91 protein-coding genes (2 of these 91 cut by a window edge) are annotated in these 115,343 nt (G+C 35.9%); 66 read left to right on the forward strand and 25 right to left on the reverse strand.

What is annotated here, in order from left to right; translation table 11 throughout:
• The 3 genes in view from ES675_RS13620 to ES675_RS13630 are tightly spaced (at most 26 nt apart) and all read left to right on the forward strand, a layout consistent with a single transcriptional unit that may run on beyond the window.
• A protein-coding gene (locus tag ES675_RS13620; protein WP_066250186.1) for a hypothetical protein crosses the window boundary here: on the forward strand, positions 1-462 show its 3' portion. It extends 114 nt beyond the left edge of the window; only the last 462 of its 576 coding nucleotides appear in the window; the start codon falls outside the window, past its left edge; it ends in the stop codon at positions 460-462.
• Positions 463-475: 13 nt separating this feature from the next.
• Entirely contained in the window at positions 476-1,987 is a 1,512-nt protein-coding gene (locus ES675_RS13625) for a DUF4097 domain-containing protein (protein WP_148367502.1), read from the forward strand.
• A gap of 26 nt (positions 1,988-2,013) precedes the next feature.
• Entirely contained in the window at positions 2,014-2,706 is a 693-nt protein-coding gene (locus ES675_RS13630; RefSeq protein ID WP_066250193.1) for a peptidoglycan DD-metalloendopeptidase family protein, read from the forward strand.
• Here ES675_RS13630 and ES675_RS13635 read toward each other — a convergent pair whose 3' ends face one another.
• The 7 genes from ES675_RS13635 to ES675_RS13665 all read right to left on the reverse strand — a co-directional run bounded on the left by ES675_RS13635 (position 2,707) and on the right by ES675_RS13665 (position 16,550).
• Entirely contained in the window at positions 2,707-3,486 is a 780-nt protein-coding gene (locus tag ES675_RS13635) for a T9SS type A sorting domain-containing protein (protein WP_066250197.1), read from the reverse strand. It abuts the gene before it with no gap.
• Between the two features lie 16 nt (positions 3,487-3,502).
• Complete coding sequence (locus tag ES675_RS13640) at positions 3,503-8,383, reverse strand: malectin domain-containing carbohydrate-binding protein (RefSeq protein ID WP_082985884.1); 4,881 nt, start codon at positions 8,381-8,383, stop codon at positions 3,503-3,505.
• 202 nt (positions 8,384-8,585) lie between these two features.
• Positions 8,586-11,942: a preprotein translocase subunit SecA gene (secA, locus tag ES675_RS13645; protein WP_066250204.1), complete on the reverse strand. Its 3,357-nt coding sequence runs from the start codon at positions 11,940-11,942 to the stop codon at positions 8,586-8,588.
• Positions 11,943-12,094: 152 nt separating this feature from the next.
• Entirely contained in the window at positions 12,095-12,316 is a 222-nt protein-coding gene (locus ES675_RS13650) for a DUF2795 domain-containing protein (protein ID WP_008637498.1), read from the reverse strand.
• Positions 12,317-12,465: 149 nt separating this feature from the next.
• Positions 12,466-13,038 carry a cob(I)yrinic acid a,c-diamide adenosyltransferase gene (locus ES675_RS13655; protein ID WP_066250207.1) on the reverse strand — a complete coding sequence of 191 codons (573 nt, stop codon included), beginning with the start codon at positions 13,036-13,038 and terminating at the stop codon, positions 12,466-12,468.
• 684 nt (positions 13,039-13,722) lie between these two features.
• Positions 13,723-14,487, reverse strand: a complete 765-nt coding sequence (locus ES675_RS13660) for an O-methyltransferase (protein WP_066250217.1) — start codon at positions 14,485-14,487, stop codon at positions 13,723-13,725.
• Positions 14,488-14,690: 203 nt separating this feature from the next.
• Positions 14,691-16,550 (reverse strand): ABC-F family ATP-binding cassette domain-containing protein, encoded by a 1,860-nt coding sequence (locus tag ES675_RS13665; protein ID WP_066250221.1) that lies wholly within the window; start codon positions 16,548-16,550, stop codon positions 14,691-14,693.
• A 103-nt stretch (positions 16,551-16,653) separates the two neighbouring features.
• Here ES675_RS13665 and ES675_RS13670 point away from each other — a divergent pair, with 103 nt between their 5' ends.
• The 4 genes from ES675_RS13670 to ES675_RS13685 all read left to right on the forward strand — a co-directional run bounded on the left by ES675_RS13670 (position 16,654) and on the right by ES675_RS13685 (position 24,107).
• Complete coding sequence (locus tag ES675_RS13670; protein ID WP_066250223.1) at positions 16,654-17,448, forward strand: polysaccharide biosynthesis/export family protein; 795 nt, start codon at positions 16,654-16,656, stop codon at positions 17,446-17,448.
• Positions 17,449-17,451: 3 nt separating this feature from the next.
• Positions 17,452-19,926 carry an exopolysaccharide transport family protein gene (locus ES675_RS13675; protein WP_066250226.1) on the forward strand — a complete coding sequence of 825 codons (2,475 nt, stop codon included), beginning with the start codon at positions 17,452-17,454 and terminating at the stop codon, positions 19,924-19,926.
• A 246-nt stretch (positions 19,927-20,172) separates the two neighbouring features.
• Positions 20,173-21,459 carry a nucleotide sugar dehydrogenase gene (locus tag ES675_RS13680; RefSeq protein WP_066250230.1) on the forward strand — a complete coding sequence of 429 codons (1,287 nt, stop codon included), beginning with the start codon at positions 20,173-20,175 and terminating at the stop codon, positions 21,457-21,459.
• Between the two features lie 1,505 nt (positions 21,460-22,964).
• Complete coding sequence (locus tag ES675_RS13685) at positions 22,965-24,107, forward strand: T9SS type A sorting domain-containing protein (protein WP_066250237.1); 1,143 nt, start codon at positions 22,965-22,967, stop codon at positions 24,105-24,107.
• Positions 24,108-24,331: 224 nt separating this feature from the next.
• Here ES675_RS13685 and ES675_RS13690 read toward each other — a convergent pair whose 3' ends face one another.
• Together ES675_RS13690 and ES675_RS13695 are read right to left on the reverse strand one after the other, a co-directional pair.
• Positions 24,332-25,081 (reverse strand): hypothetical protein, encoded by a 750-nt coding sequence (locus tag ES675_RS13690; protein ID WP_066250239.1) that lies wholly within the window; start codon positions 25,079-25,081, stop codon positions 24,332-24,334.
• Positions 25,082-26,665: 1,584 nt separating this feature from the next.
• Positions 26,666-26,974, reverse strand: coding sequence for a helix-turn-helix domain-containing protein (locus tag ES675_RS13695; RefSeq protein WP_066250244.1), 309 nt, complete (start codon positions 26,972-26,974; stop codon positions 26,666-26,668).
• A 680-nt stretch (positions 26,975-27,654) separates the two neighbouring features.
• Between ES675_RS13695 and ES675_RS13700 the strand changes: the two genes are divergently transcribed.
• The 3 genes from ES675_RS13700 to ES675_RS13710 are packed head-to-tail and all read left to right on the forward strand — an operon-like array spanning position 27,655 to position 34,602.
• Positions 27,655-30,594: a SusC/RagA family TonB-linked outer membrane protein gene (locus tag ES675_RS13700; protein WP_148367504.1), complete on the forward strand. Its 2,940-nt coding sequence runs from the start codon at positions 27,655-27,657 to the stop codon at positions 30,592-30,594.
• Between the two features lie 19 nt (positions 30,595-30,613).
• Positions 30,614-32,014: a RagB/SusD family nutrient uptake outer membrane protein gene (locus ES675_RS13705; protein ID WP_066250251.1), complete on the forward strand. Its 1,401-nt coding sequence runs from the start codon at positions 30,614-30,616 to the stop codon at positions 32,012-32,014.
• A 23-nt stretch (positions 32,015-32,037) separates the two neighbouring features.
• Positions 32,038-34,602 carry a S9 family peptidase gene (locus ES675_RS13710; RefSeq protein ID WP_082985885.1) on the forward strand — a complete coding sequence of 855 codons (2,565 nt, stop codon included), beginning with the start codon at positions 32,038-32,040 and terminating at the stop codon, positions 34,600-34,602.
• A 143-nt stretch (positions 34,603-34,745) separates the two neighbouring features.
• Here ES675_RS13710 and ES675_RS13715 read toward each other — a convergent pair whose 3' ends face one another.
• The 4 genes from ES675_RS13715 to ES675_RS13730 all read right to left on the reverse strand — a co-directional run bounded on the left by ES675_RS13715 (position 34,746) and on the right by ES675_RS13730 (position 38,202).
• Complete coding sequence (locus ES675_RS13715; protein WP_066250263.1) at positions 34,746-35,024, reverse strand: DUF6520 family protein; 279 nt, start codon at positions 35,022-35,024, stop codon at positions 34,746-34,748.
• Positions 35,025-35,104: 80 nt separating this feature from the next.
• A complete protein-coding gene (locus ES675_RS13720; protein ID WP_066250265.1) occupies positions 35,105-36,631 on the reverse strand; it encodes a DoxX family protein in 1,527 nt (508 codons plus the stop codon).
• Positions 36,632-36,877: 246 nt separating this feature from the next.
• On the reverse strand, positions 36,878-37,789 hold the full coding sequence (locus ES675_RS13725; RefSeq protein ID WP_170244093.1) for a helix-turn-helix domain-containing protein: 912 nt from the start codon (positions 37,787-37,789) through the stop codon (positions 36,878-36,880).
• A 47-nt stretch (positions 37,790-37,836) separates the two neighbouring features.
• Positions 37,837-38,202 (reverse strand): DUF7793 family protein, encoded by a 366-nt coding sequence (locus ES675_RS13730; RefSeq protein ID WP_066250272.1) that lies wholly within the window; start codon positions 38,200-38,202, stop codon positions 37,837-37,839.
• 336 nt (positions 38,203-38,538) lie between these two features.
• Between ES675_RS13730 and ES675_RS13735 the strand changes: the two genes are divergently transcribed.
• From ES675_RS13735 to ES675_RS13740, 3 genes are all read left to right on the forward strand, one after another.
• Positions 38,539-38,736 (forward strand): hypothetical protein, encoded by a 198-nt coding sequence (locus tag ES675_RS13735; protein ID WP_066250275.1) that lies wholly within the window; start codon positions 38,539-38,541, stop codon positions 38,734-38,736.
• A 120-nt stretch (positions 38,737-38,856) separates the two neighbouring features.
• Positions 38,857-38,979, forward strand: coding sequence for a hypothetical protein (locus ES675_RS16695; protein ID WP_255365494.1), 123 nt, complete (start codon positions 38,857-38,859; stop codon positions 38,977-38,979).
• A 60-nt stretch (positions 38,980-39,039) separates the two neighbouring features.
• Positions 39,040-39,489 (forward strand): hypothetical protein, encoded by a 450-nt coding sequence (locus tag ES675_RS13740; protein ID WP_066250278.1) that lies wholly within the window; start codon positions 39,040-39,042, stop codon positions 39,487-39,489.
• Between the two features lie 430 nt (positions 39,490-39,919).
• Here ES675_RS13740 and ES675_RS13745 read toward each other — a convergent pair whose 3' ends face one another.
• Positions 39,920-40,339, reverse strand: a complete 420-nt coding sequence (locus ES675_RS13745; protein WP_066250283.1) for an endonuclease domain-containing protein — start codon at positions 40,337-40,339, stop codon at positions 39,920-39,922.
• A gap of 770 nt (positions 40,340-41,109) precedes the next feature.
• Here ES675_RS13745 and ES675_RS13750 point away from each other — a divergent pair.
• The 17 genes from ES675_RS13750 (at position 41,110) to ES675_RS13830 (ending at position 59,831) form a co-directional block, all read left to right on the forward strand.
• Complete coding sequence (locus ES675_RS13750) at positions 41,110-41,955, forward strand: ABC transporter permease (RefSeq protein ID WP_066250285.1); 846 nt, start codon at positions 41,110-41,112, stop codon at positions 41,953-41,955.
• A 401-nt stretch (positions 41,956-42,356) separates the two neighbouring features.
• Positions 42,357-43,583: an ABC transporter ATP-binding protein gene (locus ES675_RS13755; protein ID WP_066250288.1), complete on the forward strand. Its 1,227-nt coding sequence runs from the start codon at positions 42,357-42,359 to the stop codon at positions 43,581-43,583.
• A gap of 24 nt (positions 43,584-43,607) precedes the next feature.
• Positions 43,608-44,744: an FkbM family methyltransferase gene (locus ES675_RS13760; protein ID WP_066250291.1), complete on the forward strand. Its 1,137-nt coding sequence runs from the start codon at positions 43,608-43,610 to the stop codon at positions 44,742-44,744.
• A gap of 89 nt (positions 44,745-44,833) precedes the next feature.
• A complete protein-coding gene (locus tag ES675_RS13765) occupies positions 44,834-45,712 on the forward strand; it encodes a sulfotransferase family protein (RefSeq protein WP_066250294.1) in 879 nt (292 codons plus the stop codon).
• Positions 45,696-46,622: a glycosyltransferase family 2 protein gene (locus ES675_RS13770; RefSeq protein WP_066250296.1), complete on the forward strand. Its 927-nt coding sequence runs from the start codon at positions 45,696-45,698 to the stop codon at positions 46,620-46,622. Before ES675_RS13765 ends, ES675_RS13770 begins: the two co-directional genes overlap by 17 nt.
• 56 nt (positions 46,623-46,678) lie before the next feature.
• On the forward strand, positions 46,679-47,890 hold the full coding sequence (locus ES675_RS13775; protein WP_066250300.1) for a glycosyltransferase: 1,212 nt from the start codon (positions 46,679-46,681) through the stop codon (positions 47,888-47,890).
• A 20-nt stretch (positions 47,891-47,910) separates the two neighbouring features.
• On the forward strand, positions 47,911-49,047 hold the full coding sequence (gmd, locus tag ES675_RS13780) for a GDP-mannose 4,6-dehydratase (RefSeq protein ID WP_066250305.1): 1,137 nt from the start codon (positions 47,911-47,913) through the stop codon (positions 49,045-49,047).
• Positions 49,040-49,969, forward strand: coding sequence for a GDP-L-fucose synthase family protein (locus tag ES675_RS13785; protein WP_066250308.1), 930 nt, complete (start codon positions 49,040-49,042; stop codon positions 49,967-49,969). Before gmd ends, ES675_RS13785 begins: the two co-directional genes overlap by 8 nt.
• Before the next feature lie 3 nt (positions 49,970-49,972).
• Positions 49,973-51,463, forward strand: coding sequence for a glycosyltransferase (locus tag ES675_RS13790; protein ID WP_066250310.1), 1,491 nt, complete (start codon positions 49,973-49,975; stop codon positions 51,461-51,463).
• Positions 51,464-51,500: 37 nt separating this feature from the next.
• Positions 51,501-52,721: a glycosyltransferase gene (locus ES675_RS13795; protein ID WP_066250315.1), complete on the forward strand. Its 1,221-nt coding sequence runs from the start codon at positions 51,501-51,503 to the stop codon at positions 52,719-52,721.
• Positions 52,722-52,793: 72 nt separating this feature from the next.
• A complete protein-coding gene (locus ES675_RS13800) occupies positions 52,794-53,759 on the forward strand; it encodes a glycosyltransferase family 2 protein (RefSeq protein WP_066250318.1) in 966 nt (321 codons plus the stop codon).
• A gap of 1 nt (position 53,760) precedes the next feature.
• On the forward strand, positions 53,761-54,552 hold the full coding sequence (locus tag ES675_RS13805) for a glycosyltransferase (protein ID WP_148367510.1): 792 nt from the start codon (positions 53,761-53,763) through the stop codon (positions 54,550-54,552).
• A gap of 1 nt (position 54,553) precedes the next feature.
• A complete protein-coding gene (locus tag ES675_RS13810) occupies positions 54,554-55,456 on the forward strand; it encodes a glycosyltransferase family 2 protein (protein ID WP_066250329.1) in 903 nt (300 codons plus the stop codon).
• 641 nt (positions 55,457-56,097) lie between these two features.
• Complete coding sequence (locus tag ES675_RS13815) at positions 56,098-57,186, forward strand: GNAT family N-acetyltransferase (protein WP_066250333.1); 1,089 nt, start codon at positions 56,098-56,100, stop codon at positions 57,184-57,186.
• 1 nt (position 57,187) lies between these two features.
• Positions 57,188-58,168 carry a polysaccharide deacetylase family protein gene (locus ES675_RS13820; protein ID WP_066250338.1) on the forward strand — a complete coding sequence of 327 codons (981 nt, stop codon included), beginning with the start codon at positions 57,188-57,190 and terminating at the stop codon, positions 58,166-58,168.
• Positions 58,165-58,683, forward strand: coding sequence for a GNAT family N-acetyltransferase (locus ES675_RS13825; protein WP_148367511.1), 519 nt, complete (start codon positions 58,165-58,167; stop codon positions 58,681-58,683). Before ES675_RS13820 ends, ES675_RS13825 begins: the two co-directional genes overlap by 4 nt.
• A gap of 2 nt (positions 58,684-58,685) precedes the next feature.
• Complete coding sequence (locus tag ES675_RS13830) at positions 58,686-59,831, forward strand: glycosyltransferase family 4 protein (protein ID WP_148367513.1); 1,146 nt, start codon at positions 58,686-58,688, stop codon at positions 59,829-59,831.
• A 70-nt stretch (positions 59,832-59,901) separates the two neighbouring features.
• On the opposite strand, the gene ES675_RS13835 is transcribed toward ES675_RS13830, so the two are convergent.
• Complete coding sequence (locus tag ES675_RS13835) at positions 59,902-60,633, reverse strand: class I SAM-dependent methyltransferase (RefSeq protein WP_148367515.1); 732 nt, start codon at positions 60,631-60,633, stop codon at positions 59,902-59,904.
• 154 nt (positions 60,634-60,787) lie between these two features.
• Here ES675_RS13835 and ES675_RS13840 point away from each other — a divergent pair, with 154 nt between their 5' ends.
• The 19 genes from ES675_RS13840 to ES675_RS13935 all read left to right on the forward strand — a co-directional run bounded on the left by ES675_RS13840 (position 60,788) and on the right by ES675_RS13935 (position 85,605).
• Positions 60,788-62,176: an asparagine synthase-related protein gene (locus tag ES675_RS13840; RefSeq protein WP_066250361.1), complete on the forward strand. Its 1,389-nt coding sequence runs from the start codon at positions 60,788-60,790 to the stop codon at positions 62,174-62,176.
• Positions 62,173-63,171 (forward strand): glycosyltransferase family 2 protein, encoded by a 999-nt coding sequence (locus ES675_RS13845; RefSeq protein WP_066250365.1) that lies wholly within the window; start codon positions 62,173-62,175, stop codon positions 63,169-63,171. Before ES675_RS13840 ends, ES675_RS13845 begins: the two co-directional genes overlap by 4 nt.
• A 54-nt stretch (positions 63,172-63,225) precedes the next feature.
• Positions 63,226-63,768 carry an LbetaH domain-containing protein gene (locus tag ES675_RS13850; protein WP_211362533.1) on the forward strand — a complete coding sequence of 181 codons (543 nt, stop codon included), beginning with the start codon at positions 63,226-63,228 and terminating at the stop codon, positions 63,766-63,768.
• A complete protein-coding gene (locus tag ES675_RS13855) occupies positions 63,761-64,864 on the forward strand; it encodes a glycosyltransferase (RefSeq protein WP_066250372.1) in 1,104 nt (367 codons plus the stop codon). The genes ES675_RS13850 and ES675_RS13855 overlap by 8 nt, the downstream gene beginning before the upstream one ends.
• 68 nt (positions 64,865-64,932) lie before the next feature.
• Positions 64,933-66,360 (forward strand): MBOAT family O-acyltransferase, encoded by a 1,428-nt coding sequence (locus tag ES675_RS13860; protein ID WP_066250375.1) that lies wholly within the window; start codon positions 64,933-64,935, stop codon positions 66,358-66,360.
• The gene (locus ES675_RS13865; RefSeq protein WP_066250378.1) at positions 66,360-67,262 is read left to right on the forward strand and encodes a hypothetical protein; all 903 of its coding nucleotides are present in this window, start codon (positions 66,360-66,362) and stop codon (positions 67,260-67,262) included. Before ES675_RS13860 ends, ES675_RS13865 begins: the two co-directional genes overlap by 1 nt.
• 445 nt (positions 67,263-67,707) lie before the next feature.
• Positions 67,708-68,901 carry a glycosyltransferase family 4 protein gene (locus ES675_RS13870; protein ID WP_148367517.1) on the forward strand — a complete coding sequence of 398 codons (1,194 nt, stop codon included), beginning with the start codon at positions 67,708-67,710 and terminating at the stop codon, positions 68,899-68,901.
• Between the two features lie 403 nt (positions 68,902-69,304).
• On the forward strand, positions 69,305-70,501 hold the full coding sequence (locus tag ES675_RS13875) for a glycosyltransferase family 4 protein (RefSeq protein ID WP_066250385.1): 1,197 nt from the start codon (positions 69,305-69,307) through the stop codon (positions 70,499-70,501).
• 773 nt (positions 70,502-71,274) lie between these two features.
• Positions 71,275-72,018, forward strand: a complete 744-nt coding sequence (locus tag ES675_RS13885; protein WP_066250388.1) for a class I SAM-dependent methyltransferase — start codon at positions 71,275-71,277, stop codon at positions 72,016-72,018.
• Positions 72,019-72,022: 4 nt separating this feature from the next.
• A complete protein-coding gene (locus ES675_RS13890; RefSeq protein WP_066250392.1) occupies positions 72,023-72,808 on the forward strand; it encodes a hypothetical protein in 786 nt (261 codons plus the stop codon).
• 69 nt (positions 72,809-72,877) lie between these two features.
• Positions 72,878-73,552, forward strand: coding sequence for a class I SAM-dependent methyltransferase (locus ES675_RS13895; RefSeq protein WP_066250394.1), 675 nt, complete (start codon positions 72,878-72,880; stop codon positions 73,550-73,552).
• 71 nt (positions 73,553-73,623) lie between these two features.
• On the forward strand, positions 73,624-74,715 hold the full coding sequence (locus ES675_RS13900) for a glycosyltransferase family 4 protein (protein ID WP_066250399.1): 1,092 nt from the start codon (positions 73,624-73,626) through the stop codon (positions 74,713-74,715).
• A gap of 25 nt (positions 74,716-74,740) precedes the next feature.
• The gene (locus tag ES675_RS13905) at positions 74,741-76,078 is read left to right on the forward strand and encodes a glycosyltransferase family 2 protein (protein ID WP_066250402.1); all 1,338 of its coding nucleotides are present in this window, start codon (positions 74,741-74,743) and stop codon (positions 76,076-76,078) included.
• Between the two features lie 694 nt (positions 76,079-76,772).
• Entirely contained in the window at positions 76,773-77,870 is a 1,098-nt protein-coding gene (locus tag ES675_RS13910; protein WP_066250405.1) for a glycosyltransferase family 4 protein, read from the forward strand.
• A complete protein-coding gene (locus ES675_RS13915; protein WP_066250408.1) occupies positions 77,867-78,991 on the forward strand; it encodes a glycosyltransferase in 1,125 nt (374 codons plus the stop codon). The genes ES675_RS13910 and ES675_RS13915 overlap by 4 nt, the downstream gene beginning before the upstream one ends.
• A gap of 82 nt (positions 78,992-79,073) precedes the next feature.
• Positions 79,074-79,880, forward strand: coding sequence for a transglutaminase-like domain-containing protein (locus ES675_RS13920; protein ID WP_148367520.1), 807 nt, complete (start codon positions 79,074-79,076; stop codon positions 79,878-79,880).
• A gap of 90 nt (positions 79,881-79,970) precedes the next feature.
• Positions 79,971-81,335 carry an O-antigen ligase family protein gene (locus ES675_RS13925; RefSeq protein ID WP_231931340.1) on the forward strand — a complete coding sequence of 455 codons (1,365 nt, stop codon included), beginning with the start codon at positions 79,971-79,973 and terminating at the stop codon, positions 81,333-81,335.
• Complete coding sequence (locus ES675_RS13930; RefSeq protein ID WP_066257234.1) at positions 81,286-82,299, forward strand: glycosyltransferase family 4 protein; 1,014 nt, start codon at positions 81,286-81,288, stop codon at positions 82,297-82,299. The genes ES675_RS13925 and ES675_RS13930 overlap by 50 nt, the downstream gene beginning before the upstream one ends.
• 1,914 nt (positions 82,300-84,213) lie before the next feature.
• Positions 84,214-85,605 (forward strand): sugar transferase, encoded by a 1,392-nt coding sequence (locus tag ES675_RS13935; protein WP_066257156.1) that lies wholly within the window; start codon positions 84,214-84,216, stop codon positions 85,603-85,605.
• 292 nt (positions 85,606-85,897) lie between these two features.
• On the opposite strand, the gene ES675_RS13940 is transcribed toward ES675_RS13935, so the two are convergent.
• Together ES675_RS13940 and ES675_RS13945 are read right to left on the reverse strand one after the other, a co-directional pair.
• Positions 85,898-87,067 (reverse strand): lipoprotein N-acyltransferase Lnb domain-containing protein, encoded by a 1,170-nt coding sequence (locus ES675_RS13940; RefSeq protein ID WP_066257160.1) that lies wholly within the window; start codon positions 87,065-87,067, stop codon positions 85,898-85,900.
• Positions 87,068-87,074: 7 nt separating this feature from the next.
• Positions 87,075-88,148, reverse strand: coding sequence for a putative type IX sorting system protein PorV2 (locus ES675_RS13945; RefSeq protein WP_394349087.1), 1,074 nt, complete (start codon positions 88,146-88,148; stop codon positions 87,075-87,077).
• A 562-nt stretch (positions 88,149-88,710) separates the two neighbouring features.
• Between ES675_RS13945 and ES675_RS13950 the strand changes: the two genes are divergently transcribed.
• Positions 88,711-89,466, forward strand: coding sequence for a CDP-alcohol phosphatidyltransferase family protein (locus ES675_RS13950; RefSeq protein WP_066256905.1), 756 nt, complete (start codon positions 88,711-88,713; stop codon positions 89,464-89,466).
• A gap of 33 nt (positions 89,467-89,499) precedes the next feature.
• Entirely contained in the window at positions 89,500-90,378 is an 879-nt protein-coding gene (locus ES675_RS13955; protein ID WP_066256907.1) for a DUF808 family protein, read from the forward strand.
• A gap of 521 nt (positions 90,379-90,899) precedes the next feature.
• On the opposite strand, the gene lptB is transcribed toward ES675_RS13955, so the two are convergent.
• From lptB to ES675_RS13970, 3 genes are all read right to left on the reverse strand, one after another.
• Complete coding sequence (gene lptB / locus ES675_RS13960) at positions 90,900-91,640, reverse strand: LPS export ABC transporter ATP-binding protein (protein ID WP_066256910.1); 741 nt, start codon at positions 91,638-91,640, stop codon at positions 90,900-90,902.
• 480 nt (positions 91,641-92,120) lie between these two features.
• Positions 92,121-92,954, reverse strand: a complete 834-nt coding sequence (gene tatC, locus ES675_RS13965; protein ID WP_066256913.1) for a twin-arginine translocase subunit TatC — start codon at positions 92,952-92,954, stop codon at positions 92,121-92,123.
• Entirely contained in the window at positions 92,954-93,871 is a 918-nt protein-coding gene (locus ES675_RS13970; RefSeq protein WP_066256916.1) for a KpsF/GutQ family sugar-phosphate isomerase, read from the reverse strand. The genes tatC and ES675_RS13970 overlap by 1 nt, the downstream gene beginning before the upstream one ends.
• 256 nt (positions 93,872-94,127) lie before the next feature.
• On the opposite strand from ES675_RS13970, the gene ES675_RS13975 reads away from it, so the two are divergent.
• From ES675_RS13975 to ES675_RS13985, 3 genes are all read left to right on the forward strand, one after another.
• Complete coding sequence (locus ES675_RS13975; RefSeq protein WP_066256921.1) at positions 94,128-96,329, forward strand: ATP-dependent DNA helicase RecQ; 2,202 nt, start codon at positions 94,128-94,130, stop codon at positions 96,327-96,329.
• A gap of 145 nt (positions 96,330-96,474) precedes the next feature.
• A complete protein-coding gene (locus tag ES675_RS13980) occupies positions 96,475-97,407 on the forward strand; it encodes a peptidylprolyl isomerase (RefSeq protein ID WP_066256925.1) in 933 nt (310 codons plus the stop codon).
• 113 nt (positions 97,408-97,520) lie between these two features.
• Positions 97,521-98,225: a tetratricopeptide repeat protein gene (locus ES675_RS13985; RefSeq protein WP_066255264.1), complete on the forward strand. Its 705-nt coding sequence runs from the start codon at positions 97,521-97,523 to the stop codon at positions 98,223-98,225.
• A 16-nt stretch (positions 98,226-98,241) separates the two neighbouring features.
• Here the strand turns inward: ES675_RS13985 and ES675_RS13990 are convergent, their stop codons facing one another.
• The gene (locus ES675_RS13990) at positions 98,242-98,799 is read right to left on the reverse strand and encodes a thioredoxin family protein (RefSeq protein WP_066255270.1); all 558 of its coding nucleotides are present in this window, start codon (positions 98,797-98,799) and stop codon (positions 98,242-98,244) included.
• Positions 98,800-98,997: 198 nt separating this feature from the next.
• Here ES675_RS13990 and ES675_RS13995 point away from each other — a divergent pair, with 198 nt between their 5' ends.
• Together ES675_RS13995 and ES675_RS14000 are read left to right on the forward strand one after the other, a co-directional pair.
• Complete coding sequence (locus tag ES675_RS13995) at positions 98,998-99,912, forward strand: bile acid:sodium symporter family protein (RefSeq protein ID WP_066255274.1); 915 nt, start codon at positions 98,998-99,000, stop codon at positions 99,910-99,912.
• Positions 99,909-100,940, forward strand: a complete 1,032-nt coding sequence (locus ES675_RS14000; protein WP_231931319.1) for a lysophospholipid acyltransferase family protein — start codon at positions 99,909-99,911, stop codon at positions 100,938-100,940. Before ES675_RS13995 ends, ES675_RS14000 begins: the two co-directional genes overlap by 4 nt.
• A 50-nt stretch (positions 100,941-100,990) precedes the next feature.
• Here ES675_RS14000 and ES675_RS14005 read toward each other — a convergent pair whose 3' ends face one another.
• Both ES675_RS14005 and ES675_RS14010 read right to left on the reverse strand, forming a co-directional pair.
• A complete protein-coding gene (locus tag ES675_RS14005; RefSeq protein ID WP_066255277.1) occupies positions 100,991-101,377 on the reverse strand; it encodes a PUR family DNA/RNA-binding protein in 387 nt (128 codons plus the stop codon).
• Between the two features lie 162 nt (positions 101,378-101,539).
• A complete protein-coding gene (locus ES675_RS14010) occupies positions 101,540-103,297 on the reverse strand; it encodes an ABC transporter ATP-binding protein (RefSeq protein WP_066255283.1) in 1,758 nt (585 codons plus the stop codon).
• A 143-nt stretch (positions 103,298-103,440) separates the two neighbouring features.
• Here ES675_RS14010 and ES675_RS14015 point away from each other — a divergent pair, with 143 nt between their 5' ends.
• The 4 genes from ES675_RS14015 (at position 103,441) to yajC (ending at position 106,498) form a co-directional block, all read left to right on the forward strand.
• Positions 103,441-104,544: a Glu/Leu/Phe/Val family dehydrogenase gene (locus ES675_RS14015; protein ID WP_066255289.1), complete on the forward strand. Its 1,104-nt coding sequence runs from the start codon at positions 103,441-103,443 to the stop codon at positions 104,542-104,544.
• Between the two features lie 76 nt (positions 104,545-104,620).
• The gene (gene nusB, locus ES675_RS14020; protein WP_066255292.1) at positions 104,621-105,565 is read left to right on the forward strand and encodes a transcription antitermination factor NusB; all 945 of its coding nucleotides are present in this window, start codon (positions 104,621-104,623) and stop codon (positions 105,563-105,565) included.
• A 49-nt stretch (positions 105,566-105,614) separates the two neighbouring features.
• Positions 105,615-106,196 (forward strand): DUF1573 domain-containing protein, encoded by a 582-nt coding sequence (locus ES675_RS14025; RefSeq protein ID WP_066255295.1) that lies wholly within the window; start codon positions 105,615-105,617, stop codon positions 106,194-106,196.
• Between the two features lie 8 nt (positions 106,197-106,204).
• On the forward strand, positions 106,205-106,498 hold the full coding sequence (yajC, locus tag ES675_RS14030; RefSeq protein ID WP_066255301.1) for a preprotein translocase subunit YajC: 294 nt from the start codon (positions 106,205-106,207) through the stop codon (positions 106,496-106,498).
• A gap of 103 nt (positions 106,499-106,601) precedes the next feature.
• On the opposite strand, the gene ES675_RS14035 is transcribed toward yajC, so the two are convergent.
• Positions 106,602-107,222, reverse strand: coding sequence for a YdeI/OmpD-associated family protein (locus tag ES675_RS14035; RefSeq protein WP_317041675.1), 621 nt, complete (start codon positions 107,220-107,222; stop codon positions 106,602-106,604).
• A gap of 159 nt (positions 107,223-107,381) precedes the next feature.
• Between ES675_RS14035 and ES675_RS14040 the strand changes: the two genes are divergently transcribed.
• On the forward strand, positions 107,382-109,754 hold the full coding sequence (locus tag ES675_RS14040) for a TonB-dependent receptor (RefSeq protein ID WP_066255307.1): 2,373 nt from the start codon (positions 107,382-107,384) through the stop codon (positions 109,752-109,754).
• 184 nt (positions 109,755-109,938) lie between these two features.
• Here ES675_RS14040 and pepT read toward each other — a convergent pair whose 3' ends face one another.
• A complete protein-coding gene (gene pepT / locus ES675_RS14045) occupies positions 109,939-111,180 on the reverse strand; it encodes a peptidase T (protein WP_066255377.1) in 1,242 nt (413 codons plus the stop codon).
• A 116-nt stretch (positions 111,181-111,296) separates the two neighbouring features.
• On the opposite strand from pepT, the gene ES675_RS14050 reads away from it, so the two are divergent.
• From ES675_RS14050 to ES675_RS14070, 5 genes are all read left to right on the forward strand, one after another.
• Positions 111,297-112,331: a quinone-dependent dihydroorotate dehydrogenase gene (locus tag ES675_RS14050; protein WP_066255310.1), complete on the forward strand. Its 1,035-nt coding sequence runs from the start codon at positions 111,297-111,299 to the stop codon at positions 112,329-112,331.
• Between the two features lies 1 nt (position 112,332).
• The gene (locus tag ES675_RS14055) at positions 112,333-112,950 is read left to right on the forward strand and encodes a LysE family translocator (protein ID WP_231931320.1); all 618 of its coding nucleotides are present in this window, start codon (positions 112,333-112,335) and stop codon (positions 112,948-112,950) included.
• Positions 112,951-113,001: 51 nt separating this feature from the next.
• Positions 113,002-113,865: a hydroxymethylglutaryl-CoA lyase gene (locus ES675_RS14060; protein ID WP_066255317.1), complete on the forward strand. Its 864-nt coding sequence runs from the start codon at positions 113,002-113,004 to the stop codon at positions 113,863-113,865.
• Positions 113,866-114,017: 152 nt separating this feature from the next.
• On the forward strand, positions 114,018-115,196 hold the full coding sequence (locus ES675_RS14065) for a porin (protein ID WP_066255320.1): 1,179 nt from the start codon (positions 114,018-114,020) through the stop codon (positions 115,194-115,196).
• Between the two features lie 119 nt (positions 115,197-115,315).
• Positions 115,316-115,343: the 5' end (the start) of an FMN-binding protein gene (locus ES675_RS14070; protein ID WP_066255326.1), read on the forward strand. The gene runs 494 nt beyond the window's last position; only the first 28 of its 522 coding nucleotides appear in the window; the start codon lies at positions 115,316-115,318; its stop codon lies beyond the right edge, outside the window.

Consider the following 115,343-nt stretch of genomic DNA (forward strand, 5'->3'; position numbering starts at 1 on the left):
AAGAAAAAACATAGCTTTTTATGGATGCAAATTGCAGCAAGTGTTGTGATTGTTTTTGGATTGGGTTTTGGTGTTTATTCTTTTTTCAATCAGCCTATTAAAACGAACCACGTTGTTGAAGTTGCTCCGGAAAAATCACCTTTAAAAACATTAGGCGATATTTCTCCAGACTTTAAAAAGGTAGAGGATTATTATTTGGCAAATATTAATTTGGAGTTGTCCAAAGTGACCTTAACTTCAGAAAATAAAGAACTCATTGATGGCTATATATTGCGTTTAGATGCTTTAAATGCGGAGTATAAGCGATTGTCCATTGAGTTAACCGAACAAGGTCCAAATGAATTAACGGTAAGCGCATTGATTACAAACTTGAAATTTAGATTAAATCTCATGTATCGCCTTAAAGACCAATTACACAGTTTAAAAAACTCTGAATCACATCAGAAAAAAAATAACGTATAAAAACATTAGAATTATGAAAAACATAAAATTTTTGCTTCTCTGCTTACTTTTTGCAGGTGGTATGAATGCACAACAGCGCGTAGATAAAATATCACAATCAATGCAAGTCAATGATGAGGTAACCCTAGATATACATGCGAGTTATACCAACATAATTATCGATACTTGGAATAAAGATATTATTGAAGTGGAAGCTTATATTGAAAGTGACGCTTTATCAAAAGAAGAACTGAAAAAACATGTTGATGGTTGGAAAGTTCAGGTGGAAGGTTCCAAAGATTATATAACTATAAAATCTAATTCGGAAGGTGATAGTTGGTCTGAAAGTATGAGTCTTTTTGATGTTCAATCATTAGATGCCTTACAGAATTTGGAAATTGAATTAGCAGACATCCCGATTATGCCATTAGTTGATGGCTTAATGGCATCGCTTGACATGGCGAATATGCCAAAAATGCCTAATATGCCTAAACTACCTGATTTACCAGAAGGTATGAACACTACCAATTTTGATTTTGAACGTTACAAATATGAAGGCGAAGCATATATGGATAAGTGGAGCCGCGAATACAGTGCCAAATATGGCGATGCATATGCTAGAAAAATGGAAGCTTGGGCAAAAAAAGTAGACACGGACGCTTTTGAAAAATATGAAAGGGAAATGGAAGCTTGGGGCGAAAAATTTGGTGCCCAGTTTGGCGATACATTTGGCAAAGACATGGAAGCTTGGGGCGAAGCCTTTGGAGAGAAATTTGGAAAAAGCATGGAAGCTTGGGGCGAACAGTTTGGTAAGGAAATGGAAACTTGGGGTGAGCAGTTTGGAAAAGAAATGGAAGAACGTGCGAATCTCATGGAAAAAGAACATGAAAAACATGAAGATATACGACAAAAGCAAGATGCTAAATATCGAGCCATGTTTGATTCAGACATGGGGGAAAATATGAAAGTTAAAAAAACACTTAAAATAAAAATTCCCAAGGACGCCAAATTAAAATTGAATGTCAGACATGGTGAAATGAAATTTACCTCTGTTATTCATAATCTCAAGGCCGATTTAAATCACACTAAATTTTTAGCAACACGCATTGATGGCGAACAAACCGCCATCAATGCATCTTATTCATCCCTTTTAATAAAGGATTGGAAGATGGGTAATTTAGAATTGAACTTTGTGGAAGCCGCAACCATTCAAAATGTAAATGGGCTTGTATTAAATTCTAATTCGTCCAATATTCATATTGATAAACTGTCAGGTAATGCTATTCTTAATGGTAGCTTTGGAGACCTAGCCATTAGTGAAATAACAGATGACTTTAATACTATTAATATTACATTAGATAATAGTAATGCTAATTTAAAACTGCCTCAAGCAGAATATAAATTGCAGTATCACGGCAAATATTCGCAATTCAAGCATCCTAAAAACACCAAAGGTCAAGCCGTTTCTTCTTTTAATTCTGGTAGTATTTCCAATAACAAAACTATTGTTGTTAATGCAAAATATAGTCACGTAGTTATGGATTAGTTTCCTATTTTTGAGTTTTAAATGATATGAACTCAACTACCTTTTCTTCTTTTCTAAATGGCATTAGTTCTATGCCTCTTTTTGTTTTAGATAATAAAATTCTCTTGTCAAAATATGTATCCATAGATTTGTCGGAGCAGAATTTATCACTACACACTTTTGATGTGTCCTCCTCCCAAGCTTGGATTAAATTTATAGACGAATATTGTCATCAAAAACAGGCGCAAGTCGCTTATGGCGGTTATAATGAAAAACGAAACATTTACAAACGTAGTGCCTATTTCAACCAGCAAAATGCCGATACCGAACGTAATATTCATTTAGGATTAGATTTATGGATCGCTGCAGGAACAGCTGTTTTTTCGCCACTTGAAGGTGTTATACACAGTTTGGCAAATAATGCTAATTATGGTGATTATGGTCCGACACTGATTTTGGAACATCAGATTAATGATGTTGTTTTTTATACGTTATATGGTCATTTAAGTTTGGATTCTTTAACCGACAATAAAGTAGGAGATTCAGTTAAACGCGGCGAACAAATAGCAACCCTTGGTACCGCTGAAGTAAATGGTGATTACGCGCCACATTTACATTTTCAAATAATTCATGATTTAGAAGGATTTGAAGGCGATTATCCTGGAGTTTGCAGCAAAAAAAATCTGGACCATTTTTTACAAAATTGCCCAGATCCTAATCTGCTACTAAAACTAAATTAGTTAGTTAATAATCAGTTTTTTTATTGTTTGGCCTAAATCTGTTTGCACTTTAAGGATGTAGGTTCCTGATTGAAAGTTGTTCACATTAATTTCGGAATTCGTCGTTTTAAGTACCCGACTTCCTAATAAGGTAAATATTTCAATATTATTAATCGCATTTGCCGTTTTGATATATAAAATATCAGACACGGGGTTTGGATATATGTTTATCGTGTCCTTCAAATTAACGGCATCTAAATCTAGAGTTTGAAAGCTGATAGAATTGGCTAAAGGATTATTTTGGGAATATAGATTTTGAGCATAAATATTGATATAATTTTCTATAAAGATGGTATCAAAGACAGGATCACCATTTTCCACAAAACGAATCTCACCACTTGATGGGTTTGGATTGGCAATGACATCAAATAATACCAGTTCAAAAGGGCCTGCACCATTTAGCATGACTGTAAACTGACCAGCTTCATCGCGACCTAAAAAATACGCATCACCAAATACGCCCGGTCCCATAGAAATAGACACCCATTCGGATGCTGGAAGATTGGAGTTGCCTGTTACAAAATTCCCGATTGTTAAACCTGTCGGGACATAAAATCCTGCGCCCATATCGTCGGTACTGTCGTTAGTTACTGGTTCACTAGGTGTGGCCAGTAAGGCCATTTGGTAATTACCCGTATTAGGGTTAACGCCAACAAATGACAGACTAAATTCATAGGTTGCTTGGGCATGTATAGCAATACTTATTACCAACAGTAATGCAGTTATATATAATTTTTTCATGACGTTTTGTATTTAATTAATTTGGCATTTGTTCTGAAATTGGATAATAATTTGATGCTGGATTATTAATATGATTTGTAATAATATTTTTTAATAGACCTTTATCATTCCCGGGTCCTGAGTAGCGTACAATACCATCTAAGTTAATATCACCTGTGTTGTATGCTGTATACGGGTAGTAGTTGCTATTGGTCGTGTTGCCAGCGGCATTTGAAACAATTGTTTTTAAACTAGCCGAATCATTGCTAGGTCCTAAATAGCGGGTTTGATTATTGCCATTTATATCGCCTCCATACATGCCTAAAATACCTGTAGGCATTCCGAAACTTGTTTGAGCTTCTAATCCAAAAGTAGTTGTGCTACCATCGGTAAAATTGACGACAGACGATACATTGGAGAGCGTTATTGCGGTTGCGCTCATAATACCTAAATGATTCCTATGGTTTAGAACAACCAAATAATCACCGGATACTTGTTCGAAATTTATTGGCGAAATACCATCAATATCTACAATATCTCCATCACGTTGTACGAGTCCGGATTTGGCATCAACAATTAAGGTGTTTGTATTAGCATCTCGTATTTCAATCCACATCCAATCAACAATAGCATTATTACCTGTTATTAAAAATACGGAAGGATCACAAACTAATCCATCAGCATACGGACTCGTTGTTGGAATGAGATTAGCGATTCTTAAATCGTCACGCATGAGGGTTTCTTCTCCAAAATTAGGACTCAATGCAGCTCCTTGTAAATAGGCTTTTGCTGAAACTAGAATAGGTTCTAAAATTGATATTGTTTGGTCGCAACTTAATGATACATTGTTAGAGGCATCTGTTGCTGTCCACGTAATAACGGTATCTCCTAAAGGATACGGATCCGTTAGTAACAGCGCATCAGACCGAACACCAGCGTAGGTTATGGTGCTGCTGCAATTATCAGTTGCTGTTGGTTCTGTAATCAATACGGTAGCTTCGGTTATGCCACTTGCTAGAATTTCTACTATATTATCTGGGCATATAATAATTGGCGCTTCTGTATCATCTAAAATAGTCCAAGTAAAACTTTGCTCAACATCTAGACTTCCCGGTTTACTTAAGGTAACCGTTACATTATAAACACCATCACTATTGGGTCCACCAGAAACAGCCGTTTCATTAATAATACCAAAAATTAAACCGTTAGTGGGTTCAATGTCCGTTCCTGCCGGTTGTCCAGATATGGAATATGTTAAGTTATCTAATGGATTTCCACCAGAACCTTCGGCTTGAAAATCAGATATTTCTAGTTCGCAACTGGTTCTATCTGCAATTGGTTGTAATTCTAATTCAGGATAGGCAATACCTAAAATTTCTATTCCATTAATTAAGGGATTTTCTATGTTTTCGAAAAAGCGAATTTCTAAAACACCATCGGTAACCGTTATATTATTTTGAACAAGTCCAGCTTGGCGATGACCAAATTCCGCAGAAATATCAAAATCATCTAATAGGCGTTCATCTTCAATGTTCACACTAAAAACACGTTCGCCAGGATCTGAAGTGCCATTATATAAATTAGCAAAATACAGGTTTATTATATAATCTCCATTTGGTACTGCAATAGAAAAAATCATAGGATAGGCAGGATCGCTAATACTTCGTTGAATATGCATGACATCATAATAGGTACTAGCGTCTATATAACTTGGAATGGATGCATGGCGATCTTCATAAAACACTTCTGTTGAAGAATAAGGGGAGCCAGAAGAAACCGTATACGAATCTCCAGTTGAAGTTGTGTTATCCTCCCAATCTGGACCGCCATCTGATGCTAAAACAAGAGGGCCTCCAGCATTAATACGAACCATAGGTGTGTAAATATCTGTCAATTCTCCCGCTAAAGACATAGAAACTCCCGCGTTAACACCTGAATGAATCACTTCCATATTGGCGGATTTAAGCCCAACTATATTATCGGAAATAAAATCGATTGGAATTTTTACTGAAGAACCAGGATTGATATTAAAAGGTAAGATTACATCCGATGTAAATGAAGCTGCGTCGGTTCCAACAAAATTTAGAGCCGTTACGCTAATCACGTCATCGGTAGGTCCACCTTCATTATTTAATACAATGTATTTACTGCGTTGGGAATTGTTTACGGGTGTTAGTCCAAAATCTAAATTCGTTGGGTTTATAGACACGACACCATTTTGATTTTCATAGGCTTCTATAAAATCCCAAGTTGCTGTAAAGGGGTTAGGTGTTGTAGCCGATCTGGAAGTGGAAATAATACCAATTGCCATTCCTTTAGCATCCAAAGGATCTAAAAAATCACTTGGTAATAAAATGGTTGGCCCTAATAAACTTAAAGTTCCCCCATTATCGGTGGAGTAGAAGGGCTGTGCTAATCCTGTTGCAGGATCTACAGAAATATATAAATCTACTGATCCTGAATTGATAATATCTGGTATATCATAAATCGTATTTAAGGTAACAACACCATTGGATTCTATCAGGAGTTGTAAACCATGAAACGCATCATTATTTAGCGTTCCATTCATGAACACGAATTTCAGGTAGTTATCTTGATCACCTGTTCCTATTTGCATGCCATAAGATTGAAAGTCAACAGGATCATTCTGACTCCCATTAGAGCCAAAATAAGGCGACTCTACTTTGGAATGAACCGTAAACGGATTGGAATTACTATCCACATTTATTCCAAACTGAAAGCCGTAATCTTGATTATTTAAACCTTCAAATGCATCACCTCCAGAAACCGCATCAACCGTTGCTTTTCCGGCAGCACCACCAAAGGACATTTCTTGTTCATTAAATTGATCTAGATAATCTGTAGCACCAGAAGGGTCTAACATGAGACCTGTAAAACCTAGGCCAAATAAACCTGTTCCTGGATCGTTATTCCAAAACGGATAATCTATAGGTAGGTTGGTGGTGGTTCCATTATTGGCGTCTAATGCAAAAGCATCATTGACATCTAAAATACCGTCATTATCATCATCTGGATCATTTAAATCAGAAATATTATCGTTGTCATTATCTTTCGGCTTACTACTTTGAGAACAAATATTGGTGCCATTATCAATTTCATCTTGATTGGTATAACCATCACCATCATTATCCGCCAATGGATCATACCCTATATCACCAGGTTGTAGGCAAATTAAATCAGACGGTTCAAAAACGGTTACACTGTTCGCGCCATAAGTTACAGCCCAAACCGTACCGGGGAAAATGGAATTATCACCTAAAGCAATAACATCTAAAGGAATACTTCCAAAACCATTAAAAGGCACTTCTTGTTCCAAAACCATATCACCAGCAGCATTTAATATATACCGATTGATATCACCATTAAAGGAGGCTGTTAAAATATTTCCTTGCATAACACCACCAAAATTGGTAGCCGTATATTCTACAATACCATTTGTGGAAGCCGCTTTAACATCTAAAATATTATTTTTAGGGCTGCTAACTGGTTCATCAATAAGGTATTCTCCTTGTTCTGGTTTGTCCGGGAAATTAGCAATTGAAAATGACGAGTTAAAATAGCCCTCTGAACCCACTAATAAATCGCCAACCAAATAGGTGTTGGTTGCTACCCATGAGCCACTTATTTTTTCATAAGCAATCACATTAGCACGGGAAGGAAATGCGCGAATAGGATTTGGATGTCCACCGTAATATGTACCATTTACATCGTTTATCGTTCCAATAAAATGTAATGGATCTTCAGAAAATTCACTACCGCTCTCATTCATTTCGTTTGTAATATAATGAATGTTGGGATCATAGGTAATCGTGCTTTCATCACCTAAATAGGTGTCTGTAGCTATATCGTAAATCCTTGGGACGCCTCCCCAAAGTGCATTGGGACCATTGTCTGACGTGTAAATTCTGTTGTTTTCTGTGACTAGAATATCGTATGCATTTCTAAATCCCGGTGAAAATATTTGAACCGGACCTCCCACTTCTGGGAAGGCTTGATTTAAACTATTGTTACCACCAAATGGATCGCCTAAATCAATAAAAGCATCATGCATTGGATGTCCAACTGGATATGGGAAATCCGGGTGCGTGTTGTCTATATCTATTCGTGTTGGATCGTTTAAGGTTGGTAAATCATATACATATTCGGTATTGGTTCGTGGGTCCGTATAAACCGTCATGCCTTCCAATTGTGTCAGATTTACGATAAGGATTGAGGCTGATAAGAAAAATTCTGGAGTTCCTGCAAAATTATTACTAGGTGCACCTTTATTGGTCTGACCACCTTGAGCGACTAACAGGAAGGTTTCGCCATCTTTTTCAAACATGTCTAAACCATTAATAGCGTGGTTTTCTTCACAACGTGGTAAACCTCTTACTAAATCGGTTTTTTCCCAAACACCATTAATTTTCTCAAGCTTGGAAATCATACTGGAATTGGTATCTAGATTACTATCATTTCCACCCGAACCACCACCTAGCAAATAATCTGATGAGGTTACATATAGGATTGGATTTAGAGCTGTGCCAGCAGTAAGAATACCCGTTACTAGTCGCTGTTGACTTGGATTAAAAACGCCTAAATCGTTATGATTTGGGATGCCTGTTCGGATTTTAGTAATTTCTTCGCTAGCAATAACGGTATATTGACCATTTCCGGCGCTGGCGTTATCGCGCTCAACTGTATAGGCCCAAATAAGTCCGTTTTGTTGCGAGACATATAAGCGGTCATCAGGACCAAAATCTAATGAGGTTGGGTTTAAAACACCTTCATTGATTAAGCCAGTGGAACCAAAACTAATAGTTTGAGAATAGCCATTAAAACAGCATAAAGTTATGCTGATTACGATTGTTAATGTAACAAATCGTATTGCTTTTTTTAAATAAATCAGAGACATCATAATGTTTTTTTCGTTTGCGTGCTATTAATCGAAAAAAATTAATCAGGAGATACCTCTGTAAAAATAGTTATAAGGCTTTACTTTTTAAGTATAAACGATTAGTTTTCGTTGAACCTGTTTAAATCCTCGTTATAAGTACCTGAAACAAAAAAATCCGAAGGGTTTCTTCGGATTTTTCTTATAAATATACTGTAATCAGTTCTTAATCATTCACTAATACCCAATCACCTTTGGCTATAAGTGGTTCAGCTTGTTTGAATTTCACTGTTTTATTTTCACCGCTCATCACGTGTTTGATAGTAACCTTGTCATTACGACCAATTTTTGGGCTATCGCGAACAATTGTTTCTACCACTTCAGGTTGACGTTGTGTGTTTCCGGTAGATCGATTTTGAGCAGAACGTTCATCTAAATTCTGAATTTCTTCTTTTTGGGTTTGAAGATTTTCTTTTTTATTAGATTGACGCGCTTCTTGAATAGCATCGGTTGTTTCTTGTGGTAATTCCCCTTTAAATAAAAATGAAATTACATCTTTATTTACTTTATCAATCATGCCTTTGAATAACTCAAATGCTTCAAATTTATAAATTAATAAGGGATCTTTTTGCTCATGAACCGCTAATTGAACGGATTGTTTTAACTCATCCATTTTACGTAAATGCGTTTTCCACGAGTCGTCAACAATGGCTAATGTGATGTTTTTCTCAAAGTCATTAATCAATTGTTTACCATTGGTTTCATAGGCTTTTTCAAGGTCTGTTACCACCTGAATACTTTTTACGCCATCGGTAAATGGTACTACAATACGCTTAAATTTATCACGTTGCGTTTCGTATACATTTTTAATAACCGGAAATGCTAATTCGGCATTGCGTTCCATTTTAGAACGGTAATGTTCAAAAGCCGCTTTATAAATTTTACCCGCTAAATCTTGGACGCTTAATTTTCCAAATTCTGCTTCCGTAACAGGCGAACTCATGGAGAAGTACCTAATCAGTTCAAACTCCAGGTTCTTATAGTCGTTAGCTGCTTTATTCGTTTCTGCAATACCTTCAGAGGTATCATAAATCATGTTTGCTAAATCCACGCGTAAACGCTCACCATGTAAGGCGTGGTGACGACGTTTGTAAACTACTTCACGTTGAGAGTTCATCACATCATCATATTCTAATAAACGCTTACGAACACCAAAGTTATTTTCCTCTACTTTTTTCTGTGCACGCTCAATAGATTTTGAAATCATAGAATGCTGAATCACTTCACCTTCTTCTAACCCCATTCTATCCATCATTTTGGCAATACGTTCACTACCAAAAAGACGCATTAAATTATCTTCTAATGACACATAAAATTGTGAGCTTCCTGGATCTCCTTGACGACCAGCACGACCACGTAACTGACGGTCCACACGACGTGAATCGTGACGTTCCGTACCTACAATAGCTAAACCACCTGCTTGTTTAACCGCTTCAGACAATTTAATATCCGTACCACGACCAGCCATGTTGGTTGCAATTGTTACTTGACCTGGTTGACCAGCTTCCGCAACAATATCGGCTTCTTTTTTATGAAGTTTCGCGTTTAATACATTATGAGGTACTTTTCTAATAGAAAGCATTTTTCCTAATAACTCACTAATCTCTACATTGGTTGTACCAATTAGAATTGGACGACCAGCTTCCGAAAGTTTTGTTACTTCATCAATAACCGCGTTGTATTTTTCACGCTTGGTTTTATACACTAAATCTTGGCGATCATCACGTGCAATTGGTCTATTGGTTGGAATTTCAACCACATCTAATTTATATATTTCCCAGAATTCACCTGCTTCCGTAACAGCGGTACCTGTCATACCTGATAACTTGCGGTACATTCTGAAATAATTTTGAAGTGTTACTGTTGCAAATGTTTGGGTAGCGTCTTCAATTTTTACATTTTCTTTTGCTTCAATCGCTTGGTGTAAACCGTCAGAATAACGACGCCCATCCATAATACGACCGGTTTGCTCATCCACAATCATCACTTTGTTTTCCATTACTACATATTGATTGTCTTTTTCAAACAAGGCATATGCTTTTAGCAATTGGTTTAAGGTGTGAATACGTTCTGATTTAATACCGTAATCTCTGAATAAATCTTCCTTTAAATTGGCTTCCTCTTCCGATGATAAATTTTGATTTTCAATTTTAGAAATTTCAATACCTATTTCTGGCATGACGAAGAAATTCGGATCATCTTCACCCGATAGGAATTCAATTCCCTTATCGGTTAATTCAATCTGATTATTTTTTTCTTCAATAACGTAGTACAATTCCGCGTCAATTTTTGGCATTTCGCGGTTATTGTCTTGCATGTAATGGTTTTCCGTTTTTTGAAGTAATTGTTTAATTCCGTCTTCACTTAAAAACTTAATTAATGCTTTATTTTTTGGAATACCTCTGTGTGCTCGTAGTAATTGGAAACCACCTTCTTTGGTGTCACCTTCTGCGATTAGTTTCTTTGCTTCCGCTAAAACACCTGTTAGGTATTTACGCTGTACGGAAACAATACTGTCTACTTTGGGCTTTAATTCTGTAAATTCATGACGATCACCTTGAGGAATAGGTCCTGAAATAATTAATGGTGTTCTAGCATCATCAATTAACACTGAATCGACCTCATCTACAATAGCATAATGGTGTGGGCGTTGCACTAAATCGTCAGGTGCATGCGCCATATTATCCCGTAAATAATCGAAACCAAATTCGTTATTTGTTCCGTAGGTAATATCTGCTAAATAGGCTTTTTTACGAGCCGCAGAATTTGGTTGGTGGTAATCAATACAATCCACACGCATCCCGTGGAATTCAAATATTGGTGCCATCCACGCGCTATCACGTTTGGCTAAGTAATCATTCACCGTTACTAAATGAACTCCTCTACCAGCAAGTGCATTTAAATACACCGGCAATGTAGCTACTAATGTTTTACCTTCACCTGTATGCATTTCGGCAATTTTACCTTGGTGCATGGCAATACCACCAATTAACTGGACATCATAATGAATCATGTCCCAAGTAATTGGTTTTCCTGCAGCATCCCAAGAATTTGCCCATACGGCTTGATTATCTTCAAGGGTTACATAATCCTTTTCACCTGAAATTTCACGGTCGAAAGTGTTTGCTGTAACAGGAATTGCTGTGTTATGAACAAAACGCTTCGCTGTTTCTTTAACCACAGCAAAGGCTTCGGGAAGGATGTCATTTAAAACATCTTCCGTAACCGCATAAATGGTATCCTTAATTTTGTCAATTTCTAAATAGATATCTTCACGTTGGTCAATATCTTCAGTTTCGTTGGCTTTTTTAAGAAGGTCTTCAATTTCTGTATTAAGCGGCTTTCTAGCTTCGGCTATTTTCTCTTTAAAGTAGGCTGTTTTAGCGCGTAAATCATCGTGAGATAATTGCTCTAGAGCAGCTTCGTATGTTTTAATTTTTTCAACTAGAGGCATGAGGGCTTTGACGTCTTGTTTCGACTTATCGCCAACAAATACCTTAAGGACTGAATCTAAAAAACTCATTTGTTAGGTGTTTAGGTTGTATTAGTACTACATACTAATATTAAATATGTGTTTGCTTTTTTGAATTACAAAAAAACGTTTTTTTGTTCGGTTATTTACGTATTAAAACATAAAAAAAGCCTCTAGGCGAGACTTTTTAAATTTTAATAGTATTAATATTCATCCTCATTCCAGAGGTAATCTTCGTCTGTTGGATAATCCGGCCAGATTTCTTGAATAGACTCATAGGAGTCACCTTCATCTTCAATAGATTGTAAGTTTTCAACAACTTCTAATGGCGCTCCTGTTCTAATTGAATAGTCAATAAGTTCGTCTTTCGTCGCTGGCCAAGGCGCATCACTTAAATAGGATGCTAATTCTAATGTCCAATACATTTGTAATGTGTTTTAATTTTTGCAAAAATAAATTTTTAGTTTAAATACACAAGAAAAAAATCAATTAATTACACTTTATTTATAAGAACGTGCCTTTAATGGTTTATTTTAAACCACTTACAGGTTTATGCTGTGCTATTTTGACGTGTTTACTGTTTTTCAGGAATCCACTTCACTTCATTTGCGTTTAAGTCAAAGGACAACTTTCGTGCCAACACAAAAAGATAGTCAGATAAACGGTTTAAATAGGTCATTGCCAAGGGGTCAATCGGGTCGAAATCGTTTAAAGCAGACGCTAAACGTTCCGCACGACGGCATACACAGCGTGCTATGTGACAGAATGACACGGTTTGATGCCCGCCCGGTAATACAAAATGTGTCATAGGTGGCAAGGCTGTATTCATGCTGTCAATTTCTTGTTCGAGGCGTTCAATATTTTCTTCGGAAATTTTAGGAATATTTAAACGCTCCTTTCCATTTTTTAATATGGCTTTTTCCGGGTCGGTAGCTAAAATAGCGCCTACCGTGAATAAGCGATCTTGAATATGTATGAGCAATTCTTTATAATGTGTGTTGATGTCTTGATCGCGTATGAGTCCTAAATGCGAGTTTAATTCATCAACGGTTCCGTAGCTGTCTATACGGATATGGTGCTTGGGAACACGCGTACCACCGAATAATGCGGTTGTACCTTTATCGCCTGTTTTGGTGTAAATTTTCATAGGAATTGTTTGTTATTCAAAGTTAATGGTTCTGTGGGATTGGACAAAATTATGGGTTGTTTATTTTCTCTTGCGGAGGCGCGGAGGCGTGAAGTTGTTAGTTGTGGAGTTGATGCGTTAATGCGTAAATGAGGATTTAAGTTAATGAGTTAATGAGTTATTGAGTTGTGAAGTTGTGGAGTTGTTAGTTGTGGAGTTGTTTAGTTCTGAACCCATTTATTCTAGAGATTGCGTTTGGAAATTTTAAGACACGAATTTCACGGATTAACACTAATCGGTGTGGAAAGATTCGCGGCCTATTACACGGAGTTGCACGGGAGATTTTCACAGATATGCGGAGTTGTGGAGTTAATGCATTATTGGGTTAATGAGTTAATGAGGTTTGAGATGTGGAGTTGTTTGTTGTTGAGTTGCGGAGGTCTGAACCCATTTATTCTAGAGATTGCGTTTGGAAATTTTAAGACACGAATTTCACGGATTAACACTAATTGGTGTGGAAAGATTCGCGGCCTATTACACGGAGTTGCACGGGAGATTTTCACAGATATGCGCAGAGGTGCGGAGTTGTGGAGGTCTTTGTTGTTAAGTTGATAAAAACAAACCCTCCGTCTAGATCTCCTATGGTCGATCTAGCCACCTCCCTTCAACTGAAGAGAGGAGCTGAATAGAGTTGGTTTTGTAATACTATATTCGGATGGTGAAATGTTCCTTGCCTTGTTCTTTACGGAAAAATACAAAGCCCCAGAAAAAGGTGTCGATGGTAACGGATACTTGCGGGTGTTGTTTGATGATTTCCCAAGCTTGGGTCATGCCTTCGGACCAATAAATATCATCGAAAATAAAGATGGTGTCGTTGTGGGCTGATGGGAGAAGGGTTTCAAAATATGCTATTGTGGCTTCTTTGGTATGGTTGCCATCAAAAAAGACCAGATCCCAAGGCTGCTGGTTTCCTTTATTGAGATGCTGGCTGAAATGGCCTGTTAGGAATTGGATGTTTTTATAATCTGCTAACGCCGTTTGTGTGAACTTGGAGCAATTTGGACAGCCTTCAATCGTCGTGATTTTTGCTTGTGGATGTCCCAAATGCATGGCTTGTGTGGCAATGCCTAAAGATGTGCCCAACTCCAAAATATGTTCTGGTTGGACATACTGGGTTAAGCGATACCCTAATTTGGCGCGCTTTAAAGGTGTGCCAGACGTTTTGGCTATTTCTGAAATGCGTCTTTCCTTCGTGTTGGTTTTTTTAGAGCCCGATCCTAAATCCGTTATGGTAATGACTTCCTTATTGCTCCGGAGATTTTGTCTGTATGTTTTTAAATCCTTGTAAGCCGGATAGGTTGTTTTGTTATAAAAGCATTTTGTGATGAGGTTGTACACAAACGGGGAGTGGACACCGTGTTGGTTGCTGGATTTTGAAAGGAATTGTATGTATTTCTTTTGTTGGTACACGTTTTTAGTGTTCAGTGTTCAGTGTTCGGTTTTTGGTAGTTGTTCTCGATACATCCCTCCTTGCGGTGGGACACTCGAACTGACGGGTTCCGAGTAAAAGGTTCAAGGTTATTAAGTTATTAAGTAAACCGTTACATAAAACATTAAAGTCATATAACTATTTGTTTGTTTAAGTCACTGGAAACTGCGACTGTAAACTATTCTTACTCTTCTAGCTTTGAACTTAACTCAAACCAGCGCATTTCTTTTTCATCAATTTCATCTAGAACCTTTTGTAATTTTTCAGACAAGGTATTGATTTCGTCTGGTGACAAGTCTGGGTTTAGGAATTCTTTTTCCATGGTCTGCTTGTTGTGTTCTAGACTGCTTATTTTACTTTCAATGTTTTTGTATTCCTTTTGCTCGTTGTAGGTTAACTTGGTATTATTATCCTTTTTCCAGTTTTTCTTTTCCTTTTTATCATCCTCTTTGGATTCTGGTTCTTGGCTGTCTTCATAAGTCCTGAAGTCGGAGTAATTCCCCGGGAAATCTTCCACAACCCCTTCGCCACGAAATATTAATAAGTGATCGACAATTTTATCCATAAAATACCTGTCGTGAGAGACCACCATTAAACAACCTGGGAAATCTAATAGAAAGCTTTCAAGGACATTTAGGGTTACAATATCTAAATCGTTTGTTGGCTCATCCAGAATTAAAAAGTTTGGATTCTGAATCAATACGGTACATAAATACAATCGTTTACGTTCACCACCACTTAATTTCTCTACAAAGTCATATTGCTTTTTTCGACTGAATAAAAAGCGCTCCAGCAATTGACCTGCACTAATTTGACTTCCTTTTTTAAGGGGAATATACTCGCCGTATTCTTTAATCACATCAATTACCTTTTGATTGGGTTTGATGTTAATACCTGCTTGGGTATAATAGCCGAATTTCACGGTTTCACCAATAACCACTTTACCAGCGTCTGGTTGGTGTAATTGGGTAATGATATTTAAAAAGGTGGATTTACCTGTTCCATTCTTACCAATAATGCCAATGCGTTCCCCTTTTTTAAAGGTGTATTCAAAGTTGTCTAGAATGGTTTTGTCTTTAAAACTTTTACTAATTTTATGAAGCTCTAATATCTTGCTGCCAAGGCGTTCCATATTCAATTCTAACTGGATTTGATGGTCTTGACGTCTTTGATTGGCACGGTGTTTAATATCGTGAAAATCGTCTATTCGCGATTTGGATTTTGTAGTACGTGCTTTGGGTTGCTTGCGCATCCAATCCAATTCTTTTTTAAAGAGTTGCTTGGCTTTTCCTGTTTCAGTCGCTTCATTTTCAATACGTGCTTCGCGCTTCTCTAGATAGTACGAATAGTTTCCTTTATAGGTGTGTAATTGCCCATGGTCCAACTCAATGATTTCATTACACACACGCTCTAGAAAATACCTGTCGTGTGTTACCATGAAGAGTGTAATTTGTTCTTTGGCAAAGAAATCTTCTAGCCACTCAATCATTTCTAAATCTAAATGGTTGGTAGGCTCATCTAAAATTAATAAGTCTGGTTTTTTAAGTAAGGCGTTGGCCAATGCCAAGCGTTTTTTCTGCCCCCCCGATAAGGCACTCACTTTCTGATTGAGGTTATCTAGTTTTAATTGGGATAAAATAAGCTTATACTGGGTTTCAAAATCCCAAGCCTGATGGCTATCCATTAGCTCGAAGGCTTTTTGGTAGGCTTCGGCATCATCCGGATTCTCCAAGGCTTTCTCGTAATCCTTAATAACCTCTAAAATGGGGTTGGAGGTATCAAAAATGGCTTCTTCCACCGTAAGGTCCTGATTGAGTTCGGGGTCTTGAGACAGGACGGCAACCGTAATGTCTTTTCGGTAGATGATTTGACCCGAATCGGCTGTATCTTTTCCAGCTAACATATTTAAAATAGAGGTCTTTCCCGTTCCATTTTTAGCCACAAAGGCAATTTTCTGATCTTTATGGATGCTAAAGGACAGGTTTTCGAATAGCGTTAATTCGCCATAAGATTTCGATATATTTTCAACAGTAAGGTAGTTCAACGTCTATTTTTTTGCAAAGAACGTAAATAATTCAAAATTTATACGATAAGTTTTGATATTCCTACTGAAAAGCTATATTTGTGAAGAAACTTGCACCCTCAACATGAAGCATTTATATGTTATTATACTTGGTTTAATCGCCTTGCTATCTGTGTCTTGTATACCCAATAAAGAGTTGGTTTACCTACAAAATAAAGGTACCGCTACCGATACGACCCAAGTTATTACTGAAAAACAGAAACCCTATCGCGTACAAATTAATGATATTTTGAATATCCGTGTGAAAGCGATGGATCAAACAAACATTCAAATGTTTAACCCTTCCGGTGAACAAGATTTAAACGCGTCTGGGGATCAGCGCGCCTTTTTTGATGGGTTTACCGTGGATTTACATGGGAATATTCGGATTCCTATTCTAGGCGAAGTGAACGTGTTAGGTTATACCACGGAAGAGATAGAAAAATTATTGGAAACTAAACTATTGGAAGAAGAACTTAAGGAAACCTCTAATATCTTTGTGACTGTGAAGTTAACAGGCCTGCGATTTACCGTTACTGGTGAAGTGGGGAGTACGGGAACGCAAACCTTGTATCAGCCCCGAGTTAATATTTTTGAAGCACTTGCCAATGCTGGAGATGTGACAGTCACTGGAGACCGAAAGGATGTGACTATTATCAGGCAGTACCCTCAAGGGCAGCAAATTCACCATTTGAATTTATTGGATATCAGCGTGATGGATTCTCCGTATTATTATATTCAAATGAATGATATTATTTATGTAAAGCCCTTGAAACAAAAATCATGGGGAACCGGTGTGACAGGTTTACAAACATTTGGGACAATTATAACCGTAGTTTCATTTGTAACCACTACTATCTTACTTATAGACAGGCTTTAAATTATGGCAGAATACGATTATGACGATATGGATTCAGGCGAAGGCGGGAGTATTAATTTCGACTTTAAGGGGTATCTATTTAAAATTCTAAATCTTTGGAAATTTGTACTCGCCTGTATTGGTGTGGCTCTGATTATTGCCTATTTCATCAATGTCCGGAAACAGAATGTTTATAAGCTTGAATCGCTTATTTCTGTAGAAAACGATCAGAACCCTTTTTTTACTGCTAATACCAGTATTTCTTTTAATTGGGGTGGTGTGTCTGGGAAAATGGGGAAAACCATTACCACGTTACAAACCCGAACCCACAACGAAAAGGTCGTGGATTCGTTAAAGTCCTATATGAACTATTTTAAAGAAGGTAAATACCGTAAAATAGATATTTATAAACAAGCCCCTTTTGTGTTTACTCCTGATTTAGCGCAACCACAATTGTTAGGGCACTTTATTGGCATTCGGTTTTTATCAGATTCTTCATTTGAAGTATTTACGGCATTTGAATCGGAGCGGGGTTCTGGACAGCGTTATGACACTAAAGAGCGGCTACCTGTTTCATTACCTTTAGGGCCATTTCAAAAGGAATTTGCATTAGGAGAGGTGGTTAATTTGCCCTTTTTTCATGGTGTTGTGACCTTGCGACCTGACCGAACGATTAAAACTGGACACGAATTTTTTATGCAGTTTAGTAATTTTGATGGAATTGTTAATAGCTATAAACACGGTATTGGGGTCAGTCCCTTTAGTAGTGCTTCTGCTTCTGTGTTGCGTTTGAGTTTAGCTGGGAATAACAAGTCTAAAATTGTAGACTACCTGAATACCACCGCTATTATTTTGAGTGAAACGGAACTGGAACGCAAAAACCTGTATGCCACCAATACGATAAAATTTATTGATAGTAGTTTGAATGCGGTTAATACCAATTTAAAAGACTTTGCAGATGAGATGAATACCTTCCGGAAGCAAAATAAGGTATTTGATGTTTCTACAGAAATGGCTGATATCTCCAGTAAACTGAAGGATTTGGAGATGCAAAAAGAAACAGAAATTAGCAAACTCAATTATTTAGACGCTTTAGAGAACTACCTTCAAACGAAGACCGATTATACCAGTATTGCCGCACCATCCTCTGTTGGTATTGAAGAAGGTAATATACAGAGTAGTGTTTCTAAAATAACGGCTTTGGCGATTGAACGTCAAGGCTATGAGTATACCACCCGTGAGAGTTCGACTATTTTTAAAGATTTAGATCGGAAAATTGACGCTGAAAAGAATGTGCTTTTAGAAACTATTAGGGCTACGAAAAGTACCATTCGGATTCTGATGAATAGTCTCAATACCAACATTGCTAATTTAGAAGCCAAATTGAGTGGTTTACCCGAAGATCAGCAAGCGTTTTTAAAGATTCAGCGTAAGTTGGATATTAGTCAGGAAGCCTATAATTTGTATATGGATAAGCGGAGTGAGGCCGCTATTGTGAAGGCTGCCAACATATCTGATATTAGTATTATTGATGAAGCCAAGGATATAGGGGGTGGACTGATTGGTCCTAATAAATCCTTGAATTATATGATGGGTTTGATGCTGGGATTCTTTATTCCGATGTTTCTGATATTCGTCATCTTTTTATTGGATCATACCATTCATGGGTCTGATGAGGTGGAGCGCCTGTCAAAAATTCCTATTTTGGGATTAATTGGAAAATACCGCTACCATAATAATTTGGTAGTATTTGAAAAGCCTAAATCGGCTGTAGCGGAATCCTTCCGGTCTATACGGTCTAGTTTGCAATTTATTCTCAATAAGAACCCGAAGGACGGTGGTCGAACCATAATGATTACCTCTTCCGTGAGTGGTGAAGGAAAAACGTTTTGTTCCATAAACATAGCCACGGTATATGCTTTGAGTGGGAAGAAAACCATTCTATTAGGGCTGGATTTACGGAAACCTAAAATATTTGACGATTTCAATTTGACTAATGATACGGGGATGGTGAATTATTTTATTGGTGAATCGGATTTTGCTTCGGTTGTTAATCATACACATATTGAAAATCTAGATGTGGTTCCTGCAGGGCCTATCCCTCCAAACCCCTCCGAATTATTGATGAGTGGGAATATGGAGACACTGATTGCAGAACTCCGTCAAACTTATGATATTATTGTGTTAGATACGCCCCCTTTAGGCTTGGTGACCGATGCTTTGGAATTGGTAAAATATGCCGATACGTCTATATTTATGGTGCGTTTGGACTATACTAAAAAAGGGATGCTCCAATTGATTAACGCCAAATATCGTGGTGGTGAAATTAAGAATATCAACTTCGTCTTGAACTTCTATAAGCATAAAACCAATCATAATTACGGTTATGGCTACGGTTATGGCTATGGTTATGGCTATGGTGTTTACGGGAATGCTTACCATGACGATGATAAAAAAGGAATACTTGGTCGGGTTAGGCAGTTTTTGAAACGGATTTGATGAGGTGTGAGGTTTGAGGTGTTAGTTGTGGCGTTGTGGAGGTGCAGAGTTGCAAAGTTGCAAAGTTGCAGAGTTGCAGAGTTGCAGAGTTGCAGAGTTGCAGAGTAGCAGAGTTGCAGAGTTGCATAGTTTCAGAGTTGTGGAGTAGCAGAGTTGCAGAGTTACAGAGTTACAGCGTTACAAAGAGGCAGAGTTGCAAAAGTTTGATTAGGATACGCGTTACAGCGATAATTAAAGAATAAATCAATGAAGAAACATCAAATTACTATTGTAGGATTGGGTTATGTGGGTTTGCCATTGGCTGTTGAATTTGCCAAGAAATATGCCGTAACGGGTTTTGATATTTATAGCAAGCGCATTCAGGAGTTGCGTTCTGGGAAAGACCGAACGTTGGAAGTTACGCCATCTGAATTGGAAGCCGTATTAACGGATACCTTGGGTGATACGGGTTTATATGTTACAGATGATGTTGACGCTTTGGCAGATTCTAATATCTATATTATTACCGTACCAACGCCTACAGACTCCTTGAATAAGCCCGTTTTTACACCTTTGATTAAAGCCAGTGAAGCTATTGGAAAGGTTCTGAAGAAAGGGGATATTGTTATTTATGAATCGACTGTTTATCCTGGTGTTACCGAAGATATTTGTGTGCCTATTTTGGCTTCTGTTTCTGGACTGACCTTTAATGAAGATTTCTATGCCGGTTATTCACCTGAACGTATTAATCCGGGTGATAAAAAACATACCGTAACTAAAATATTGAAAGTTACTTCTGGTTCTACGCCAGAAATAGCCACCGTAGTTGATGATTTATACCGCTCTATTATTACGGCGGGCACCCATAAAGCCCCTTCGATTAAAGTGGCAGAGGCAGCCAAAGTTATTGAAAACTCGCAACGTGATATAAATATTGCCTTTGTGAATGAGTTGTCAAAAATCTTCCGCTTATTAGACATTGATACGAAAGCGGTATTAGAGGCCGCCGGTACGAAATGGAATTTTATTAAGTTCACCCCTGGTTTGGTTGGTGGGCACTGTATAGGTGTAGACCCGTATTATTTGGCGCAAAAAGCTATTGAAAGTGGTTATAACCCTGAAATTATATTGGCAGGCCGTAAAATGAATGACAGTATGGGTGGTTATGTGGCTACCGAAACTGTTAAAATGATGATTAAAAAAGGTGCGACTATCAAAGGGTCCAATGTACTTGTTTTAGGCATCACCTTTAAGGAGAACTGTCCGGATATCCGAAATTCTCGTGCTATAGATATTATCCGAGAATTTGAAACTTATCACGTGAATGTTACTGTTTTTGATCCTTGGGCTTCGGCTGAAGAAGTGCATCATGAATATGGTTTGAACTTGATTTCTCAAGCTGCTGATTTGACCGGAAATTATGACGGGATTGTATTAGCCGTTTCGCATAACGAATTTTTAACGCTTGATGTTATGGCTTTGAAAGGTGTGAATGGTGTTGTATTTGATGTGAAATCGTTATTGCCCAAGGAGCAGGCGGATGGGCGTTTGTAGTTAGACGTTGAGTTGTGAGTTGTGAGTTGTGAGTTGTGGAGTTGTTTAGTTCATAAATTTCTGGAGGGGACTTCTTTAGTGTTTTTAAATTTTCATTGATACATGTTCATTTTTTATTCAATTGCTTATTTTAATATAAGGTTTCATGATATGCTTCGCAGTTTCATTGATAAAAAAACGAACCAAAAAAATCTAGGCTGATTTTAGTAGCCTTGAAAACTGCATCAAAGCCTTACCTTGCGGATGGCAACCGCTGCGCTAGGCCATCCTCCGCTGCCTTATGCGGCGGCTTTTATTAGTTTTACTACGGCATCGAAAAGTAGGCCGTTTGTCAGTTTTATTACATTCTTTTCAACTTTTAAACTATGGCTTATTGTTTAGGTAAGACCTTTTGAAGGTTAACTATTTTTGACTTTCAGTTAAATACGTATTTATTATGTTCATTTTATTCGCTCATGCTTATTTTCTAGTGGAACTCATGATGTGCTTCGCAGTTATTCGTGCGTTTATATTTTTTATTGGAACTCATGATGTGCTTCGCAGTTATTCGTGCGTTTATATTTTTTATTGGAACTCATGATGTACTTCGCAGTTATTCGCTCATGCTTATTTTCTAGTGGTACTCATGATGTGCTTCGCAGTGCACTGCGTGACGTTCGCTTTTTTCTTTAAGTTAACTTGGATTGTAAAATTACTTTGATTTATAACTTTTTAGAGTTGCATTATTTATAATATTATGTTCATTTTATTCGCTCATGCTTATTTTCTAGTGGAACTCATGATGTGCTTCGCAGTTATTCGTGCGTTTATATTTTTTATTGGTACTTATGATGTGCTGCGCAGTTGCCTTGATGCAAAACGAACCAAAAAATCAAAACCGTTTTTAGGAAATCACTGCGTGACGCAAGCTTTTTTTCTTAAGATCATTATGGAATGTGAATTGTATTTTGTTCATAACTCCCTTTTTATTTGATGGTTTAGTTTATTTTGTAGCTTGCTATTTCTGAAAACGGTTGGGCTATTGGTTTAGCTATTAGCGTTTTATTTGCAATTATTGCTTGCTATTTTTTTCATTCTTTTGTACTCACCACACTTGTTTATTTTATTTTTAGTGTTATTAAATTTTCATTGATACATGTTCATTTTTTATTCAATTGCTTATTTTAATTTAAGGTTTCATGATATGCTTCGCAGTTTCATTGATAAAAAAACGAACCAAAAAAATCTAGGCTGATTTTCGTTGTCTTGAAAACTTCATAAAATCTATGCCTGCGGTGACAATCGCTGCGCTAGGCCATCCTCTACTGCCTTATGCGGCGGCTTTTATTGGTTTTACTACACTAATTAAAAGTAGGCCTTGATAGATGAGAAACTCTGAATGACACTGGTTTTTTTTACAACTATTTACGGGATTTAAGGGTAACAAATTCATCTCTCTGTGTATATACCTCTGAAAGCGGTTCCCGAAAAGCTAACAGAGTAGGGGTCATAAAACACATTATATCATGAATAACTTAAACAATTTAAAATCAAAGCTTCAGCAGATGAAAGGCCGGTATTTATATCTGGCTCTCATTTTATTGGTTACAGGTGGCCTTCAGGCACAAAACTGCTTACCAAGCCCTAACAGCCCCACTGCTAGAGAGATTCATTTCAATTACTACAACACAAACGCTATTGGCTTGTCCACGTCTACAATTATTGAATCTGCAGGTGGTCCGAATTATACTGTGAATGTATATACCTTTACCATACCTTATTTTCAAAATCAGTTGCAAACAGATTTGCGTTTCAGAAATCAGGTGAATACATGTTCTTGGAACGCTGGCAGTTCCCCTTGCGGAAGTAAAGCTGTTACCGTATACAATTCACATTCTGGCGGGAGTTTGCTAGGAAGTCAACCCAATCAAGTAGATATTTACGGCCATAATTTTCCAGTAGGTGTCCGAAACATTCGTGTAGAAGCCAGTTGTGGTGGTCAGGTTTACCAAACACGCTACTACCGTTTTATTGTACAAAAAGAAGCAACAGCTTCTGTGAATTTGGATGTGAATGCCTATTGTCAAAAAAACAAACAAGGTCAGAACTCCGGTTATATTGGTTTTAAAGCATCGGGAACCCACGGCAATTCTTCCAAACTTTATTTCCGGGTAGTTCCTCCAAATGGCAGTAACTGTAGTTCTTCTGATATTGCTCTTACTAACTCCAGTTCTGGTTTTTTCAGTTGCAGTTCAAATGGTACCTACACCATTCAATTGCTATATAAAAGCACTGTTATAGGTGGCGGTTATATTACGCATGTTCTTAACAGCAATTATTACAGTTATAACAAAACCTTCAGAAGTTGTATGAATTTGGTTTCACCAATATACCAATTTTACACGTTGAAAACCACAGATACTGATTCATCAGGTATATCCATCTACCCCAATCCTGTAGTTAATCAGTTGGAATTGGCGTATACGTTAAAGACAGATGATGCCAAGGCTATCATCCACGATATGAACAGCAACCCGATTAAGAAGCTGTCCTTGGATGGGCAAAAAGGATCTTTAAGTATAGACGTTAGCGACTTGAAAAAAGGACTTTATTTTCTGACCATTATTGATGGCGATGATACCATTGTAAAAAAGATTGTTAAAAAATAGATTCCACCTTATAAAGCATGACCCCTTATAGTTATTATCTATAAGGGGTTTTTATTTGAAAAAAATTAAAGGTTCTAAAACAGTCCTCTGGACTTTTTACTAACACTTGGTTGCCCTTCAGCTTAAGGAAGGAGCCGGGAGCTGGAGGCTGGACGTTGGGTATAAAAAAGGAGCTGCCTGAAAAGACAGCTCCCGCATGGTAATCCATACTTCAGCTATAGAAACTAAAGTACCTCAATTAACTGCAGTGCATTATAGGCCCCATTATTTAAGGCATATTGCACACCATTGACTTCTTGAAAGAACGCTACTTTTAAAAAGTATAGCTCACTACCCGTACCAACGGGGACACCGGCAGGTGTCAACGTCACTGTTGTATTGGTATTGTCAATAGGTAAATTGGTTACAGGACTTAATTGTAAGTCCTTATCTTCCGTACCAAAATCCAGATTTAGAAATCCTGAATAGAAGCTGACATGCGTAGCACCTAGTGGAATTTCTAAATTTTGAGCAGGGGTAAAATCTGCTATTACAATTTCGCCAGTCGCCGTGGTTAGGTCTATATCTGACAATAACACCGCGCTCATGATGGCTCTGATATTGAAGTTAAACCCTTTTAAAGCTAACTGACCATCTGGGGTCGTGATTCCCACTGCCACGTTACGTTGACCACGAACGCTTGTTGTGTCCGCGTTTTTTACCCGTGTCATGACTTGTGTGAGTCTGGAAGTTACCAAGGCATCCTTGGCATCCACCAATAGGTCTAGGATGGCGCGACGCAGTACTTTACCACTCGTTGCGGCCATGCCGAATTCCGAACCATTTTCTCGGGTTCTAGCAAAAGCGGGATCCGTATTAATCCTTTTTTTGCTTACACCACCTTTGGTTCTGACTAAAAACCCTTCCTTGCCCTTGTAAAAGGTAAGATCGTCCAGGGTTCCTTCGATCTTGATTAAGCTTTTTAATTTTGCCATAATGTTTTGAATTTATGAGGACTTTTCATGGCGTCCTCTGTTATACAATTAATTTTAAGATTCCTTGTCTGTGCGCGCAAAACATCGGCCGCTGTTTTATATATCAGACTTGAAATCTGGATTAAATTTAGGGAAGGGTTGAAGTAGGTGTTTGTTATTTTTACCGAAGTTGATTTTTATTGCTGCTTGTTTCGCTTTACGCGTCTTTTTGCACGTAGGCGTCAATTTCTGCCATAACTACCTGTTTCTGCCAAAATATCTTTGGCATACAGTATCTATACAGTATCCATGGAGTATCCATACAGTATCCGTAAGGTTCCTTCTTTTCGGCAGGCAGGCCTTCCTTTGGCAGACAGGCGTGGTTTAAAATGAATAATGAAAAGTGAAAAGTGAAAAGTGAAAAGTGAAAAGTGAAAAGTGAAAAATGAGAAGTGCATAATGTAGCGTTTGAGGTTCCTAGCTTCGGCAGGGGGCTTCCTAAGGCAGGTAGGCCTATTTACTAAAATAGTTCACTGGACTACTTCTTAACGCTCGGTCGCCTCTTAAATTCAAACTCCCCTTTCTTTATCTCCGTTGCACTTCGATAAATTCATTCCCCTCTTTAGCTAAAGAAGGGAGCCTGGAATGTTATTATTTGTTCAGAATAGGCGGGCTAATAACTGCCTTTTATTTTTAAGTTATTTAAACTTTGATAATTGTTTAAGTTCTTATCTATTTTTGAAAACAAGCGCAAATGGCTCCGTCCTTTAGTTAAAGGGAGGTGGCTAGATCGACGGGAGGAGGTTTAGACGGCCGGTTTGTTTTTTCAAACTCCCCGATCAAACTTCGTTAACTTATTTTGCCTGCGCGCCAACTCGCCTTCCTCCGGCAGGCAGGCCCCTTTACTAAAATAGTCCACTGGACTATTTCTTAACGTTTGGTCGCCTCTTAAAATCAAACTCCCCTTTCTTTGATTTCGTTATCACTACATCAAATTCATTCCCCTCTTTATCTAAAGAGGGGAACTTGTTTGGTTATATTCTTTTGTGTTTATTCAAACTCCCCGTCCAAACTTCGTTTGTCCACCCCGCTTCAACTGAAGCGGGGAGCTAGATTGTTATTGTTTATTTAGAATAGGCGGGTTATGAACTACTTTCTATTTTTAAATTATATAAAATTTGATACTTGTGCAAAGTCTTATCTATTTTTGAGAACAAGCGCAAAATGGCTCCGCCCTTTAGTTAAAGGGAGGTGGCTAGACCGACGGCAGAAGGGCTAGACGGAGGGTTTGCTTTTCAAACTCCCTATAAAACGGCAGGCAGGCTCTTTCTTTATTTCCGCTGCACTTTGCTTTAAACACCTTGATCAAACTTTGTTTGCTCAAGTGTTTTAGGTCAAACTCCACTACCAAACTTCGTTTACTTATTTTTGCCTACGCGCCAGCTCGGCCCTTTACTAAAATAGTCCACTGGACTATTTCTTAACGCTCGGTCGCCTCTTAAACTAAAGAGCGGAGCCAAGATCTAGATAATTAATACGTTGGGTTAGGTGATGTGAATTCCTTAATTTAAGAACTATTTCCTTAATAAGTTTTTAAAACTCATGTTAGCGATTATTAAATTTATTAATATCTTTTTCACTAATTGAGCAATAAATTTTAGAGAAATCTATTAAACTAAAACCCATAGCTTCAATAATTGATATTAAAGTAATTGAATTTGGGTTTGATCTAGCATTGAATATATTGGAAACAGTCGCTTTTCTTATGTCTGCATTTAAAGCAATGGAGTTATAACTATCTCCTAAAAGGTCTTTTTTTATTACGTTTTTGTAATCGTTTTTCCTTTTTTCTAAAAGAATGTTTAAGCTAATAGCTATTTTGAATTTGATATTCTTTTCTAGTGCATCATCCATACATGCAATTAACTATTTCTATAATTATTTTAAGGTACGCTTTGACGTACCGAATTTTTGTATTATATTTGAATCTGTATTCCAATAATTTGAATACAAATAATTTTATATTTGCGATTCTTCAAATAACATATTGAAGCATTCGCTTAGAATCTCGTATCAGAAAACTGGTAATTTAAAGGAACGAGAGGATAAGTATGATGCTCACGTCTATGGGCGTGGGCTCACTTATTGTTCCTCGGTATACCAGTACCTCTGATGCAGTAAGCTGAGTTCCATGCCTTTTTTATGCGCCATTGGTACTTGCTTTCCGATTCTTGGCACTACTTCTGTACATTATCAAAGGATTGCATTTAACACCTTTTTGAATTAGTTTTTTTGGGGCGTGGCCGTTGGAGATTGGTTGGATACATTTTTCTAAAAAGCGGCCGCTTACCCCTTAACTTTAAAAACCATTGATGCCTATGCTATAACCTTATTGTGGACTTGTTTGTGCTAAAGCTGTTAGCTGGCGATAGACAAGACACCCATAAAAAAAGACCCACCCTTTCGTTTTCGAGGACATTGGAGTAGGTCTCTAGTTAAACTTATATAAACCATTTAACCAATACAAAGTTATGACAAAAACTTATTATTTGTTCAGGATTTGGCTTGTTTTTAGCAGCTGGTTCCTTGTATTTATGTTCCATGTTGCGATACATGCTCAAGAGATTCCCATTTCCGGGGTCATTACGGACGGACAGCACCCCATTGCTGGGGCGAGTATTCTTATTAAACACACGGTTGTTGGAACCGTATCGGATTTTGACGGGCGCTATGAATTATATGCGCAGCCTACGGACACGTTACAGATATCTTATTTGGGTTATACACCCATGGAACTGTCCGTTGGGAGTTTACGAGTTATTAACGCGATTTTGCGAGAAGATGCAACTGCATTAGGGGAGGTGACCATTAATGCTGGGTATTATAACACCACGGAGAAAACCAAAACGGGGAGTATTGCTCAAATAACTGCTAAAGAGATTGCCAAGCAGCCTGTTAGTAATCCGTTGGCTGCGATGCAGGGGTTGATGTCTGGTGTTCATATTACGCAAACAACGGGTGTTGTCGGTGGTGGATTTGATATTCAGATTCGCGGTAAAAACAGTTTGCGAGCGGACGGGAGTGCGCCGTTATATTTGGTAGATGGGATTCCGTTTGCGACCGAAAATTTAGGTAGTACATTAATTTCGAGCGGCATCTTATCAGGGCAGGGGATAAGCCCATTAAACAGTCTTAATCCGGCCGATATAGCGAGTATAGAGGTATTAAAGGACGCTGATGCCACAGCTATTTATGGAAGTCGTGGCGCGAATGGTGTTGTTTTGATAACCACCAAAAAAGGGACCTCTGGTAAAACCCGATTTTCTGTAAATAGTTATACTGGCGTAGGGGGTGTGACGCGAAGGCTTGACTTGATGAATACTCAAGAATATCTTACTATGCGTGAACAAGCCTTTTTGAATGATGGTTTAACTGAGTTTCCTTCCTACGCTTATGATGTAAATGGGACCTGGGATAGAAACCGCTATACCGATTGGCAGAACGAACTTATAGGCGGAACCGCCTATACTAATAGTGTTCAAGCGACGATTTCTGGAGGGTCCGAAACCACGCGTTTTTTATTGAGTGGGACGCACTATAAGGAAAGCACTGTATTTCCAGGTGATTTTTCATTTAGGAAAAACGCGGTAAGCTTTAATGTACACCATACAGCAACAGACGATAGGTTTGACGTATTACTTTCTGGTAGTTATTTAGCGGATACTAATAATTTGTTAGGCACCGATTTGACTCGGCAAGCTTATACGCTAGCTCCCAATGCCCCCGAACCTTATCATCCAGATGGGACATTAAATTGGGAAAACTCTACCTGGAATAATCCTTACCGACTGCTGAATGAAACCTATGTTGCTAAAAACAACAACCTTATTTCCAATGCTCAATTAGAATACCGTCCATTGCCTGCATTGGCCTTTAAGATGGGGATTGGTTTTTCTGATACACAGTTAGACGAATCGAAAGCCACTCCCCATACTATTTATGATCCCTCGTACGGTTTGGACAGTGCCTCTTCGACCTTAATTTTAAATACTGCTCGTTTACAAACGTGGAATTTTGAGCCTCAAGTGACCTTTAATCAGTCTATTTTAGGCGGGACATTAGATGTCTTGTTAGGAGCTACTTTTGAAGGTCGGCAAAGAGACCAATCTGGGCTGTATGCTTATGGGTTTACCAGCAACAGTTTGATACATAACTTGTCGGCTGCCTCTCAAGTTGCGGCCTTGAGTACCACTAATACCGAATATCGGTATCAGGCCATTTTTGCTCGCTTACATTACGCTCTAGCCGATACCTATTTTATTAATTTGACAGGGCGACGGGATGGCTCTAGTCGGTTTGGTCCCGGCCGGCAATTTGCGAATTTTGGTGCTATTGGAGCAGCTTGGTTATTTTCGGAATCAGCTTTTTTTGATACCCACATGGGTTGGTTAAGTTTTGGGAAATTGCGGGGTAGTTATGGCACTACTGGGAATGATCAAATTGGTGATTATCAGTATTTAGATACGTATCATTTATCTGGGTTAGGTTATGGTGGGCAGACCGGTTTAGAACCAACTCGTTTATATAACCCTAATTTTAGTTGGGAAACCAATAGAAAAATGGAAGTAGCTTTGGAGATGGGTTTTTTAAAGGATCGGTTATTTTTAACAACCGCTTATTACACCAACCGCTCCTCTAATCAGCTCGTTGGTATTCCTTTACCAGGGACCACGGGTTTTCCTTTAGTAACTGCCAATTTGGATGCTACGGTTGAAAATAGCGGATGGGAATTTGATATTCAAGCCAACTGGATACGACGGCCTCATTTTACATGGAAGAGCTCCCTGAATATTTCCGTACCTAAAAACAAATTAGTGTCCTTTCCAGATTTAGAGGGATCGACTTATGTCAATCAGTATGTTATAGGTGAGCCCTTGGACATTATAAAAGTTTACCATTATACCGGCATGAATCCCGATACTGGTATTTATGAGTTTGAAGATTATAATGGCGATGGGCAGTTAAATTCTAGTCATGATCGGGAGCGTATTGTACGAACCGCACCCGAATACTTTGGCGGTTTACAAAATAGTATGGGTTATAAAAACTGGCAATTTGATTTTTCATTACAATTTGTTAAGCAGTTAGGCAGTAATTATAATTATTTGGGTGTTTTACCAGGTATTGCCAGTAATTTACCTGTAGACTTTAATGACGCCTGGCAGCAACCGGGCGATTCAAGTCCTGTTCAACCTTATACAACCGGGTTAAACAGCGATGTGACCAACGCTTACTATCGTTATATAGCAAGTGATGCTGCTTATAGTGATGCTTCGTTTATACGCATAAAAAACCTTTCGTTGTCTTATACCATTCCTATGACGGGTATGGGTACTGCCCGATGCCGGATATATGCACAAGGACAAAACATCTTTACCCTAACCAAGTTTAAGGGGCCTGACCCTGAAAACCAATCCTCTGGTATGTTACCGCCTTTACGGGTGTTTTCATTAGGGATAGACTTCAGTATTTAACACCATTAAAACTCATATTATGAAACTAAATTTAATATATAAAAATTATTTTAAGGCTCTCGGACTTTTTAGTTTGCTTTTAGTCACGACCTTATTTTTTAATTGCGAGGACTTTATTGATGTGGATTTACCAGACTCCCAACTTACAGGTCAAACGGTATTTGATGATCTGACTACAGCGGAAGCTGCTGTAACAGAAATTTACAGTAAAATGGCTAACACTACTTTAGTTTGTGGCACATCTTCAGGACTTTCCGTATTATTAGGGAATTATGCTGATGAAATCCAACCATATAATACAGGCTTACAGGAATACGACTTCTTTCAAAACACGCTTATTTCAAGTCATCCTCAAGTTGGTACTTTATGGAATGGTAGCTATAATTTGATTTATGCAGCAAACTCTATCATTGAGGGGCTTGAAAACTCGACAGGGATTCCTGAACCTGATAAGGAACGGCTTTTGGGAGAGGCTTTATTTGTTCGGGCTTTTGTTCATTTTTATTTGGTTCAAATTTTTGGTGAGATTCCTTATATAGCAACAACCGATTACTTGGCTAACTCGACAGTTTCGAGAATGTCTTTAACTGACGTATATGCGGCCATTATCACGGATTTAGAGGCAGCTAACATATCTTTACAAGATACAGGTCTAACTCCTTTTAGGTTGCGACCTAGTCGGGCTGCGGTGAGCACCTTATTAGCACGGGTTAATTTGTATAGTTTCAATTGGGAGGCTGCTGAAATGGCCGCTAGTGCCGTAATATCTGGAGACAATCTAACTTGGGTTCCAGCACTTGAAGATGTGTTTTTGAAAACCAGTACCGGTACGATATGGCAGTTGATGCGCAATCAACCAGGGTTACCTACCTATGACGCCGAAAATTTTATTTTTACGTTGAGTCCGCCTCCTAATCGCGCCTTGAGTTCCCATTTGATTGATGTTTTTGAACTTGGAGATTTGCGCAAGTCTGTTTGGACTGGGCATGTAGTTGATGGTTCGGAGGTTTGGTATTATCCTTACAAATATAAGCAGTTTGTACCGGAGGCTGAATCCCGTGAATACTCGATTATATTTCGGTTAGAGGAGTTATACCTTATTAGGGCAGAAGCTCGCGCCCACTTGGGCGATATTGAAGGGGCTCAAACGGATATTAACACGATCCGTAATCGCGCCGGGTTAGGAAATACAACGGCCAGTACCGAACAAGCGCTTATAGAAGCCATACTACATGAGCGACGTATAGAATTCTTTAGTGAATTGGGACATCGTTTTTTTGATTTAAAACGCACTGGTTTTTTGGATGCTACTTTAAATCCTATCAAGCCAGGTTGGAACAGTACTGGGCGTTTATGGCCTATACCCGATTCGGAATTACTACTAAACCCAAATTTATTACCTCAAAACCCCGGCTATTAATTGACTAAAGAAACCTTACGATAATGATTTTAAGATATATTTTAATCTGCTTTTATTTGTTGTTGGTTAGTTTTAATTGTCTTGCACAAAATAAGCAGCCTTTAACGCCAAACGATTATGACCTATGGCATACTTTAAAAATGGGCGACACATCGGCAGATGGTATTTGGACCTCATATACCATGTCCTATCCGGCGGCAACCGATACTTTATTTTTAGAGAACACGGAAACCAAGCAGCGCTATGTTATACCATCTGGTTATAACGAGCGTATTCTGGCGGATGCTGCCATGTTTTCTTATATGACAGCTGATACGCTACATCTTTTAAATTTACGTACAGGTAAAGCCCAACCGATTTTTCATGTGCAAGGCTATGAGTTTACTCTAGATCACAACTTTTTGATATATCTAAAGGCCTCAAATGAAAGCCATGCACTTTACGTAACGGATGTAAACACTAAAGATACACGACAGTTTGACCATGTAACGTCCTACCGTATTAATCCTACAGGAACCCATGTGGCCATTGTACAAAGGAAACAAGGCGTTGCTACGGTTACAATACTCTCTTTGGATAAGCCTAAAGATGATAAGGCGTTGGTAGAAACTGGTACCGGTGCGTTTCGGCAACTGACTTGGAATAAACCAGGAACCTCCTTGGCCTACTATTATTTTAATAATTGTACAAATCGTTTTGAGATACATTTCGTTTTTGATATAAGCCATCCTTCAAATATAGGTCAGCTCAAATCCGATAGTATTGTCGAATTTCCAGACAATCGGCATATTGTTTCTAGTAAATTATTGTTGTCGGACGATGGTACCAAGGTATTTTTTGATATAGCAAAAACGACACAGGAAACACCTGATACCAAGATGGTTGACGTGTGGAATTCATCTGATCTTCAGATTTCTCCGAAGCCAAGTGATCGCGGATATTTTTGGACTGTATGGTTTCCAGAAAGCAACAGGATACACGTTATAGAGGATGCTATCTTGCAAGCAGTTGCTTTAGCCGATAATCAAAATATTGTATTGCTCTTGGATGATACCCGGTATTTACCAACTTACCAATATGGTGATCGTTACAGTGATGTTTATTTATTAGATTTGGAATCCGGTAAGCGAACAAAACTTATTGAACAGCAATTGCGTGCTCCTAGGCATTTAGTTGTTTCAGAAACCGGCGATTATATTGCTTATTTTAAAGATAAGGATTGGTGGTATTATGATATACGTACTGGTAATCATAGTAATCTTACCCAAAATTTACCTGTTGATTTTAATAAGGCGCAAAGTGATCGTTTGGATACCCATCACGCTTTCGGCTTTGGGGGTTGGACGGCGGATGAGGGGATATTGGTTTATGGCGCCTACGATATTTGGTTATTTAACCTAGCTACTGGTACACATAAAAAGCTTACAAGCGGTACTTTGGATACGGTTCGGTATCGTTTGATTGGCGGTGAGCCTCCTTTTATTAGAAACGGATTTTTTGGATTTATAGCGAGCACCTATGATATAGATGCGTCCTTGTTAATACGAAGTATTGATACTAGGACATTAGGAGAGGGGTTTGGTGTTTACAATACAGAAAGTGGCTATCAGGCAGTTGTGCAACAAGCCCGCAAATTGATAGCTGTTAAACCGATTTCAAAAAACCAGTTTCATTATGTAGAAAGTCGGTTTGATGTTTCGCCTCGTATCATGTCTATCACGCTTGGCAATACTCCTAAGACAATAGCACAGGGCAATTTGCAGCAAACGGATTTTGAATGGGGCAGTTCCAAACTTATAACCTATTCTAGTTTTAAAGGCGATTCTTTGAAAGGGGCGTTATTTTATCCAGCCCATTACAATCCTGAAAACTCCTATCCATTGGTTGTTTCCATTTACGAGAATACATCAGATGCTTTGCATACCTATACGATACCAACTATGCATAACTATGCTGGTTTTAATGTTTCTAATTTCACGACGTCTGGTTATTTTGTATTATATCCGGATATATCTTATGAAATTAATGCGCCTGGTAGATCGGCTTTGTTTTGTGTGAATTCGGCCATTGATGCCGCCTTAGGTGCTGCTAATATTGATGACAAGAATATGGGTATTATAGGTCACTCTTTTGGAGGCTTTGAAGTAGGCTATATTATTAGTCAAACAGATAGATTTAAGACAGCTGTAGTAGGAGCTGGCGTTACGGATTTGTTAAGTTTTTATTTAGGTCTTGATTCTTCAAACCTTTCCAATATGGAGCGCTTTGAAAATGCCCAATTTAGGAATAGACAACCATTTACATCTCCAGGATTTTTAATAGAATCGCCCATTATGAATGTTAAGACAATAGATACCCCTGTTTTATTTTGGACGGGCAGTGATGATACAATGGTTCCACCAGCATACAGCATTAAAATGTATGCGGCATTATGGCGTTTAGGTAAAGCTAGTACCTTGCTTATGTATCCTGATGAGCCTCATGTGCTTATGAAACCAGAAAACCAAGAAGACTTAACACATAAAGTTATGGCTTGGTTTAATTTTTTTCTTAAAAACACCTCTAAAGAAGCGTGGATTGATCATTGATATAAAAAAGTGTCCTTAAAAAAGGACACTTTTATCTAAAATTATGTAATTATTATAATTTTATGGTGGGTAGACACTAATTGCATGGTTTTTACAGAAAACCTAGTTTATGTTCCCCCATAATGAATTATGGTAATTACACTTTAGAATCTTCTAGAAAGAACTTTGGTACAAGTCAAAGGCATTTCACTAGTTTTCCCGAAGGCTTGGTATTCTACCCCATTATGAATAGCGGTACAAATAGGCCCCGGGTTGTTATCACATTGTACTTCAATAGCACATGGTTGCCCTGGTAAATTAATCCAACCTGTGTCAGGCGCTAGAAGCGGGCTTTCTTGAGTTCCTTTAAAAGCAAAGGCACTAACAATAGCGAACATGAATATACATGCAGGCAAAATTGATTTCATTTTTTTTGTTTTCATGATATTCAATTTAAAATGTTTATATCTACTCTTTTTCAGGTTTTCGATTTCCCCTGATACGGCCGTATATTTTAATTTTATTAAGTTTTTAGATTAAAGAATTGCGGATTTAAACGGAAGGTTACGAGATAGTTTTCACTAAGGCCAATTAACCTATTTTGGTATATGGTAAAGGTTTTTATGGGTTCACCTTTAAAATGGTATAGATAGAAACTAAAGTCATAGGATTCCGTATTTAGGTTATAAACGTCGATGATAGAGGCGTCTTTGAGCATTTCTTTAGGTTCGTATTTACCCAATCGATCAGATTTTACAAATAAATAGTCTCCCCAAGTAGCACATTGTTTATTAATAATTGTAGATTGATTCCCAAGCGTTCTGATCTGTCCTGATTTAGTAGTGGTTATTTTTAGAGATGCATTTTTCACCGTATCAATTGTACGTCCTTTATAATCCAGATTAAGGCTGGTGTCAGCTATTACAAACTCATTTCTATAATAATATACATAAAGTAGTCTGTTTAATTCTGAGTTGAAACGTAACATGCCATCGGTATCAAAGACGCCATCGATTTGTTTTTTTAATAACTGATGTGATTTAACTACGGTATCCATGTCATTAAAGTTAATACGGCCAATTACATTTTGACCGTAGGATTTATCAAGACCACTAAAAATAAAAAGAGAAGGCGAGACGATTTCGGTTCTGGAAAAGGTTTCAGAGGGTTTTCCCTGCCAAAAAACTTGTGCTTTCCAATCGGTTAAGAGCCCTTTAAAAATAGTTGGTACTTGACCATCAACTACATAGAAATATGGTTCTTTGATTTTAATTTGTGGGGCAAAAAATGGAATTTGTTGTTCATTGTTCAACTCAATCTGATGTGATTGTGTATAATTTAGTGTTGTGTCTATACTTAAGATATGAGCTGGGGCACTTGTGTTTCCAAGGTAAATTTGATCTCCTGAAACACCAGCGAGATAATATGAGTTAAATGGTATTTCTATTCCTTTTATAGTTGTTACGGGGTGTGGGAGGTATCGTCTTATAAACGCATTATTCCTATGAATCTGTTTCTCTGAAAGTGCATATAATGTTATGACAAGCATCACGCCTAAAATACTGGTAAATACCAGGTTCCAAATGACTATTTTATTTTTAACCCTACGGTTTTTTGAAGATGTATCGTGGTGCTTATATGTTATAACACCCAAAATTGCCAATAGTATAAACCCCACATTAAACACTAAATGTTCTGTCCAGCCCAATGATTCCAGAACCCCACCACAAGAACAGGGTGTAAAGGATGTGAAATTTAGTATTATGACAATATAGGTTGTAAACATCACCATAAGCAAATAAGCTAGATACAAGCCCCATTTCCTTGTTTTTTCAAAAACTAACAATAAAGAGGTGATTAATTCCACCCCAATAACACCATATGAAACAGGAACTGCAAAAGCGGCTAAAAGTGGTGACTGCCCTAATTGGGTTTGAAAATCTGTAAAGGTTATGAGTTTGCTTACGCTGGCATATACGAATAGGAGTATGAATAGCATGGAGGTGGCTACTACTATGGTATTTTTAGTTATAAGATTTTTAATTTGCATGATCTGAAATTAAGACATTATAAAATTCGACTATCTCAATTACTTTTTAAGGATTAGGGATTTGCTTGGACGGATTTTTAGTTATAAGTTAAAAGTGAATAGTTAAAAGTTAAAAATGAATATTGAACAATGAACAATGAACAATGAACAATGAACAATGAATAGTGAAAAGTGAGTGGTGAGCCTGGTGTGGTGGGCAATTGTGCGGGATTTTTACTTAAGGTGTAGCATAACCTTATTCTGATATTAGTTGTTGTCATTTAGTTTTTTCATGTCTGTGGGTTTGACACCAAAATGATTTTTAAAAGCTTTGGAGAAATGTGATACATTTTTGAATCCCGTCATTTTTGCCACAGCTTTTATAGACAGGGAGGTGTTTTGTATGAGTAAACTCGCTCTTTTTAGCCTTTCTTGCGTTAAATATCGGAATACTGTGGTTCCGTATAATTGTTTAAAGCCATATTTTAATTTGTATTCGTTGGTACCAAATTGATTTGCCAATGTTCTAAGATTTGGAAGTGGGTGTTCTAGATTTTGCAAGATATACCCTTTAATTTGCTGCATAATACGCATGTCTTGTTCTTTGACCAATACGTTTGGTTTTGTTGGGTTATTTGAACCTTTATTTCTAACGGCTTTTAAAGAATGCTTTAAATCCTCTTCCATTAGTTGGCTTTTTAATACTTTTTGACAGGTAGAGATGATGATAAGTGGGGGTTCTTGTCCACTACGCGGTATAACATTGATGGCCGTGGTGAGTGTTTTGGTTAATAGGTTAGTGCACAAGTATGTGAGCTTGGTAATATTATGATATTCTTTTTGATATAGCATGTTGTTAGCTATGGTTATCCAGTTTTGATGCGACTTTTTACTTAAGATGGCAGTGAATGAAGTCTTTTTTAGGCACGCAGGGGCGATACCCAATGTTTTTTGAACCTGACTATTAGCAAATTGAATTTGAAAGCTGCTATTTAGAACAAAGAGCATGTTTGCGTATTGTTTGATTGTGTCAGTTGCATTTAATACATTATAATAATTAAGGGTTTCTCTCATTTCTTCCGCTAATAAATTCACTAGCACAAGGATTGCTTCAATGTCATCATCTTTATCGGTACGTTCGATTTCAAAGGAGAAATCGCCTTCAGCTATTTTAAGCAAGAGCTGATGTATTTGTTCCAGTCTGGATTTATTGATGTGACTCTGCATTATTTACAGGCGTTTAAAAAGTTTAAGGCTTCCTCTTGCGTATGGTATATTTTTGAAGGTACTACAGGTTTGTTCTTTAGCAAGTAAAAGCGTAACATGACATTTGCAATAATTCTATTATCGACTATCGCTACGGCTTTAGCGAGGGTAGAACCTTCGTTGGCTAGGTAATCACGCGCTGATTTTACAGAGTTTTTGATGCCTTGGGTATCACAAAGAATAGGGTATTGTGTTTCTTGTTGAAATTTTAATCTATCATCAACAATTATTTTCGCCGTTGGAAAGTCTAAATAATCAATGGGTTTATAAATAAAGAATAAAATACCATCGGACACCCAAAATTTAGCATATACGTTCTCTTTCATAATTCAAATGATTGGTCGGATTTCCCTAAATTACTAAAAAATACTATTGATTATATTTTTTAAAAGGGATATCCTTGTTTTTTTGAGAGACCTTGGTGCTTTGTTTTACTGTTTTTTTGTTCAAAAGGATAATTCCTATTCTTGTAGGGATTTCTTACAAGTATATCTCGCTTAAAATTATTAGTGCATTTGATTTTTTTATAGCTTATATGCGCATTCTGAAATAGGTTCTATGGTTACTTGTTAATTTGACATTTTTATAATAGCAACCTTTGGGTTTCTTGTAGAATTTTACATTTAATTAAATTGCGTTTTTTCCCTCATAAAACTTCAATTATGAGGCGGATATGTATCTATAGCAAAGACATTAGTTGGATCACGGGAAAAAGTGAGCGGTATGCTAGAGAGGTGATTCGTGACATAAAACTGCTCAAAAAAAAGAAAAAGCACCAATTGGTGACCATTTCTGAAGCTTGTGAGTATTTAGGTTTGCCTTATGATGAGGTTTTTAACAGTATTAATGGGATTGGTTAGTATCTGCTATTTCGGTTGCTTTGGTTAACACCAACTTCTTAATTTTATTTTCAGGTACATTATTTTGCTGTTTGTGTTATGAGGTTGTGCTGATTAGGATAATTTAGTAAATATATAATTATGACATCGTTATATGATTTTTGGGATTGGTTTCAGGACTATGCTGAGGCTTATTACTATTTACAGGATTTTTCGGTTGCCGAGCAGGCTTTTTATAATCATGAACTTACTAGTCGCTTATAGGATTATCATGAGAACTTATGCTTTGGTATCACTTTCTCTAAAGATGAGACAGATGCGCAATTGATTCTAAGTACCAATGGGCAGGTAGATGGGGTGTTTTTCGTAAACAATCTTGTGAACATAGCTCCCGACATACCTAAGTGGACGATTGTTGCTTTTATTCAGCCGCAGCTTGATTTAGAGGCTATCAGGACTGGAACAGATGAACCTTATTACTTTAAGGATTTTCCTATAAAACCGAGTGATTTGAGGTGGGCGCCTGTAGATTTTGATAGTCGTAATTGCACATGTGATTTATTGTTTCATTTAATTACCTATCCGAAGCTTGAAGCGCCTGCTGATGTTGAACAGCTGCTTGATTATATTTATATTATTATTTTAGATTTGTTAGGCGAAGAGGTGGTGCGTCAAACCATTAGATTTGGTTATTATGAGGATGCTTTATTGCATTATTTGGATTGGTACCGGTTGGATGCGCTGCCGGATTTTTTGGCGACTTGGGAGTTGTAAAATTTGAGTTTGGCTTCGTTGAACCTTGGTTTTTACGCTTTCTGCCGAACGGTAGACAGGTCTTTTTTTATCTCCGTTGCACTTTGATTTAAACTCCCAGACCAAAATTTGTTTGCTTATTAGTAATGTTATAACTCTTTGATCAAACTTCGTTTGCTTATTAGTTATGTTTTAACTCTCTGATCAAACTTCGTTTGCTCATGAGTTATGTTCAAACTCCCCGAGCAAACTTCGTTTGCCCACCCCTCTTCATCTGAAGAGGGGAGCCAGATTGTTATTATTTAATTAGAATAGGCGGGTTATTAATTACTTTATATTTTTTCTAATTTAAAATTTGATACTTATTTAAGTTCTTATCTGTTTTAGAGAACAAGCTCAAATGGCTCCGCCCTTTAGTTAAAGGGAGGTGGCTAGACCGACGGCAGGAGGGCTAGACGGAGGGTTTGGCTTCTTCTTCTTCTTCTTCTTCTTCTTCTTCTTCTTCTTCTGAATTAAAAGATTCTTTTATTTCTTGTAGCACGGATGGTAAGTGGTCAAAAACCATTTTGTTTTCAAAGCGGATGACTTTATAGCCTAAACTTTCTAAATACACTGTTCGTTTTTTGTCATATTCTTGAGCTTCAGGATTAAAGTGACCTTGCCCATCTAATTCAATAATTAGCTTTTCAGAGGCACAATAAAAATCAACTATATAGTGACCTATACTATGTTGCTTTGTGAAGCGTTTATTATTTAATTGTCTGGATTTTACTTGTTTCCATAGGAAGGCTTCGGCAGGTGTTAATGTTTTACGCAGTTGTTTTCTATAAACTTGTAGTTCTTTTTTGGTATGGATTTTCTGCTTGGACATGTATTAAAGGTACGGTTTTAGGTTTAAAATATTTGGATAAACTACGTTTGTTTATGCGGTTTATGTTCAAACTCCCCTTTCTTTATCTCCGTTGTACTTCGATAAATTCATCCCCCTCTTTAGCTAAAGAGGGGAGCCTGGAATGTTATTATTTATTTAGAATAGGCGGGTTATTAACTACTTTCTTTTTTTAAATTATATGAAAGTTGATACTTGAAACTTGTGCAAAGTCTTATCTGTTTTAGAGAACAAGCTCAAATGGCTCTGCCCTTTAGTTAAAGGGAGGTGGCTAGACCGCCGATTTGTTTTTCAAAATCCCTATAAACCGGCAGGTACGCCCTTTCTTTATCTCCGTTGTACTTTGCTTTAAACCTTGTCCAAACTTTGTTTAGACTTAAACTTCTTGACCAAACTTCGTTTGCTTATTAGTTTGTTTTTTAACTCTCTAATCAAACTTCGTTTGCTTATTAGTTATGTTTTAACTCTTTGATCAAACTTCGTTTGCTCATGAGTTATGTTCAAACTCCCCGAGCAAACTTCGTTTGCCCACCCCTCTTCATCTGAAGAGGGGAGCCTAAACTGTTATTGTTTTTGAGATTTGAGGTAAGACACTAGATTTATTTACTTTGTAGTTTAATTTTTTGACTGTTTGTTTTGTTGTGATAAACAACTAGATTTTATGGTTAATAATTATAAAGTTTGCGTTTTGGTTTCTGCTTGGAATTAGTATATTAGCCCTATAAAACAAAAGAAAAATATAGTTTCCAGCCATGGCTTTAGAGACCCGAGTCTATCAGAAAGAACGAACTATAAAGTTTGGTGCGCTATTAAAGGCGAGTTTAGGTGATATGTACCATTCTCGGTTTTTAGCGCGGCAGTTGGCAGAACGTGATATTAAGGCGATGTATAGACAGTCCTATCTGGGTATTTTGTGGGCTTTTGCTGCACCTTTGGCTACTGCGGCTGTTTGGATTTTTCTTAATAATAGTGGAACCGTTAAACTTTCTGATACGGGTGTTCCGTATCCGGTTTATGCTTTTACCGGTACTCTTATTTGGTCTATAATTGTAGCTTCTATTACTTCGCCTATGCAAAGTACGCAGGCTGCGAAGGGGATTCTAACCAAAATTAATTTTCCTAAAGAAGCCTTATTGCTTTCTGGTATTTATAAGTTGTTGTTTGATAGCAGTATTAAAGTAATTCTATTGGTGGTCTTTATTTTTGTGTATGGTGTTGGTTTTCATTGGAGTTTATTGTTATTCCCATTAGCTATTTTTGGCGCTATTCTTTTTGGTACTACAGTTGGGTTGTTTTTGACACCTATTGGTTTGTTATACAAAGATATAGGAAAAATTATTTCGTTTGGGATGCAATTTTTAATGTATGTCACTCCTGTGGTTTATGCGATACCTGAAACGGGAATCATGAAAACTATTATGACTTGGAACCCGATTACACCTATTGTTTTAACAGCTCGTGATTTGGTGGTTGGGTTTACTCCAGAGTATGCTACTTATTTTTTAGTAGTGGTTGCTATTTGTGTGCCTTTCTTGTTTTTAGGGTTGATTGTTTACCGAATTTCAATACCGATTATTGTGGAACGGTTAAGTGCATAATTAATTAATAATTAATGATTAGCAATGCGTAATTAATAATTAAGAATAAATGAATAAAGATAGGTTAGTAGGGCAAAATTGATTTTATAGTTGCAGAGTTGCAGAGTTGCAGAGTTGCAGAGTTGCAGAGTTGTAGAGTTTTAGAGTTTCAGAGTTGCAGAGTTGCAGAGTTGCAGAGTTGCAGAGTTGCAGAGTTGCGGAGTTGCGGAGTTGCGGAGTTGCAGAGTTGCGGAGTTGCAGAGTTGCAGAGTTGCAGAGTTTCAGAGTTTCAGAGTTTCAGAGTTTCAGAGTTGCAGAGTTGCAGAGTTGCAGAGTTGCAGAGTTACAGAGTTGCAGAGTTACAGAGTTGTAGTTATTGCATTATAAAGATTTAAAAAAAACACGAAAGCATTATAAATTAAATGTCTGATAGTAAACACATAACAACCGATAAAGAGGTGCTTGTAAAAGTTGAGGGTTTGAGCAAAAAGTTTTGCAAGGACCTTAAAACTAGCCTTTGGTATGGGGTAAAGGATTTGATTAGTGGCGTACGCGGTTCTAATTTGGAACGGACCTTGCGCCCCAAAGAATTTTGGGCTGTTACAGATATTAACTTTGAGTTACGCCGTGGTGAGTGTTTGGGTTTAATTGGGCATAATGGTGCTGGTAAAAGCACGCTATTAAAAATACTAAACGGCCTGATAAATCCGGATGCTGGGACGGTTACTATTAAAGGACGTGTTGGTGCCCTTATAGAGCTTGGTGCAGGTTTTAACCCTATTTTAAGTGGGCGCGAAAACATTTATAATAATGGTGCTATTTTGGGCTTTAGCCGAAAGGAAATTGATAGCAAGCTGGACGAGATTATAGCCTTTGCCGAATTAGAGGAATTTATTGATATGCCGGTGCAACACTACAGTAGTGGCATGAAAGTCCGCTTGGGTTTTGCTGTAGCTGCCCAAATGGAACCTGATGTATTGATTATTGATGAGGTTTTGGCTGTAGGCGATTTAGGCTTTGTATTAAAATGTTTTAAAACTATTGATGCCATTTTACCGCGGACGGCTGTTATTTTTGTGAGCCATAATATGCCGATGGTTTCGCGGATTTGCAATACCATTATATTACTTGAAAAAGGCGTTTCTAAATTTCAAGGAACCGATGTGTCGGGTATTATTGATGAGTATTATAATCGTTTTTTAACTGATGAAGGTGAAAGTGTTGTGTTTAGTGACGGAAGCATTGTTTTAGAGGATGTTATGATGGAAGATGCAGAACAAAAAGATGGTGTTTATGATGTGAATTGGGGTTCCACAATTAAACTCAACTTTAAAATAAGAAATAATACGTTATCAAGAAAACCCTATATTCATCTGGCTATTTATGATAAGGAGCAACGTGCGGTAGCAGAAATTTATCCAGAAGGACAAGAGTTGAAATCTATTGAGACAGACGTTTTTATTTATTACTCCGTTTTATTAAAAAATGTTTATTTATCTAAAGGTATTTATACGATTACATTCAATGCCTCTGAGGACTGTTCCTTTAACATGTTCTGTAAAATGCATAAAGTTATAACACTTCGTGTTATACATGAGAAACAAATGTGGACATCCTTTTTATTAGACGCCGAGATTATTAATAATTAATACTATCAATTTTTATTACAAACTATGAAGTCATTTCAAGACGCCTTGGCCCAAAAAATAATTGACTCTTTACCCAATAACTATGGGATTGAAAATTTTGATACCTATCGATTTGGTGCTTTTTTAAAAGATTCTGAAAGTATTAAGAAGCCAAAAACTTTAAAAAGCAGATTTAAAATTTTAATTAAAAACCTTATAGGTTATCACCCAGAGCATAACGTTTACATTTCAAAAGGACAAAAGCTCATAGGTGAATATTTGAATGAGTTTGAACTTTATTGGTCTCAATTAACAAAAACTGATGGTGAATTGTTGATTAGTTTGTTAGCATATCGAGTTTTAGGCTATACAAAGGTTAAATTACCGCGTAATAATAAAGATTATTGGGAATCTATTGATAAGGCTAAACAATTAGCTGATTTTGATGACGCGCTAAACCCTAATTTCATGCATTTTATGCTTTATAAATTTAATTTAGAGTCTGTTGGGTATCCTATTAGCTTGTATTTTTCTGAATCTCGTGTAGCTGTTGATTTTTTGATTGAACAATATGCCTATAAAATAGATGGACAGGAAATTATTGCAGCTACTGAAGGTGATACCGTTTTAGATTTAGGTGGATGCTGGGGAGACACTGCGTTATATTTTGCAAAAAAAGTTGGCGCATCCGGTCATGTCTATTCTTTTGAGTTTATTCCTGAAAACATCAAAATTTTCAACAAGAATGTTTCTTTAAATAATAATTATGAGAAACGCATAACTTTAGTTAATAATCCTGTTTCAGAGTATTCTAATGACACTATTTTCTTTAAAGATAATGGCCCCGCAAGTCGCGTAGAATTCAATTCATTTCCAGAACAAACCGGAACTACTCAAACCATATCCATTGATGATTTTGTAGTAAACCAAAAATTACATACTGTAAATTTTATAAAAATGGATATTGAGGGTGCTGAATTACCTGCATTAAAAGGTGCCATTCAGACTATTAAAAAGTATAGACCTAAATTAGCTATTGCTATTTATCATAGTATTCATGATTTGGCAGTAATACCTGCTTGGATATTAGACTTAAATTTGGATTATGATATTTTTATTGGACATTATACCATTCATGCCGAAGAAACTATATGTTTTGCTATACCAAAAAAAAATAACTAATAATTTACCATTACTAGTCTGTAAATTTTACCCAAGAAATAAACGTTTAAACATAAACGAATAGCCTTTTATAGAAACAACTTTTTAAAATGACAAGAAACCAATTTTTTATATATGGAAATCCTAGATCAGGTTCTAGCCTTTTAAGGTTGTTACTTAATAGTCACTCAAAGATTTGTGTACCGCCTGAATGTGGTTTTTACCATTGGTTAGCCTCTAAATATGGGTCATGGAATCAATCCAATTTAAATCCTATAGATATTGATAATTATATTGATGACCTTCAGAACTCTAAAAAGTTTGAAACGTGGTTGCTCCCTAGTTCATTAATTCGAAAGGTTATTGACGACAACAGACCACAGGATTATAATGCGCTTTCTACCTGTGTTTATTTGAGTTATGCTTTTTTACATGATAAACAACCTGAACTATTAGGGGATAAAAATAATTACTATATTAAACATCTAGATGAATTAGACAGGATGGCGCCTGATAAATTTATTATTCATATTGTGAGGGATGGACGCGACACCGCTTGTTCATATAGGGAGATAAAACATATAGACAGCTCCCATAAATACAAACCTAATTTGCCAACTGACATCACTGAAATTGCTGAGGAATGGCGTGTTAATAATTTAAATATATTTAATTTCTATGAAACCCGAGACAACTATATTTTAATTAAATATGAGGATATTTTAAAAACACCAATTAAAGCGCTTTCTCAAATTCTTGAGGCCTTACAATTAGAATTTGAACCCGAGATGCTTGATTTTTATAAAAATAACCAGCTAAAACAATTGGAGCCTAAAGAAACCGTAGCCTGGAAACAAAAAACATTGCAGCCTATTGATGCTAAAGATATTGGTATCTATAAACGCAAATTGGCTAAATTAGAGATTGAACAATTTAATAAAACTGCTAAAGACGCCCTAAAACTTTTTAAATATGATGTTAAGTGTTAGACTTCAATGCTACAACCATGGTTTATATATTCAGCAAGCCTTGGAAAGTGTCATTATGCAACAAACGAATTTTCCATTTGAGGTTGTTATAGGTGATGATTTTTCGACAGATGATTCGTTAGCTATTATTGATGCCGTTATTGCTAAAAACACCAATACCCAGATTACGTTTCATGTGTTGGATAGACCTGTTGGAGGCACCTATTGGAAGGACAGGCAAAAGCTAGGCAGACTTCATAATTTCGCCAATATTATTGATAATTGCCAAGGTAAATATATTGCATTATTAGATGGTGATGACTATTGGACAGACCCTTTGAAACTGCAAAAGCAGGTTGATTTTTTGGAAGGTAATTCAAATTATGGTATTTGTTTTCATAATGTGGAACAATTAAATTTGTTACATACAACGGAGCGCACTATTATTCCTGGGGTTTTAATAGATACCAATTATACACTTTACGATTATATCCAAGCTAATAAAACCGCTTCTTGCTCTATTGTTTATAGACGTACACTATTTGATACTATACCAGATTGGTTTGTAAATTTACCATTTGGTGATTTAGGATTGGTTTTAAGTGTGCTAAAGAATTCTGAAAATAAAAAAGGGCATGTGCTGTACGATACCATGGCCGTTTATAGGTTGCATGATGCTGGTTTGCATGGTAGTTTGCATAAAACTAATAAAGGTTTAATTCTAGCCTATAAACAATACCTACAATTTATAAATTTGATAGAAAAACGACTGTTGCACGCGCCAGAATATAAATTGGCACTTGATGAAAATAAAGTAAAAATTTATGCTAAATTATCAGATCTAACAAAACGTGAGCGTAATTTGTTACAATTTGTTAATTATAAATTGCATTGGTATTATAAATTAACATATTTAAAACTACATTTCTGAAAATTCTAATAGTTAATACATACGATAGAGGAGGCGCAGCAAATGCTTGTTTGCGCTTGCATGAAGGCTTATTGAGTGAAGGTATTGATGCTAATGTGCTTTTAAGACATAAGGAGAAATCATTAGCTAAAACATTTCAATTTCATAAAAACCATATACCCAAAAGTAAATTTCATATTTTAAAAGAAAAAGTATTGCTTTTTTTACGTGTTATGGGTATTTTTAACAAACCAAAACAAACTGAAGAACAGCAATTTTTAAAAAAAAGGGAACCTGGTTTGGAATTATTTAGTTTCCCACATTCTAATTTCGACATCATCAGTTCTCCACTTTATCAAGAAGCCGACATCATTAATTTGCATTGGGTAGCCAGTTTTTTAGATTATGAGTCCTTTTTCAAAAAAAACACCAAACCCGTAGTTTGGACTTTGCACGATATGAATCCATTCACGGGTGGCGAACACTATCTGGAAACAGTTTTAGGTATGGATGCTTCTGGATATTCTATGCCGCGGGAGCTATCAGAACAAGAGAAACGTGTTTTTAAAGAAAACGTAACTTTAAAATTTAAAGCCATACAATCTGCCTCAAATATTAGTATCGTTGCACCTTCAGAATGGTTGCGTCTAGAAGCTCAAAACAGTACTGTTTTTAAATCCAAAAAAGTGTATTGTATTCCTTATGGGATTAATGCTGAAGTATTTCAACCCAGAGACAGGAATTACTCAAGAGCCATTTTAAATATCCCAAAAAATAAAAAAGTGATTTTATTTGTAGCGGATTCCATTAGTAATCACCGAAAGGGATATGTCTATTTATTAAAAGCTTTGGACTTGTTGCAACGTGATGATGTCGTTTTATGTGCTGTAGGGAATAAAAAAAGCGCATTAGAGTCCGTTGAGAATACCATAGAATTAGGTTCTATTTATGATGAACGCTTAATGAGTATGGCCTATTCTGCTGCTGATGTGTTTGTTATTCCCTCATTAATGGATAACTTGCCAAACACTGTTTTAGAATCGCTTATGTGTGGTACACCCGTTATAGGGTTCCCAATTGGTGGCGTTCCAGATATGATTCAAGATGGAGAAAATGGTTTGTTGACTAAAACGGTTAATAGTATGGCATTATTAGACACGATTGACACGTTTCTTGTAACCATGGAATCATTTGATAGAAAATCTATTAGAGCGAATGCCATAAGAAAATATGATTTAAAAATTCAAGCAGATTCGTATATTGACTTGTTTAAGACTATATTAAAATAATAAGAGGTGTCAAGTTTAAAATGAAAAATCAAAAAACAGCATTAATTACAGGGGTCACCGGACAAGATGGTGCCTATCTGGCCGAACTTTTGTTAGAAAAAGGCTATCAAGTACATGGTATTAAGCGTCGTGCCTCTTTATTGAATACCGATCGGGTAGATCATTTATATCAAGATCCTCATGAAACAGATATTCGGTTTACCCTACATTATGGTGATTTAAGTGATGCCATGAATATTACCCGAATTATTCAAGATGTGCAACCGGAGGAGATTTACAATTTGGGTGCCATGAGTCATGTAAAAGTAAGTTTTGATACACCAGAGTATACGGCTAATGTTGATGGTTTAGGTACTTTGCGGATTTTGGAAGCTGTACGTTTATTAAACCTTACAGAAAAAACTAAAATCTATCAAGCTTCCACGTCGGAATTATATGGTTTAGTACAAGAAACCCCGCAATGTGAAACCACACCATTTTATCCGCGATCGCCTTATGGGGTTGCCAAATTATATGCGTATTGGATAACGGTCAATTATCGAGAAGCTTATAATATGTTTGCTTGTAATGGGATTTTATTTAATCATGAATCCCCTTTGCGTGGGGAGACTTTTGTGTCCCGAAAAATTACACGAGCTGCCAGTAGAATTGCCTTAAAACAACAAGACGTTTTATATTTAGGTAACCTAGATGCGCAACGCGATTGGGGTCATGCTAAAGATTATGTAGAAGCCATGTGGCTGATGTTGCAACAAGAAATCCCTAGAGATTATGTTATAGCTACAGGTGTTACAACCACCGTTCGAGATTTTGTGAATATGGCTTTTCAGGAAGTTGGGATTACCCTGACCTTTAAAGGAACAGGAGCTGATGAGGTGGCGGTAGTTTCTGCTTGCCATGATTTGGAATACCAATTGCCCATTGGCCAGGTAGTTGTAAAAATTGATCCTAATTATTATAGACCAACAGAAGTAGATTTATTAGTGGGAAATGCGGATAAATGTAAAGAATTGTTGAATTGGGAGCCGAAATATACCTTGGAGACATTAATAGCCGAAATGATGGTTTATGATTTAAACCTGTGCCAGAAAGAAGCCTATTTAAAAGCAGGTGGTTTTGATTCCAACTCACAGAAAGCCTCTTTTAAGCATGAATAAAAACGCTAAAATATATGTTGCTGGTCATACTGGGATGGTAGGTTCTGCCATTATGAGAGCCTTGGAAGCCCAGGGGTTTACGAATTTGCTTTATAGGAGCTCTAAAGAACTGGATTTGACTGAACAACAAGCCGTTGCTTATTTTTTTAAAACCGAAAAACCAGATTATGTGTTTTTGGCAGCTGCTAAAGTAGGAGGGATTGTAGCTAATAATACGTATCGTGCCGATTTTTTATATGAGAATCTTATGATGGAGGCGAACGTGATTCATCAGAGTTATGTGCATGGCGTCAAGAAACTTTTGTTTTTAGGGTCGTCCTGTATCTATCCAAAATATGCGGAGCAGCCAATACAGGAATCTAGTATGTTAACTGGTGCTTTAGAACCGACCAATGAGCCATACGCCATAGCCAAAATAGCGGGCGTTAAACTCTGCGAAAATTACAACAGACAGTATGGTTGCGATTTTATTTCCGCTATGCCTACTAATTTATATGGGCCCAATGATAATTACGACTTAAAAAACTCACATGTCTTACCTGCCTTATTAAGAAAGTTTCATGCCGCGAAAGAAGCCAATTTGCCTCGTGTTGAGGTTTGGGGTTCTGGAAAACCCATGCGCGAATTTTTGCATGTGGATGATTTGGCTGAAGCTTGCTGCTTTTTAATGACTCATTACAGCGGGAATGCGCCTATTAATATTGGTACGGGAACAGATTTATCTATCCAAGATTTAGCGCATTTAATCCAAGATATCACCGATTTTAAAGGTGCTATTGTTTGGAATACAGACAAGCCCGATGGGACGCCACGTAAATTATTAGACGTGAGCCAGATTCATGGTTTGGGCTGGAAACACAAGATAGGTTTGAAAGACGGGATTCGTTTAGTTTATAATGAGAAGTTTTTAAAAGAGAAATAGACTATGTTAATAACTATAATCACTATAAATTATAATAACCTCGAAGGCTTAAGACGCACAATGTTAAGTGTCTTAAATCAAAGTTATAAAAGTGTGGAATATATTATAATTGATGGTAATTCAAACGATGGAAGTTCTACGTTTATTGAAGAGTATTCTGATGATTTAGCATTTTGGGTCAGTGAACCTGATGATGGAATTTATCAAGCAATGAATAAAGGAATTAATAAAGCATCAGGTGATTATATATTATTCCTCAACAGTGGTGATTATTTGGTTTCCGATTTTATTTTAGAAAAGGCTATTACCTATGATTTTCAGGAAGATCTAATTTATGGTAATCTCTTACTTTTTAATAATAGAAAACCTGAAATTAAGGAATTTCCTAAAATTTTAGGGTTTAGTTATTTTTTTGATAAAGGGTATTTACCACATCCTGCTACGTTTATTAAACGTTCGTTATTTAATACTATTCATTACTATAGAGAAGACTTCAAAATTGTATCTGATTGGGATTTTTTAGTAAGTGCTGTTTGTAAACATAATGTTTCGTATAAGCATATAGATTTACTTATCACTGTCTATGATACAGATGGTATTTCTGGAAACCCTGAGTTTAGGTCAATATTACTTTCTGAAAAAAAACAAAGTCTTCTTGATAATTTCCCAGCTTTCTACGAAGATGCAAAAAAAGCTCTATCAGACACGGACTTTTTTAAAAGTCATGAATATAAACGATATAGCGAGATTAAAAGTAATAAATTAATGGGGAAGCTAAATGATTTGTGGATGACGCTGCTTCATAAAAGTCTGAAAGCTGTAAAAAAAATTAAAAGCATAGTTGGAGTATTTAAAGTAGAAAAGAAACGGAATTTGAAATCCGTTTTTCCAGGGTCAAAAAATTATTGGGAAGAACGATATGTTCGTAAAGGAAATTCTGGTTCTGGAAGCTATGGTAGATTGGCAGATTACAAAGCAGAATATTTAAATGATTTTGTTAGTGAAAATGAAATTAATACGGTTGTAGAGTTTGGTTGTGGAGATGGTAATCAATTAACTCTAGCAAATTATAAAAATTATATTGGATTTGATGTGTCGAAAAGAGCCATAGAGATTTGTTTGTCTGAGTTTAAAGGAGATAATAGCAAGTCTTTCTACACAGTAAATGATGTGCTTTACGGTACGATAAAATCAGAATTAATACTTTCACTTGATGTTATATACCATTTAACAGAAGAAAATATTTTTAAACAATATTTAACAAAATTATTTGAAGCTTCCACAAAATATGTGATAATATATTCTAGTAATTATGATTTTAGAATAGCTGAGCATGTTAGAAGTTGGAAATTTACGGATTGGATTGAAAAAAATTTATCTTCAGAATGGAAATTGGAAACTTTTAGTGCCAATAAATATCAATTTGATACAACAAAACCAAATGATACTTCAATGTCGGATTTTTACGTTTATAAACGCTTGAACTCTGATTAGGTTATATGAAATAGACTTAACAATAATGATTTAATAAATGAAAACAGTTTGTTTTGTAGTACCCAGTTTCCCCACCTTCTCAGAAACATTTGTAACAAGCCAGGTTTTGCATACAAAAGCACATGGTTTTGCTGTTGTTATTTTAACCAAAAAGCTTTTGTCTTCTAGTGCTTCTTCTCAAGAAGAACTTTTAACAAGACATAATATATTTGATCAGACCTATAAAGTAGATTTTAAAATACCAAGAAGTAAAATAAAAAGAAGAGTTAAAGCTTTTTTTCTAATATTTAAGTACTTGAAATTTTGGTTGCGAGTAAATAATATACCTGTAAGAGAACGGTTTTCAACTTTGCCCTTTCAGCTTAATTACTACAATCAATTTAAAGACATATCGGTTTTTCATATTCAATTTGCATTGGCCGGGTTAGAGGTGGCTCAAATGAAATCAATAGGGCTGTTACAAGGTCGTATTATCACCACTTTTCATGGGTATGATGCTCATTTTCAAAATTTGGAAGTATTTAACACTATGCAAAGGCAATATAAAGGGCTTTTAGAAGCGTCTTGTTATATAACTGTAAATACGCCATATTTAGCTGAAAAGGTAAAACTTTTAGGTGCGGATTTAAAGAAAATACGACTTATTCCCATGGGCATTGATTTGGAGTTTTTTCAAGCTAAAGTAGAAAAAAGTTTGCCTACTAACTCACCTATACATTTAATATCTGTTGGGCGGTTAATAGAACTTAAGGGATTCGAATATGCTATAAAAACTATTAAACTACTTATTGATCAGGGGTATCGGGTTACATATACTATTGTTGGAGGAGGCCATGAAAAAGATAATTTGTTAGGATTAGTGGCGGCGCTTGACTTGAAAGATTCTGTGTTTTTAGTAGGCGTTAAAAACCAGAAGGAAATAAAGGATTTATTAGATGAACATCATATTTTTTTAATGAGTTCCATTACTGATACTACTAATAGGGCAGAAGCGCAGGGCGTTGTAACTGCAGAAGCCCAAGCCATGGGATTACCTGTAGTGGCCTTTAACAGTGGAGGGGTTCCTTATACGCTTTCTGATAATAAAACGGGATTTTTAATTGAAGAGAAAAATATTGAAGATTATGCGGCAGCCATACTAAAACTGGTAAATAACCCTAGTTTATATAATACGATGAGTGCTGCGGCCAAAGATTTTGCAGCGACTAGTTTTTCTAGAGACATATTGAGTGCCAAGTTTTTTGAATTATATAACTAAAAATAATATTCATCCGTTTTTTCATCTTTCTAATTCAATTGACTTTGTATATTAGTCCCGTAAAACGTTTTCATGTTCGTGCAACCACTTGTTTCCATTATTATTCCCACGTTTAACCGTGCCCATTTAATAGGTGAAACGTTGGATTCTGTTTTGGCTCAAACCTATACCCATTGGGAGTGTATAGTGGTTGATGATGGGAGCACGGATGGCACCCAAGCACTGGTTACAAATTATATAGATAAAGACAGCAGATTTCAATTTCATAAACGTCCAAATAGCCATTTGGCAGGTGGGAATGGTGCGCGTAATTATGGGTTTGAATTAAGTCAAGGTGATTATATTCAGTGGTTTGATAGTGATGATTTGATGCTGCCCCATTTTATAAGTTTAAAAGTTATATTGTTTAACAATAATATTGATTTTGTAGTTTGTGAAGGCGCTTTGGTTAATGCGGAATTAAAAAAACAAATGAGTCTTACTATTAAAGTGAAGGAATACATTTTTAAAGATTATTTGTTTTGGAATTTTCAAGTGATAACAAATTCAGTACTTTTTAAAAAATCTTTTCTAAAAGGTAAATTGTTATTCAATGAAAACCTCACTAAAGGACAAGAAACTGAATTTTTTTCTAGACTTTTTTATAAGATCCATGAGGACTCCTATGCCATTGCAGGTCAAGAACTATTTTTATATCGTTATCATGAGCATTCCAAAACAACGCAAAATGAAACTTATATTGAATCCTATAAGGCGTCTATTTCCTATACCTATATCCAAAATTTAAAAAGGTCTATTGCACTTCATGATTTGGGACTCATTCGTTTTAATTATGAACCCTTAATGCGTTTATATTATGAGGCATATAGTTTTAATGATGTAAAAAACCGTAAATACATTACAAAAGAAATGTCAAGATTATTTATAGACAAACCAAAATATTTAGACATAATTTTTTTATTAAATGTGATGACTATCTTTCGTTTTAATAGTTATAAATTATATGTTTATTTAAGAAAACGGCAAATAAACTTCTAATATGAGCATACCCAAAACTATACATTACTGTTGGTTTGGTAATACTAAAAAGCCTCAATTGGTTTTGGATTGTATTGCAACGTGGAGACAGGTGTTGCCAGACTACCAAATTATTGAATGGAATGAAACTAATGTTGATTTGACGCCAGAATTTGTTGCGTATGCCTACAATAAAAAAAAATGGGCTTTTGTCTCTGACTATGTTAGGTTAGATGTTTTATATAAACATGGCGGTGTTTACTTAGATACGGATATGCTTTTTTTGAAACCAATTGATGATTTTCTTAATTATGATTTATTTTTTGGTGCCGAAGAAGAACGGTTTATAAATTGTGCTATAGTTGGTTCCATTGAAGGACATCCCTTCATTAAGACTTGTATAGAAAGTTATGATACAATGTCCTTAAAGAATATTGAATTTAATAAAATTACAATCCCTAAAATTTTGACATCCAATTTTCGTGATTTTTATCAATTTCATGGGAAGTTTAAGAATGTTTTAAAAATGGATGGTGTAGTTGTATGTCCTAAAGATTATTTTTATCCCTATAGTTATGAGGATGCTGAAACGAATACGGACTATATGAGTTATGTAAAACCAGATACGTATGCTGTACATTTATGGCATAAATCGTGGGTTGAATATTCTGAATTTTATTACCTAAAAAAAAGATTCTATTACAAAGGGTTTTTAACAGCCTTTAATAATTTATGGTGCGGTAAGGAAACTTTGAATAAGCAGTATTTAAAAATGTTGGGTTATAGTATGAAACAATCCATAAAACGTTCTTAAGGTGAATAATTCATTAAATCCTCCATTGGTCAGTGTTATTTTAACAACATATAATAGATATGTTTATTTGGAGGAAGCTATACGTTCTATTGCTAATCAAACGTATTTGAATGTTGAGATACTATTAATTGACGACGGATCGGAACCTGATATTTCTGATAAAAATAAATTGATATGTGAATTATTCTCCCATTGCACTTATTATTTTAAACCCAATACAGGTCAGCCAGATTCCAGAAATTACGGGATACATAGGGCTAATGGTGACTATATAGCTTTTTGTGATGATGATGATTTTTGGCTACAAGATAAATTAGAAAAGCAGGTTGCCATTTTAGATAGGCATCCAGAAATTGGCTTAGTAACAGGAAATATAGAATACGTGAATAGCGATGGCGTTCGTACTGGTCGTGTTATTGCACAAACAGGGAACCATGGTTATGTATTTGAAGATTTTTTATTAAAAAATAGAACAACATCGATAACACCTTTGCTGCGGAAAAAAGTTTTTGACACCGTAGGTTATTTTAATCCAAATTTCACCATTTTTGAAGATTGGGAGTATTGGAGACGCGTCGCTTATTATTATCCGTTTTATGCATTGAAAGATGTTTTAGCATGTGTTAGGAAGCATGATACTAATATGACAAAAGAAATTGTTATAGATCCATTTGAACAATATAGACTTTACCGTATTTTAACTCAATCACTCTTAAAATGGGGTATCAACCGTTTTGGTAAAACTGATAAAGAGTTAATTGCACGGGTTGAGGCGAAACGCTATAAACAGATTCTGCGGAATCATTGTAATGGTTTTAGAAAGAAATGGTGTTTATTCCGGGAAATTATTAGTAATGATATTTCTGATGGCTTTTATTTTGTTTATTTATTTTTTAAATATTGAGATATGAGCAGCACATCGTTGAAAGCGATTAGTAAATTCGCAATATTCTTATTTTTATCAAGGATTTCCATCTAAAAGCCACGATTTATTATATTATTTTCCAATTATGCATTTAAATGAATTTTTGGTAGGTAATCTTTTAGGCTTAATTTTTGTAAATAAAAGAATTATAAGAAATATGATTTTATTATTATTGTTCTTGTAATTTTAACCATATTGCTTTTAAAATTTAAAATAGGCATTAATTATCATAATGGGATGTTAGCTTTCCTGTTTGTACCCATAATCTATTGTATAATATCTTGTAATAAAGGGAACTTATCAAAGCTCATGAGATTTGATTTTTTTATATTTTTAGGAGAGATTAGTTATGGCATTTATATTTTGCAAAAACCCGTTTTTCTTTGGGTAACCAAGATTTTAAAACATTATTGATTTAGCAATTTGAATGTTATATTTTACTTGTCATTAATTTTGTTGTTAATTTTAGCTGCAATTAGTTATCGATTACTAGAAAAGCCATTGCGCAAAATTATTAATGAGTTAAAATTATTAAATGATTTTGTGCTTTGGAATCTATTTATTTTGAGAAAAAAAGTAAAAGCTTAATTTAAAATTTAATAAATTATTTTATTTATAGAATGAATTTAAGGTTAATTAGTTATATCGATTTAGATGAAAAGTTTTGGTATGATTTTGATTATTTAGTAACTATGGAGGTTGAGCATATTGTTCAGTTAAACTCTAACTGGTTGCGAGCATATATTGATAATTATTTAAAAAAGAGTCAACTTAAAATACTTTGTGTCTATGCTGATAATAAGCTTGTTGGTTGTTTGCCTATGCAACTTGAAAAAAGTCGCGCCACTCGATTTTGGTCATACCATATTTTAGAGATTTTAGGTAATGGCCCGACAGATTTTTTTGATATTCCTTTAAGAAAAGGACTTGAAAAGGATATTTTGTTGTTAATGATCAAGTATTTGAAGAAAAAATACTTTTGGGATCGTATTGTTTTAAAAAACATATCAGAAACTTCAAAAGTAATTACACCCTTAATACAAGCTCTAAATGAGCATGGGTTGGCGTTTGATTTAAGTAGACCAAATGGTTTTTACTGGGTGGATACTAATTCTCAAAATTGGGAAACATACGAGAGAGAAGAGTTTTTAAAAAACAATTCTGATTTAAACAAAGCAGAAAGACGCTTAAAAAATGATGGAATTGAGTTATATATAGAAATTTTTTATACGGATATATACTTAAGACTTATTGATAATATAAACCTGTATGCAACTAGGAGGGACTCCTTGGGACAAGTAAATACTTACATGACAGCTGAAAGAAAAGGGTTTTTAGAGCAGCTCATTACACTTTATGAAAAGAAGAATGAAGTGGAATTAACGTTGTTAATGGATAGCAGTCAAACCGTATGGGCGTTTCAATTAGATTGGGTGTTTAATTCTATAAGATATCACTGGAATCATGCTTATAATGAAGATTTTAAAAGGTATTCACCAGGTAAAGTTTTATTGAAGGAATTAATGATTAGAAGTTTTAATGATCTTAATATCAAAAGTTGTAACCATATGCGTGGTTTATCGGATTATAAAAGTAAATTAGTCAATAGGAATAATATGTTTATTCAAATTGAGATAAATAATCCAAAGTCGTTTAGATTGAAAGCGACGAAATTAGTTAGTAAAGGATTTAAAATATTAAGACATTAATATGGTTAAAAAGAAGGTGTATTTATTAATTACCATAGATACGGAATGTGATAAAGATCCTAATTGGGAAATCCCTAAACCCATATCATTTAGAAATATTGCATTACAAAAATCTCTTTTGGAGCCTATTTTTAAAAAATATAATATTAAGGCAACTTATTTGTTGAGTCCAGAAGTTTTAATGGACGATTCTAGCGTACAAATATTAAAAACCATAGAGAATGTAGAGTTTGGAACTCATTTGCATGAAGAATTTATTGGTCCTAATGCCAATTTTGAAGCCAATAGAACGAAAAACATTCAAGCTAACTTAAGTTATGAAGTAGAAAAAGAGAAACTGGAAAACTTAACTCAATTATTTAATACTAAATTTGGATATTTACCTAAAAGTTTCCGTTCTGGTCGTTTTGGTTCAAGTACTTATACTACCAATATCTTACTTGATTTGGGGTATAAAGTAGATTCCAGTGTAACTCCTTTTAAGACACTGTATTTTGATAATGGAAAAAAAATAAATCATTGGGGTATAAAACTAGAACCCTATTATGTTATTAAAATAAATAATAAAGATAAACTACTACAAATACCACTTACTTTAATAAATCGTGATTTTGAAAAATTGCCTAGTTTTGTATTAAGCCATTTAGAGAGTAAAACTACTGTATTTAAAAAAGTATTAAAGAAGTTTGGTTTTACTTCAAAAACAGAATGGTTGCGACCTTATAGAGCAAGTTCTTTAGAAATGATTAACATATCAGATTATGTGATAAAAAATCATTTTAGAGAAAAACAGTATGCGATATTAAATATTATGTTCCACAGTAATGAAATACTGGTAAATGGAAGTCCTTACTGTAAAAATAGTGAAGAGGTTAGGGATTTTCTTGATTCATTAAATGATTTGTTTTTGCACTTAAATAATAATTACACACTATGTTCTACAGGATTAGAAGGCTTATACGACTCTTATGCCCAACTTTGAATATTGAACTGATGTACGTTCACAGTTTAGAAATTGTACAACAAGTACGCCCGAAAATTGATATAGAGGTTATAGAACTTTATGAAGATAACATAGAACTTATTCATTCCGTAAAATATTTGGATTTGAGTCGTTTGATCCAGAGATTGCAGAGAGGAGATAAATGCTATGTTGCTTTAGTTAATAATAAACCCGTGAGTTATCATTGGGTTCAATTTATGGGTTTCCATTTTATTCAACAGGCTGGAAAGAAAATAGAAATTAAACCCGGTGAATTTTGGATTTACCATGTTCGTGTTGCAGAAGCTTTTAAAGGTAATAGAATTAATGGCTTTGTTTATAGTGAAATTTTGAATAATGCAAAAGTATCTGGATATGATAAAGCGTGGGTATATACTAATTTTAATAATAAAGCCAATAGAAAGGGTTTGGAAAAATTAGGATTTCAAATTGATCATAGGATTTATAGTGTAAAATTTAAAAATAATTATTATCAATTTTATAAAACTCGTTAATTTTGACTATTGTTCATGTATTTGCTTCCTTTCCCAATGCCAGTCAGCCTTATAATTTAAAGTTGATAAAACGTTTGATAGCCTCGCAAGTTGACTGTAAAGTCATAACTTTCGGTAAGAGTAGTAAACAGGATGGTTTAAAAGTTCATTCATTTAAACATTATAACTATAGATGGTTATGGTATGTATTCATTGCAATTAAAAATTGTAAACTGTTCTTTAAGTATAAAAAGCAGGCTGGATTGCGCTATAAAAAAGCCATATTTTACTTTGGGAGGTATGCCACTATTATAAAGTTCACTCCAAATGTTATCCATGTACATCATATTCAATTGTTGCAACCTCATTTGATTTCATTTTTTAATATTTTAAATATTAAACCTTTAGTTTCTGTTAGAGGTAGTGATGTTTTGGTAAGACCATATAGGTCTAATAAGGAGATGACCTTTTTATTAAATGTCTTTGAAAACATATCTTATGTGCATACAGTTTCGGAACATCTAAAAATTAGTCTAGATAAGCTAACAAAAAAAACTTTTGAATTTTTTGTGATTCGCAGAACTGTAGAAGTAGATTCTAAAATTGATGATTTGTCGTATAAAAACAATTGCATAAAAATTACTACTATAGGACGCTTGCATTGGACAAAAGGTTATCGATTAGCACTAGAAGCGTTGTTCATCTTGAAAAACAACGGTATTGATTTTGAATATCATATTTGCGGATCCTATACGGATGAGCAGTTTGATGAACTTAAATTTTGTTTGAATGATATGGGACTTGAAAAATATGTGACTTTTCATGGACATCTAAATAGTCAAGATTTAGACCAAATGTTAAGACAAACAACTATTTACTTACAATGCTCATTAACTGAAGGCATACCCAATACTCTGTTAAGAGCTCTATTTTATAGAATTCCTATAGTAACTTCGAACGCAGGAGGGATACCTGAAGTTTTTAGGAATAAAAAAGATGGCTTTATGGTGGAGAAAGGAAATTCATCATTATTAGCAGAGGCATTAGATGCTCTTATCAGTAACAAGGAATTAATGACTACCATTCGGAATTCGGCCAGCCTCATTAATTCAAATTACGATGAGGAAATCAGTGCTTATGAAAATATGTATGATAAAATTACTATTTAGATAAATAGGCTTATTGATATTTCATCCTTGATCATGATAACATGCTACTGAAATCTATAGAATTTATTTATTAATCGATTTTTTTGCAGAAAAAATAAGTAGATAATCCTAACATATTATTTCCAATAAATTTATCTACGCTTGATTTTATTCCCAAGTAAGTAAACAATTTTGTAGCTTTTGTATTGAATAACAGTTTATGTGTTAAACTTAAATGTGGTTTAAAATAAAATGAGTTTTTGATTAATATTTTAAATCCTGATGACTTCAATAACTTTTCAATTTCGGCTGGTTTGTTCCAATCTTCAATTGGTTGGTATTCATTTTTTAAAATACCTGTTTTTTTGTATTTGCCATTGGGTGTCGTCAAATACAAATAGCCGTCAGCGGCTAAAAGCTTGTAGATTTTATCTAAATATTCTGGTTTATCGGCAAAAGTGATATGTTCATAAACTTCAGATGAAATACATAAATTAAAAAAATTATCTGGTATATTTTGATCAAAAGCATCTGTGACACTCCAAAGTTTTTTAATAAAAGGGAATTTTTTTTGTACTATTTCTAACGAACTCGGTGTAACATCAAAACCATAAAGGTTTTCAAATCCCATTTCGTATAAATAATGAAATAACCATCCGGAACCACATCCGTAATCTATACATTGAATGCTTTTGTTTTCTTTAAAATATGTATTTAATAACATTGATAAATTATATAGTCTTTTTTTTTTAGTTGGCCCAATTTTAGACCAATTTTCATTTTGGGACCATCGATTTAAATAAAATTGATCTACATTCTTCATAAATATATTTGTTTGCTTAAAACTAACAAATTTCGATTTAAATTAGTTCATTTATTTATATATTTCATTAGAATTTGACTAACCTCTTTTTTTTATTTATAAATAGTTTTTATACTTAAATTGAATCTTATTATATTAGTCCTCTATAAATGCTATGACTATAACCACTCCAATCATCCCTAATAAACAAACGTTTGCAAAACGACCAAATAAACCTCATGAGCTTAATTTAGAAGCCATTTGTGTTTTTATGGCTACGGGTTTTTTTATGGGTAGCGATACCTATTGGAAAGACGAAGTTTGCTTGCTTCCTGGCCATAACCATACCATAGACGACGTGGGTTTTTTAGTAAACAGTGAACCTTGGTTTCATTGGCATTATACACCTCGGGACATTTCGTTTGAAGATACTTTGGCTGAATATATTGAATTATTACGCAGCATTACGAAAGAGCAGGTGGGTGATAACCCCGTTATTCTGCCTCTGTCTGGAGGTTTGGACAGTAGAAGTCAAGCGCTGATTTTAAAAGATTTGCCTAACTCTGTGCATGGGTATAGTTATAGTTTTAAAGGAGGCTTTGCAGAGCATGAGATTAGTAAAGACATTGCACAGGTTTGTGGGTTTAGCTTTAGTCCATTTATCATTCAACCAGGGTATTTATGGGATTGTATTGATGAATTGGCCCAAATTAATGGTTGTTACTCCGAGTTTACCCATCCGCGGCAGATGGCTATTTTGCCCGAGTTGAAAGCTATGACTGGGGTGTTTTCATTGGGGCATTGGGGTGATGTGTTGTTTGATCGTGGCGCTCCGGAACAAACGACTGAAGCAGATATTATTCCATTACTTTTTAAGAAAATGGTGAAGCCTAAAGGATTGGAACTTGCCCAGCAGTTATGGCAGCTTTGGAATTTGCCAGGCGACTTTACATCGTACTTTATGGATCGGATTGAAACCGATTTATCTGCAATTGCCATAGACAATGTGAGTGCTAAAGTTCGTGCCTTTAAAACGAGTCAGTGGGCGCACCGTTGGACAACGACTAATTTAAGTGTGTTTGCTGCAGCACATCCTATTACGTTACCGTATTATGATAACCGGATGTGTGATTTTGTTTGTACAGTTCCTGAAGCCTATTTGGCTGATAGACGCTTGCAAATAGCCCATTTGCAGCAGGACGAAGGGTTAGCTAGTATTACTTGGCAAGACCATAAGCCTTTTAGTCTAAACACCTATTTATATAATAAAGTCCCTTATAATTTGCCGTACCGGGTTTGGAATAAATTGCAACGCACAGGGCAAGCTTTAATGGGGGAACCCTATGTACAACGGAATTGGGAGTTGCAATTTGTAGGAACTGAAAATAACGAGGTTTTAAAAAGTCATATTTTTAATACAGAGTTTCATCAGTTTATTCCTGAATCTATTGTGCAAGACATCCATCAGCATTTCTTAACAACGGATCCCGTTCATTACTCACATCCTTTAAGTATGCTCTTGACTTTGGCTCAATGGCACAAACAATATAAAAAATGCCTATGAAATTATCAGTCGTAATTCCAGTATACAATGGTGAGAATTTTATTAAAAGAGCTTATCAATCTGTCAAAGCACAAAATTTAGAAGCTATTGATTACGAAATTATATTTATAGATAATAATTCGACAGATAATTCAGCGGGCTTAATTCAAGAATTATTAGAAACAGATAGTAAGGTGAAATTATTTGTCCAACCTAAACAAGGTGAGGCTCATGCTAGAAATAAAGGTATAGAAAAGGCGCAAGGTGAATATTTGCATCAATTAGATGTGGATGATGAACTATATCCTAAAGCCTTAAATCGAATGATAGATGTACTTGATAAATATCCAGAGGTTGAGGCAGTTGTAGGTCGTATGGTGAAATCCAATGAGGATTTATTTAATACTGTTAAACCAAGGGATGAGACTCATGCCGTAACTTTTAAGGAAAAACCGTACTTAGGTTTAAAATGGTTTTTAGATTTAAGTTCGGTAGTTGGTGAAGCTGCATTTATGCACCGTAAATCTGTTTTCGAGAAAATAGGAATTTATAATACGCATATTTCAATGGGAACCGATACCGCTTTGGATATTAAATTAGGGATGCTTTGTAATGTTGCCTATATTGACACCTACATATATTTGTACTTTAAACATTTTGATTCTATCACTTCCGAATCTAAAAGAAAAATAAATCAAGTTCATCATTTATGGTCTAGGACTATAGAGGCTGATTTACCCTTGTACTATGAGCATAACCTGGACGAAGAGTATAAAGTTCATCTTTTTAATCAAGTTTTTAATACGATGGGTAAAATCATTTATTATTCAGATAATTTTGCTGAACGTTATATGGCTTTTAAAAAGATTCCCTCACAAGTTAGTCCTTTAAGAGTAGCATTTAGAATAAAATTGTATCTTATAGTTTTAGTGTTTTTACCAATTGAAATTTTATTAAAACTATATCTTTATTATTTATCTAAAGCTTATGTGCAAAAGCATATAAGCGAGTTTTAATAATAAATTAAATAAATTATGCGTTTATTAAAACATGCTTTGAAAAAAGTTATCGTGATACAATTATATAATCTTTACGTTACTGATAACGCATTTATACAAGCTGATATTGAACAAACTATAGAGGTTAGAGGCTGTGTTACCAAACCAAATACGTTAAAGAAGAAGTTTGAGCATTTAATGATTTATTATCCCGACTTTGCTTTTGTTTTTTTTTGGCGAATTAGAGGACAGAATTACCGTTGGAAAAAATGGTTTACAGATGATATTCCTTGTAAAATATTTAGAAGCACCAAAATTGAAGGTGGATTCATGTGCTATCATCCGTTTGCAACGGTTATTAATGCGAAATCCATTGGATCGAATTTTCAATTTCGGAATGGTTTAACCATTGGGAATAAAGCTAATGATAACACGCAGTTGCCTATCATTGGTCATGATGTTACCGTTGGTGCTAACGTTGTTATTATTGGTGATATTATTATTGGAGACCATGTTGTTATTGGTGCAGGATCTGTGGTTGTTAAAGATGTGCCATCCAATTGTGTTGTAGCTGGGAATCCTGCCAAACTAATACGTAATTTGCCTCATGAGTAAACGCATTCGGATATTATATACTATTCCTAACTTTAACACTGCTGGAAGTGGCAAGTCCGTTTATGACTTAGTAAAAGGGCTAGACAGAACGATTTTTGATCCTGAAATTTGCGTTTTCCATAAGAAAGGTGCTTTTTTTAAAGAGGTTGAAAGGCTAGATGTGAAGGTTCATATATTTCCATTTACGGCAAGGTATAGACCTAGAATTACTTTTTTATCCAGAGTATTAAAAATTCGTCGGTTTTTTAAAGACCATCAATTTGATGTGATACACTCTTGGCATTGGAGTTCTGATATTTCTGAACCTTTGGCCGCTAAATTAGCAGGTATTCCATATGTGTATACTAAAAAAGCGATGGGTTGGGGGAATCGGTATTGGACATGGCGTTCTCAATTAAGTACCAAAGTAATTGTGGTAAATGAAGATATGATAGATCAATACTTTTCAAAAATGCTCCATAAAATCGAACGGTTTCCATTGGCTATAGATACCCAAGTTTATAAGCCTGTAATTGATACATGGGATATAACTAAAGAAACGTATTTTAAATCTGACGATTTTGTGATACTTTCTGTAGCCAATTTGGTGGCGGTTAAAGGAATAGAAATTCTTTTTGAAGCTGTGCAAAAATTGGAAGATGATGCTGTGAAAATTCTTATAGTAGGAGATGATGAGGGTGATTACGGACAAAATTTAAAAGCGCACTATGGTAACAATACAAATTTTGTATTTGTTGGGAAGCATTTAGATGTACGACCGTTTTTAGATTTAGCTGATTTGTTCGTGATTCCAACTAAAGATGAGGGACGACGAGAAGGGATTCCAAACGCTCCGTTGGAAGCTATGGCTATGAGGTGTGTTGTGTTAGGTTCCAACGTGTCTGGTGTAAAAGATATATTAAAAGAATTTCCGGATTGTTTATTTGAAGCCAGTAATGTAGACGTGTTAGCAAAAAAAATTAACACTGTTAGGCAAATGTCTGTTGAAGCTAAAGAGGATCTTGCTTCAAAAATGCGTGATCAGGTTGTAAAAGAATTTTCTATAGAAGATTTTTTAAAAAAGCATGAAACCTTATATTTAAAATTGGTTAAGTGATTTTATAAATGAAAATTAAATGTAATTTATGAATAGTACAATTATTCTAATAGACGTACTTTAATATTATGCTATTCAACTCCCTAGACTTCGCTATTTTTCTGCCCATAGTATTTATACTGTATTGGTTTGTATTTAAGCGTTCGTTGTCTGCACAGAATGTGTTATTGTTAGTAGCCAGTTATGTGTTTTATGCTTGGTGGGATTGGCGATTTTTAGGTTTGATTATTTTTAGTACGCTTGTTGATTATATGGTGGCTCACGGTTTAGCAAAGGCGGAGAAACCCCAAAACCGGAAGCTATTACTCGGTATTAGTTTGATTTGTAATTTAGGCTTGCTCGGTTTTTTTAAATATTATAATTTTTTTGTGGACAGTTGGGTGGATGCTTGGGGCAGTATAGGCGTGAGCATGTCTGTAGAAACGCTCACCATAATTTTACCCGTTGGGATTAGCTTTTATACGTTTCAAACCTTAAGTTATACTATTGATGTGTACCGAAGGCAATTAGAGCCCACCAAGAATATGGTACAATTTGCTACGTACGTGGCCTTTTTTCCGCAATTGGTGGCTGGCCCCATAGAACGTGCTAAGCACTTATTGCCCCAGTTTTCGAAACCCCGAATCTTTCATTCTGATTTGGCTATAAGCGGTGTGTCTCTTATTATTTGGGGTTTATTTAAAAAAATGGTGGTTGCTGATAATTGTGCCTTTTTTGTGAATCAGATTTTTAATGGCTCTGGCGGTTATAGTTCTGCGGAACTGCTTTTAGGAGCTGTTCTATTTGCTTTTCAAATTTATGGTGATTTTTCAGGGTATTCAGATATCGCCATAGGTGTGGCACGACTTTTTGGGTTCAACTTAATGACGAACTTTTCATTCCCTTATTTTTCTCGAGATATTGCGGAATTTTGGAGACGTTGGCATATTTCTCTGTCTACTTGGTTTCGGGATTATTTATATATTCCGTTAGGCGGTTCTAGAGGGCGGATGTGGTTACAGATTCGGAATGTGTTTATTGTGTTTTTGGTGAGTGGTTTTTGGCATGGCGCGAATTGGACCTTTATTATTTGGGGTGGGATTCATGCCCTTTTGTTTTTACCACTGCTTATTGGTGGAAAAAACCGGAATTATATAGATAGCACGCGGATGCGACTCCAACAGGTCCCGCGTATTTTACTTACTTTTATATGCGTTTGTTTGGCATGGATTTTTTTTAGAGCCGATACCGTAACTATTGCCTGGACGCTATTGGAAGACCTTGTTCGTTTTGATTCTCTATCTTTAGGTTTGTTTTATAGTAGTTCCAAATCGCTATTATTTAGTGCTATTACCGCTTTTGGCATTTTGGTGTTGCTTTTTTATGAGTTTCGAACCGTACAGCGTAATAAGCAAGAGGTGGTTTTAAGCCCTTATCATGCTGTATTTATAGCCGTGTTAATTGTGTTTATGGGTGTTTATAAGAATCCAGTAGACTTTATATATTTTCAATTTTAATGAGATTATTCTTCAAACGTATTGGTTTTATTTTACTGTTATTTATAGGGGTTTCTTCGGCTATCTCTTATGGCAGTTTATGGGCATTGCGCCAAGGGTCGTTTTATAAGCCCTCATTTTTGGAGCAGCAAATACAAACCTCTGAATTTGATTATATTATTTTGGGTTCTAGCACGGGTTTAACAACGCTTAATACGCAGGTAATTGATTCGGTTTCAGGTAGGCATGGATTAAATTTGTCTATGGATGATACGAGTTTATCCAGTCAGTATTTGATGCTCCAGCATTTTATTGCATCCGGTAAGCAAACTCCAATTTGTGTGTTAGCTGCTAGTATTTTGGATTATGATGTTATAGACCATGTGTTAAGTGGTAATGACTATCGTTTTTTGCCTTATGTTTCGAGGGGTTATGTTTATGATTATTATGGCTCTTTTCCCGGGAGTCCTGCTCGGATATCAGCCAATAGTAACTGGTTTCCTATGCTTGGTGTGGGTTATTATAATGCGGAATTGTTTTATCCGTCTTTGGTTAGTTTGGTACAACCCCAAAAACGCAATCGGTTTGATGCCTATGGGAATTACAGCTATCCTATTACCACCCAGGTTTCGGCGTTAATAGTTTCTAGACGCTCCAAAACGCTCCAATTTAAAAACCCTTATTTTAAGAAGATTCAGGATTTATGTGCTAAAAATGACATGGCATTAGTTGTTTATATACCACCCCATAAAACCTTGGCAGTGGAGACGGGGCCAACCTCTTTTCCTGTAATAAATCACTCCGATGTATTAAACGATACGCGGTATTTTTATGATGATTTTCATGTGAATCGTTTGGGACGGCAGACGGTTAGTTTGCTGTTTGCGGGTATGTTCTCGATACATTCCGATATAAGCCCCTAAATCCCCGAAGGGGACTTTTGGTTTTTTTCAATCTTCAGGTTAAATATCCTATATAATCTGAAATGTCCACGCGCCGGCTCGCCTTCCTTCGGCAGGCAGACCCCTTTGCTAAAATAGTCCACAGGACTATTTTTTTACGTTTGGTCGATTTTTATATTTCAAACCCTCCGTCTAGATCTCCGTTGTACTTTTTGGAAAAGTCATAGCGCATTTCATCGCAATTCTACAAACTCCCCGTCCAAACTTTGTTAACTTATTTTTGCCTGCTCGCCAGCTCGCCCCTTTACTAAAATAGTCCACTGGACTATTTCTTAACGTTCGGTCGCCTCTTTAACTAAAGGGAGGAGCCAAAAATTGTTAGGGTTTATTGCCTGTGGTTAAATATTGAAATAGTTGGGTTTGGTTTCCTAAAGATTTTTACCTTTAGATTTTAAAACATGACTTGTTGAAAACCCCCTTAAAAATAGCTATTTACTCTGGAGAAATACCGAGTACCACCTTTATAGAGCGTCTGATTTCAGGTGTGGCTGATGCTGGGCATCCCGTGATTCTTTTTGGCATTTTACGTAAACGGCCTAGGTATTCGTCTCGTGTTAGGGTGGTTGGATATCGATTGAACCGCCTGTCCAAGTTTTGGCATTTAATGCGTTATAGTATACTCTTGACCTTATTTAAAGGTGGTGATAAAAAACGGTTGGATGCCTATTTAAAACAGCAGCAAAAAACAGATGTTTATACGAAAGTTAAATATTATCCTGTGCTATGGCATCAGCCTGACGTATTTCATTTGCAGTGGGCCAAAGGCCTAAAGGATTGGATTTGGGTTCAGGATTTTGGTATGAAATTGGTATTGAGTTTGCGCGGTGCCCACATTAATTATTCGCCGATAGCGGATGCTGCTTTAGCTGCTATGTATCGGGAATACTTTCCGAAAGTTGACGGGTTTCATGCGGTATCCAAAGCTATTGGTTTGGAAGCTCAAAAATATGGTGCAGTCCAAAACAAAATAACCGTTGTGTATAGTGGATTACCGGCTTCTGAAATTAAAGCTGCCATTGAAAAGAAAACGGAACCTTTGGATTTGGCTGATAAGCCATTTTATATTATTTCCGTAGGACGGCCTCATTGGGTAAAAGGTTATACCTATGCATTAGATGCCTGTAAGATACTAAAAGCGCAAGGTTTTGATTTTCATTATACTATAGTTGGTGGAACTAAGGATATAGAACTTGCTTATCAGGTTCATGACTTAAACCTTTCAGAACAGGTAACATTGTTAAATCAACTACCTTATAGTCAGGTTCAAGAGCTTATTTCTCAATCCGATTTATTACTGTTATCCAGTGTTAAAGAAGGGATTGCAAACGTGGTACTGGAAGCTATGGCTTTAGGGACTTTGGTTTTAAGTACGGATTGTGGCGGTATGGATGAGGTTATTTATGATGGTGAGACGGGGTTTTTGGTTCCTATTCGGGATTCAAATGCGATGGCTGCTAAAATTATTGAGATTGCCAATTTGAACGACCTAGAAACCGTACGCATTCGTCAGAATGGGTTGGAAGCTATAAAAACTAATCATCGTGAGGAGCTGATGGTTAAAGGGATGCTTGGGCTTTATGAAGGGGTGTTAGAGGGGTGAAAAGTTAAAAGTTAAAAGTTAAAAGTTAAAAGTGAAAAGTGAAAAGTGAAAAGTGAAAAGTGAAGAGTGAAGAGTGAAGAGTGAAGAGTGAAGAGTGAAAAGTGAACAGTGAAAAGTGAAGAGTGAAGAGTGAAGAGTGAAGAGTGAAAAGTGAAGAGTGAAAAGTGAAAAGTGAATAGTGAAAAGTGAACAGTGAAAAGTGAAGAGTGAAGAGTGAAAAATTAAAAGTGACTAATGACTACGGCAGGTAGGTGTTGATTTTTGAGGTTGGGAGTAGGGATGTGGTTTGAGTTGTGTGTTGTGAGGTGTTAAGTTGGAATTGAAGTTAAAGTTAAAAAAATTGCTTTATTATGTTGAACATAGGAAATAATATGAAACCTAGAACCATGAATTTTTACCATATATGATAGAAACAACAACATCTAATAAGCGTATTGGTCTTGTGTTATCCACCGTGCCGCGCTATTCTGAAACCTTTTTTAGAAATAAAATAAGTGGGCTACAGGATCGGGGGTTTGATGTTATTTTATTTGTTGATTATTCAGGGCCTGAAGACCGAACTTTTGGTTGTCAGGTTGTAGCCGCACCTCATTTTGGAGGCGGTATCTTGAACCGTTTTTGGTTTGGTTTTATAGCCCTAATACGGTCGCTTTTTATGCACCCTAGAAGAAGCTATAAATTGTTTGCTTTAAATAAAGCCGATGGTATAGCTTTAAAAGCTAATATGAAACAGCTTATTTTAAATCAGTTTTTTTTTAGTCAGAATGTGGATTGGCTTCATTTTGGATTTGGGATGCTGGCTGTAAAACGCGAAAATGTGGCGCAAGCCATGGGCGCTAAAATGGCGGTGAGTTTTAGAGGCTATGATTTGTATTTATCCCCATTAAAGCACCCGGGTTGTTTTAATATCTTGTTTACCAAGGCAGTTCGGTACCATGTGTTGTCTGAAGAAATGAAACAGACTTTAGTTGAATATTCTATTTTGCCTCGTAACATTCAGGTGATCACACCCGCTATTGATACGCAGTTTTTTAAACGGCATGGTCCAGCTGATGCTAATCCAGACGTGCAATTAATTACTGTTGGGCGATTGCATTGGAAAAAAGGATTGGAATATACACTTGAAGCATTAGCGCACCTAAAAGCTGCAGGTATTGCTTTTCATTATACCATTATTGGTGCTGGGAGTGAAAGCGAACGACTTGTTTTTGCTGCGCATCAGTTAGGTTTACTAGATTATATTTCATTTACCGGAAAACTACCCCAAGATGCGGTTAAGTCGCGATTGGAAAATGCCTCCATTTATATACAATACAGTATTCAAGAAGGTTTTTGTAATGCTGTTTTAGAGGCTCAAGCTATGGGTTTGCTCTGTGTGGTGAGTGATGCTGAAGGTTTGCAAGAGAACGTGTTGCATGATGAAACGGGCTGGGTGGTTGCTAAACGCCAACCACAGCTTTTAGCCAAACAATTGGCACAGGTTATTCAGCTTTCCGCAGACGATAAAGAGGCTATAAGAACACGCGCCATACGGCGTGTTTGTGATGAATTTAATCTTAATAAACAGCAAGCCGCATTTTTGGCGTTTTATAATAGGTAGAAAGCTAATATTATAATAATTTTCTATTTTAGATATTATAGTTTATCAATCTTATCTTTTTTACTCACATTGCTTCTTATGACGCTTTAAGGTGTTCGTGAAACTTTGATTTACACACTTATTTATAAAGTTCATTTTTTCCATCGATGAAAAAACGAACCAAAAAAATCTAGGCTTATTTTCGTTTTCTTGAAAACTGCATAAAGGCCTTTGCCTGCGGATGGCAATCGCTACGCTAGGCCATCCTCCGTTGCCCTTGCTGCGGCTTTTATTTGTTTTACTACGAAATTGAAACATAGGCCGTTTGGATATTTTAATTTTATGTGTTGTGATTTTGATGAATTGTTAGTTTTTATTTGTGGTTTAGGAACGGTATATATCCGTTCTTTTCTTTTCTTTTCTTTTTTACTCACCACATTTGTTTATTTTATTGTTGGTGTTCGTGAATCTTCGATTTGCATTGCCCAAAAAAGAAACAAAAAACGTTAGGCCTATATTCGATTTTATTTTAAACGATCCTTTAGCTATCAAGTTTTACGATAAATCTTGGATAGGCCGAAATAGAAAGCCTTTGAGAGTATCCTTATAACATTTAGGTCTATGAGAGTATCCATGATATTATTGCTCTAACATGCTTAAAAGAATCGGGTTGGGCATTATTGGTCTTGAATCTGTATATTTTGTTAAATGAAAATTTATAGCTTTTTACGAAACCTTGTGGAAATCTTATAGATAACACTTATTATTGTAATCTAAAACGTAAAAAATTGCCCATGACCTCTTATGAATTTATGCGTTGGCTGACGTTTCCGCTTATGACAACTCATTTGGTCACCGTACGGAATGATATAAAGCGACTTATAAAAACAGATGCAAGCGTTAATAAACCCCTTTCTATTTTAGATGTGGGTGGACGTAAATCACCCTATACTATTAATTTAGCGGCCGATGTTACGTTGCTAGATGTGCCGCAAGAAGCCGGAACGAAAGAAGCTTTGAATTTAGGTTTTACGGAATCGATATTAACCAATATTCAAAAAAAACGATCAAATATTTCTGATGTTCTTATACAAGATATGACCCAATCCACTTTGCCAGAAGCTTGTTATGATGCCGTGGTGAGTATTGAAGTGATTGAGCATGTGGAGGCCGATGATCTGTTTGTAAAACATATAGCTCAAGTACTTAAAAAAAACGGTTGGGCTTATTTTACAACTCCTAATGGTGATTTTATTAAGAATGAAGGCCCTGGGAAAAACCCGGATCATGTTCGGCATTATACCCGACAAGAATTGCATGATTTATTGTCCCAATATTTTGATACTGTAGATGTGCACTATGCCGTTAGTACCGGTAAATACCGCGTTTGGAGCTTGCAAAGTTTAAAAAGCACCAATCCTATTCGAATATTGAAATCTTTACTAGGAACTGTTGTTAATAGATTCCAATCTAGAGGGCTGGAACAGTGTTCACAAAATACTGCTCATTTGGTGGCTGTGGCATATAAAGACCGTTAAAAAAATGCAGGATATTTCAAAAAAGTTTAAGTTTTTTAAATTGAGAAAACGTTTATGGCGATCCAAACCCTATGCTATCTATTTACAATGTTATGGTGCTTTTTTAAATTGCTTTATTCGAATTAATAAGAAGCGCACAAGCATTATATTTATAAATGGGATGAGACGTTCAGGTAATCACTACCTGATGAAAACGATAATGGATTCTTCTTATGCTACCGTTATTTTTTATAATAATCAGAAGGCTTGTTCTAATTTAGATGTCCGAGATGGATTACAAACAAAATACAGATTTTCTAAAAACATCTTAATAATTGTAGGGTATGAAGATTTACTTATTCAGGATTATAATGAGTCCTGTGAATTTATAACACAAACGCGTTTAAAAAATGTTGATTACCTCAAACTTGTAGTTGTTAGAGATTTGAGGAATGTTATGGCTAGTAGACTAAATCATTCTCATATGGCCAAACACTTAAAAAGTGATCATAAAGTTCTAAATCAGACAAAGCTACTTTGGAAAGACCATCATGACTATTACGATGTTATTGATTATCATGTTATACGCTATAATTTTTTACTTCGTGACTTAAGTGCTATTGATTTAAAGTTATTTTATATCCAAACAATAAAAGAGTCTAAAAAAGTTTTGAATAGATATGGAGGAGGCAGTAGTTTTGATAATGAGCACTTTCATTCTCGATATATGAAATTTAAGGATGATAAAACGTATCTAACCTTAATTCAGGGTTTAGAATTTCAAGACGAAAAAATATATGGCATTTGGTAGTTGATTGCTCATTTTAAAACGAAATACTTAATAGTAACTTGATCAAAATAATAAAGAATTAAAAATATTATGTTAAAAAGCATATCTACAAAAATAAAACGACATTTAGGTAAATTATTAAAAAGTAGACAAGAGAAACGGCATTCTTTAGTTGGGGCTGGTAATTTATGGAAGATGAAACAAAATTTTCAGATTCATTTTTTAAAAGAACAAGGGTTAAAAACATCTGATTTTATTTTAGATGTTGGTTGCGGAACACTTCGTGGAGGAATACCAATAATTGATTTTTTAGATACAGATCATTATTATGGCGTTGAAGTACGAAAACATGTTTTAGATGAAGGTAAAAAAGAGTTAAAGATATTGAAATTAGAACACAAGAAACCAAATTTAATATCATTTACTAATTTTTCAGAAATACAAATTGAAGTTCAATTTCATGTTGTGTTTGCGTTTTCTGTATTGATTCATTTTGAAGATGGGATTACAGAAAATTGTTTTGAATTTATAGGTCAACACCTTAAGCGGGGTGGTGTTTTTTATGCCAATGTAAATATAGGAAATATTCCAGATGGTAATTGGCAGGGGTTTCCAGTTGTTTTCCGATCCATTAATTTTTATGAAGCTTTAGCCAATAAAAATGGCATGCGCCTACAACAGCTGGGTGATTTAAAATCTTTAGGACATATTTCTGGAAAGGATGGTTCTGATAAGCAGATTATGCTGAAGATGGTGAAAGATTAATGCCTTTTTAAAAAAATATAGTTTTACCTAGCTTGAAAAATAATAGGTAACTTACAAAACACATTGTGCTTATGAAAATCCTCATTTTGTATACTTACAACAAAGGATTGCTTTCAAATTTTTTTCAAGAGCTTTCGGAAAAATTGTGTGCTGATGGTTTTGAGGTTTTTAACTTTTATTTAAAGCATAAAAAAGAAAGGTTTATTCAAAATAAAGTTCAGGTTTTTGGGGAAAAACGTGGAAATCATTTTCATAATTACAGATGTATTTACCAAATAATTTCTAGAACAAAACCGGATATCATCATTTCTAATTTTAGTTATGTTAATCCATCATTGTTGTTTGGCAGATTGTTAGGCATTAATAGGAATATTGCTTGGTTTCACACGGTTTACGGACACGGAAAACCCAATAAACAAAAGTTACTTACAAAACGTTTTTTTTTGAAAATGGCAGAATTTGTTATTGCTAATTCCCCACTTTTGCAAAAAGAAATGCATTCTATTTATAAAATACCTAAACACCGCACTGCTGCCATTCCGTTTTGGACAAACATCACTGATTATCGTTTGCCTTTAAATGGATTAACTATTGTAAAACATCCTTCAACTTTACAGATTGGTTGTCCTGGGCGTTTGTTAGCAGATAAAAATCATGCTTCGGTGATTAAAGCCATACATGCATTAAAACAACGCACTCAAAAAACAATTCACTTATATATTGCTGGGGATGGACCTTATAAACAGGATTTAGAGCAATTAGTTAGTGATTTAGAATTGAATGATACAGTGACTTTTCTGGGATTGTTAAATGTTCCTGATATGGTAGCGTATTATGATGCTATGGATGTCGTGGTTTTACCAAGTTTTCACGAAGCTTTTGGATTGGTTTTTATTGAAGCGATAGCCTTGGGACGGCCTGTTTTAGTATCACGCGCCTTTGGCGCTTTGAATTTTATTGACACTGAAAAATTTCCGATACAAGACTTTAGTTTTAGTCCGTATGACATACCGGAATTAATTGATAAATTAGAACCCTATATAAGGGATGCAGACTATGCTCCAAATTATTTTCAAGCGATTTATTATGATACCTTTGAAAAGGGTGTTATTTATGAGGCGGTTAAAGCTGTAATCTTGAATCAAACCAGAGCATCAAAATGAGTGCTATTTTAATGAACTAACGTACATGCCATTCAACTTTTTAAAATACCTACAACCCACACATTATTTTCGATTAGTATCGCATGCTGGCTTTAGTGCTTTTCCGGAGGTTGATGCTTTGCCGCCAGCTGTTTTAAATCAGCTTGCCTTGGATACACGTTATACCTCCAAACACGCGCAAGACTATGATTTGTCGTGGCAAGCGGTGCAATCTGGTTTTATAGGTGATGTGCCCCATTACACACATTTTGAAACGGTTTCTGTAACAGATAATTATCATTTTATCCGTAAGCAGTTTCATCCTGTTTGGGTGTTTTATGTATTGTTGATGCGCCTCATTACCTTTCATAATCCGATTCGTGAGATTCGGGCTTGGTTACAAACATCGCCTACTAAAAGAGCCACAGCCATACAGCCTATTCTGTATCCGGATTGGAAAACCTATACTTCTGAACTCCTTGCGGAAACGCCTTTGGTGAGCGTGGTGATCCCTACTTTGAATCGGTATACCTATTTAAAAGACGTCCTATTAGATTTTGAAAAACAGGACTATCCGCATTTTGAACTTATTATTGTGGATCAATCCGAGCCCTTTCAATCCGATTTTTATAAGTCTTTTGATTTACCCATTCGTGTGATTCGTCAAGACCAAAAAGCGTTGTGGTTGGCGCGAAACACCGCTATACAATCAGCGAAAGGCAGCTTGATTGCCTTATCAGAAGATGATGTCCGGATTCAACCCGATTGGCTTTCAAGCCATTTACGCTGCCTTGATTTTTTTGGCGCACAGGTATCTGCCGGTGTTTTTTATCCGGAAGGGCAGCGCATTCCTGAAGATCGCTCCTTTTTTGCTATGGCGACCCAGTTTGCTACAGGAAATGCCCTGTTGTACCGGTCTGTTTTTGAACAGGTTGGATTATTTGATAGGCAGTTTGAAAAGCAGCGGATGGGTGATGGGGAGTTTGGTGCACGCGTTTATTTAGCTGGAATTCGCAGCATATCGAACCCATATGCGAGTTGTATTGATGTGAAAGCTGGAACTGGTGGCTTGCGCGAGATGGGCAGTTGGGATGCGTTTAGACCTTCTACCTTTTTTGCCCCAAGACCCATACCTAGTGTGTTGTATTATTTTAGAAAATACTATGGAAATTCGGCGGCGCGATGGGCTTTGTGGCGTACCATACCCACTTCTATATTGCCTTATCAGTTTAAGACCAACCGTTTGTTATTAGTTGTTGGTATTTTTATAAGTTTGTTGCTGCTTCCTGTGGTGTTGGTCCAGGTTTTTAGTTCTTGGCAATTGGCGAGTAGGAAGTTGGCGGATGGGAGTTTGATTGGAGAATTAAGAATGAATGATGAATGATGAAAAGGGGAAAATTAATAATTAATAATTAAGAATGAAAAGTGAAAAGTGAAAAGTGAAAAGTGAAAAGTGAAAAGTGAAAAGTGAAAAGTGAAGAGTGAAGAGTTGGTATTAGGGATTAGGGGAGTACTGCTTTTTAAAAGTGCTGCGCCTTTTTCGTCAAACCTTCCGATTTTTGCTAAAGCAAAAATCACCTTCCTTCATCTGAAGGCAGGAGCTGTTTAGGGAATGAAAAGTGAAAAGTGAAAAGTGAAGAGTGAAGAGTGAAGAGTGAAGAGTGAAGAGTGAAGAGTGAAGAGTGAAGAGTGAAGAGTGAAGAGTGAAGAGTGAAAAGTGAAAAGTGAAAAGTGAAGGATGAAAAATGAAAAGTGAAGAGTGAAGAGTTGGTATTAGGGATTAGGGGAGTACTGCTTTTTAAAAGTGCTGCGCCTTTTTTGTCAAACCTTCCGATTTTTGCTAAAGCAAAAATCACCTTCCTTCCGCTGAAGGCAGGAGCTGTTTAGGGAATGAAAAGTGATTAATTAATAATTAATAATGAATAACGAATAATGAAGTTTGATACATAATTTATAATTTAGAAATACCTTGAACAATGAACAATGAACAATGAATAAATAAAAAAGATTTTACCAATATCTAAACTAAACAACCTTAACCGAGAAACTTTGAACTTTGAATTTTAAACTTGTAAGCCTTGCATAAAAAACGCATTCTTATTGTAACTTCTGAGTTTCCACCGCAGCCGGGTGGGATAGGGAATCATGCGTATTATTTGGCTTTATATTTGACAAAAAACAATTATGATGTTCGGGTTATTGCGGATCAGCGGGCTGTTGTGCATACGGAGGAAATAGCTTTTGATGCGGCATTGCCTTTTGCGGTGCAGCGGATTGCTTTACAAGCGCCTCGGTTTTTGATGTATTTTAATCGGGTGGTGAAAACGCTTTCCGGTTTTAAAAATTCAGACTATGTGATAGCTACCGGTAAGTTTTCGTTGTGGAATGTGGCGTTTTGTTCCTTATTTTATAAACGCTACAAGCTGGCGGTGATCCATGGGAGTGAGGTTAATTTTAAATCGGCTGGATTGAAACAGTCTATTGCCATTTCCTTGAAACAATTTGAAACGGTGGTTGCCGTATCCCATTATACCAAAGGCTTGGTTTCTGGCTTAAACTTGACCGTTAGTGTTATTCCTAATGGGATTGATTTGGAAAAGTGGCAGCTAGAACACAGTGAAAAAGCCGATTTGAAGGGGTATCCTGTTTTAACCACGGTTGGTCGCGTTAGTTCCCGAAAAGGTCAGTTAGAAGTAATAAAACTATTACCCGAATTATTGAAAACCTATCCTGATGCGCAGTATCATTGTGTGGGAATCCCTAGTGAAGCTGACAGCTTTTTGGAGACGGCAGGCGTATTGGGTGTGGCAGAACACGTTGTGTTTCATGGTGCGTTATCCGATGCTGCATTGCAAGGCGTGTTAAGGGCCTCGGATGTGTTTGTTATGTTAAGTACGGAAAGTTCCACGGGTGATGTGGAAGGATTTGGCATCGCTATTTTGGAAGCGAATGCTTTAGGGATTCCCGCTATTGGATCCAAAAACTGTGGGATTGAAGATGCGATACAAGATGGTGTCTCTGGTTTATTAGTGGACCGTAGGGATGCATCCGCTTTTTGCCGGCATATTACTAATGTTTTAGCAGAACCTGCGGGTTATAAAAAACAGGCCCGGGCATGGGCCGAGCAGCATGACTGGAATCAGATTATTAAACGCTATATAGCCTTTGTTTCATGAGAACTTTAACGATTATATCCCATACAGAACATTATCTCCAACCGGATGGTCGCCTTGTAGGATTGAGTTCTACGGTAACCGAAATTAATGAGCTTTTGGCTGTATTTGATCGGATTGTTCATGTGGCTATGCTTCACGATGTTGCCGCACCACCCAGTACGTTAGCTTATGTGTCTGATAGGATTGAATTCATTGCTTTACCAGCGGTTGGTGGTACTACTTGGCCTGCTAAATTAGCTGTCATTTTTCAAGCACCTAAAATTTTATTACTCGTGCGAAAGGCTTTGAAGGCTTCTGATTATTTTCAATTTCGTGCGCCCACAGGAATTGGCGTTTATGTCATTCCATACCTCCTATTATTTTCGTCTAAGAAAGGTTGGTTTAAATACGCCGGAAATTGGAAACAAGCCCAGGCACCTTTAGCTTACCGCTTTCAAAAATGGTTGTTGGAGCGGCAGTCGCGCCCGGTTACTATTAATGGTTTTTGGGATGACCAGCCCGAACAGTGTTTGAGCTTTGAAAACCCGTGTTTGACCGAACAGAATATTGCCGATGGGCAAGCCGTTATTACACAAAAACGCTTGGAATATCCTATTGATTTTTGTTTTGTAGGGCGTTTAGAAGCCGCTAAAGGTCTGGATTTATTATTAGAAACTGTGGGGCAGTTGGAATCGGAATTCCGTGATAACATTGGAACCATTCATGTGGTTGGTTCTGGTGTGCGTCAAACTTATTACGAGGCATTAGTTCGTGATTTGCAACTCCCCGTAATATTTCATGGCTATATATCCCGAGATGCCGTTCATGCTATTTATACGCGGTGCCATGTTATTGTATTGCCCTCTGCATCTGAAGGGTTTCCGAAAGTGATAGCCGAAGCTATGAATTTTGGCTGCATCCCGATTGTTTCTAATGTATCCTCGATAAGTCATTATATTCAGCACGATGTTAGTGGTTTTTTAATGGCTGATTTGGATGTGCCTTCTTTGACAGATTGTTTTAAACAGGTTTTAAATTTAGATCCCAAAGAATTTGACCGTTTAAAGACCCATTCTTTGGAGGCTATGAAGCGCTTTAGCTATTCGTTTTATAATCAGCGATTAGTGGAACGTATTTTATAAGCGTGCATTTTATAAAATAATACCTGTCTATTAAAAAAAAAATGATATTTTTAGACTAAACTAATTATAGTGCACCTAGTTAATGGTATTTAAAAAACTACATTGGACGCTTAAACGGCACCCCTTTTTATATGTTACGCGATTTCGATTGTTGTCTAAAAATGCCAATGAGACGGTAATTGATTCCTGTTGTTATAATGTGTTGAATGGTAAAGGTGATATCCCTGATTTATATACGACCATTAATTCAGCTGTTTTTAAAGCTGGCAAGCCCGAGACTGATTTGGAGTTGGTGAAACAATTGGTTTTGTGGTTGTCCGAGCATACTACGGTAGGTCCGGGATTGAGTGAGCCGTCCGACAAAGCTCTGGAAACCTTGCTGTATGGAGCCGGTGGTGTGTGTAGTGATATGGCGCAGGTTTTTAATAATTTTTGTGTGATTAATGATATCCAAGTTCGGGAATGGGGAACCACTAGTGCGCCTTTTAATCGGACTAATGGTGGTCATTCTTTTAATGAGGTTTATATCCGGGAATTGGAAAAGTGGTTGTTAGTTGATCCGTCCTGGGGCGTTTTCTTTTTTAATGATAAAGGCTTACCACTTTCTGTTATTGAAGTTTATGATTTATCGCGCTCTGGACAATCCGTTGTTTATGACTCCTTTCTTCCTGACCAGCATATTAGCATAAGGCAGGTTACAAAAAACTATTTAAGTTCTGATATTGTTCCTTTTTTAATTTGTGATTATCGGAATAAAACATACGACCGGTATTTAAAATTAGCCAGACCCTATGTGCCTGTTTTTATGATTCATTTTATGGTGTATTTGTTTGGGAAAAGTTATCATTATAAATTTCCACTAGATGATTATAAAAAGATATTTGTTTAGGTGTTGGTTTCGTGTTTACATTTTCTTTGACTAATCAATTTTATAGTATCTTGCAGCGCCTAAACGTGTATAAATTTTATATTAACTACTTTGAAAACCAATATTACTTATATCAGTGCCATTGGTTTCCACGCCGCTTTAGGAATCTTAATTTACTTTAACGAAAACATTGCCAAGCTTTACTTTTTTTGTGCTGTTTTTTATTTTATTTACCGGATTATTAATGCTGCTGATAGCTCCAGAACTTATGAGGTTTTAAAAGCCTGTGCTTATTTTGTAGGTGCTGAGGTATTTTTTAGAACAACTAGAGGCGCTATTTCCTACGAAGCCGGGAAGTATATGGTAATTGTTTTTATACTAATAGGTATCTTTTATAAGGGCTTATCCGGTAAAGGGTATCCGTATTTTATCTATTTGATGTTTTTGGTACCCTCTATTTTTGTGGCTTCTACCACCTTGAGTTTTGATGCTAACTTTCGAACGAATATTGCTTTTGTATTGAGTGGCCCGGTATGTTTGGGTTTGGCTGCCTTATTTTGTTATGATAAGCGGGTATCACAGCAGCAAATGTCGCAAATTATGCTGTTTATGGTCTTGCCCATCATTGCCCATACAGCTTATGTGTATTTCTACACCCCTAATTTACGAGATGTTTTATCTAGTACGGCGTCTAATCGGGATGCTGCCGGAGGCTGGGGTGCTAATCAGGTTTCTGCCGCGTTGGGACTGGGGATGTTTATTATGGCGGTCCGGTTGTTTACTAAATCACCAAGTTTAGCATTGAAACTATTAAATGCTACACTTTTAGGGTTAATTTCTTTTAGAGCTGTTACCACTATGAGTCGCGGTGGTGTATTGGCTGCGATACTTGCCATTCTCGTTTTTCTGCTTTATTATTATCGGCATTCTCGTGCTAAAAAGCGGAATGAGGTGATTGCTATTTTTGGTTTGTTTTGTATTAGTTTGGTGATGACCTGGTTTGTGAGTATTAATCAGACTGATGGATTGGTGAATTTGCGGTATGCCAATAAAGATCATTTAGGACGGGAGAAGGCGGGTATAACTACTGGTCGTGCTGAGTTGTTTGAGGAGGAGTTGGAGGGGTTTGTAGCCAGTCCTTTTTGGGGCATTGGCTCCAGTCGTGCTAAAGATCAACGTAAAGAAGAAGAAGGTCAAGGTGTTACCTCGCATAGTGAATTTAGCCGTACACTCGCTGAACATGGTATTTTTGGTGTTATTATCCTGTTAATACTGATTTTTAAACCTTTAGAAATGCGTGCCAAAAATAGGGGTAATTATTATTTTTATGCCTTTTTAGCCTTTTGGTTTTTAACTATTAATCATATGTCCATGCGGATCGCCATGCCTGCTTTTATCTATGGATTAGCCCTTTTAAATGTAACACATGACAAACGTCCTATACATAGGAAACCACTTAAAAACCCAGCAGACTAATATATCTGCTATTTCTGTATTAGGGCCCTTGCTTGAAACGGAAGGTTATGCGGTGTTTTATGCGTCTTCCAAACCCAACAAGCTGTTGCGATTGGGTGATATGCTTTACTCGGTCTGCCGATATGCCAAACGTACTGATGTAGTGCTTATTGATACCTATAGCACCACTAATTTTTACTATGCGCTATTGGTGAGTCAACTTTGCCGCTTGTTGGGATTGCCTTATATACCGATACTTCATGGTGGTGCACTTCCGAAACGTTTAGAGCGATCACCATTTTTGAGTCGCCTGATTTTTAAACACGCGCAGCGTTTGGTTTCTCCATCCCAATATTTACAAGACGCTTTTACTAAACCCACTTTTGCACCTGTGGTTTATATTCCGAATAGTCTTTCGATGGGCCAGTATCGGTCTGAACGCAAAACTTATACATGCATTCGTCTGCTTTGGGTGCGGTCTTTTTCAAACATTTATAATCCGTCATTGGCGGTCAACGTATTAAAACGTTTACAGGATGCCGGTTATGCTGCTGAACTGTGTATGGTAGGTCCCGATACTGGCGATGGGAGTTTTCAGGCCACCCAACAACTGGCCGCTGACTTGGCTGTGCCCGTGCGATTTACTGGGAAATTGCCTAAAGCTGATTGGTTGGCTTTGGCGCATGATTATAATGTATTTTTAAATACCACCAATTTTGATAATATGCCTGTGAGTGTTATTGAGGCCATGGCCGTGGGCTTACCTGTGGTTTCTACTGATGTTGGTGGGATGCCGTATTTAATTACTGATGAAGAAACTGGTTTGTTAGTACCACCTGATGATGTCGTCGCTTTTGAGAATGCAATTGTGAAATTGGTATCTGATACTAATGGGACTCATGCTATGACGGAACGCGCTCGTGCTATGGTTGAAGGGTTTGATTGGGCGGTTGTTAAGGGTAAGTGGGTTGCCGTTTTGAGGTAATACCTTGAGGCGTTGTTTTTTTTGCGAAGGCTCGGAGCGCCGAAGGTGTTTGAAATTCCAAGTTCCAAGGTCAAAATGCCAAAAGTTAATGATGCGCTTCGCGGTTATTCATTCATTCATTCATTCATTTTTAAATTACCTTGGTTCCTTATTTTTAGATTTAGATTGTTAACAATGTTTTGTTCATTTTTTTCATTGCCTAAAAAAGAAACAAAAAACGCTAGGCTGATTTTCGTTTGCTTGAAAACTGCATAAAAGCCTTTGCCTGCGGATGGCAACCGCTGCGCTAGGCCATCCTCCGCTGTCCTTTCTGCGGCTTTTATTTGTTTTACTACGGAAACGAAAAGTAGGCCGTTTGTCCGTTTTATTACATTCTTTTCAACTTTTAAACTATGGCTTATTGTTTAGGTAAGACCTTTTGAAGGTTAACTATTTTTGACTTTCAGTTAAATAAGTATTTATTATGTTCATTTTATTCGTGCGTTTATATTTTTTATTGGAACTCATGATGTGCTTCGCAGTTATTCGTGCGTTTATATTTTTTATTGGTACTCATGATGTGCTTCGCAGTTATTCGTGCGTTTATATTTTTTATTGGTACTCATGATGTGCTTCGCAGTGCACTGCGTGAGGTTCGCTTTTTTCTTTAAGTTAACTTGGGTTTCATTGATAGATGTTCATTTTTTTCATTGATAAAAAAACGAACCAAAAAAATCTAGGCTGATTTTCGTTTGCTTGAAAACTGCATAAAAGCCTTTGCCTGCGGATGGCAACCGCTGCGCTAGGCCATCCTCCGCTGTCCTTTCTGCGGCTTTTATTTGTTTTACTACGGAAACGAAAAGTAGGCCGTTTGTCAGTTTTATTACATTCTTTTCAGCTTTTAAACTATGGCTTATTGTTTAGGTAAGACCTTTTGAAGGTTAACTATTTTTGACTTTCAGTTAAATAAGTATTTATTATGTTCATTTTATTCGTGCGTTTATATTTTTTATTGGAACTCATGATGTGCTTCGCAGTTATTCGCTCATGCTTATTTTCTAGTGGAACTCATGATGTGCTTCGCAGTTATTCGTGCGTTTATATTTTTTATTGGAACTCATGATGTGCTTCGCAGTGCACTGCGTGAGGTTCGCTTTTTTCTTTAAGTTAACTTGGGTTTTATTGATAGATGTTCAATTTTTTATTCAATTGCTTATTTTAATTTAAGGTTTCATGATATGCTTCGCAGTTTCATTGATAAAAAAACGAACCAAAAAAATCTAGGCTGATTTTCGTTTGCTTGAAAACTGCATAAAAGCCTTTGCCTGCGGATGGCAACCGCTGCGCTAGGCCATCCTCCGCTGTCCTTTCTGCGGCTTTTATTTGTTTTACTACGGCATCGAAAAGTAGGCCGTTTGTCCGTTTTATTATATTCTTTTCAGCTTCATAGTTAAGTTAGATTGGCAGTTTTTAGTTCAAGGTTCATGGTTTCTGGTTTCTGGTTTCTGGTTTCTGATTGGAATTGGCGAGTGAAAAGTGAAAAGTGAAGAGTGAAAAGTGAAAAGTGAAAAGTGAAGAGTGAAGAGTGAAGAGTGAAGAGTGAAGAGTGAAGAGTGAAGAGTGAAGAGTGAAGAGTGAAGAGTGAAGAGTGAAGAGTGAAGAGTGAAGAGTGAAGAGTGAAGAGTGAAGAGTGAAGAGTGAAGAGTGAAGAGTGAAGAGTGAAGAGTGAAGAGTGAAAAGTGAATAGTTAAAAATTGGGGTTGGAGATTGTTGATTGTTGAGGTTGGGATTAGGGATCAGCATGTATTTAGGTGTGTGTTTTATCATCTTGAACTTTCTAAGCTGTGTACTTTTTGTAAACTAAAAACTACAAATTGTAAATAAACTTGCAGGGTTTGGTGAACTTATTATCTTTACCAAGCTATTATTACACTCATGGGAAAACAGACTATTCACTTTAATATTTCGGAACGTAAGTTGCTGTTGCGTCTTGTTGATATTATGAGTATCCTGCTTTCCTTATATTTTGTGAGTGATTGGTTTCATTTTGATTATTTTACCATAACCCCGGAAAATTGGACTTGGGTTGGGATTTTAGTCATCTATATTACCATCTTTGGGACCATATTTGAGCTTTATGACCTGCAGAAAGCTAGCAAACCTCATATTGTATTTGCTAATATTATTTTAACAGCTTCGGTTACCGTTCTATTCTATTTATTAACACCCTTTTTTACGCCCTTATTACCTTCTAACCGGCTACAGATTGTCTATTTTTATCTGGCTATCATTGTTGCTTTAAGTCTCTGGCGTTTGATATATGTTACTTTTATAACCTCGCCACGTTTTTATAAAAAAGTTCTTATTGTTGGTGAAACGTCTAATATTGAAACGATTGTTGGTGCTTTTAAAGACGCGGATCCGAACTATAAGATTGTGGGTTATATTAATTGTGAACAGGTAACTTCGAACACCATAGAATTTAAAGATATTATTGAATATCCACCAGAGGCTTTGCATCAAGTGATTCAGGAACAATCTATTTCAGAAATTGTTGTTGCCAGCTATAATGCCGAGACCATTACTTCTGATATTTATTACGATTTAATTACGCTATTAGAACGGGGTTTTCCCATTAAGGAATATACCCAAGTTTATGAGGATATGACCTATCGAGTTCCAGTACAGTTTGTTGGGAAAGACTTTTATAAGTATTTTCCGTTTAGTAGGAGTAACCACAATAAGCTGTATTTGTTTTTTCATCGGATGTTTGATATATTTCTTGCCTTTATTGGTGTATTACTAAGTGTTTTTATTGTGCCATTTGTATTGGTAATCAATTTGATAGGGAACCGAGGGCCCTTATTTTATTTTCAAGAACGTGTTGGTAAGAATGGCAAATTATTTCAGATTATTAAGTTCCGAACTATGGTTACCAATGCCGAAACTGGCGGTGCCGTTTGGGCTGTGAAAGATGACTGCCGCATTACCCCCTTTGGCACCTTTTTAAGACGTTCCCGAGTGGATGAAATTCCCCAGTTTATCAATATTTTAAAAGGCGATATGAGTTTGATTGGTCCTAGACCCGAACGCCCTTATTTTGTTAAGGAACTATCTCAAGTTATTCCTTTTTACGAAACACGGCATATTGTGAAACCTGGTTTAACGGGTTGGGCGCAAGTGAATGTCCGATATGGTAATACGGTTGAAGATAGCTTGTTGAAACTTCAATATGATTTGTACTATATTAAACACCGGAGTTTTTTCCTAGATTTTAATGTGATGGTTAAGACGGTTGGGACGATGCTTTATTTTAGAGGGCAGTAGTTGTTTAGACGTTTAGATGTTTAGATTTTTAGACGTTTAGATGTTTAGATGTTTAGGTGTTTAGGTGTTTGTTGTGGGGTGAAAAGTTATAAGTGAAAAGTGGAAAGTGAAAAGTGGAAAGTGAAAAGTGGAAAGTGAATAGTGAAAAGTGAAAAGTGAATAGTGAAAAGTAGAGGGGTATCCAGGTGATATAGATGTAAAGTTCTTGGTTCCTTCCTTTGGCAGTTAGGCGTGGTTTGTGGTTCCTAGCTTTACGTTGATTATTTTTGGGAGGTAGATTTACCTATAGCTTTTAAGACTCTATTTGCTTTTTAAAATAGCTAATGAGGTATATATATCTAAGCAATAAGGCACAATAAAATGGGATTGCAGCTGGTGCGAATACTTGTAGACCAATTGTCCAATGAAAAGCCATTAAAACGCCCATAATTACCAGAAACTTCATAAATGGGATAATCCACGTTTTAGGTTGTTTTTTTGCTATTTGCCAAAGTAGTAATCCGTTTAAAGGAAATGCCCATAATAGATTGTAGTTATAAGCCGTAGTTTGGTGGTCTGTTGCAAACCATAATAATAAAATGAGGATACCCAGCAAGGTTGTTATTATAAGTAAGGTACTATCTAAAACCTTGTTTCTGGTTTGTTTTTTATAATCCGAATAGGTTATACCCAACATTATTACACTTATGATACTGAAAATAACCAAGGGACTCCATAAAAAGTCTGTGCTTGACGGGTGTGGTTTTTCCTGATATATGGTTTCTTCACTTTTTACCAGTTTTCTATCTCCTATAGTTGCTTCACCAAAAAATGTTTGGATATAGGCGGGTAAAAACATGTGCTCTTCCGCGGTTGCTTGTTGGTCTATTACGGAACCTAAAGCAAGATCAATACCCACACTTCCCCAAGAGTTTGCTGGCACCTTGCCGCGAATGAGATTTCTAAATGTTTGGGGTTCAAAATTTTCTGGTTCGTGAAAGGTGATGTTGTTATTTAAAACAACTTGCAGCACGTCTTTCATTTTCGTTGCACAATTATCAAAAAAGAAATCGTACAAATAGTCGCGGTTTTCTGGTTTGTAATTATTAACCAAGTAATTAAGCAGGGCTTGTTTTTCTTCTAAAGATATATTTAAAACTTGCTCGGTAATGGTTCTGTTTTGCCAGATATAAAAGCCTTCAAGGTCCTTGTATTTGCTTTTCCCGATAGAATAGTTGAGTTTTCCTTGGGCGAAATTTAAATAAAAACCAGGTTCGTTAAATGGGAATCGTCCATAATCATAACCCACATCTAAATTGTTAGCACGATCGCGAATTCGGAATATGTTATGTCCGAACGCATCGTTTAAAGCCGTTCCAGGGCCAATAGTTATGACACTTACTTCTGCTTGTGATGATAATTGCTGGCTATACATCTGTTGAAAACAGAGCAAGAGAAAAAGACCTAAAATACGGATGTTCATAAACCAGTTATCTAAAGATGCTAAAATCTAGTTTTAATGAAAATACATTGGAGTAGAGGGCCACACTTTGGTCGCCAATATCGGTAAAGGCATAATCTACTTGAATACCTTTGTATTTAAAACCTAAACCAATACTCGGTTGAAAAGACACTCTTTCGTTGTTGTCTATTTGTAATTCGTTTTGAAAGTTGCCTACACCTGTGCGTAGAAACACCATATCTAGATAGCCGAATTCAAAACCAACAGCCGGTGTTATACTGGCAAAAGATGTTGAGATAATATCGTTATTTTGTTCGAAGCGTACATTTAAATCTACTTCCGCCAGTAAGGTGTAATCATAGCGGATAATAAATTTTTTGGAGGCTCCTATTTGTAGTTTTGGAATGGTAATTTCGGTTGTTTCTGGTAATTCTTGATTTTGACCTTCAACGGCATTTTGGATGGTGGCAAATTCTTCTTCGTCAATAGCCCAGGCATTAAAGGTGGTTGTAATATCGCGCGCCATAATACCAAATTTCCAATTGCTATCGGTTTCAAACTGAATAGCTGCATCTAAACCAAAACCCCAAGACGAGGCGAAGTCGCCAATAATTCTGCGGATTACTTTGGCATTTATTCCATAATTTAAACCGTCCAATGGTAATTTTCTAGCATAGGAAAAGGTGACGCCATAATCTGCCGTTGAGAACAAACTGATTCTGTCGTAATTAATATTTCCTTCGTCATCAATTAATTGGGTGGTGTTTAAAATATCATCCACCGCAAAACGAATTACCGAAATACCAATAGCGGACCGGTCATCAATAGGCATGGCAAAGGCTAAATAATCATAATTAGCAATATTAGCGAAATAGCTAGAGTGCATGAGGGCTAGTTGCTTGTCCTCAATATTTACGAGTCCTGCTGGATTCCAATAACCCGAGTTAACATCGGCAGAATGGGCTGTTACCGCATTACTCATACCCAATGCAGCCGCATCCACACCAATATTCATAAATTCGTTAGAATATTTTCGGACGGCTTGACCATATACTGTTACAGAGACTAAAAAAACCAGTGCTGTGGTTTGTAATGCTTTCAAATACAATTCTTTTTTTGCAAAGATGCTACAATTTTTCAACATATTAAACTTCAAAATCGTTGAGTTATTGTCTTTTTGATATTTATATTTTTTAATTTATTCTAATATAGAGGTCCTATTTAAAGATTGTAGCTGTTTTGGTAAGTTGTAGATTTGCAGAGTTGCAAAGTTGCAAAGTTGCAAAGTTGCAAAGTTGTGGAGTTGTGGAGTTGTGGAGTTGTGGAGTTGTAGAGTTGTGGAGTTGCAGAGTTGGAGAGTTGTGGAGTTGCGGAGTTGTGGAGTTGTAGAGTTGTGGAGTTGCGGAGTTGTAGAGTTGCAAGTTCCTTCCTTCCTTCCTTCCTTCCTTCCTTCGGCAGGCAGGCAGGCAGGCAGGCAAGGTTCCAAGTTTAAGGTTTTGAAGTTAGAAGTTTCAATTGATACGCAGGAACATGCTACTATTTTTTATTACAACCTTTATCAAGTTTGATAGGTTGTCGAATTGTATTTTGCCCATAAAAACGTTTCCAACGGTATTGTTTGCCGGCAATAGTTTACTATTTTTACAGGATTATACCGAATAATGATGAAAAAACACATTCCTAATTTTATTACGCTATTAAATTTGTTGAGTGGTTGTATAGCTGTTGTTTTAGCTGTAAATAATCAGTTTGTAACTGCTGCCATTTTTGTTTTTTTAGGGATATTCTTTGATTTTTTCGATGGTTTTTTCGCCCGTAAATTTCATGTGCAAGGTCCTTTGGGTGTTCAATTAGACTCGCTTGCGGATATGGTTACAAGTGGGTTGGTGCCTGGTGTGGTAATGTTTAAGCTTTTGCATATGTCCTTGGGGAATCCTGTTTTGGAAGATTCAGAGTCGTTATGGAGTCAGACCGCTTTTTTTGATGGCTTGCATTATGCACCGTTAGCTTATATTGGTTTTTTTATAACTCTGGGATCAGCCTACCGTTTGGCGAAATTTAATATAGATGAAGATCAGCAAAGTTATTTTAAAGGCTTACCAACTCCTGCGAATGCCCTTTTAATTTTATCCTTACCGCTCATCATTGAATTCCAGAATCATGATGGCATGAATGCTTTGATTTTGAATCCTTGGTTTTTAATTGTTATTACGCTTATTAGTACCTATATGTTGAATGCGCCGGTGAAATTATTTGCATTGAAATTTAAAACTTACGATTTTAAGTCGAACATGACTCGATATTTGTTTTTACTAGCAACCATTGTCTTATTAATTGTTTTACAATTTGCCGCTATTCCGTTGGTGATTTTGCTTTATGTATTATTATCCTTACTAACCGCTAAAAGCATTCAAGCGTAATACGTTTTAACTTAATTAATACTTACTTTTTTTATGGCTTCAGGATTTTTTGCCTTACTTGATGATATTGGTGCACTCATGGATGATGTGGCGGTTTTAAGCAAAGTGACCACCAAGAAAACAGCCGGGATTTTAGGTGATGATTTGGCTGTGAATGCCGAAAAAGCATCTGGATTTGTGTCCTCTAGAGAAATCCCTGTTTTATGGGCCATTACCAAAGGTTCCTTTATAAATAAACTCATTATTCTACCGATTGCTTTTTTATTAAGCGCTTTTTTTCCAGCCGCTGTGACGGTTATTTTAGTTTTAGGTGGGATTTATTTGGCTTTTGAAGGTGCTGAAAAAATTTATGAATATGTTGTGCCCCATAAACATGCTGAAGGTTCTACGCCTGATGTTGGAGTTGTACTAACCGAAGAAGAAGTTCTTGAATTAGAGAAAACAAAGGTGAAATCTGCTATTATAACTGATTTTATTCTGTCGGTTGAAATTGTGATTATTGCTTTAGGTGCCGTGATGGGACAGACTTTATTACTTCAAATTATTGTAGTTACTATAGTCGCTATTATTGCAACAGTTGGTGTTTATGGCATTGTAGCTTTAATAGTTAGAATGGATGATTTTGGTTTAAAACTTATAGAAAAAAGTAATGGAACGGGGTTTGCATACCGATTTGGAACGCTATTAGTTGGTGCTTTGCCTTATGTTATAAAAAGTTTATCAGTCATTGGAACTATTGCTTTACTACTTGTTTCTGGTGGTATTTTTGCCCATAATTTAGATTTCTTTCACCCTATATTAGCATCATGGCCAGCGCTTATTAGAGAGTTTCTAATTGGTTTGGTTATCGGGCTTTTGGCCGTTGTTGTTTTCAAAGTGGTGCTTTGGGTTGTTGGGATGGTGAGAGGATAGAAAGGATGTGGAGTTGTTTGTTGTTGAGTTGAATAGTTTTCTTGCAAAGTTGCAAAGGCGCAAAGTTGCAAAGTCGCAAAGTTGCAAAGATTCAAAGACTCAAAGGCGCAGAGTTGTTTGTTGTTGAGTCGTTTGTTGTTAAGTTGAATAGTTTTCTTGCAAAGTCGCAAAGTCGCAAAGTCGCAAAGTTGCAAAGACGTAGAGGCGCAAAGTTGCATAGTCGCAAAGATTCAAAGACTCAAAGGCGCAGAGTTGTTTGTTGTTGAGTTGAATAGTTTTCTCGCGGAATAGCAAAGTGGCGAAGTTTTTGCGTGTTGAGGTATGAGGTATGAGGTATGAGGTATGAGGTATGAGGTATGAGGTATGAGGTGGAATGGGTGAACGTTTCAAATAAAAAGAACACTATTATTCCTTTTTATAAATTTGGTATTTATTTCTTAGAATTTTTATTTTTTGAACACTGAACACTGAACACTGAACACTGAACACTGAACACTGAACACTGAATACTGAACACTGATTTACTCTCTGATTTTCTTTTTACGCAGTTCGAAATTCTGTCCTAAATACACTTTACGTACCATTTCATCATTGGCTAATTCTTCAGGTTCGCCGGCTTTTAGAATACTACCTTCAAACATGAGATAGGTTCTGTCTGTTATGGCTAATGTTTCCTGTACGTTGTGATCGGTAATTAAAATACCTATGTTCTTTTTGGTTAATTGTGCCACGATACGCTGAATATCTTCAACGGCTACGGGATCTACTCCAGCAAAGGGTTCATCTAGAAGAATAAAATTAGGATCGGTTGCTAGGGCACGTGCAATTTCTGTACGACGACGCTCACCACCTGATAATAAATCGCCTCGACTTTTTCGAATATGTCCCAAGCTAAATTCATCAATAAGCGATTCCATTTTATGTACTTGTTCTTTCTTACTTAATTTGGTAAGTTGCAAAACGCTTAAAATATTATCTTCAATACTTAATTTTCTGAAAACGGAGGCTTCTTGTGCCAAATAACCGATACCATTTTGTGCCCTTTTATACATAGGGTATTTGGTAATGTTGGTGTTTTCTAAAAAAATATTTCCGCCATTGGGTTTAATTAGACCTACAATCATATAAAACGAGGTCGTTTTACCAGCACCATTGGGTCCTAAAAGACCAACAATTTCTCCTTGGTTAACTTCTAAAGATACATCTTTAACGACTTTTCGGCCGCTATAGGATTTCATTAAATGTTCTGCTTTTAGTTTCATAGGCTTATACTCTGGGCTAAAATAGTAAAATCATGGCGACAATTTTATGTTTCTAATTGAATTTAAATAAAGTTTAACGCCTTTTCGGTTTAAAATTTTCCTGTTGCTTGTTAAAAGTAATATGACGTTTTGATTTAGTTTCAATTGCCACTGAAATACATATCGACTTCGAATTTAAATTTTCTTTTTTGCATTGCCCAAAAAAGAAACAAAAAAGTCTAGGCTTACGAATCTTTATCTAAATTTTTCATTCAACAACTAAATTTTAGGAACTCGCTAACAAAATTTTGCTCGATTTTAAAAAATTGACTGCTCAAACAGCCTAAAATTTCACGTTCTTATTATGTCTAATTTCACGATAAATTTTCGATAGGCCGATTTAGAGTTTAAAGAAAGATAATATAATGTTTAACTATTGTGACTTTAATAAAACGAATGCAATCAATTTAAATAAAGTTTAACGCCTTTTCGGTTTAAAATTTATTTCTTCTTCAAATCCTTTTTAGCTTGTCTGGCTTGATTTCTAACTACTATTTTGGAAATATAAATACTTACTTGGTATAATAACAAAATTGGAATAGCCACAATAACTTGACTCGCAATATCTGGAGGTGTGATAATAGCCGAAATAATTAAGACAATTACCAACGCAAACTTGCGGTATTTTTTAAGGATTTGTGGTGTTACCAGTCCGATTTTAGTTAAAAAGTAAATCACAATTGGCAGTTCAAACACGAGTCCGGAGGCTAGTGATGATGATCGTACTAAAGCAATGTAGGAGCTCAAATCTATTTCATTTGAAATTTCACTACTCACATTATAGGTTCCTAAAAAATTAATAGATAAAGGTGTTACAATGTAGTAGCCAAATAGGACACCAATAAAAAACAAAAGGGAGGTAACAATAATAAAACCACGTGAATGTTTCTGTTCATTTGGGTTTAAGCCAGGACTGATAAACTTCCAGAATTGATATACCACATACGGAAACGCTATAATTAATCCCGCATAAATAGAGGTCCAGATGTGTGCAGAAAATTGGCCTGCCATTGTTCTGTTTTGAATACGGAAGGGAAACTCTTCTAGACAAAAGGTGGTTTCAATTCCTATAAATTGAGATGCTTTACACAGCCATTGATAGGTAGGGAAGGTCATCCTTTTTGGGCCGAAAATAATGGTTTCAAAAATAAAGTCGGATAATAAGAAAGCGAAAGATCCGGCTATTAAAATAGCAAATGTTGCGCGAATTAAATGCCATCTTAAATCTTCCAGATGGTCCAGAAAGGACATCTCATTGATACTCTTTTTTGCCATTATATGATGCCTTCTTTTATTAAGTCATGAATATGAACGATGCCCGCATATTGACCGTTTTTTTCAACTAATAGTTGGGTAATACCATAAGATTCCATCAATTCTTTCGCGTCAACAGCCATGGCATTTGCATCAATACTTTTTGGGTTTGGACCCATAATATCTTTTGCGGTTAAATTGCTAAAGTCGTTGGATTTTGTCAGCATGCGTCTTAAATCACCATCCGTAATTATACCCACTATTTTATGGTTATCTACAACGGCTGTAACGCCTAACATTTTTTCGGAAATTTCAATAATAACCTCCTTAATATTGGTGTTTGAATTTACTTGTGGTTTTTCATTCACGTCGCTCATATCACTCACCCGTAAATACAATTTTTTACCTAGTGCACCACCTGGATGGTATTTGGCAAAATCATTACTGGTAAATCCGCGAAGTTCTAATAAGCAAACCGCAAGGGCATCACCCATTACTAATTGTGCCGTAGTACTGGTTGTTGGTGCTAAATTATTAGGACAGGCTTCCTTTTCTACAAAGGTATTGAGTAGGAAATCAGAATTTTTTGCTAAAAACGAATCGCGATTACCTGTAATAGCAATCATTTTATTTTTTGCACGCCTTATAAATGGGACGAGCACTTTAATTTCTGGTGTATTTCCGCTTTTTGAAATGCAGATTACAACATCGTCTTCAAGAATTAAACCTAAATCGCCATGAATGGCATCCGCTGCATGCATAAAAACTGCGGGTGTTCCGGTAGAGTTCAAAGTGGCTACAATTTTAGTGGCAATTATGGCACTTTTACCAATACCTGTAATAATAACACGGCCTTTGGAATTAAATATACAGGTGACGGCATCCGAAAAATCGGTATCTATTAAGGTAGACAGGTTAGCAATGGCTTGACTTTCCATGTTAATAGTCTGTATGGCAGTCTGTAAGATGGTATTTTGAGTTTTCAAAATTTATTATTTTTTTGGGTTGATGCTTTTAAAGATTTTATTATCTTTAAAGTTATTCAAACTAAATAATTAATTTGTTGGTTTTTGAATGTTGCAAAGCTAACAAAAATAATTATGAGAGTTCTGTAAATGCACTCGTAATTAATTAATAGCAAAATTCGATACAGTGCGTTTTAAATGAGGGAAAATAATATTTTAAAAACGATACATGTCTGTAAATGAAAATGACTTGCACGGCGCATTAAAAACCTATTTTGGATTTAGTGCTTTTAAAGGCTTGCAGGAACCAGTAATAAAAAGTCTTTTATCGGGAAAAGATACATTCGTAATCATGCCAACGGGTGGTGGAAAATCAATGTGTTACCAGTTGCCAGCGTTGATGCAAGAAGGTACTGCCATTGTGGTATCTCCTTTAATTGCTTTGATGAAAAATCAAGTAGATGCCATTCGTGGTGTCTCTGATCACCATGGTGTTGCGCACGTTTTAAATTCGTCTTTGAATAAAACCGAAATAAAACAAGTTAAACACGATATAACAGCGGGCATTACCAAGCTGCTTTATGTAGCACCCGAGTCCCTTACGAAAGAGGAAAATGTTGAGTTTTTGCGATCTGTGAAAATCTCGTTTATGGCCGTTGATGAAGCCCATTGTATTAGTGAATGGGGTCATGATTTCCGACCGGAATACCGAAATTTGAAAAGTATTATTGAACGTATAGGCGATAATATTCCTATTATTGGATTAACAGCTACGGCTACACCAAAGGTTCAAGAAGATATTCTTAAAAATTTAGGCATTCATGATGCTATGACTTTTCAAGCATCCTTTAATAGGCCTAATTTATATTATGAAGTCCGCCCGAAAACTAAAAATGTGGATGCGGATATTATTCGCTTTGTTAAGAAATACGAAGGAAAGTCGGGTATTGTTTATTGCTTAAGTCGCAAGCGTGTTGAAGAACTCGCCCAAACGTTACAAGTAAATGGTATTAAAGCTGTGCCCTATCATGCCGGTTTAGATGCTAAAACGCGAGCCAACCATCAAGATATGTTTCTGATGGAAGATGCCGATGTTGTGGTGGCAACCATTGCTTTTGGAATGGGAATTGACAAGCCTGATGTTCGCTTTGTAATTCACCATGATATTCCTAAAAGTATAGAAAGTTATTATCAAGAAACTGGTCGTGCTGGTCGTGATGGAGGCGAAGGCTATTGTTTAGCATTTTACGCCTATAAAGATATTGAAAAGTTAGAAAAATTTATGTCTGGTAAACCTGTTGCTGAACAGGAAATAGGTCATGCCTTACTTCAGGAAGTTGTGGCTTATGCCGAAACATCTATATCCAGACGAAAATTCATTCTTCATTATTTTGGTGAAGAATTTGATTCAGAAACTGGCGATGGTGCCGATATGGATGATAATATGCGTCATCCTAAAAAGCAGCATGAAGCCAAGAGCAATGTTGTTTTACTCCTGGATACGGTTTCCAAAACGAATGAAAAATATAAATCTAAAGATTTAGTCCAGGTTATTATAGGTAAAGAGAATGCTTTAATTATTTCTCATAAAACCAACGAACAGCCGTTTTTTGGACTCGGTAGTTCTGAAAGTGATAAATATTGGATGGCTATAACGCGTCAAGTATTAGTTGCTGGTTTTCTTAAAAAAGATATTGAAACCTATGGTGTTATAAAATTAACGCTCGAAGGTTTAGCGTATCTGGCAAATCCGAAATCGTTTATGATGACGGAAGACCATTTATTTAATGCCGAAGTGGATGAAGCCATTATTACTGCATCTAAAGGTGGCGGAGCCGTTGCCGATGTGGCATTAATGAATATGCTTAAAGATTTACGAAAACGCAATGCCAAACGTTTAGGTGTGCCGCCATTTGTTATTTTTCAAGATCCATCATTAGAGGATATGGCATTAAAATATCCCATTTCTATTGAAGAAATGAGCCATGTACATGGTGTAGGAGACGGAAAAGCTAAAAAGTACGGAACCGATTTTGTGGATTTAATTACACGCTATGTTGACGAGAATGAGATTGTTCGTCCGGATGATATGATCGTGAAATCTACAGGTATCAATTCGGCACTCAAGTTATACATCATTCAAAATATTGACAGAAAGTTACCGCTAGACGATATTGCTTCGGCTAAAGGGATGTCTATGAGCGATTTTATAAAGGAAATGGAAGCCATTGTTTTTTCTGGCACTAAATTGAATATCAATTATTGGATTCAAGATATTTTAGATGAAGATCAGCAAGAAGAAATTCATGATTATTTCATGGAAGCTGATACGGATAAAATTGATGTCGCTATTGATGAGTTTGATGGGGATTATGACGATGAAGAGTTGCGTTTATACCGGATTAAGTTTATTAGTGAGGTGGCGAATTAGTGATCAGTGATCAGTATTCAGTGTTTAGCTTGCGGTTTTCAGTTTTTAAATACGTTTTCAAAAAGATGCTTTTTAAAATTATTAAATCGGAATTCGGTAATTTCAAATCATTCCTTATCTTTGCAGCTCATTAAAAAACAATATGATGCAAGACGGATTATACGCAAAATTTCATACTAATAAAGGTGACATATTAGTCGCTTTAGAATATAAAAAAACACCAGGAACGGTGGGTAACTTTGTTGCTTTAGCTGAAGGGAATTTAGAGAATTCTGCTAAAAAGCAAGGCACGCCTTATTATGATGGTTTAAAATTTCACCGTGTTATTCCAGATTTTATGGTTCAAGGTGGTTGTCCACAAGGAACCGGAACTGGAAATCCAGGTTACAAATTTGACGATGAATTTCATCCGGATTTAAAGCATGATGCGCCAGGAATTTTATCGATGGCTAATGCAGGTCCTGGAACAAATGGGAGTCAATTTTTTATTACACATGTTGAAACACCTTGGTTAGACGGTAATCATACTGTTTTTGGAAAAGTACTGGAAGGTCAAGATGTCGTTGATGCTATTGCGCAAAGTGATTCGCTTGATACATTAGAAATTATACGTGTTGGAGCCGATGCTGAAAAATTTAATGCGGTTGAAGCATTCAGAACGTTTGAAGGTTCTCGCGAAAAGCGCTTAGTTGAAGAAAAAGAAGCGGGTGAAGCAGAATTAGATAAATTAGCCGCTGGTTTTGATAAAACAGAAAGTGGTTTGCGTTACCAGATCCTTCAAAAAGGAACCGGTGCTCAAGCACAAAAAGGTCAAACGGTTTCAGTACATTATAAAGGTCAATTAGCTGATGGAACGGTTTTCGATTCATCATACAAGCGTAAAGATCCGCTGGAATTTCAAGTAGGCGTTGGTCAAGTTATTGCTGGTTGGGATGAAGGTATTTGCTTATTGCAAGTAGGTGATAAGGCCCGATTGGTTATTCCAAGTCATTTAGGTTATGGTGCACGTGGTGCTGGTGGTGTTATTCCAGGCGATGCCACCTTAATTTTTGATGTAGAACTGGTTAACGTTAAATAATTTTTAGAAGAAAACGTATTTAAACTGTAACAAATAGTAAAAAAAACGTCTCATTTTTAATGGGACTTTTTTTTGCTTAATTTTCAGAAATCATCACAAAAAAATATAATTTTATGAAGTTAGCGTATACATATCTATCAGTTTTCATTGTTGTTTTTGTTACAAGCTGTTCAAACAGTGTCCATTATACCAATGCTATAAAAGCAGAGACTTCGGGTCGTTATTTATACAATCCAGATGCTGTTATTGACGTTTTTTATAAAGATGATCATTTGTTTTTAAATTGGCGAGGTGCAGAAATTAAACCGGTAGCTCTAGATGAACACTCCTTTTTTGTTCCTGATATGTATCAGAAATTACGTTTTTTGAAACACCCAAATACCAAAACATCCTATTTAGCTATTATTCCTGAAAACGCAGGCGATTCTATTACGTATGCCTATGAAAAAGTGTCCGACACTTTTAATACGCCGTCTATGCATTTAGAAAATAAAAATTATGAGGCCGCGCTTCAAGGTTTTCTAGCCATTAGAAAACAAGACTCCACTTCGGTATTTATAAACGAGCGTGAATTTAATAGTATGGGATATGAATTTTTAAGAGACAAGAAGTATGGTGATGCTATATCTATTTTTAAACTCAATACGGCGTTACACCCTGATAGTGATAATGCTTATGATAGTTTGGCAGATGGCTATTTAACGCAAGGTGATAGCCTTTTGGCTTTTACGCATTATAAAAAAGCCCTTGAATTAAACCCTAGTAATAAACGTGCCAAGAAATTTGTTTCAGCTTATGAAACGAAAGTAACTCATTAAGAATTTAAAATACGGATTACTTTTTCCATTTGATATTGCAACCCATACTCGGTTTTTGGGACCTATCATTTTCTTTATTCTCAATAATACAGTCTAAAGCATGGCGTAAATCAGAACCTGTTACTGGTAAATTGTTTCCAGGACGGGAATCGTCCAACTGACCACGATAGGTTAATTCTAAATCTTTATCAAACACATACAAGTCTGGTGTGCAGGCAGCCTGATAGGCTTTGGCTATCTCTTGTGTTTGATCGTATAAATACGGAAAAATATATTCTTCATTAATCGCGTGTTCCTTCATTTTCTCTGGTGCATCCTGCGGATAGTTTTCCGCATCATTACTAGAAATAGCAATAAAATTGACACCTTTACTTTTATATGTCTTTGCTAATTTTACGAGTTCAGAATTCACATGAATAACATATGGACAGTGATTGCAAATAAACATGATTACGGTTGCGTGAACACCTTTAGCACTTTCTAGCGTTACCATGTCATTAGAAACCGTGTCTTTTAAATTGAAATTTTTAGCTTTTGTGCCTAAAGGAAGCATGTTTGAAGGTGTTTGCGCCATATTACATTCTTTTTTTTTGTTGGAATAAAGTTAAGTAATATTTGACTTACGCCCAATTTGTTAACTTTTATTTTAGATTACCATTAATAAAGCTTTTGAAAATGCGATACCTAATTTATTGGAATTTGATTTGCTATTTTAAAATTTTACTATCATATTACAACTCTAATTAGCCAACTAACTAACGCCTTTCTTTTCATGCAGGAACTTGACCGAGTTCAAATTCATTTTGATTCCAATAATTTGTGGATTCTAAACATTGCGCTTGCTGTTGTTATGTTTGGCGTGGCACTAGGAATTTCAGTGGCGGATTTTAAAGCCTTGATTAAAACGCCTAAAGTAGTTTTAATTGGATTGTTCAGTCAATTTGTTTTATTGCCCTTGTTGACCTATGGTTTTATAGTTTTGGTGAATCCGCAACCGAGCATAGCTTTGGGCATGATGATGGTGGCTGCTTGTCCTGGTGGAAATATATCTAATTTCATGACACATTTGGCAGGCGGAAATACAGCGCTTTCAGTGAGTTTAACCGCTTTTTCAACTTTTATTGCTATTATTATGACACCATTTAATTTTGAATTTTATGGCAATTTATATCAGCCAACAGCAGCTTTGTTACAGGATGTCTCGTTACATCCATTTGATATGGTTCAAATTGTTTTACTTATTTTAGGGATTCCTTTAATTTGTGGGATGTTCGTTCGTAATAAATTCCCAAAAACAGCCATCCGTTTAGCACATTGGCTAAAGCCATTTTCAATAATCGTATTTGTGGGTATTGTTATTATTGCGCTTATGAACAATTTGGATGTTTTTTCAGAATATATACACCATGTTTTAGTGCTTGGTATTAGTCATAATATACTCGCTTTTTTATTAGGGTTTTTAATAGCACGCGCTTTTAAACTATCCTATGAAAATCAGAAAACGTTGACTATAGAAACGGGGATTCAAAATTCAGGGATTGGACTATTACTGATATTTACATTTTTTAATGGCCTAGGCGGTATGGCTATTATGGCTGCTTTTTGGGGGATTTGGCATATTGTTTCCGGATTATTACTGTCCTATTTTTGGTCGTCTAAATTAGTAATTAAAGCTCAAACTGTTTGAAAAAAATCTGGTTACATAGTGTCCGTTTTTATATTGGAATAGGGTTGTTTTTTTATTACAGACGTATTCATGTAAAACGCCGAGAGCGTGTGCCTTTAAAGAAATCCGTTCTTTTTGTTTCCAACCATAATAATGCCCTTATTGACGCCTTACTTATAGCCACGCAATCTGGCAGGTTTTCCTATTTTTTAACGCGTGCTAGTGTTTTTAAAAAACCGCTGGTTAATGCCCTTTTGCGCAGCTTGAATATGATTCCTGTTTATAGAGTTCGCGATGGATGGAATACCGTTACCAATAATACGGCCGTTTTTGAGAATTGCAGTAAGTGCTTATCACATGGTGAAGCGGTTGCATTATTTCCAGAAGGGAATCATCATATAAATCGAACGGTCAGACCATTGAGTAAGGGTTTTACACGGATAGTTTTTGAAACATTAAGTACATTTCCATCAACCGATTTAAAACTGATTCCCATTGGTTTAAATTATGAACAAGCCGATGCGTTTGCTGATAGTGTATCGCTTTATTTTGGTTCTGAAATTTCGGCTAAAGATTATTTAGAAACAGATCAGACTTCGGAAGCACGTCGATTAAAAAATGATGTTTGGCAGGCCATTACCCAATTAACAACGCATATTCCAGCTGATACTTACGAAGAATCTTTAAATAAATTGCAAGCTGTTGATGCCGACTTTCTAAATCCCGAAGCCGTTAATGCGTGTTTGAATTCTGATTTTCAAACGTGTTCTTCAAAAAAACCGAAGCAGCCCAAAATGCTCAAGGCATTTTTTAAATTTTTTATGATTGTGTTGTTGATTGGTCCTTATGTTATTTGGAAATTTCTTGCAGAACCTAAAATTAAAGAAGTTGAGTTTGTAGCCACCTTTCGGTTTGGTTTGGTCATTAGTTTAGTGCCTTTATGGCTCCTCATGGTGACGCTTATTCTGGCGTTGAGTATGGGCTTTCAGTTCGCATTGATTTATTTTACACTGTCCTTATTGATATCGCTTTTAGCGGTTAAATTATAAGCATAAAAAAACCACTAAAAAGTGGTTTCATTATATGTGTTGGATGCTAATTAAATATCGTCAAAATCTATATCTGTAAAACTTCCAGCAGATTTTGGTGCGTCATCAACGGTTTCCGTTTCAGTCGTATATTCTTCCTTCTTAAAATCTTTTTGATGACGCTCACTAATCACTTCATCGCCTTTTTCATTGATGATGTAATCTGTCATTTCTTTTAGAATGGTATTAAATTCCGAAAAGTCTTCCTTGTATAAATAAATTTTGTGCTTTTTGTAGTGGTAAGAGCCGTCATCATTTGTGAATTTTTTGCTCTCGGTAATGGTTAGGTAATAATCGCCTGCTTTTGTAGATCTTACATCAAAAAAATACGTTCGTCTTCCCGCTCGTAATACTTTTGAGAAAATCTCTTCTTTCTCCATCATTCCATTATTATCCATAGTCATATATATTATAAAAACACAAATTATAAGTTCCTCAAAAATCTAAAAAAATCAGATACCAACCAACAAATTATGAATTTTCTTTTATGTATCTTGTTAAAACGTATTTAAGTTGTTAAAAATGAAATCGTTAAAAACACGAGGTTTGTCTTTTCCTGTCTAGGTGTTAGAAGATTCACTTAATTGTTTTTCATATAAGTTTTTATAATAACCATCCGTTTCTATTAAGGCTTCATGCGTTCCGGCTTGTACAATTTTACCAGCATCTAAAATAATTATTTTATCCGCATTTTTAGCTGCTGAAATTCGGTGACTAACTATTATGGTTGTTTTGCCAGTAGTAAGTTTCTTTAGGTTATTAAGTATTTTCTCTTCCGTTTCTGTGTCAACCGCTGATAAACAATCGTCAAACAATAAAATCTGTGGATCCTTTATAATAGCTCGTGCAATGGAAACGCGTTGTTTTTGTCCGCCTGAAAGTGTAATACCACGTTCGCCTAATACCGTTTCATAACCTTTAGTAAAACCTATTATGTTTTTATGGACTTGCGCATATTTAGCCGCTTGGATGACCTGTTCGTCCGTAGCATCCTCTTTGCCAAACTTTATATTGTTGTTAATGGTGTCCGAAAATAAAAAGGCATCCTGTGGTACATACCCAATAGCATCCCGAAGATCATCAAGATTTACTTGATCTATAGGTTCGCCATCAATGAGAAGTTCGCCGCTTTCAATATCATATAAGCGTCCAATTAAATCTAATATGGTTGATTTTCCAGAACCCGTTTTTCCTATTATTGCTAATGTTTCACTTCCTTTTAACGTAAAAGACACGTCTTTTAAGGCTTGAATATTGGTGTCATCATACGTGAAGGACACATTTTTGAAAACGATATCACCTTTAATTTCCGATGCATGCAGCGCTTTGTTTTGAATTTCAGGGGAAATTTTTAAAAACTCATTAATTCGGTTTTGCGAGGCTTCCGCAGTTTGAACTATGGACGTTACCCAACCAACCGTAGCTACTGGCCAAGTTAGCATGTTGACATAAATAATGAATTTGGTAATAACACCAAGACTGATTTCTCCAGCAATATATTGTAATCCACCGACGTAAATAACGATAAGGTTACTTAAACCTATTAATAAAATCATCATGGGGAAGAAAAACGCATTAATACGCACCAAATCCAGTTGTTTCTCACGACTTTCGGTAGCCAATTCATCAAAATTCATAGATGATTGTTGCTCCATGCCATACGATTTTATAATAGCGATACCGCTAAATGTTTCTTGTGTAAAGGACGATAGTTTAGATAAATACTGCTGAACAATGGTACTGCGTTTATGGATTTTTTTACTCAATTTATAAATGATAATTGATAAAATAGGCAGCGGAATAATGGTGTATAAGGTTAATGACGGTGCTTGACGGTACATGAAAAATATAGCAATAACAAAGAGCGTAAAGGTGTTGATACTGTACATAATAGCTGGTCCAGCGTACATTCTAACACTATTGACATCCTCGCTAATTCGGTTCATTAAATCGCCTGTTCGGTTCTTTTTATAGAAATTTAAAGAGAGCCTTTGGTACTGTTGGTAAATTTCATTTTTTAAATCGAATTCAATATAACGGGAGACATTAATAATAGTCTGACGCATAAAAAACGTCAATACACCCGTAATAATGGCAGCACCAATAATAAAGGCAATATTGATAAGGAGTTTCTGTTTTACGATATCGACATCTGTGATAATGCCTTTTCTAAAGTCATCCACAACATCAATTGACGATCCAATAAGTTCGGGCGTAAAGAGTAAAAATATTTTAGATACAATGGTAATAATAATCCCAATAATAACTTTCCCTTTATATTTTAAGAAGTATTTATTTAAATGCTTTAATTCTTTCATTAATAGATTTGAGTTTGCATAAAGTTTTTAACAAATTCGTATTTTAATATTAATTATGTTGTTTAAACATTAATATTCCCTTAATTTTGCACGTTGTTTTTACAGATAGTATAAAACACAAATAACATTAAACTTTAATTAATATGGTAACAGACGTTGTTAATGCGAATGAATTACATAAAATTGACCCTGTTTTTGGTCAACACTCATTCGATAATCACGAGCAAGTTGTTTTTTGCAACGACAAAGATACAGGTTTAAAAGCAATAATTGGAATTCACAATACCGTTTTAGGTCCTGCTTTAGGAGGAACTAGAATGTGGAATTATGAAAATGAATGGGAAGCTTTAAATGATGTTTTGAGACTTTCAAGAGGTATGACTTTTAAGTCTGCTATAACAGGTTTAAACCTTGGTGGTGGAAAAGCGGTTATTATTGGAGATGCTAAAACCCAAAAAACGCCAGAATTGATGCGTAAATTTGGAGAGTTTGTACATTCTTTAAGTGGACGTTATATTACAGCTGAAGATGTTGGAATGACCACTGCAGACATGGATACGGTTCGCGAAGTGACACCTTATGTTACTGGAATTTCTGAATCTCTTGGAGGTGCTGGAAATCCTTCGCCTATAACAGCTTATGGTGTGTTTATGGGTATGAAAGCTGCTGCTAAATATAAATTTGGAAGTGATGTTTTAGAAGGTAAATCGGTGTTTGTTCAAGGCATTGGGAATGTTGGTGAAGCTTTAGTAGAACATTTAGTAGATGAAGGTGCCAATGTAACTATTTCAGATATCAGTCAAGAACGTTTAGAAGAAGTACGCAGTAAGTATGGTGTTTCTATTTATGGTGGGAAGGATATTTATTCGGAAGCTATGGATATCTATGCACCATGTGCATTAGGAGCAACTATTAATGATGATACCGTTCATAAAATAAAAGCGCAAGTAATTGCAGGCGCTGCCAATAATCAATTAGCAGTCGAGCAGAAACACGGTAAAATTTTACAGGAACGTGGTATTGTTTGGGCTCCAGACTTTTTAATTAATGCTGGCGGCATTATTAATGTATACGCAGAATTAGAAGGTTACGACCGTAAGGAAATTATGCGCAAAACTGAAAATATTTACAATACAACATTGGAAATATTAAAGAATGCGAATAAAAATAATGTGACAACCAATACAGCTGCTGTAAATATTGCGCAAGCAAGAATTGATGCAAGAAAAAATGAGAATTCGAAGTAATTCGATTAAATAAATATTATTTTTGCGAGGCGAAAGGACTACTTTCGCCTCTTTAAATTTAAAGTTCTTTGAAAGTATGCTAAACAGAAGACATATTCGTATAAAAGTTATGCAAACCATCTATGCCTATAAAGGTGGAGAAGGTGGCGATTTTAAAGCCGATCAGACATTTTTATTACGCAGTATCGAAAACATGTATAACCTGTATTTATTACAGTTATCCTTATTAATAAAGTTGCAAGAACGATCGGAAGATTACGTGATGAAAACGCAACAAAAACAATTAGCAACTTCAGCGGATAAAGATCCCAACAAAAAGTTTAGTAATAACGAATTGTTAGTAGCTTTAAAAAGCAATATTCGTTTGGCTGATGCTTTTCAGGATCATAAAGTTACCAATTGGGAGTTGGATAGCGAATATGTAGATGTTATTTTTAAAAGTATGTTAGCGTCGGATTTGTATGCTGATTATATGCAAACACGAACATCATCTTTTGCTGAAGACAAAAATTTTATTGTAGAGTTGTTTAAGGAAATCATTGCGCCTAATGATAAGCTTTATGACTATTTGGAAGATCAAAGTTTAACATGGACAGACGATTTGCCTGTTGTAAACACAGCGCTTTTAAAATTATTGCGTAAAGTAAAACCAAGTTCTCCAGATACTTTTTTCTTGCCAGAACTTTTTAAGGACGAAGATGATAGAGCCTATGCATTAGAATTGTTTAAGAAAACTATTTTAAAACAGAATGGTTTAAATGAGACAATAGCCCAAAAAACTCAAAACTGGGATGCTGATCGTATTGCTAGTATTGATACGGTTTTACTGCAAATGGCAATCTGTGAACTAACAAATTTTCCATCAATTCCCGTAAAAGTAACCATCAATGAATACTTGGAAATTGCTAAAGAATATTCAACACCAAAAAGTAGTGTATTTATAAACGGTATTTTAGATAAGCTGATAAAAGAATACGCGGAATCTGATACCTTAAATAAAGTTGGACGTGGGTTGATGTAGTAAGAAATAATTCTTACATTTACAGCCCGAACAAAAAATTATTATTATTATGAAAAAAGTACTTTTAGGATTAAGCGCATTTTGCTTAATCGCGTTTACATCTTGTAAAGAAGATGCAACAAAAAAAATTGATGAAACAAATGTAACTGAAGCAGCTGATAGAGATGCCCAAGCTTCTAATTTTCCAATTTTATCATTTGATAAGAGTGAGCATGATTTTGGTGAAATTGAAGCAAAATCTAAAGTTGAAACTGTTTTCAAATATGAAAATACAGGAAATGCGCCGTTAGTTATTACAGACATTACAAGTTCATGTGGTTGTACGGTACCAAAAGATTGGAGTAGAGAACCATTAGCACCAGGTGATAGTGGCGAATTTACAGTTATTTTTGATGGTACAGGTGCCAATAAAGTAACTAAAACAGTTACCGTTACAGCTAATACTGAAATGGGTAAAGAAACTGTAAAAGTTTCTGCATTTGTTAAGCCAGACCCTAACGCACCAGCAAGAGCTACTGCACCAGCAGTAACTAACCAAAGCCAAGTGCCAGCAGGAGCAGTTCAAAACCAGCAAGCTGCACCAAGAAAATACAGTACACAACCAGGTCATGAAGGCCATAACCACGATTAATTAATCAGATGGGAGAAAGTTTAAGTACATATTTACCGTTTATTTTGATGTTTGTTGTCGTGTATTTCTTCATGATAGCACCACAAATGAAACGTGCAAAACAAGAAAAAAAATTCGCAGCCGAATTAAAAAAAGGTGATCGCGTGATTACTAAAAGTGGTATGCATGGTAAAGTTGTTGACTTTAATGATAAAGACGCCAGCTGTATTATTGAAACCCTTGCCGGTAAAATAAAATTTGATCGCTCGGCTATTTCTATGGAAATGAGTAAAAAACTCAATGAGCCAGAGAAGGTGAAATAAATATTACAAGTTTAAAAAAAAGAAAGCCACTCAACGAGTGGCTTTTTTTGTTGTGATTCTGTAGTCATTAAGAATATTTCAATTTGATGTGTTTCAAGCCAGATTAACAATTTTTATATTTATCATATAAGCCCAACCCATTTAAAATTAAGGGCTGTATTTTTTCTAATCGGGATGCTTTCGTTGTTTCGCGCTTTGCCATATTAATATACTCACAATATTCCCGTTGTTTTCCTGGCGTCAATGCGTTGAATGCGGTTTTTAAATCCGTGTGATTATCTAGATACTTTTGTAGTTCAACTGGAATAGTAACGGTTTTTCCTAGTCTAACAACTTTTAATTCTTTTCCTTCTTTTTGATTTTTAATAGCTTCTTTAACATAACTTAAAACAGCGTCTTTATTAATGTCACTAATAGACTCAAAACGCATTTGCCTAAGTCCTTTTGTTTTTTCTTGAGCCTGCTCTAAAAGATTGTGTTCATCCTTTAAAAATACACCATTAAAAAACCAAATTCCAAAATGGTTTTTAAAAGCCCCTAAACCTAAAACATTTTTATCTTGCCAGGTATAAACGGGCGCATGCCATTTTAGGGTTTCTTCTAAATCCGTTTTTAATATAATTTTTCTTAAAAGACTAAGGGCTTCTTTATATTTTTCTTGGCTGTCAATATATTCTTCAACTGAATCTGCTTTTTTCATAGATATACTTAATTGTTGTTTCAAAAGTACGTGTTTTTTAACCGTTTTTAATTCTAATTTTTATTGAATTGAATGTCAGTTATCTACTATTTTTTATTTTAATTCAGTCTAAATAAGCTTTGTGTTTTTATTAAAGGATGTTATATTTGTCGCTTATTTAAAATAAATCTAAATAACTAACCAATGAACAAAGTATTATATGGTATTTTTTTGATAGCGTTTCAAGTTTCGTTTTCGCAATCAAAAATTTCGGGAACAATTGTTTCTGCCTCCAATGAACCCGTGGCTTATGCGCACGTTTTTATTCAAGAAACAAAGCAAGGAACCACCACCAATGAAAATGGATTTTTTAATCTAGAAAATGTGTCGCCAGGCTCATTTACAATCCAGGTTTCCTTTGTAGGATTTAAATCAGCTTACAAGAGCATAGAACTTCAATCTAATGAAACACGTGAATTAACAATCACTTTGCAGAGTGATACCGATTTGGATGAGGTAGAAGTGTTTGGTAGCCGTTTTAAGCATCCTGATAAAATTGAAGCCTTAACGAGGTTGCCTTTGGAGCCTTATGAGCAAATTCAAAGTATCTCCATTATTTCAGATAAATTAATAGAGCAGCAAGGGAATTTAACCATTTCTGAAGCTACGAAAAACGTACCAGGCGTTTATACATTTGCAACCTATGGTAATAAGCGTGAAAGCATGAGCTCCCGTGGGTTTAGAGGAATTCCTATACTGAAAAATGGCGTGCGTGTTAATTCTGATTTTCGTGGTGTTGGTGTTTTAACAGATATGCAGGGCATTGATAATATTCAAGTATTAAAAGGAACTGCATCCATCACACAAGGGGTTGCAACGGATTTAGGAAGTCCTGGCGGCGTCATAAATATGGTAACTAAAACGCCCAGATATTACAATGGTGGTGAGGTATCTTTACGTGTGGGTAGTTATGGACAAGTACGGCCAACATTTGATGTTTATGGTCCTATAAATAAGCAGAAAAATTTAGCCTTTAGAATAAATGGTGCTTTGGAAAGAGCAGATAGTTATCGCTCTTTAGTTTCTTCTGAACGCTTTTATATCAACCCGTCTTTAGAGTGGCGAATTGATGATAAAACCAAAGTAACAGTTGAAATGGATTATTTTGATGATAGCCGTACACCCGATTTGGGTACTGTTAATTTGGGCGAAAATGATGTGAATGCGATATACGATTTACCCCATAATCAGTTTTTAGGATTTGAAAATGATCGTTCTATTACACAAAACGCGACTTATTCTATTCGCTTAGATCATAAATTAACTGATAAATTAGTATTAAAAGGTGCTTTCTTTTCATCAGGATTAGATTTAAATGATAAAGGTGCAGGTTTGGGAAACGTCGTGTCCGTTGCTAATGAACCACAGTATCAAATGCGTGCGCGTAATTATAGTACATCAACACGTTCTGATAACAATAGTGTTCTGCAATTTGATTTAATTGGAGACGAATTAGAAACAGGAAAAATTAAGCATACCTTTCAAGTTGGGTTTGATTATAGAACATCAAAATATGCAACAACATCACAATCGGCCGGTGTTGTAGATACCATTAATGTATATCAAAATAATTCGAATATTTTGCCTGGCTTAACTTTAGGCGCTACAGATTACAATGGCGGTGAAACACGAGCTTTAGGTTTAGTGGCGCAAGATGTTATTTCTTGGAATACGTGGTTAAAAACTTTTTTAGGCGCACGTATTAGTAGTACAGAAACAATTGGTGAAGTGGAAAACACTAGGAGTACAGCCTTTAATCCGCTATTTGGTGTAATTGTAAGTCCTTTAAAAAACGTAAATGTCTTTACTTCGTATACCAATAGTTCCTATCCAAGAACAGCTGCTAGATTAGGTGAAAATGGCGAAGAACTGGGTAATGAACGTTATGATCAATTGGAAGCCGGAATTAAAACAAATTGGTTAAATAGTCGTTTACGATTCAATCTAACGTATTTCAAAATAAACAATAAGGATATTAACCTTCCAGTTTATGATGATTCTTGGTCTACTATATTATATTATGAAAAGGGTGGAAATGATCAGCGACAAGGTATTGAAGTGGAATTAACGGGTCGTGTTTTAGAGAATTTTGAAGTCATAGCCGGTTACTCCTATATTGATGCAGAATATAAAGAACACACGTCCTTTGTTTATGGCTCTTCACCATTAAACACACCAAATCATACATTTAATTTATATGGTAATTACACGTTTAAAGGTCAATTAGAAGGTCTTTCATTAGGAGCAGGCGCATATTATACAGGCGAACGTCCCGTTAACGATTGGTCCTCTGGTGCTATTACGCATGAAGGTATTGTGCCAAACCAAAAACCGTTTGATGTGGATGCCTACACATTGGTAAATATGCAAGCCGCTTATACGTTTAATAAGCATTGGCAAGCGCGATTACTTTTAAATAATGTATTTAACGAAATAGGGTATAATACCTACAGAACCCGTTATATTAATCAAACGGATCCAAGAAGTTTTGCAGCTATACTAAATTATAGATTTTAAATTCAATGTATTTTGAGTACAAAAAAAGCCGATGATTATATAATCATCGGCTTTGATTTTTTTACTTTTTTGTGTTTCGTTAATGTTTAAAGTATTACCGTTTCACTTTTATTGTAATCTCATTTCATGACGTAATTATTATTATACTGATTGTAAAATAAATAACGCCATACAAAACGGAAATCTATTTATGTTTAGATGCTGTTAATTCTGCAATTTTACAAATCACTTCAGTTGCTTTTATCATACTTTCTACAGGCACATATTCATAACGCCCATGGAAATTATGGCCACCTGCAAAAATATTAGGGCATGGTAATCCCATATAACTTAATTGCGAACCATCCGTACCACCACGAATAGCTTTAATAAGAGGTTTTATACCTAGTTGTATCATCGCTTCTTCAGCAATATCAACAATATGCATAACAGGCTCTACTTTTTCTTTCATATTGAAATACTGATCTTTTATTTCAATAGAAATAACTTCACGACCGTATTGCGAATTAATTTCGATAGCTAACTTCTCCATCACTTCCTTTCTCGCTTCAAAATGCTCCTTGTCATGATCGCGAATAATATACTCTAATGTTGTTTGGTCCACTTCTCCCGTCATGGTGTGTAAATGGAAAAAACCTTCGTAACCTTCCGTGTGTTCTGGTGTTTCTAATCGTGGTAGGGAATTAATATATTCCGTAGCAATGTACATGGAGTTTATCATTTTACCTTTAGCATAACCCGGATGAACAATTTTACCCTGAACCGTTACCACAGCACCAGCAGCATTAAAGTTTTCATATTCTAATTCGCCAACTTGACTACCGTCCATGGTATACGCGTAATCTGCACCAAATTTTTTTACATCGAATTTATGCGCACCTCGACCAATTTCTTCATCGGGTGTAAAGCCTACACGAATTTTGCCATGCTTAATTTCAGGATTTTTAATGAGGTATTCCATAGCCGAAACTATTTCGGTAATACCAGCTTTATCATCAGCACCTAAAAGCGTTGTACCATCTGTAGTAATAAGGGTTTGCCCTTTATATAACAATAAATCATCAAAATAATCAGGTGAAAGAATAATATCTTTTTCTGCATTTAAAACAATATCCTTTCCGTCGTAATTTTCATGAATTTGCGGTTTTACGTTGGCACCAGTAAAATCTGGCGATGTATCAAAATGCGATATAAACCCAATAGTTGGCACCTCATGATTTACAGTACTTGGAAGCGTTGCCATGATATAGGCGTTTTCGTCAATGGTGACATCTTGCATCCCAATTGCTTTTAGCTCTTCAACTAAAGCATTGGCCAAATCCCATTGCTTGGCAGTACTTGGTGTTGTTTCTGAATTTGGATCGGATTCGGTATCAACTGTTACGTAACCTACAAAACGCTTAATAATATTTTCCTTTGATATCATTTGAAATGAATTTGAATGTTTTACAAATATGGCTGCAAATTTACGATTATTGAAATTTTTATCATTTGAATTGCGCAATTTTTTATTTAGAATTACTTTTGTGCAAACATTGAAACATGTACAAAGTACTACTCCGACCTTTATTTTTTCTTTTCGATCCCGAAAAAATCCATCATTTCACATTTTCCTTAATAAAAACGACCTCCAAAATACCAGGAATGTGCGCTATTTTTAGACGTCTTTATGTTATTGAAGATGCCAAATTAGAACGCCAAGTTTTTGGGCTTACTTTTAAAAACCCCGTTGGATTAGCAGCTGGGTTTGATAAAAATGCCGTTTTATATAATGAATTGGCGAATTTTGGTTTTGGTTTTATTGAAATAGGAACGGTTACACCAAAAGGGCAGGAGGGAAACCCGAAAAAACGGCTATTTCGTTTAAAGGCGGATCAAGGCATTATTAACCGTATGGGTTTTAATAACGAAGGTCTTGAAGCAGCCATTGCACAATTAAAAACCAATAAAGGAAAGGTGATAATCGGTGGGAATATTGGAAAGAATACCCAAACCAAACCCGAAGATTATACCAAAGATTACCTTACCTGTTTTAATGCGTTACATCCTTATGTAGATTATTTTGTGCTAAACGTAAGCTGTCCTAATGTTGGGAGTCATGCCAAATTGAATGATAAAGACTACTTGTTGGAATTGATAAGCACCGTTCAAAAAGCAAATACAAGTTTTAATAAGCAAAAACCTATTTTACTTAAAATAGCTCCCGATTTAAATACGACACAATTAGATGAAATTATTGAGCTGATTGCTGAAACAAATTTGGATGGTGTTATAGCGAGTAATACATCAGTAAATAGAAGTGGACTAAAAGCATCACCGGAATTGTTAACAGAAATTGGAAATGGTGGATTAAGCGGTCAGCCCATTAAAGACAAATCTACCGAAGTGATAAAATATCTTGCAGAAAAGAGTTATAAAGCATTCCCTATTATTGGTGTTGGCGGAATTCATTCTGCTGAAGATGCTTTAGAAAAAATAAACGCTGGAGCCGATTTGGTTCAAGTATATACAGGCTTTATCTACGAAGGGCCAAAATTAATTAAAGCGATTAACAAAGCGCTTTTAAAACGTTCGTAGCTTGAACTACGACATTCTCATATCCTTTATGCTTGCAACAGCAGCCTTGGCTATTTCACCAGGGCCAGATAATATTTACGTATTAATGCAAAGCATTGCGCATGGCAAAAAGTATGGTTTAGCTACTGTTTCTGGGTTAATTTCTGGTTGTATTATTCACACAACCCTATTAGCTTTTGGTGTTTCAGCCATCATAAAGAATAACGATACCCTATTTTTTATTATTAAATTATTTGGGGCAGCTTATCTTCTTTATCTAGCCTTCCAGGTTTTTAAAAGTTCTGGTGATTTGAGCATTTCTGAAACGCAGGTTCCTAAAAAATCCGTAAGTCAATTATTTAAACAGGGTTTTATAATGAATGTGTTAAACCCGAAAGTGAGTATTTTCTTTTTAGCATTTTTCCCAGGTTTTCTTTTTAGTGATTCTCTATCACCGGTTTGGCAATTCTATATTTTAGGATTTTTATTTATGGCTGTGTCTTTAATTATTTTTTCTGGAATAGCTATTTTGGCTGGATCTATTTCGGTTTATATCAAAGGGCATAAAAACATTGGATTGTATTTAAAATGGCTTCAAATTGTGGTATTTATAGGTATTGCTATTTTAATTTTGCTGTAGTTTTCGTTAAAACATTTTTGTAGATACAATTCTTTAGTATCTTTGAAACCCATGAGTAAACTAGTTAAAATTATTGAATGCCCAAGAGATGCCATGCAAGGCATTAAGGCTTTTATTCCTACAGAACAGAAGGTGCAATATATCCAATCGCTTTTGCGTGTTGGATTTGACACCATTGATTTTGGCAGTTTTGTTTCGCCTAAAGCTATTCCTCAAATGGTAGATACAACCGCGGTTTTAGCCCAATTGGATTTAAGTAAAACGACTAGTAAATTACTGGCTATTATTGCCAACACGCGTGGCGCTGAAGATGCTGCTAAACATGCACCTATTCAGTATTTAGGTTATCCGTTTTCAATTTCCGAGAACTTCCAGATGCGAAATACGCATAAAACCATTGCGGAATCTGTAGTGACGTTACATGAAATTTTAGAAATAGCTGATAAATCCAATAAGGAAGTTGTTGTTTATATTTCCATGGGATTTGGTAATCCCTATGGTGATCCTTGGAATGTTGATATTGTAGGTGAATGGACTGAAAAGTTGAGTAATATGGGAGTTAAAATCTTATCATTAAGTGATACCGTTGGAACGTCTGACCCTGAAAACATTGATTATTTATTCTCTAATTTAATACCTAAATATCCTCAAATAGAATTTGGAGCTCATTTGCATACCACACCTAACAGTTGGTTTGAAAAAGTTGATGCCGCATACAAAGCTGGCTGCATGCGTTTTGATGGCGCTATTCAAGGTTTTGGCGGTTGCCCAATGGCTAAAGACGATTTAACAGGTAATATGCCAACCGAAAAATTACTGTCTTATTTTACGACTCAGAAGAAATCAGATTTAAACGCTTTAAGTTTTGAAAGCGCTTATAATGAAGCGACTAAAATATTTAGCATTTACCATTAATTTTTTTTACAAGTACTTTTCACATTTTCAGCAACTTAATACCAAGTCGTTATTTTTATTTAAAATAAATCTAAATAAACTTGGCGTAAGTAAAATTCCATATTACTTTTGCACCTGAAAATTTAACTATTTATATTAAATCTAAATAAATAATGAGAAGATTACTTTTAGGGATAGCAACACTAACAACTGCTATCACATTTTCACAAACAGTTCCAGATTCTTTAAACATAAGTCCAAAAGATCAACAAAACTCTGCACAGCGTATTTTGTCAGGAAATGTTAGTTCTGGTGTTACAGTAGGCGGTTATGGGGAAGTGACTTACAATCAGCCTGATGGTGACAATGGGGAATTGGATGTTCAGCGTTTGGTATTATTATTTGGGTATAAATTTAGTGATAAGGTTCAGTTTGTAACAGAAGTGGAACTAGAACATGTAGAGGAAGTGTTTGTTGAGCAAGCTTTTTTACAATACAGTATAGCTGATAACGTAAATTTAAGAGGTGGATTAATGTTAGTACCCATGGGAATTGTTAATGAATACCATGAGCCAACCACCTTTAATGGTGTTGAAAGACCAAGCATGGATAAAAGTATTGTGCCAACTACATGGCGTGAAATTGGTGTGGGTGTTTCAGGACGTTTTAATGATATCTCATTAGGATATCAAGCGTATATATTCAATGGTTTTAAATCTGTTAATTCCGATGGAGAGGGCGTTATTACTTCCGGTAAATTAGGTGGAAGTAATGGCATTCGAGGCGGACGTCAAAAAGGTATTCAATCAACGGTTAATTCTCCTAATTTTTCTGCTAAACTAGATTATTATGGATTACCAGGATTGCGTTTAGGGCTATCTGGATATTTTGGTGATACACAAGCTCCTGATGATGTGGATATGCTAGATGGTGCAACTATCGGTATGAGTATGGTAGGTTTTGATGCGCGATACTCAAAAAAGAGATTTGCAGCGCGAGGTCAGTTTATTTACGCAAACTTAACCGATACTGAAGCTTATAATATGGCAACAGATAGTGATTTAGGAAGTGCTTTACAAGGTTGGTATTTAGAAGCAGCTTTTAATTTATTACCTCAAACTAAAAAGCAACAGCTTTATGCATTTACACGCTATGAAGATTATGATACACAAGCTTCCGTAAGTGGTAGTTTGGTTAAAAATGACGCTTATAATAGAGATGAATGGACTTTTGGTTTAAGTTACAAATTAACACCAGGCGCCGTAGTTAAAGCAGATTATCAAATAAAAAATAATGCTTCAGAATTTGAAACACCCAATCAGCTAAATGTTGGAATAGGTGTTTGGTTCTAAAAGTTAATTTATTGATTTAGTTTTTAATTGTCTTTTGGCTAAAGTAGGTTCTCAAACTGCTTTGGCTATTAGACGTTATAGTAATAAAATGCGCTTTGTATTTTTAGTACCTTTGCCATATGAATTTAAAGATCACGAGTATTATCA

Origin of the sequence: Algorimicrobium algoritergicola (genome assembly GCF_008086165.1) — a bacterium.
Taxonomy (GTDB): Bacteria; Bacteroidota; Bacteroidia; order Flavobacteriales; family Flavobacteriaceae; genus Algorimicrobium; species Algorimicrobium algoritergicola.

Coding starts and splice junctions, on each gene's coding strand:
- pepT (WP_066255377.1), bottom strand. CDS start 111,180: ATGATATCAAAGGAAAATATTATTAAGCGTTTTGTAGGTTACGTAACA.
- ES675_RS13765 (WP_066250294.1), top strand. CDS start 44,834: ATGACAAGAAACCAATTTTTTATATATGGAAATCCTAGATCAGGTTCT.
- ES675_RS13860 (WP_066250375.1), top strand. CDS start 64,933: ATGCTATTCAACTCCCTAGACTTCGCTATTTTTCTGCCCATAGTATTT.
- ES675_RS13915 (WP_066250408.1), top strand. CDS start 77,867: ATGAGAACTTTAACGATTATATCCCATACAGAACATTATCTCCAACCG.
- ES675_RS13720 (WP_066250265.1), bottom strand. CDS start 36,631: ATGCAAATTAAAAATCTTATAACTAAAAATACCATAGTAGTAGCCACC.
- ES675_RS13650 (WP_008637498.1), bottom strand. CDS start 12,316: ATGTATTGGACATTAGAATTAGCATCCTATTTAAGTGATGCGCCTTGG.
- ES675_RS13705 (WP_066250251.1), top strand. CDS start 30,614: ATGAAACTAAATTTAATATATAAAAATTATTTTAAGGCTCTCGGACTT.
- ES675_RS14015 (WP_066255289.1), top strand. CDS start 103,441: ATGGTAACAGACGTTGTTAATGCGAATGAATTACATAAAATTGACCCT.
- ES675_RS13635 (WP_066250197.1), bottom strand. CDS start 3,486: ATGAAAAAATTATATATAACTGCATTACTGTTGGTAATAAGTATTGCT.
- ES675_RS13970 (WP_066256916.1), bottom strand. CDS start 93,871: ATGGAAAGTCAAGCCATTGCTAACCTGTCTACCTTAATAGATACCGAT.
- ES675_RS13715 (WP_066250263.1), bottom strand. CDS start 35,024: ATGAAAACAAAAAAAATGAAATCAATTTTGCCTGCATGTATATTCATG.
- ES675_RS13675 (WP_066250226.1), top strand. CDS start 17,452: ATGGCAGAATACGATTATGACGATATGGATTCAGGCGAAGGCGGGAGT.
- ES675_RS14040 (WP_066255307.1), top strand. CDS start 107,382: ATGAACAAAGTATTATATGGTATTTTTTTGATAGCGTTTCAAGTTTCG.
- ES675_RS13975 (WP_066256921.1), top strand. CDS start 94,128: ATGTCTGTAAATGAAAATGACTTGCACGGCGCATTAAAAACCTATTTT.
- lptB (WP_066256910.1), bottom strand. CDS start 91,640: ATGAAACTAAAAGCAGAACATTTAATGAAATCCTATAGCGGCCGAAAA.
- ES675_RS13990 (WP_066255270.1), bottom strand. CDS start 98,799: ATGGCGCAAACACCTTCAAACATGCTTCCTTTAGGCACAAAAGCTAAA.
- ES675_RS13950 (WP_066256905.1), top strand. CDS start 88,711: ATGAAAAAACACATTCCTAATTTTATTACGCTATTAAATTTGTTGAGT.
- ES675_RS13890 (WP_066250392.1), top strand. CDS start 72,023: ATGCAGGATATTTCAAAAAAGTTTAAGTTTTTTAAATTGAGAAAACGT.
- nusB (WP_066255292.1), top strand. CDS start 104,621: ATGCTAAACAGAAGACATATTCGTATAAAAGTTATGCAAACCATCTAT.
- ES675_RS13695 (WP_066250244.1), bottom strand. CDS start 26,974: ATGGATGATGCACTAGAAAAGAATATCAAATTCAAAATAGCTATTAGC.
- ES675_RS13655 (WP_066250207.1), bottom strand. CDS start 13,038: ATGAAAATTTACACCAAAACAGGCGATAAAGGTACAACCGCATTATTC.
- ES675_RS13685 (WP_066250237.1), top strand. CDS start 22,965: ATGAATAACTTAAACAATTTAAAATCAAAGCTTCAGCAGATGAAAGGC.
- ES675_RS13625 (WP_148367502.1), top strand. CDS start 476: ATGAAAAACATAAAATTTTTGCTTCTCTGCTTACTTTTTGCAGGTGGT.
- ES675_RS13955 (WP_066256907.1), top strand. CDS start 89,500: ATGGCTTCAGGATTTTTTGCCTTACTTGATGATATTGGTGCACTCATG.
- ES675_RS14060 (WP_066255317.1), top strand. CDS start 113,002: ATGAGTAAACTAGTTAAAATTATTGAATGCCCAAGAGATGCCATGCAA.
- ES675_RS13750 (WP_066250285.1), top strand. CDS start 41,110: ATGGCTTTAGAGACCCGAGTCTATCAGAAAGAACGAACTATAAAGTTT.
- ES675_RS13845 (WP_066250365.1), top strand. CDS start 62,173: ATGAAATTATCAGTCGTAATTCCAGTATACAATGGTGAGAATTTTATT.
- ES675_RS13935 (WP_066257156.1), top strand. CDS start 84,214: ATGGGAAAACAGACTATTCACTTTAATATTTCGGAACGTAAGTTGCTG.
- ES675_RS13755 (WP_066250288.1), top strand. CDS start 42,357: ATGTCTGATAGTAAACACATAACAACCGATAAAGAGGTGCTTGTAAAA.
- ES675_RS13985 (WP_066255264.1), top strand. CDS start 97,521: ATGAAGTTAGCGTATACATATCTATCAGTTTTCATTGTTGTTTTTGTT.
- ES675_RS16695 (WP_255365494.1), top strand. CDS start 38,857: ATGACATCGTTATATGATTTTTGGGATTGGTTTCAGGACTATGCTGAG.
- ES675_RS13690 (WP_066250239.1), bottom strand. CDS start 25,081: ATGGCAAAATTAAAAAGCTTAATCAAGATCGAAGGAACCCTGGACGAT.
- ES675_RS13760 (WP_066250291.1), top strand. CDS start 43,608: ATGAAGTCATTTCAAGACGCCTTGGCCCAAAAAATAATTGACTCTTTA.
- tatC (WP_066256913.1), bottom strand. CDS start 92,954: ATGGCAAAAAAGAGTATCAATGAGATGTCCTTTCTGGACCATCTGGAA.
- ES675_RS13640 (WP_082985884.1), bottom strand. CDS start 8,383: ATGATGTCTCTGATTTATTTAAAAAAAGCAATACGATTTGTTACATTA.
- ES675_RS14010 (WP_066255283.1), bottom strand. CDS start 103,297: ATGAAAGAATTAAAGCATTTAAATAAATACTTCTTAAAATATAAAGGG.
- ES675_RS14025 (WP_066255295.1), top strand. CDS start 105,615: ATGAAAAAAGTACTTTTAGGATTAAGCGCATTTTGCTTAATCGCGTTT.
- ES675_RS13730 (WP_066250272.1), bottom strand. CDS start 38,202: ATGAAAGAGAACGTATATGCTAAATTTTGGGTGTCCGATGGTATTTTA.
- ES675_RS13980 (WP_066256925.1), top strand. CDS start 96,475: ATGCAAGACGGATTATACGCAAAATTTCATACTAATAAAGGTGACATA.
- ES675_RS13745 (WP_066250283.1), bottom strand. CDS start 40,339: ATGTCCAAGCAGAAAATCCATACCAAAAAAGAACTACAAGTTTATAGA.
- ES675_RS13785 (WP_066250308.1), top strand. CDS start 49,040: ATGAATAAAAACGCTAAAATATATGTTGCTGGTCATACTGGGATGGTA.
- ES675_RS13670 (WP_066250223.1), top strand. CDS start 16,654: ATGAAGCATTTATATGTTATTATACTTGGTTTAATCGCCTTGCTATCT.
- ES675_RS13855 (WP_066250372.1), top strand. CDS start 63,761: ATGAGTAAACGCATTCGGATATTATATACTATTCCTAACTTTAACACT.
- ES675_RS13920 (WP_148367520.1), top strand. CDS start 79,074: ATGGTATTTAAAAAACTACATTGGACGCTTAAACGGCACCCCTTTTTA.
- ES675_RS13930 (WP_066257234.1), top strand. CDS start 81,286: ATGACAAACGTCCTATACATAGGAAACCACTTAAAAACCCAGCAGACT.
- gmd (WP_066250305.1), top strand. CDS start 47,911: ATGAAAAATCAAAAAACAGCATTAATTACAGGGGTCACCGGACAAGAT.
- secA (WP_066250204.1), bottom strand. CDS start 11,942: ATGAGTTTTTTAGATTCAGTCCTTAAGGTATTTGTTGGCGATAAGTCG.
- ES675_RS13865 (WP_066250378.1), top strand. CDS start 66,360: ATGAGATTATTCTTCAAACGTATTGGTTTTATTTTACTGTTATTTATA.
- ES675_RS13995 (WP_066255274.1), top strand. CDS start 98,998: ATGCAGGAACTTGACCGAGTTCAAATTCATTTTGATTCCAATAATTTG.
- ES675_RS13885 (WP_066250388.1), top strand. CDS start 71,275: ATGACCTCTTATGAATTTATGCGTTGGCTGACGTTTCCGCTTATGACA.
- ES675_RS14005 (WP_066255277.1), bottom strand. CDS start 101,377: ATGGATAATAATGGAATGATGGAGAAAGAAGAGATTTTCTCAAAAGTA.
- ES675_RS13835 (WP_148367515.1), bottom strand. CDS start 60,633: ATGAAGAATGTAGATCAATTTTATTTAAATCGATGGTCCCAAAATGAA.
- ES675_RS14050 (WP_066255310.1), top strand. CDS start 111,297: ATGTACAAAGTACTACTCCGACCTTTATTTTTTCTTTTCGATCCCGAA.
- ES675_RS13800 (WP_066250318.1), top strand. CDS start 52,794: ATGTTCGTGCAACCACTTGTTTCCATTATTATTCCCACGTTTAACCGT.
- ES675_RS13895 (WP_066250394.1), top strand. CDS start 72,878: ATGTTAAAAAGCATATCTACAAAAATAAAACGACATTTAGGTAAATTA.
- ES675_RS13680 (WP_066250230.1), top strand. CDS start 20,173: ATGAAGAAACATCAAATTACTATTGTAGGATTGGGTTATGTGGGTTTG.
- ES675_RS13795 (WP_066250315.1), top strand. CDS start 51,501: ATGAAAACAGTTTGTTTTGTAGTACCCAGTTTCCCCACCTTCTCAGAA.
- ES675_RS13940 (WP_066257160.1), bottom strand. CDS start 87,067: ATGAACATCCGTATTTTAGGTCTTTTTCTCTTGCTCTGTTTTCAACAG.
- ES675_RS13790 (WP_066250310.1), top strand. CDS start 49,973: ATGTTAATAACTATAATCACTATAAATTATAATAACCTCGAAGGCTTA.
- ES675_RS14065 (WP_066255320.1), top strand. CDS start 114,018: ATGAGAAGATTACTTTTAGGGATAGCAACACTAACAACTGCTATCACA.
- ES675_RS13900 (WP_066250399.1), top strand. CDS start 73,624: ATGAAAATCCTCATTTTGTATACTTACAACAAAGGATTGCTTTCAAAT.
- ES675_RS13630 (WP_066250193.1), top strand. CDS start 2,014: ATGAACTCAACTACCTTTTCTTCTTTTCTAAATGGCATTAGTTCTATG.
- ES675_RS13735 (WP_066250275.1), top strand. CDS start 38,539: ATGAGGCGGATATGTATCTATAGCAAAGACATTAGTTGGATCACGGGA.
- ES675_RS13770 (WP_066250296.1), top strand. CDS start 45,696: ATGATGTTAAGTGTTAGACTTCAATGCTACAACCATGGTTTATATATT.
- ES675_RS13815 (WP_066250333.1), top strand. CDS start 56,098: ATGAATTTAAGGTTAATTAGTTATATCGATTTAGATGAAAAGTTTTGG.
- ES675_RS13875 (WP_066250385.1), top strand. CDS start 69,305: ATGATAGAAACAACAACATCTAATAAGCGTATTGGTCTTGTGTTATCC.
- yajC (WP_066255301.1), top strand. CDS start 106,205: ATGGGAGAAAGTTTAAGTACATATTTACCGTTTATTTTGATGTTTGTT.
- ES675_RS13700 (WP_148367504.1), top strand. CDS start 27,655: ATGTTCCATGTTGCGATACATGCTCAAGAGATTCCCATTTCCGGGGTC.
- ES675_RS13805 (WP_148367510.1), top strand. CDS start 53,761: ATGAGCATACCCAAAACTATACATTACTGTTGGTTTGGTAATACTAAA.
- ES675_RS13710 (WP_082985885.1), top strand. CDS start 32,038: ATGATTTTAAGATATATTTTAATCTGCTTTTATTTGTTGTTGGTTAGT.
- ES675_RS13905 (WP_066250402.1), top strand. CDS start 74,741: ATGCCATTCAACTTTTTAAAATACCTACAACCCACACATTATTTTCGA.
- ES675_RS13820 (WP_066250338.1), top strand. CDS start 57,188: ATGGTTAAAAAGAAGGTGTATTTATTAATTACCATAGATACGGAATGT.
- ES675_RS13840 (WP_066250361.1), top strand. CDS start 60,788: ATGACTATAACCACTCCAATCATCCCTAATAAACAAACGTTTGCAAAA.